The organism is Haemophilus parainfluenzae ATCC 33392 (assembly GCF_031191205.1).
GTDB classification, from domain to species: domain Bacteria; phylum Pseudomonadota; class Gammaproteobacteria; order Enterobacterales; family Pasteurellaceae; genus Haemophilus_D; species Haemophilus_D parainfluenzae.
In genome coordinates this window covers 1,505,717-1,621,059 of the sequence record NZ_CP133470.1, presented here as the reverse complement: position 1 = coordinate 1,621,059, position 115,343 = coordinate 1,505,717, and the positions used below count along the sequence as shown (strand labels likewise).

The 115,343-nt window shown below is 39.2% G+C and carries 102 protein-coding genes, 4 tRNA genes and 1 CRISPR repeat array (2 of these 107 running past the window's edge); of the genes, 30 read left to right on the top strand and 76 right to left on the bottom strand.

The window, feature by feature from the left end:
- Both truA and rplY read right to left on the bottom strand, forming a co-directional pair.
- Positions 1-699 carry the 5' portion of a tRNA pseudouridine(38-40) synthase TruA gene (gene truA / locus RDV53_RS07900; RefSeq protein WP_005695809.1) on the bottom strand. It extends 96 nt beyond the left edge of the window, so 699 of the gene's 795 nt are visible here — the first part of the coding sequence; it begins with the start codon at positions 697-699; the stop codon falls past the left edge of the window.
- 103 nt (positions 700-802) lie between these two features.
- Entirely contained in the window at positions 803-1,090 is a 288-nt protein-coding gene (gene rplY, locus RDV53_RS07895) for a 50S ribosomal protein L25 (RefSeq protein ID WP_005698823.1), read from the bottom strand.
- A 226-nt stretch (positions 1,091-1,316) separates the two neighbouring features.
- Between rplY and RDV53_RS07890 the strand changes: the two genes are divergently transcribed.
- The 4 genes from RDV53_RS07890 to cas2 all read left to right on the top strand — a co-directional run bounded on the left by RDV53_RS07890 (position 1,317) and on the right by cas2 (position 6,707).
- The gene (locus RDV53_RS07890; protein ID WP_005695807.1) at positions 1,317-1,922 is read left to right on the top strand and encodes a DedA family protein; all 606 of its coding nucleotides are present in this window, start codon (positions 1,317-1,319) and stop codon (positions 1,920-1,922) included.
- A 328-nt stretch (positions 1,923-2,250) separates the two neighbouring features.
- Complete coding sequence (gene cas9, locus RDV53_RS07885) at positions 2,251-5,415, top strand: type II CRISPR RNA-guided endonuclease Cas9 (protein WP_005695805.1); 3,165 nt, start codon at positions 2,251-2,253, stop codon at positions 5,413-5,415.
- 55 nt (positions 5,416-5,470) lie between these two features.
- On the top strand, positions 5,471-6,388 hold the full coding sequence (gene cas1 / locus RDV53_RS07880) for a type II CRISPR-associated endonuclease Cas1 (RefSeq protein WP_005695804.1): 918 nt from the start codon (positions 5,471-5,473) through the stop codon (positions 6,386-6,388).
- Entirely contained in the window at positions 6,381-6,707 is a 327-nt protein-coding gene (gene cas2 / locus RDV53_RS07875; protein ID WP_005695803.1) for a CRISPR-associated endonuclease Cas2, read from the top strand. The genes cas1 and cas2 overlap by 8 nt, the downstream gene beginning before the upstream one ends.
- A 62-nt stretch (positions 6,708-6,769) precedes the next feature.
- Positions 6,770-8,788: a CRISPR direct-repeat array (repeat unit 36 nt; unit sequence ATTATAGCACTGCGAAATGAAAAAGGGAGCTACAAC).
- A gap of 17 nt (positions 8,789-8,805) precedes the next feature.
- Here cas2 and RDV53_RS07870 read toward each other — a convergent pair.
- Both RDV53_RS07870 and RDV53_RS07865 read right to left on the bottom strand, forming a co-directional pair.
- Positions 8,806-9,081: a hypothetical protein gene (locus RDV53_RS07870; protein WP_032822575.1), complete on the bottom strand. Its 276-nt coding sequence runs from the start codon at positions 9,079-9,081 to the stop codon at positions 8,806-8,808.
- Positions 9,082-9,109: 28 nt separating this feature from the next.
- Complete coding sequence (locus RDV53_RS07865) at positions 9,110-9,724, bottom strand: riboflavin synthase (RefSeq protein ID WP_032822576.1); 615 nt, start codon at positions 9,722-9,724, stop codon at positions 9,110-9,112.
- Between the two features lie 45 nt (positions 9,725-9,769).
- Here RDV53_RS07865 and RDV53_RS07860 point away from each other — a divergent pair, with 45 nt between their 5' ends.
- Positions 9,770-11,167 (top strand): MATE family efflux transporter, encoded by a 1,398-nt coding sequence (locus tag RDV53_RS07860; RefSeq protein ID WP_005695797.1) that lies wholly within the window; start codon positions 9,770-9,772, stop codon positions 11,165-11,167.
- A 77-nt stretch (positions 11,168-11,244) separates the two neighbouring features.
- On the opposite strand, the gene RDV53_RS07855 is transcribed toward RDV53_RS07860, so the two are convergent.
- The gene (locus tag RDV53_RS07855) at positions 11,245-11,559 is read right to left on the bottom strand and encodes a MafI2 family immunity protein (protein WP_005695796.1); all 315 of its coding nucleotides are present in this window, start codon (positions 11,557-11,559) and stop codon (positions 11,245-11,247) included.
- 104 nt (positions 11,560-11,663) lie between these two features.
- Positions 11,664-13,139 carry a ribonuclease G gene (rng, locus tag RDV53_RS07850; protein WP_005695795.1) on the bottom strand — a complete coding sequence of 492 codons (1,476 nt, stop codon included), beginning with the start codon at positions 13,137-13,139 and terminating at the stop codon, positions 11,664-11,666.
- A 117-nt stretch (positions 13,140-13,256) separates the two neighbouring features.
- Between rng and putP the strand changes: the two genes are divergently transcribed.
- Together putP and cmoB are read left to right on the top strand one after the other, a co-directional pair.
- Positions 13,257-14,771, top strand: a complete 1,515-nt coding sequence (putP, locus tag RDV53_RS07845; protein ID WP_005695794.1) for a sodium/proline symporter PutP — start codon at positions 13,257-13,259, stop codon at positions 14,769-14,771.
- Positions 14,771-15,736 carry a tRNA 5-methoxyuridine(34)/uridine 5-oxyacetic acid(34) synthase CmoB gene (gene cmoB, locus RDV53_RS07840; protein ID WP_005695793.1) on the top strand — a complete coding sequence of 322 codons (966 nt, stop codon included), beginning with the start codon at positions 14,771-14,773 and terminating at the stop codon, positions 15,734-15,736. Before putP ends, cmoB begins: the two co-directional genes overlap by 1 nt.
- 56 nt (positions 15,737-15,792) lie before the next feature.
- Here the strand turns inward: cmoB and rlmM are convergent, their stop codons facing one another.
- Both rlmM and gcvA read right to left on the bottom strand, forming a co-directional pair.
- On the bottom strand, positions 15,793-16,881 hold the full coding sequence (gene rlmM / locus RDV53_RS07835; RefSeq protein WP_005695792.1) for a 23S rRNA (cytidine(2498)-2'-O)-methyltransferase RlmM: 1,089 nt from the start codon (positions 16,879-16,881) through the stop codon (positions 15,793-15,795).
- Positions 16,878-17,768 carry a transcriptional regulator GcvA gene (gene gcvA / locus RDV53_RS07830; RefSeq protein ID WP_005695791.1) on the bottom strand — a complete coding sequence of 297 codons (891 nt, stop codon included), beginning with the start codon at positions 17,766-17,768 and terminating at the stop codon, positions 16,878-16,880. Before gcvA ends, rlmM begins: the two co-directional genes overlap by 4 nt.
- 481 nt (positions 17,769-18,249) lie before the next feature.
- Between gcvA and RDV53_RS07825 the strand changes: the two genes are divergently transcribed.
- Positions 18,250-19,281, top strand: coding sequence for a branched-chain amino acid aminotransferase (locus RDV53_RS07825; RefSeq protein ID WP_005695789.1), 1,032 nt, complete (start codon positions 18,250-18,252; stop codon positions 19,279-19,281).
- Between the two features lie 64 nt (positions 19,282-19,345).
- Here RDV53_RS07825 and RDV53_RS07820 read toward each other — a convergent pair whose 3' ends face one another.
- The 4 genes from RDV53_RS07820 to RDV53_RS07805 all read right to left on the bottom strand — a co-directional run bounded on the left by RDV53_RS07820 (position 19,346) and on the right by RDV53_RS07805 (position 25,496).
- Positions 19,346-22,795: an acyl-[ACP]--phospholipid O-acyltransferase gene (locus RDV53_RS07820; protein WP_005695788.1), complete on the bottom strand. Its 3,450-nt coding sequence runs from the start codon at positions 22,793-22,795 to the stop codon at positions 19,346-19,348.
- Positions 22,792-23,433 (bottom strand): MerR family transcriptional regulator, encoded by a 642-nt coding sequence (locus RDV53_RS07815; RefSeq protein WP_005695787.1) that lies wholly within the window; start codon positions 23,431-23,433, stop codon positions 22,792-22,794. The genes RDV53_RS07820 and RDV53_RS07815 overlap by 4 nt, the downstream gene beginning before the upstream one ends.
- A 136-nt stretch (positions 23,434-23,569) precedes the next feature.
- On the bottom strand, positions 23,570-25,132 hold the full coding sequence (locus RDV53_RS07810; RefSeq protein WP_005695786.1) for a peptide ABC transporter substrate-binding protein: 1,563 nt from the start codon (positions 25,130-25,132) through the stop codon (positions 23,570-23,572).
- Positions 25,125-25,496 carry a YbaN family protein gene (locus RDV53_RS07805; RefSeq protein ID WP_032822584.1) on the bottom strand — a complete coding sequence of 124 codons (372 nt, stop codon included), beginning with the start codon at positions 25,494-25,496 and terminating at the stop codon, positions 25,125-25,127. The genes RDV53_RS07810 and RDV53_RS07805 overlap by 8 nt, the downstream gene beginning before the upstream one ends.
- A 206-nt stretch (positions 25,497-25,702) precedes the next feature.
- On the opposite strand from RDV53_RS07805, the gene prlC reads away from it, so the two are divergent.
- Positions 25,703-27,742, top strand: a complete 2,040-nt coding sequence (gene prlC, locus RDV53_RS07800; RefSeq protein WP_005695784.1) for an oligopeptidase A — start codon at positions 25,703-25,705, stop codon at positions 27,740-27,742.
- 112 nt (positions 27,743-27,854) lie between these two features.
- Here the strand turns inward: prlC and rpsO are convergent, their stop codons facing one another.
- The 12 genes from rpsO to RDV53_RS07740 all read right to left on the bottom strand — a co-directional run bounded on the left by rpsO (position 27,855) and on the right by RDV53_RS07740 (position 37,679).
- Entirely contained in the window at positions 27,855-28,124 is a 270-nt protein-coding gene (rpsO, locus tag RDV53_RS07795) for a 30S ribosomal protein S15 (protein WP_005628925.1), read from the bottom strand.
- 132 nt (positions 28,125-28,256) lie between these two features.
- Entirely contained in the window at positions 28,257-28,973 is a 717-nt protein-coding gene (locus tag RDV53_RS07790; RefSeq protein WP_005695783.1) for a substrate-binding domain-containing protein, read from the bottom strand.
- A complete protein-coding gene (locus RDV53_RS07785) occupies positions 28,966-29,742 on the bottom strand; it encodes an ABC transporter ATP-binding protein (protein WP_005695782.1) in 777 nt (258 codons plus the stop codon). Before RDV53_RS07785 ends, RDV53_RS07790 begins: the two co-directional genes overlap by 8 nt.
- Positions 29,735-30,748 carry a FecCD family ABC transporter permease gene (locus RDV53_RS07780; RefSeq protein ID WP_005695781.1) on the bottom strand — a complete coding sequence of 338 codons (1,014 nt, stop codon included), beginning with the start codon at positions 30,746-30,748 and terminating at the stop codon, positions 29,735-29,737. Before RDV53_RS07780 ends, RDV53_RS07785 begins: the two co-directional genes overlap by 8 nt.
- Positions 30,738-31,778, bottom strand: a complete 1,041-nt coding sequence (locus tag RDV53_RS07775; RefSeq protein WP_005695780.1) for an ABC transporter substrate-binding protein — start codon at positions 31,776-31,778, stop codon at positions 30,738-30,740. The genes RDV53_RS07780 and RDV53_RS07775 overlap by 11 nt, the downstream gene beginning before the upstream one ends.
- A gap of 89 nt (positions 31,779-31,867) precedes the next feature.
- On the bottom strand, positions 31,868-32,713 hold the full coding sequence (modD, locus tag RDV53_RS07770; RefSeq protein WP_005695779.1) for a ModD protein: 846 nt from the start codon (positions 32,711-32,713) through the stop codon (positions 31,868-31,870).
- A gap of 9 nt (positions 32,714-32,722) precedes the next feature.
- Positions 32,723-33,322, bottom strand: a complete 600-nt coding sequence (locus RDV53_RS07765) for an ABC transporter ATP-binding protein (protein ID WP_005695777.1) — start codon at positions 33,320-33,322, stop codon at positions 32,723-32,725.
- Position 33,323: 1 nt separating this feature from the next.
- Positions 33,324-34,121 (bottom strand): ABC transporter permease, encoded by a 798-nt coding sequence (locus RDV53_RS07760; RefSeq protein WP_005695776.1) that lies wholly within the window; start codon positions 34,119-34,121, stop codon positions 33,324-33,326.
- Positions 34,096-34,830: a molybdate ABC transporter substrate-binding protein gene (gene modA, locus RDV53_RS07755; protein ID WP_005695775.1), complete on the bottom strand. Its 735-nt coding sequence runs from the start codon at positions 34,828-34,830 to the stop codon at positions 34,096-34,098. The genes RDV53_RS07760 and modA overlap by 26 nt, the downstream gene beginning before the upstream one ends.
- Before the next feature lie 88 nt (positions 34,831-34,918).
- Complete coding sequence (locus tag RDV53_RS07750; protein WP_005695774.1) at positions 34,919-35,668, bottom strand: ABC transporter ATP-binding protein; 750 nt, start codon at positions 35,666-35,668, stop codon at positions 34,919-34,921.
- Complete coding sequence (locus RDV53_RS07745) at positions 35,665-36,678, bottom strand: FecCD family ABC transporter permease (protein ID WP_005695773.1); 1,014 nt, start codon at positions 36,676-36,678, stop codon at positions 35,665-35,667. The genes RDV53_RS07750 and RDV53_RS07745 overlap by 4 nt, the downstream gene beginning before the upstream one ends.
- A 2-nt stretch (positions 36,679-36,680) precedes the next feature.
- Positions 36,681-37,679 (bottom strand): iron ABC transporter substrate-binding protein, encoded by a 999-nt coding sequence (locus RDV53_RS07740; protein WP_005695772.1) that lies wholly within the window; start codon positions 37,677-37,679, stop codon positions 36,681-36,683.
- A 145-nt stretch (positions 37,680-37,824) separates the two neighbouring features.
- Between RDV53_RS07740 and RDV53_RS07735 the strand changes: the two genes are divergently transcribed.
- Entirely contained in the window at positions 37,825-38,340 is a 516-nt protein-coding gene (locus RDV53_RS07735) for a hypothetical protein (RefSeq protein WP_005695771.1), read from the top strand.
- Positions 38,309-40,297, top strand: a complete 1,989-nt coding sequence (locus RDV53_RS07730; protein ID WP_005695770.1) for a TonB-dependent receptor plug domain-containing protein — start codon at positions 38,309-38,311, stop codon at positions 40,295-40,297. Before RDV53_RS07735 ends, RDV53_RS07730 begins: the two co-directional genes overlap by 32 nt.
- A 53-nt stretch (positions 40,298-40,350) precedes the next feature.
- Here RDV53_RS07730 and hldE read toward each other — a convergent pair whose 3' ends face one another.
- Positions 40,351-41,781 (bottom strand): bifunctional D-glycero-beta-D-manno-heptose-7-phosphate kinase/D-glycero-beta-D-manno-heptose 1-phosphate adenylyltransferase HldE, encoded by a 1,431-nt coding sequence (hldE, locus tag RDV53_RS07725; RefSeq protein WP_005695769.1) that lies wholly within the window; start codon positions 41,779-41,781, stop codon positions 40,351-40,353.
- Positions 41,782-41,878: 97 nt separating this feature from the next.
- On the opposite strand from hldE, the gene RDV53_RS07720 reads away from it, so the two are divergent.
- From RDV53_RS07720 to rnb, 4 genes are all read left to right on the top strand, one after another.
- A complete protein-coding gene (locus tag RDV53_RS07720; protein ID WP_005695768.1) occupies positions 41,879-42,814 on the top strand; it encodes a Kdo(2)-lipid IV(A) acyltransferase in 936 nt (311 codons plus the stop codon).
- A gap of 243 nt (positions 42,815-43,057) precedes the next feature.
- Positions 43,058-43,813: a Nif3-like dinuclear metal center hexameric protein gene (locus RDV53_RS07715; protein ID WP_032822579.1), complete on the top strand. Its 756-nt coding sequence runs from the start codon at positions 43,058-43,060 to the stop codon at positions 43,811-43,813.
- Between the two features lie 85 nt (positions 43,814-43,898).
- Positions 43,899-44,687, top strand: a complete 789-nt coding sequence (locus RDV53_RS07710) for an SDR family oxidoreductase (protein WP_005698769.1) — start codon at positions 43,899-43,901, stop codon at positions 44,685-44,687.
- A gap of 66 nt (positions 44,688-44,753) precedes the next feature.
- Positions 44,754-46,733: an exoribonuclease II gene (rnb, locus tag RDV53_RS07705; RefSeq protein WP_005695765.1), complete on the top strand. Its 1,980-nt coding sequence runs from the start codon at positions 44,754-44,756 to the stop codon at positions 46,731-46,733.
- A gap of 201 nt (positions 46,734-46,934) precedes the next feature.
- Here the strand turns inward: rnb and RDV53_RS07700 are convergent, their stop codons facing one another.
- The 4 genes from RDV53_RS07700 to malQ are packed head-to-tail and all read right to left on the bottom strand — an operon-like array spanning position 46,935 to position 53,185.
- Positions 46,935-48,599 (bottom strand): PTS transporter subunit IIBC, encoded by a 1,665-nt coding sequence (locus tag RDV53_RS07700; protein WP_005695763.1) that lies wholly within the window; start codon positions 48,597-48,599, stop codon positions 46,935-46,937.
- 10 nt (positions 48,600-48,609) lie between these two features.
- Positions 48,610-49,401, bottom strand: a complete 792-nt coding sequence (locus tag RDV53_RS07695; protein ID WP_005695762.1) for an endonuclease/exonuclease/phosphatase family protein — start codon at positions 49,399-49,401, stop codon at positions 48,610-48,612.
- A gap of 11 nt (positions 49,402-49,412) precedes the next feature.
- Positions 49,413-51,680 carry a glycogen/starch/alpha-glucan family phosphorylase gene (glgP, locus tag RDV53_RS07690; protein ID WP_005695761.1) on the bottom strand — a complete coding sequence of 756 codons (2,268 nt, stop codon included), beginning with the start codon at positions 51,678-51,680 and terminating at the stop codon, positions 49,413-49,415.
- Positions 51,680-53,185 (bottom strand): 4-alpha-glucanotransferase, encoded by a 1,506-nt coding sequence (gene malQ / locus RDV53_RS07685; RefSeq protein WP_005695760.1) that lies wholly within the window; start codon positions 53,183-53,185, stop codon positions 51,680-51,682. The genes glgP and malQ overlap by 1 nt, the downstream gene beginning before the upstream one ends.
- A gap of 192 nt (positions 53,186-53,377) precedes the next feature.
- On the opposite strand from malQ, the gene RDV53_RS07680 reads away from it, so the two are divergent.
- Positions 53,378-54,091 carry a GntR family transcriptional regulator gene (locus RDV53_RS07680; RefSeq protein ID WP_005695759.1) on the top strand — a complete coding sequence of 238 codons (714 nt, stop codon included), beginning with the start codon at positions 53,378-53,380 and terminating at the stop codon, positions 54,089-54,091.
- Positions 54,092-54,169: 78 nt separating this feature from the next.
- Here the strand turns inward: RDV53_RS07680 and tehA are convergent, their stop codons facing one another.
- Complete coding sequence (gene tehA / locus RDV53_RS07675; RefSeq protein ID WP_005695758.1) at positions 54,170-55,114, bottom strand: dicarboxylate transporter/tellurite-resistance protein TehA; 945 nt, start codon at positions 55,112-55,114, stop codon at positions 54,170-54,172.
- A gap of 156 nt (positions 55,115-55,270) precedes the next feature.
- The gene (gene serS, locus RDV53_RS07670; protein ID WP_005695757.1) at positions 55,271-56,560 is read right to left on the bottom strand and encodes a serine--tRNA ligase; all 1,290 of its coding nucleotides are present in this window, start codon (positions 56,558-56,560) and stop codon (positions 55,271-55,273) included.
- 238 nt (positions 56,561-56,798) lie between these two features.
- Between serS and RDV53_RS07665 the strand changes: the two genes are divergently transcribed.
- Positions 56,799-57,017 (top strand): HP1242/YdcH family protein, encoded by a 219-nt coding sequence (locus RDV53_RS07665; protein ID WP_005695756.1) that lies wholly within the window; start codon positions 56,799-56,801, stop codon positions 57,015-57,017.
- 52 nt (positions 57,018-57,069) lie between these two features.
- On the opposite strand, the gene RDV53_RS07660 is transcribed toward RDV53_RS07665, so the two are convergent.
- Together RDV53_RS07660 and RDV53_RS07655 are read right to left on the bottom strand one after the other, a co-directional pair.
- Positions 57,070-57,948, bottom strand: coding sequence for a DMT family transporter (locus RDV53_RS07660; protein WP_005695755.1), 879 nt, complete (start codon positions 57,946-57,948; stop codon positions 57,070-57,072).
- Positions 57,948-58,748 carry an HI_1241 family integral membrane domain gene (locus RDV53_RS07655; protein WP_005695753.1) on the bottom strand — a complete coding sequence of 267 codons (801 nt, stop codon included), beginning with the start codon at positions 58,746-58,748 and terminating at the stop codon, positions 57,948-57,950. Before RDV53_RS07655 ends, RDV53_RS07660 begins: the two co-directional genes overlap by 1 nt.
- Positions 58,749-58,881: 133 nt before the next feature.
- On the opposite strand from RDV53_RS07655, the gene RDV53_RS07650 reads away from it, so the two are divergent.
- Positions 58,882-59,544 carry a trimeric intracellular cation channel family protein gene (locus RDV53_RS07650; RefSeq protein ID WP_005695752.1) on the top strand — a complete coding sequence of 221 codons (663 nt, stop codon included), beginning with the start codon at positions 58,882-58,884 and terminating at the stop codon, positions 59,542-59,544.
- 156 nt (positions 59,545-59,700) lie between these two features.
- On the opposite strand, the gene RDV53_RS07645 is transcribed toward RDV53_RS07650, so the two are convergent.
- Positions 59,701-60,081: a CDI toxin immunity protein gene (locus RDV53_RS07645; protein ID WP_005695751.1), complete on the bottom strand. Its 381-nt coding sequence runs from the start codon at positions 60,079-60,081 to the stop codon at positions 59,701-59,703.
- A gap of 207 nt (positions 60,082-60,288) precedes the next feature.
- On the opposite strand from RDV53_RS07645, the gene proA reads away from it, so the two are divergent.
- Entirely contained in the window at positions 60,289-61,542 is a 1,254-nt protein-coding gene (gene proA, locus RDV53_RS07640; RefSeq protein ID WP_005695750.1) for a glutamate-5-semialdehyde dehydrogenase, read from the top strand.
- A 66-nt stretch (positions 61,543-61,608) separates the two neighbouring features.
- On the opposite strand, the gene RDV53_RS07635 is transcribed toward proA, so the two are convergent.
- The 10 genes from RDV53_RS07635 to seqA all read right to left on the bottom strand — a co-directional run bounded on the left by RDV53_RS07635 (position 61,609) and on the right by seqA (position 74,444).
- The gene (locus RDV53_RS07635) at positions 61,609-62,457 is read right to left on the bottom strand and encodes a DUF808 domain-containing protein (RefSeq protein WP_005695749.1); all 849 of its coding nucleotides are present in this window, start codon (positions 62,455-62,457) and stop codon (positions 61,609-61,611) included.
- Between the two features lie 40 nt (positions 62,458-62,497).
- Positions 62,498-64,642, bottom strand: coding sequence for a DNA polymerase III subunit gamma/tau (gene dnaX / locus RDV53_RS07630; protein WP_005695748.1), 2,145 nt, complete (start codon positions 64,640-64,642; stop codon positions 62,498-62,500).
- Between the two features lie 16 nt (positions 64,643-64,658).
- Positions 64,659-65,201, bottom strand: a complete 543-nt coding sequence (gene apt / locus RDV53_RS07625) for an adenine phosphoribosyltransferase (RefSeq protein WP_005695747.1) — start codon at positions 65,199-65,201, stop codon at positions 64,659-64,661.
- A gap of 113 nt (positions 65,202-65,314) precedes the next feature.
- Positions 65,315-66,274: a lauroyl-Kdo(2)-lipid IV(A) myristoyltransferase gene (gene lpxM, locus RDV53_RS07620; protein ID WP_005695744.1), complete on the bottom strand. Its 960-nt coding sequence runs from the start codon at positions 66,272-66,274 to the stop codon at positions 65,315-65,317.
- 9 nt (positions 66,275-66,283) lie between these two features.
- Entirely contained in the window at positions 66,284-67,051 is a 768-nt protein-coding gene (locus tag RDV53_RS07615) for a TSUP family transporter (protein WP_005695742.1), read from the bottom strand.
- 10 nt (positions 67,052-67,061) lie between these two features.
- Complete coding sequence (mepA, locus tag RDV53_RS07610) at positions 67,062-67,934, bottom strand: penicillin-insensitive murein endopeptidase (RefSeq protein ID WP_005695740.1); 873 nt, start codon at positions 67,932-67,934, stop codon at positions 67,062-67,064.
- A 64-nt stretch (positions 67,935-67,998) separates the two neighbouring features.
- On the bottom strand, positions 67,999-69,072 hold the full coding sequence (aroC, locus tag RDV53_RS07605; protein ID WP_005695739.1) for a chorismate synthase: 1,074 nt from the start codon (positions 69,070-69,072) through the stop codon (positions 67,999-68,001).
- Between the two features lie 15 nt (positions 69,073-69,087).
- Positions 69,088-72,432, bottom strand: a complete 3,345-nt coding sequence (gene mscK / locus RDV53_RS07600; RefSeq protein WP_005695738.1) for a mechanosensitive channel MscK — start codon at positions 72,430-72,432, stop codon at positions 69,088-69,090.
- Positions 72,433-72,445: 13 nt separating this feature from the next.
- The gene (menE, locus tag RDV53_RS07595) at positions 72,446-73,798 is read right to left on the bottom strand and encodes an o-succinylbenzoate--CoA ligase (protein WP_005695737.1); all 1,353 of its coding nucleotides are present in this window, start codon (positions 73,796-73,798) and stop codon (positions 72,446-72,448) included.
- 4 nt (positions 73,799-73,802) lie between these two features.
- Complete coding sequence (gene seqA, locus RDV53_RS07590) at positions 73,803-74,444, bottom strand: replication initiation negative regulator SeqA (RefSeq protein ID WP_005695736.1); 642 nt, start codon at positions 74,442-74,444, stop codon at positions 73,803-73,805.
- 70 nt (positions 74,445-74,514) lie between these two features.
- On the opposite strand from seqA, the gene RDV53_RS07585 reads away from it, so the two are divergent.
- The 3 genes from RDV53_RS07585 to fur all read left to right on the top strand — a co-directional run bounded on the left by RDV53_RS07585 (position 74,515) and on the right by fur (position 76,417).
- Entirely contained in the window at positions 74,515-75,300 is a 786-nt protein-coding gene (locus RDV53_RS07585; protein ID WP_005695735.1) for an alpha/beta fold hydrolase, read from the top strand.
- A gap of 124 nt (positions 75,301-75,424) precedes the next feature.
- Complete coding sequence (gene fldA, locus RDV53_RS07580) at positions 75,425-75,949, top strand: flavodoxin FldA (protein ID WP_005695733.1); 525 nt, start codon at positions 75,425-75,427, stop codon at positions 75,947-75,949.
- 33 nt (positions 75,950-75,982) lie between these two features.
- Positions 75,983-76,417, top strand: a complete 435-nt coding sequence (gene fur / locus RDV53_RS07575) for a ferric iron uptake transcriptional regulator (protein ID WP_005695732.1) — start codon at positions 75,983-75,985, stop codon at positions 76,415-76,417.
- Between the two features lie 93 nt (positions 76,418-76,510).
- On the opposite strand, the gene cysI is transcribed toward fur, so the two are convergent.
- From cysI to RDV53_RS07540, 7 genes are all read right to left on the bottom strand, one after another.
- Positions 76,511-78,277: an assimilatory sulfite reductase (NADPH) hemoprotein subunit gene (gene cysI / locus RDV53_RS07570; RefSeq protein ID WP_005695731.1), complete on the bottom strand. Its 1,767-nt coding sequence runs from the start codon at positions 78,275-78,277 to the stop codon at positions 76,511-76,513.
- 17 nt (positions 78,278-78,294) lie between these two features.
- Positions 78,295-80,088, bottom strand: coding sequence for an assimilatory sulfite reductase (NADPH) flavoprotein subunit (locus RDV53_RS07565; protein WP_032822816.1), 1,794 nt, complete (start codon positions 80,086-80,088; stop codon positions 78,295-78,297).
- Positions 80,089-80,148: 60 nt separating this feature from the next.
- A complete protein-coding gene (gene cysN / locus RDV53_RS07560) occupies positions 80,149-81,432 on the bottom strand; it encodes a sulfate adenylyltransferase subunit CysN (protein WP_005695729.1) in 1,284 nt (427 codons plus the stop codon).
- Between the two features lie 226 nt (positions 81,433-81,658).
- On the bottom strand, positions 81,659-82,582 hold the full coding sequence (cysD, locus tag RDV53_RS07555; protein ID WP_005695727.1) for a sulfate adenylyltransferase subunit CysD: 924 nt from the start codon (positions 82,580-82,582) through the stop codon (positions 81,659-81,661).
- A 20-nt stretch (positions 82,583-82,602) separates the two neighbouring features.
- A complete protein-coding gene (locus tag RDV53_RS07550) occupies positions 82,603-83,337 on the bottom strand; it encodes a phosphoadenylyl-sulfate reductase (RefSeq protein ID WP_032822818.1) in 735 nt (244 codons plus the stop codon).
- A 10-nt stretch (positions 83,338-83,347) separates the two neighbouring features.
- Positions 83,348-84,778, bottom strand: a complete 1,431-nt coding sequence (gene cysG, locus RDV53_RS07545) for a siroheme synthase CysG (RefSeq protein WP_005695725.1) — start codon at positions 84,776-84,778, stop codon at positions 83,348-83,350.
- Positions 84,779-84,789: 11 nt separating this feature from the next.
- A complete protein-coding gene (locus RDV53_RS07540; protein WP_005695724.1) occupies positions 84,790-85,797 on the bottom strand; it encodes a sulfate ABC transporter substrate-binding protein in 1,008 nt (335 codons plus the stop codon).
- 257 nt (positions 85,798-86,054) lie between these two features.
- Here RDV53_RS07540 and cysT point away from each other — a divergent pair, with 257 nt between their 5' ends.
- The 3 genes from cysT to RDV53_RS07525 are packed head-to-tail and all read left to right on the top strand — an operon-like array spanning position 86,055 to position 88,795.
- On the top strand, positions 86,055-86,876 hold the full coding sequence (gene cysT, locus RDV53_RS07535) for a sulfate ABC transporter permease subunit CysT (protein WP_005695723.1): 822 nt from the start codon (positions 86,055-86,057) through the stop codon (positions 86,874-86,876).
- A gap of 9 nt (positions 86,877-86,885) precedes the next feature.
- Positions 86,886-87,701: a sulfate ABC transporter permease subunit CysW gene (gene cysW, locus RDV53_RS07530; RefSeq protein WP_005695722.1), complete on the top strand. Its 816-nt coding sequence runs from the start codon at positions 86,886-86,888 to the stop codon at positions 87,699-87,701.
- 17 nt (positions 87,702-87,718) lie between these two features.
- A complete protein-coding gene (locus RDV53_RS07525; RefSeq protein ID WP_005695721.1) occupies positions 87,719-88,795 on the top strand; it encodes a sulfate/molybdate ABC transporter ATP-binding protein in 1,077 nt (358 codons plus the stop codon).
- A 55-nt stretch (positions 88,796-88,850) separates the two neighbouring features.
- Here RDV53_RS07525 and argG read toward each other — a convergent pair whose 3' ends face one another.
- The 9 genes from argG to RDV53_RS07480 form a co-directional block, all read right to left on the bottom strand.
- A complete protein-coding gene (argG, locus tag RDV53_RS07520) occupies positions 88,851-90,185 on the bottom strand; it encodes an argininosuccinate synthase (protein WP_005695720.1) in 1,335 nt (444 codons plus the stop codon).
- Between the two features lie 51 nt (positions 90,186-90,236).
- Positions 90,237-91,067 (bottom strand): Rossmann-fold NAD(P)-binding domain-containing protein, encoded by an 831-nt coding sequence (locus RDV53_RS07515; protein WP_005695719.1) that lies wholly within the window; start codon positions 91,065-91,067, stop codon positions 90,237-90,239.
- Between the two features lie 72 nt (positions 91,068-91,139).
- A complete protein-coding gene (locus RDV53_RS07510) occupies positions 91,140-92,000 on the bottom strand; it encodes a phosphoribosylaminoimidazolesuccinocarboxamide synthase (protein ID WP_032822822.1) in 861 nt (286 codons plus the stop codon).
- Positions 92,001-92,143: 143 nt separating this feature from the next.
- On the bottom strand, positions 92,144-92,677 hold the full coding sequence (locus RDV53_RS07505; RefSeq protein WP_005695717.1) for a pentapeptide repeat-containing protein: 534 nt from the start codon (positions 92,675-92,677) through the stop codon (positions 92,144-92,146).
- Between the two features lie 32 nt (positions 92,678-92,709).
- Entirely contained in the window at positions 92,710-93,750 is a 1,041-nt protein-coding gene (locus RDV53_RS07500; RefSeq protein ID WP_005695716.1) for a tetratricopeptide repeat protein, read from the bottom strand.
- Between the two features lie 22 nt (positions 93,751-93,772).
- Positions 93,773-95,350: a DUF4384 domain-containing protein gene (locus tag RDV53_RS07495; RefSeq protein WP_232620859.1), complete on the bottom strand. Its 1,578-nt coding sequence runs from the start codon at positions 95,348-95,350 to the stop codon at positions 93,773-93,775.
- 23 nt (positions 95,351-95,373) lie between these two features.
- Complete coding sequence (locus tag RDV53_RS07490) at positions 95,374-95,748, bottom strand: hypothetical protein (protein ID WP_005695714.1); 375 nt, start codon at positions 95,746-95,748, stop codon at positions 95,374-95,376.
- Between the two features lie 80 nt (positions 95,749-95,828).
- On the bottom strand, positions 95,829-96,125 hold the full coding sequence (locus tag RDV53_RS07485) for a hypothetical protein (protein WP_005695713.1): 297 nt from the start codon (positions 96,123-96,125) through the stop codon (positions 95,829-95,831).
- A gap of 91 nt (positions 96,126-96,216) precedes the next feature.
- Positions 96,217-96,597, bottom strand: a complete 381-nt coding sequence (locus RDV53_RS07480) for a hypothetical protein (protein WP_005698794.1) — start codon at positions 96,595-96,597, stop codon at positions 96,217-96,219.
- Between the two features lie 486 nt (positions 96,598-97,083).
- Here RDV53_RS07480 and prfC point away from each other — a divergent pair, with 486 nt between their 5' ends.
- Positions 97,084-98,667, top strand: a complete 1,584-nt coding sequence (prfC, locus tag RDV53_RS07475; protein WP_005695711.1) for a peptide chain release factor 3 — start codon at positions 97,084-97,086, stop codon at positions 98,665-98,667.
- 136 nt (positions 98,668-98,803) lie between these two features.
- Here the strand turns inward: prfC and RDV53_RS07470 are convergent.
- The 7 genes from RDV53_RS07470 to gloB form a co-directional block, all read right to left on the bottom strand.
- A tRNA-Gln gene (locus RDV53_RS07470) sits at positions 98,804-98,878 on the bottom strand.
- 47 nt (positions 98,879-98,925) lie between these two features.
- Positions 98,926-99,000 (bottom strand) — tRNA-Gln (locus tag RDV53_RS07465).
- Between the two features lie 27 nt (positions 99,001-99,027).
- A tRNA-Leu gene (locus RDV53_RS07460) sits at positions 99,028-99,112 on the bottom strand.
- A 5-nt stretch (positions 99,113-99,117) separates the two neighbouring features.
- Positions 99,118-99,194, bottom strand: a tRNA-Met gene (locus RDV53_RS07455).
- 123 nt (positions 99,195-99,317) lie between these two features.
- Positions 99,318-100,061 (bottom strand): phosphodiester glycosidase family protein, encoded by a 744-nt coding sequence (locus RDV53_RS07450; RefSeq protein WP_005695710.1) that lies wholly within the window; start codon positions 100,059-100,061, stop codon positions 99,318-99,320.
- A complete protein-coding gene (hemA, locus tag RDV53_RS07445) occupies positions 100,045-101,367 on the bottom strand; it encodes a glutamyl-tRNA reductase (protein ID WP_005695707.1) in 1,323 nt (440 codons plus the stop codon). Before hemA ends, RDV53_RS07450 begins: the two co-directional genes overlap by 17 nt.
- Positions 101,368-101,502: 135 nt before the next feature.
- Positions 101,503-102,204, bottom strand: coding sequence for a hydroxyacylglutathione hydrolase (gene gloB, locus RDV53_RS07440; RefSeq protein ID WP_005695706.1), 702 nt, complete (start codon positions 102,202-102,204; stop codon positions 101,503-101,505).
- A 28-nt stretch (positions 102,205-102,232) separates the two neighbouring features.
- Between gloB and RDV53_RS07435 the strand changes: the two genes are divergently transcribed.
- Positions 102,233-102,931: a class I SAM-dependent methyltransferase gene (locus RDV53_RS07435; protein ID WP_080553590.1), complete on the top strand. Its 699-nt coding sequence runs from the start codon at positions 102,233-102,235 to the stop codon at positions 102,929-102,931.
- On the opposite strand, the gene RDV53_RS07430 is transcribed toward RDV53_RS07435, so the two are convergent.
- Entirely contained in the window at positions 102,932-103,270 is a 339-nt protein-coding gene (locus RDV53_RS07430; protein WP_005695704.1) for a YegP family protein, read from the bottom strand. It abuts the gene before it with no gap.
- Positions 103,271-103,449: 179 nt separating this feature from the next.
- Here RDV53_RS07430 and ycaO point away from each other — a divergent pair, with 179 nt between their 5' ends.
- Both ycaO and gyrA read left to right on the top strand, forming a co-directional pair.
- Entirely contained in the window at positions 103,450-105,213 is a 1,764-nt protein-coding gene (ycaO, locus tag RDV53_RS07425) for a 30S ribosomal protein S12 methylthiotransferase accessory factor YcaO (protein ID WP_032822824.1), read from the top strand.
- Between the two features lie 153 nt (positions 105,214-105,366).
- Positions 105,367-108,012 (top strand): DNA topoisomerase (ATP-hydrolyzing) subunit A, encoded by a 2,646-nt coding sequence (gyrA, locus tag RDV53_RS07420; protein WP_005695699.1) that lies wholly within the window; start codon positions 105,367-105,369, stop codon positions 108,010-108,012.
- Between the two features lie 98 nt (positions 108,013-108,110).
- Here gyrA and RDV53_RS07415 read toward each other — a convergent pair whose 3' ends face one another.
- From RDV53_RS07415 to sstT, 6 genes are read right to left on the bottom strand one after another with little or no spacing between them, the layout of a single operon-like run.
- Positions 108,111-108,668, bottom strand: coding sequence for a TorD/DmsD family molecular chaperone (locus tag RDV53_RS07415; protein ID WP_032822826.1), 558 nt, complete (start codon positions 108,666-108,668; stop codon positions 108,111-108,113).
- 23 nt (positions 108,669-108,691) lie between these two features.
- Positions 108,692-109,297, bottom strand: a complete 606-nt coding sequence (locus RDV53_RS07410; RefSeq protein ID WP_005695697.1) for an NAD(P)H-dependent oxidoreductase — start codon at positions 109,295-109,297, stop codon at positions 108,692-108,694.
- On the bottom strand, positions 109,294-109,749 hold the full coding sequence (locus RDV53_RS07405) for an NfeD family protein (protein WP_005695696.1): 456 nt from the start codon (positions 109,747-109,749) through the stop codon (positions 109,294-109,296). Before RDV53_RS07405 ends, RDV53_RS07410 begins: the two co-directional genes overlap by 4 nt.
- A 52-nt stretch (positions 109,750-109,801) precedes the next feature.
- A complete protein-coding gene (locus RDV53_RS07400; protein ID WP_005695695.1) occupies positions 109,802-110,716 on the bottom strand; it encodes an SPFH domain-containing protein in 915 nt (304 codons plus the stop codon).
- A gap of 44 nt (positions 110,717-110,760) precedes the next feature.
- Entirely contained in the window at positions 110,761-112,209 is a 1,449-nt protein-coding gene (gene modF, locus RDV53_RS07395) for a molybdate ABC transporter ATP-binding protein ModF (RefSeq protein WP_005695694.1), read from the bottom strand.
- A gap of 57 nt (positions 112,210-112,266) precedes the next feature.
- On the bottom strand, positions 112,267-113,508 hold the full coding sequence (gene sstT / locus RDV53_RS07390) for a serine/threonine transporter SstT (protein WP_005695693.1): 1,242 nt from the start codon (positions 113,506-113,508) through the stop codon (positions 112,267-112,269).
- A 273-nt stretch (positions 113,509-113,781) separates the two neighbouring features.
- Between sstT and RDV53_RS07385 the strand changes: the two genes are divergently transcribed.
- Positions 113,782-114,231 (top strand): LexA family protein, encoded by a 450-nt coding sequence (locus tag RDV53_RS07385; protein WP_075875252.1) that lies wholly within the window; start codon positions 113,782-113,784, stop codon positions 114,229-114,231.
- A 77-nt stretch (positions 114,232-114,308) separates the two neighbouring features.
- Here the strand turns inward: RDV53_RS07385 and RDV53_RS07380 are convergent, their stop codons facing one another.
- The gene (locus tag RDV53_RS07380) at positions 114,309-114,860 is read right to left on the bottom strand and encodes an NlpC/P60 family protein (protein WP_005695690.1); all 552 of its coding nucleotides are present in this window, start codon (positions 114,858-114,860) and stop codon (positions 114,309-114,311) included.
- Between the two features lie 162 nt (positions 114,861-115,022).
- Positions 115,023-115,343, bottom strand: the final stretch of a protein-coding gene (gene lpdA / locus RDV53_RS07375; protein ID WP_005695688.1) for a dihydrolipoyl dehydrogenase. The gene runs 1,104 nt beyond the window's last position; only the last 321 of its 1,425 coding nucleotides appear in the window; the start codon falls outside the window, past its right edge — the gene reads right to left on this strand; its stop codon occupies positions 115,023-115,025.

Genomic DNA, 115,343 nt, shown 5'->3' with positions numbered 1-115,343 from the left:
AGGTTTCGCGGTTGGGGCGGCTAATTTACGATCTTTTTGCTCCAACAACCATTTCATCCACTCAACAGGTTGATTGCCTGCACCAACTTCAATCAAGCTTCCAACAATATTTCGCACCATATGATGCACAAAAGCATTAGCTTGAATATCCACAATAACGTACTGTCCTTTTCGCACCACGTTTAAATGATGCACATTTCGCCAAGGGGTATTCGATTGACATTGTGCCGCGCGGAAAGAGGAAAAATCATTTTCCCCCAATAAGAACTGCCCCGCTTGGTGCATTTTCTTTTCGTCTAAATCTAAATGGCAATGGGTAATCCCTTCCGGCAAAATGGCTGAACGCAATTTATTGCAATACAAAATATAGCGATAACGACGCGCTGTTGCCGAAAAACGTGCATGGAATTCATCATCCACCACTTTTGCCCAACTCACCGAAATATCATCAGGCAAATTCGCATTGGTCCCAAATGCCCAAGCTTTTTCAGGACGAACTGCTGTGGTTTCAAAATGCACGACTTGCCCTGTGCCATGCACACCGGAATCTGTTCTTCCCGCACAAAACACTTCAATTTTTTCATTTGCCACGAAAGATAACGCTTTTTCTAATTCTTCTTGTACACTGCGCACTTTCTCTTGTCGCTGCCATCCACAATACTGTTTTCCGTTATATTCAATGCCTAAGGCTATCTTCATTGGAAAATACTCCTAAAACGATTTCAAATTTGACCGCACTTTGCCCGAAAAGAAAAAACACCAATAACTCATCATTATTGGTGTTCTTATCACAAGCTAAAAATTAAGCACGTTTGAAGTCAATGTGAACCAATTTTGGTTTGAATGGGTGACGTTGCATTGCTTGAACTTTCACTGCAACTTCTTTACCTTCAACCACTAAAGTGATTACATCGCTATAGAAAGAATCGTGAGCTTGCGCGTTGTTTAATTCATCGTGATTTAAGATGATTGAAACAGGTGCTTCGCTGCCACCATAAATGATTGCAGGGATTTGACCGTTGTGACGCAGGCGGCGGCTCGCACCCTTACCTTGCGCTTGACGAACTTCAGCGTTAAATTTAAATGCCATTTTCATGTTCTCTTGATTAAAAGTTTAAAATAAAAAATTGCAGGCGACCCAGCAATTTTCCTAAATTTGCTCAAAGACAAACCTTGAGAGCGACGGATTATAAAATATTCAGCCCCACAATGCAAATTTACACAGCAAATTTTTTCTAGGCTTTTCAAGGCAAAGCGATTAAAATAAGCCCCAATTTTTAATTAATTTTAACTAACTGATTGTAAGTGGGTTTCAAATGGAATTTCTTATCAGCTTTTTTACCGATTACGGTTATTGGGCGGTGCTATTTGTTCTGATTATTTGTGGCTTTGGTGTACCCATTCCAGAAGATATCACGCTTGTTTCCGGCGGTGTGATTGCTGGCCTCTATCCTGAAAGTGTCAATTCCCACTTAATGTTAGTCGTGAGTATGATTGGCGTACTTGCCGGTGATTCAACCATGTACTGGCTTGGCCGCATTTACGGCACGCGCATTTTACGTTTCCGACCAATGCGTAAAATCGTCACATTAGAACGCCTCAAAATGGTACGTGAAAAATTTGACCAATACGGCAACCGTGTATTATTTGTTGCTCGTTTCCTTCCAGGATTACGCGCACCAATTTATATGGTTTCTGGCATTACCCGTCGCGTCAGCTACACTCGCTTTGTATTAATTGATTTCTGTGCCGCGATTATTTCTGTGCCAATTTGGGTTTACCTTGGCGAATTTGGTGCGAAAAATTTAGATTGGTTACACGAGCAAATTAAAAAAGGCCAACTCGTGATTTATATCCTAATCGGTATTCTAGCCCTATTCCTATTTTGGAAATGGAAAAAAGCGAAGAAACAAGCTAAATAATTTCCTATAAAGTGCGGTCAAAAATTTATAAATTTTCGTCAATAAAAAAACGCTTAATAATTTTATTAAGCGTTTTTTTATTTTTGTTAACCTGCTCTCACATCTTTATTTTCTAAATAAGCAGAAAAAAGATGTCCCTTGAAACTTACATTTCAAGGGACAGAGCTTTGCGAGAAATCTTTTCTCTTATTGTAACAACGTTTTTCATTTCGCAGTGCCATTACAACGAGGTGAATTCTATCTATTTATTTTTTTATCGTCAATATATTTTTTATGCAAAAATCTGTTAAAATTTAAACAAAAAAACTAATAAAAAGGAACCAACCTTATGGAAAATAAAAACTTAAATTATATCCTTGGTCTCGACCTTGGTATCGCCTCTGTTGGCTGGGCTGTGGTTGAAATTGACGAAAAAGAGAATCCTCTGCGTTTAATTGATGTTGGTGTACGTACTTTCGAACGAGCAGAAGTGCCCAAAACAGGTGAAAGCCTTGCGCTTTCTCGCCGTTTAGCCCGCTCCGCTCGTCGATTAACTCAACGTCGCGTTGCTCGTCTGAAAAAAGCAAAACGACTTCTAAAATCAGAAAATATCCTATTATCCACTGATGAACGTCTTCCTCATCAAGTTTGGCAGCTACGTGTCGAAGGTCTAGATCATAAACTAGAACGCCAAGAATGGGCTGCTGTGTTATTACATTTAATTAAGCACCGTGGTTATTTATCTCAGCGTAAAAATGAAAGTAAAAGCGAAAATAAAGAGCTAGGTGCGTTATTAAGCGGTGTAGACAATAATCATAAATTACTGCAGCAAGCTACATATCGCTCGCCAGCAGAACTTGCCGTAAAAAAATTTGAGGTCGAAGAAGGTCATATCCGTAACCAACAAGGCGCCTATACTCACACGTTTAGCCGACTAGACTTACTCGCCGAAATGGAACTCCTCTTCTCTCGTCAACAACACTTTGGTAATCCATTCGCTTCAGAAAAATTATTAGAAAATTTGACCGCACTTTTAATGTGGCAAAAACCTGCCTTATCTGGTGAAGCTATTTTAAAAATGCTCGGTAAATGTACTTTTGAAGATGAATATAAGGCAGCTAAGAACACTTATTCCGCAGAACGTTTTGTTTGGATAACGAAATTAAATAATTTACGTATTCAAGAAAATGGCTTAGAGCGTGCTTTAAATGATAATGAACGTTTAGCATTAATGGAGCAACCTTATGACAAAAATAGATTATTCTATTCACAAGTACGCTCAATATTAAAATTATCTGATGAGGCAATCTTTAAAGGCCTCCGTTATTCCGGTGAGGATAAAAAGGCCATTGAAACTAAAGCAGTACTGATGGAAATGAAAGCCTATCACCAAATTCGTAAAGTATTGGAAGGTAATAACCTAAAAGCTGAATGGGCAGAATTAAAGGCAAATCCAACATTATTAGATGAAATTGGTACGGCATTTTCATTATATAAAACTGATGAAGATATCAGCGCTTACTTAGCAGGAAAACTCTCTCAGCCTGTATTAAATGCCTTATTGGAAAATCTTAGTTTTGATAAATTTATCCAATTATCCCTTAAAGCTTTATATAAACTTCTACCATTAATGCAACAAGGACTACGCTATGATGAGGCTTGTCGTGAAATTTATGGCGATCATTATGGTAAAAAAACAGAAGAAAACCATCACTTCTTACCACAGATTCCAGCTGATGAAATCCGTAATCCTGTGGTTTTACGAACACTCACGCAAGCTCGTAAAGTGATTAATGGCGTAGTGAGATTATATGGTTCGCCAGCTCGTATTCATATTGAAACGGGACGAGAAGTTGGCAAATCTTACAAAGATCGTCGTGAACTAGAAAAACGTCAGGAAGAAAATCGTAAACAGCGTGAAAACGCAATCAAGGAATTTAAAGAGTACTTCCCTCATTTTGCTGGTGAGCCTAAAGCCAAAGACATTTTAAAAATGCGACTTTATAAACAGCAAAATGCAAAATGTTTATATTCCGGCAAACCTATCGAATTGCACCGTTTATTAGAAAAAGGCTATGTAGAAGTCGATCACGCCTTGCCGTTTTCCCGTACTTGGGATGATAGTTTCAACAATAAAGTACTGGTGCTTGCTAATGAAAATCAAAACAAAGGCAATTTAACCCCTTTTGAATGGCTTGATGGTAAACATAACAGCGAACGCTGGAGAGCGTTCAAAGCATTAGTTGAAACCAGTGCATTCCCTTATGCGAAAAAACAACGCATCCTAAGCCAAAAACTTGATGAAAAGGGCTTTATTGAACGTAATTTAAATGATACGCGCTACGTTGCTCGTTTCTTATGTAATTTTATTGCAGATAATATGCACTTAACAGGTGAAGGAAAACGAAAAGTATTTGCTTCCAACGGGCAAATTACCGCTTTACTTCGTAGCCGTTGGGGATTAGCAAAATCACGGGAAGACAATGACCGCCATCACGCCTTAGATGCCGTTGTGGTTGCTTGCTCAACCGTCGCCATGCAGCAAAAAATCACACGTTTTGTTCGTTTTGAAGCTGGTGATGTATTCACTGGTGAACGAATAGATCGTGAAACAGGTGAAATTATTCCATTACACTTCCCTACTCCATGGCAATTTTTCAAACAAGAAGTTGAAATCCGAATTTTTAGTGATAATCCTAAACTGGAACTAGAAAATAGATTGCCGGATCGTCCACAAGCCAATCATGAATTTGTCCAACCTCTGTTTGTATCTCGAATGCCAACACGCAAAATGACCGGTCAAGGACACATGGAAACCGTGAAATCAGCGAAACGTCTCAATGAAGGGATAAGCGTGATTAAAATGCCACTCACTAAATTAAAATTAAAAGATTTAGAATTGATGGTAAATCGTGAACGTGAAAAAGATCTTTATGATACTTTAAAAGCTCGTCTAGAGGCTTTTAATGATGATCCTGCTAAAGCGTTTGCTGAACCTTTTATAAAAAAAGGTGGGGCTATTGTTAAATCAGTACGAGTAGAACAAATACAAAAATCTGGCGTATTAGTCCGTGAGGGGAATGGTGTCGCGGATAATGCCTCAATGGTGAGAGTGGATGTATTCACTAAAGGTGGAAAATATTTCCTTGTGCCAATTTATACCTGGCAAGTCGCTAAGGGAATTTTACCTAATAAAGCAGCAACACAATATAAAGATGAGGAAGATTGGGAAGTGATGGATAACTCTGCAACTTTCAAATTTTCATTACACCCAAATGACTTAGTAAAATTAGTCACTAAAAAGAAAACCATTTTAGGTTACTTTAATGGACTTAATCGTGCCACAGGTAATATAGATATTAAAGAACATGATTTAGATAAATCAAAAGGGAAACAAGGTATTTTTGAAGGTGTTGGTATTAAATTAGCCCTTTCCTTCGAAAAATATCAAGTCGATGAACTTGGAAAAAATATTCGTTTATGTAAACCAAGTAAACGCCAACCTGTTCGTTAATCTCAATTTAATCCTCATACGCACTATGTATGGGGATTTTTTATAAGGATACATTATGACATGGAGAAGTCTTCTTATTAGTAAAGGGGGAAAACTCTCTTTGCATCAGCAACAAATGCTGATTCAACAAGAAGGGAATGAATTTACTGTCCCTTTAGAAGATATTGCTATTGTTGTTGTGGAAAGCCGAGAAACAGTGATTACCCTTCCATTGCTCTCGGCATTCGGTTTATACGGGATTACTTTATTGAGTTGTGATGAACAATTTTTACCTTGTGGTCAATGGCTCCCTTTTAATCAATATTATCGACAATTAAAAACTCTTAAATTACAACTTGAAACCAGTTTGCCACTAAAAAAACAACTTTGGCAACGTATTGTGCAACAAAAAATTCGTAATCAAGCAAAAGTCTTATCACTCTGTCAGCATCAAGAAAAATCAGAACGGTTACTCCAACTCGCTAATTTAGTGAAATCAGGTGATAAAGATAATCTTGAGGCACAAAGTGCGGTCATTTATTTCTCTGGATTATTCGGTTCTCATTTCAGACGAAAAGAAGAAGACAATGCCATTAATATACATCTGAACTATGCTTATAGCGTTGTTCGTTCAGCAGTGGCTAGAAGCCTTGTGCTTTATGGTTGGCTACCACAATTAGGCTTATTTCATCATAGCGAACTTAATGCCTTTAATTTAGCGGATGATTTTATTGAACCTTTTCGCCCTATTGTTGATTTGCTGGTATGGAACTTGCTCGAAAAAGGATTACTCACCACAAACCTTAGTCCTATATCAAAACAGCAATTAATCAAAATCTTGCATCATCAACTGCGCTTTAACCAGGAAAAAGTGAGTGTTTTGACTGCTATTGATAAAACCATTGCCTCTTTACAAATTGCACTTATTCAAAAAAGTGCAACATTATTGCAGTTACCAGAGATCGATACATTGCAGGAATATCAATATGAGTGAGGAGGTATTTATGCGTATGATCGTTTTATTCGATTTACCGGTTACCACTAAAGCAAAAATGCGGGCTGCAAACCAATTTCGTCAATTTTTACTTAAAGATGGTTATCAAATGTTGCAACTTTCTATTTACACTCGAATTATTAAAGGGCGAGATGCTTTAGAAAAACATCATAAAAGGCTCGTCGCACACTTACCTGAAGAGGGCTCAATTCGATGTTTATCTATTACAGAAAAACAATTTGCGAGCATGGAAATTTTAGTGGGAGAGAAAAAAACGCAAGAAAAAAAGGTCAATTCAAATCAATTACTGCTTTTTTAACCGTTTTTTTAGATAAAACAAAAGCCCCTAAACCTTGCGGTATGGGGCTTTTTGCCGTCCCTATTATAGCACTGCGAAATGAAAAAGGGAGCTACAACGTGGTAGATGAAAATAAGGCTATTCAATCCATTATAGCACTGCGAAATGAAAAAGGGAGCTACAACAAGCGAAGATAAATCAAGAGAGAACGGCCAAATTATAGCACTGCGAAATGAAAAAGGGAGCTACAACATGATTGCACCGGGAGCAATCTCAAAATCTATTATAGCACTGCGAAATGAAAAAGGGAGCTACAACTCAAGCCTTGTTATCTGCTCAATCCAAACAATTATAGCACTGCGAAATGAAAAAGGGAGCTACAACTCAATTTTGGTGGATTCCCGAGCGTTGATAAATTATAGCACTGCGAAATGAAAAAGGGAGCTACAACTAAATACGCATAGCAATTAACGCTAATAAAAATTATAGCACTGCGAAATGAAAAAGGGAGCTACAACTGCTTGCTCTAAAGTATTTAAAGTTAAGATATTATAGCACTGCGAAATGAAAAAGGGAGCTACAACCAGATGTTGTCAGTGTATGACCGAAATAAAATTATAGCACTGCGAAATGAAAAAGGGAGCTACAACAAATTGCTATGTCAAATGTTTTGAACCATGATTATAGCACTGCGAAATGAAAAAGGGAGCTACAACCAGATATGAGTGCGAAACTTATTCCTAATTATTATAGCACTGCGAAATGAAAAAGGGAGCTACAACAATGACGAAAGGCAGAACGCTGAAAAACGGATTATAGCACTGCGAAATGAAAAAGGGAGCTACAACCCCATTAATGTGCACTTCCATTTTCACCTCATTATAGCACTGCGAAATGAAAAAGGGAGCTACAACTCCCAAAGCTCGATCATTGCGTTTTGTTCAATTATAGCACTGCGAAATGAAAAAGGGAGCTACAACCCGGCATAGACATTGTATAACTCAACTTGCATTATAGCACTGCGAAATGAAAAAGGGAGCTACAACAAGATTTGAGTAAGTATCGTTTGCCTCCTGATTATAGCACTGCGAAATGAAAAAGGGAGCTACAACTTTTACTGTTTTGAATGAAGCGTTGAAACAATTATAGCACTGCGAAATGAAAAAGGGAGCTACAACATAAACTCGCCTTGCACTTCAACGGATTGCATTATAGCACTGCGAAATGAAAAAGGGAGCTACAACGAAACTGCACGTTATTCTGTGCCGATGTGGATTATAGCACTGCGAAATGAAAAAGGGAGCTACAACATTTTGTTGCCACAATACGCCAGACATAACATTATAGCACTGCGAAATGAAAAAGGGAGCTACAACAAAGAATTGGAAGATAAAACAAGATTGGCTATTATAGCACTGCGAAATGAAAAAGGGAGCTACAACGAAAAACTCCATTGAGGCCTTTAGCTCTATATTATAGCACTGCGAAATGAAAAAGGGAGCTACAACCCAATTGCGCTCGATGGATATTGTGATTGCATTATAGCACTGCGAAATGAAAAAGGGAGCTACAACTGAAAGGCGATATTAAAAAATTACGTAAGCATTATAGCACTGCGAAATGAAAAAGGGAGCTACAACTCAAGTCGTCCAGACTTGGGAACGCAAAAAATTATAGCACTGCGAAATGAAAAAGGGAGCTACAACCCGCGTGGCTGTCAATTTGCTCGATTAGGCATTATAGCACTGCGAAATGAAAAAGGGAGCTACAACTTCATAATTGCCCATGATAAGTCGCCGTGAATTATAGCACTGCGAAATGAAAAAGGGAGCTACAACAAAGAATTGGAAGATAAAACAAGATTGGCTATTATAGCACTGCGAAATGAAAAAGGGAGCTACAACCGCACTTTGGAAACAGAGTGCGGTTTTTTAATTATAGCACTGCGAAATGAAAAAGGGAGCTACAACCCAATTGCGCTCGATGGATATTGTGATTGCATTATAGCACTGCGAAATGAAAAAGGGAGCTACAACTCTTGTTTGCCTGTTCCGGTAGATAACGCCATTATAGCACTGCGAAATGAAAAAGGGAGTTATTACAATACAGTATAAATTTATTATTTAATAATAATGTATTTAACTTTATTCTCTTCTCGCATCTGTTTCTGATACTCTCTCTCCCATTTTTTATATAAAAAATAGATTAATATCCTAAATAAGACAAGAAATACGAGGTAAGTAAATGCAATACCTAAAAGTACATTCCATATTACACCATTAATAACGCCAATCAGCACTAAAATAATTGAAAGCGGAAATAGAAAAAACACATTAAATATGGCAATAAACTCTCTGCCTAAAAAGCGAATAAGAGCAATTTCATCTTTAAACATATTTCCTCCTTATAGTAATCTTAATTAACTATATCCCTCTTGCTTTTAAATAATTCTCCACTGTATCCACAATCGCTTGCGTTTGCGGATCGATTTCAATATTTACTAAATCGCCAATTTGGCGTTTACCGATCAAGGTTCGGTGTAAAGTTTCAGGGATTAAATTCACGCAGAATTCATCATCTTTTACTTCACCAATAGTAAGACTGATGCCATCAATCGCAATAAATCCTTTTGTTAGGATATATTTCATCACGTCTTTAGTAGGTAATTTAAACCAAACCTGACGATTGTTTTCACTTTCGATAATCTGTGAAACGCTTGCGGTACAATAAACGTGGCCCGATAAAATATGCCCACCAATTTCAGCGCCCATTTGCATTGCGCGTTCGATATTCACAAAATCCCCGGCTTTTAAGCTGCCGAGATTGGTGATACGCAAGGTTTCCTGCATTAAGTCAAAGCTGACAAGATCGTCGTGAATTTCAGTCACTGTTAAGCACACGCCATTATTCGCTACTGATGCACCAATTTCTAAGCCTTTTCGCATTTCAGCTGGTAATTTTACGATCTGTGTTCTAAAATTATCGCTGTCTTTAATTGCATAAATTTGGGCGATGCCCTGTACAATACCTGTAAACATTATTATTCCTTCATTAAAAATTTTTCCAATATTATAGCAAAATTTATGAATTCTCGTCTTTTTTCTCAATACCGTATTGATATTAAAAAACTTATCCGAATTGCGACACCTATCGGGCTTGCCCAGTTAGCTCAAACTGGCATGGGCACCGTAGATGTGATTATGGCGGGGCGTGTGAGCTCGGCTGATGTAGGCGGTGTTGGTATTGGTGCCTCTATTTGGCTACCTTTGGTACTTTTCGGGCAAGGATTATTACTCGCCTTGCCTCCAACAATTTCCTATTTAAATGGTTCAGGGCAGCGCCATCGCATTGCTCACCAAGTGAGACAAGGTCTTTGGATTTCATTTTTAGTGATGATTCCCCTTGCGCTCATCATCTATCATAATGATTTCATATTACAGTTTATGAATATGGATGCCCACATGGCAGATGTGACGATGAATTATTTGCGTGCGATGGTGTGGGGCTTACCTGCCTATTTATTGCTGATTAATTTCCGCTGTTTGAATGATGGCATTGCTAAAACAAAACCCGCCATGGTGATTACCTTCATGGGGTTAATGCTAAACATTCCGCTGAATTATATGTTTATTTACGGCAAATTTGGTGCGCCTGCATTGGGTGGTATTGGTTGTGGTGTGGCAACGGCTATTGTTAACTGGGCGATGGCAATTTTGATGATTACCTATTCGGCCAAAAACTATAACGAATGTAGTTTGAAAGTTTTTGAAAAGATTATTGAAAAGCCAGACATCAAAACACTGAAAAAATTGACCGCACTTGGTTTGCCTATTGCTATTGCACTGTGCAGTGAAGTCTCACTCTTTGCCTTAAGTAGTTTATTACTTTCCCCATTAGGCGCGGATGTGGTCGCCAGCCACCAAATTGCCTTAAACACCAGTGCCGTAGCCTTTATGTTCCCCATGTCTATTGCGATGGCTGCAACCATTTTAGTGGCGCAAGAACTGGGTAATCATGCACCACAAAAAGCCAAAATCATGGCTCACGCCGCTATTATTCTTGGCTTGATTGCGGCAAGTGTATTGGCGTTGGTGATTTGGGTATTTAGTGCAGAGATTGCCGCATTAATTGTAGGCGATAATGCTACGGTTATTGCCCTTTCAGGCAGCTTATTAGCGATGGCAGCGATTTATCAATTTTCAGATTCGGTGCAAGTCGTCGTGAGCGGTATTTTACGTGGCTATAAAGACACTAAAATTATTCTCTACATCACATTACTTGCCTATTGGGGCGTGGGTATTCCAGTTGGTTATGTTCTTTCCCGTACTGATTGGATTGTTCCAAGCATCGGTGCAAAAGGTTTCTGGGTTGCCTTTATCATTGCATTAACCATTGCCGCAGCTTTACTCTTTATGAGGATGCGAAAAATCCAATCACAATCTGATGAAGCCATTATTCAACAGTTGGAAAGATTGAAGTAGTGAAAGTAAAAAGTGCGGTCGAATTTGACCGCACTTTTATTCTTGAATTTAAAGTTAGACGTTTTTTAAACTGCATCCTATGTATATAAGTTACCCTCATCTTCATATCGTTTATATACACACAGATAATCATCAAAAGATAATGATATAGGGTAATCGACTCTTATTAAATTCTCATCAATATTATAATTTTCATTGAAGTTAGAAATAATACTTGTACCAATTTCATATATCTCCTCATTCCAATAATCGGAGATTGGACCGTCAATCACAACACAAATACTGATACAATTTTTATCTATTTTCACATAAACGCCTCGAACTTCTTTTGTTATTTTTCCAAGTAAAGCATTCTGTGTAACAATTCTTAATCTTATAATTTCATTATTCATTGAAACCCTATACCTTTTTATCTCCCTAAAAATTAACGCTCATCAGGAAATTTATGCCATCAAAAGGCAAAAAGTGCGGTCGAATTTAACCGCACTTTTATCTTTTACATCACTACCACATCAAATTGTTCTTGGTTGTAGTACTGCTCTGTTTTAACTTGAACTTGTTTGCTGATGAACATTTCAATCTCTGGCAATAAACCGTGCGATTCTTCTTTGATTAAGTAATCTGCCACGGCTGGAGAGGCATAAACCACAAATTGTTCACTCGAGAATAAGTGGTTGACGCGAATGATCTCACGCATAATTTCATAACATACCGTTTCAACGGTTTTCACGCGTCCACGACCTTGGCAAGTTGGGCATTCATCACACAAAACGTGCTCTAAACTTTCACGTGTGCGTTTACGGGTCATTTCCACTAAACCAAGTTGAGTAAAACCATTCACATTCGTTTTTACGCGATCTTTCGATAGGGCCTCTTCCAAGGATTCAATCACGCGATTGCGATGCTCATCGGTTTGCATATCAATAAAATCAATAATGATAATACCGCCTAAATTACGCAGTTGTAACTGCTGTGCAATGGCTTTAGTAGCTTCAATATTGGTGTTAAAAATTGTTTCATCTAAATTTCGATGTCCGACGAAAGCACCTGTATTAATGTCAATAGTCGTCATGGCTTCGGTTTGCTCAATAATGAGATAGCCGCCCGATTTTAAATTCACACGTTTCTCTAAGGCATTTTGAATACCACGTTCTACACCATAAATATCAAAAATCGGCTGATTGCCCGTATAAAGCATTAATTTTTCACTTAATTCAGGCATGAATTCATCGGTAAATTCTCTAACCTCGTTAAAACAAAGTTTGGAATCGATATGAATTTTCTCTAAATTAGCACCGATAAAATCACGCAAAATACGTTGCGGCAATGCGGGTTCGCCATAAATTTTAGAACGGGTTGGATATTTGCCTTTACGCTCAAGCACTTTACGCCATAAACGTTTTAAAAATTCCGCATCTTGGCGTAACTCTTCTTCCGTTGCGCCTTCGGTAGCTGTACGGACAATAAAGCCACCTAACTCATCACAAAAAGGCTCAACCAGTGCTTTTAATCTTGCGCGCTCTTCTTCGCTTTCAATACGTTGTGACACACCAACATGACTATTTTCCGGCATAAAGACAAGATAGCGAGAAGGTAATGTAATATCCGTGGTTAATCTTGCGCCTTTTGTGCCCAAAGGATCTTTCACCACTTGTACCACGATATCCTGCCCCTCGCGTACGAGTTCAGAAATGCTTTTTGCACGGAATTGTTTTTGTTCGTTTACATCCACACATTCGGTATGTGAAACAATATCGGAAGCATGCAAAAATGCTGCTTTTTCTAAACCGATATCCACAAATGCAGACTGCATCCCTGGTAAAACACGGGTTACTCGCCCTTTATAAATATTCCCCACGATGCCACGTTTGGCTTGACGTTCAATATGAACCTCTTTTAAAACACCCGTTTCCACCAACGCAACGCGGGTTTCATTGGGCGTAACATTCATTAATAATTCAACAGAATCCATTTTTTCGACCTTAGTTTTAATGATATTAGTCTATCGAAAAGGAAAATAGAATAATAGTCCTAAATAAGGTAAAATGTGACCTTTCTCAAATTTTCACGACTTATTTTGGGGTATTTAATGTTTGGTTTAGACCCAACACTTATTACTTTTAGTATTTATATTTTCAGCATGATTTTAATCGGTGTCCTTGCCTATTATTATACAAACAACTTATCCGATTATATTTTAGGCGGACGTAAACTCGGAAGTTTTGTGACTGCCATGTCTGCTGGCGCATCTGATATGTCCGGCTGGTTATTAATGGGCTTGCCGGGTGCAGTGTATGTGTCTGGCCTGGTAGAAGGTTGGATCGCCATTGGTTTAATCCTTGGGGCTTATTTTAACTGGTTGCTTGTAGCTGGTCGTTTACGGATCTATACCGAATTTAACAACAATGCACTCACATTACCGGAATATTTCCACCATCGCTTTGGCACATCACATAATCTCTTAAAAATTGTGTCTGCAACAATCATCCTAGTATTTTTCACCATTTATTGTGGTTCTGGTGTGGTTGCAGGGGCGAAATTATTCCAAAACCTATTCTCAGTCGACTACTCCACAGCTATTTGGTACGGCGCATTAGCGACTATCGTCTATACCTTTATCGGTGGATTTTTAGCCGTAAGCTGGACGGATACCATTCAAGCCACATTGATGATTTTTGCACTAATTTTAACGCCTCTCTTTATCTTTTTAAGTTTGGGTGATGCATCACAATTTACTGGAGTGCTACATCAAGCAGAAATCGCAGCAAATAAAGACTTTACTGATTTATTTAGTTCTACTACACCATTAGGTTTATTAAGTTTAGCGGCCTGGGGCTTAGGTTATTTTGGTCAACCGCATATCCTTGCGCGTTTTATGGCGGCTTACTCGGTGAAATCTCTCATTAAAGCACGCCGCATCAGTATGACATGGATGGTGATTTGCCTCGCCGGTGCGATTAGTATCGGTTTCTTCGGGATTCCTTATTTCTTTGCAAATCCAGGAGTAGCAAGCATGGTAAATAATGAACCAGAACAAGTCTTTATTGAATTGGCTAAATTGCTCTTTAATCCATGGATTGCCGGTATTCTACTCTCTGCAATTTTAGCGGCAGTCATGAGTACACTTTCCGCACAATTATTAATTTCTTCCAGTTCTATTACTGAAGATTTTTATAAAGGGTTTATTCGTCCAAAAGCTTCTGAAAAAGAATTAGTTTGGCTAGGTCGTGCAATGGTTTTAGTTATCGCGGGTATCGCCATTTGGATTGCACAGGATGAAAACAGCAAAGTATTAAAACTCGTTGAATTTGCCTGGGCGGGCTTTGGTTCTGCATTTGGTCCTGTCGTGCTTTTCTCCTTATTCTGGAAACGTATGACTTCATCAGCGGCGATGGCGGGAATGGTTGTCGGTGCAGTGGTTGTCTTTGCTTGGAAATCGGTGATTCCTGAAACCAGTGAATGGTTTAATGTCTATGAAATGATCCCTGGATTCATCCTTGCTAGCCTCGCGATTATTGTGGTTTCTCTCCTTTCCGCAGAACCTGAAAATGAAGTAAAAGAAACCTTTGAAAAAGCAGAAAAAGCCTATAAGGAAGCAAAATAATGATTGATTTTCGTCCTTTTTATCAACAAATTGCCACCACAAATTTATCTGCTTGGCTAGAAACATTGCCTTTGCAGTTAAAAGAATGGGAAAAACAAACCCATGGTGATTATGCAAAATGGTCAAAAATCGTGGACTTTCTCCCTGATTTGCAGGCAGATACTATCGATTTAAAAAATGCCGTGAAATCTGACCGCACTTCCCCACTTTCAGAGGGCGAAAAACAACGCATTATCCATCATTTGAAACAATTGATGCCATGGCGAAAAGGACCTTATCATTTATTTGATATTCACGTGAATTGCGAATGGCGTTCTGATTTCAAATGGGATCGTGTTTTGCCTCATCTTGCACCATTAAAAGATCGTACCATTTTAGATGTGGGCTGCGGTAGTGGCTACCATATGTGGCGAATGGTTGGTGAAGGCGCAAAAATGGTCGTTGGTATTGATCCTACTGAGCTTTTCCTTTGCCAATTTGAAGCGGTTCGAAAATTACTAAATAACGATCGTCGAGCTAACTTAATCCCATTAGGTATTGAAGAAATGCAACCACTTGCGGCATTTGATACGGTATTCTCAATGGGTGTGCTTTATCACCGTAAATCACCACTCGATCATCTCACACAGCTAAAAAACCAATTAGTAAAAGGTGGTGAATTGGTGTTAGAAACCTTAGTGGTTGATGGTGATGCCAATACAGTCTTAGTGCCATCAGATCGCTATGCCAAAATGAAGAATGTGTATTTTATTCCTTCCGTTGCAGCGCTCATCAATTGGTTGGAAAAGGTCGGCTTTACTAATGTGCGTTGTGTGGATGTTGCCACCACGACATTAGAAGAACAGCGTAAAACGGATTGGTTAGAAAATGAAAGTTTGATTGATTTCTTAGATCCAAACGATCACAGTAAAACCATCGAAGGCTATCAAGCCCCTACTCGTGCAGTGATTTTAGCCAATAAATAATGGTTTAAAAAAGTGCGGTCAAAAAACATGAAGTTTTTTGACCGCACTTTGCTTTTTTATTTTAAGGCAATATGTACCGTAATCTCTTCACGATCGTGATACAAATGCTTCGCTTGAATATCAAATTCCAATTCTTTTTCTGCCAACATCACCGCAAGATTTTCTAAGCACAACATCACTTCTTGATAGCGCTTTTTCATTGGTAATTTCAAGTTGAAAATGGTTTCTCGACACCAGCCGTTAATCAACCATTTTCCAATTAAATTCGCAATTCGACTTGGTTGCTCCACCATATCACACACAAGCCAATCAATATGCTTACGTTTTGGTGGTTGGAATTTAAACCCATCTTCCGGACAGTGCTCAATTCTGCCGGTATCATGCAAACTTGCCGCCATTTTGCCATGATCAACCGCATACACAAATAAACCACGTTTCACTAATTGATAGGTCCAGCCGCCAGGGCAAGCACCGAGATCGACGCCAACCATATTTTCATTCAAGCGTTTACTTTCTTCATTTCGAGGAATAAAGGTTAAAATCGCCTCTTCCAATTTTAAAGTTGAACGGCTTGGTGCATCCGCTGGGAATTTTAAACGTGGGATTCCCATAAAGTGGGTGGAGTTATTACCAAGATAGGAATACCCCACATAGCAACAATTCGGTTGCGTGAAAAAACAATGCAAAATCTGACCGCGCTTTGCATTCGTTTTGCCTTGTAACCAGCCTTTCTTTTTCAACGCTTGGCGCAACGGCACGGTAAATTTTCGGCAAAATGTCGAAAGCTCTTTCGCTTCATTCGTATCTGCTGTTTCAACAAATAACTCTACCGCTTGCTTAAGATTAATGTCTTCTGCAATGCGTTCATATTGAGCCAGAATTGGCGAAATACGATCTTGAGGATCCAGATTTTCTAAGAGATCTGATATAACGATCATTTGACGCGCAAAAATCAAACGATTAAAAGGGATTTCTCTCGCTAAACGATCCGCATCACCCGGTTGATAGCATTCAAAAATGACATAGCCACTGTTTTCTACTACGCGAGCAAAACCAAATACGCCACGCTCAGAAGCGCGGTCGGTAATTTCTGCGGCCACTTCTTTTTCAAAGCCAATTCGACAATATAAGGCTAATTTATTCATATTTTCCCTAATTTTATTGAATCTTTAATCCATGTTCTAAAGGCTTGAATCTGTTCATCATCTAAACGATCTAAATGATTGACTACATAGAATGATTTCGGATCCCGTAATTCGGTTGGTAACACAATCTGTAGATAACCATTTTCAATTTCTTGCTGAGCCAAAATACGATTAGCCAGCACGATACCCTGACCATGAACGGCAGCTTGTAATGCCATAAAGGTATGGCTAAATAATGGACCTTGCTGAATATTCAAATCATCTAATTTGAGATAATCTGCCATTGCTTGCCAGTTATCTCGAGTATGTGTGTGAATCAGTGTGTGCTTTTTCAAATCATCTGGACAGCGAACGGGAATTTTCTCAAGCAATGCAGGCGCAGCCAGAATCACAAGGTTTTCTTCACCTAACCGATCGACTTGTAAATTTTCCCAATCACCTTTGCCATAATAAATGGCAATATCAATTTCTTTATTTAATAAACCTTCATCTTGATCAACGCCCTTCAAGCGTACTTCAATTTCAGGGTGTTGCTTATTAAAATCACTCAAATGTGGCACAAGCCATTGAATACCAAAGGTTTGTGGCACACTAATTGCCAAATGTGGCTCTGCTTTAAGTGTTAATAAACGTTCAGTCGCTTCATTTAATTTTCGCAAAACTTTGTTAATATCAACAAAATAGGCTTTCCCAAATTCCGTCAATTCGAGTGAACGATTTTTACGTATAAAAAGCTCGACACCTAAAAAATCTTCTAATAATTTTATTTGATGGCTCACTGCGGCTTGTGTCACAAAAAGTTCATCCGCAGCTTTTGTGAAGCTTAAATGTCGAGCAGCTGATTCGAAAGACTTCAATGAATTCAGGGGAGGCAAACGTTTATACATAATTCTTCCCAATGGCTAAATTTTAGTTTATAATGATTAAGATCTAATTCGGATTAGTTTTTTTTATGTATCAAATAAAAAAACATCATTTGTCCTTCCATCACCTTCTACCTACAATACACACATACTTAATGATTGGTAATTCCTTACAAGTTAATGAGTTTCAGACTTAAGTATGATGTTGTGTTTGCATATAGTTCGGTTCTCCGAACTGGAGTAACAATTAAGTTACTCATTTACTTCCTGTATATATTAAACCATTCTGGTTAAGCGCTGCTCGTTTCGAGCGGCGTTTTTTTATTCCCGCATTCTAACATAAGCAAAATTTTATTTCCTGACCAACTTCACAAATTTAAAAATCCAATAAAAATTTTGAGAAATCACAATATTTTTGTGTTTAAAGGTTTTCATAGTAGCCGTTATGGTGTAGATTAACTGCATTTCCATTCATAAAATTATTTATACAAATTAAGGAAGCAAAATGAAAGACTTAGACTGGAACAATCTTGGATTTAGTTATATCAAAACAGATTATCGTTTCATCGCACATTGGAAAGATGGTAAATGGGATGAAGGGAAACTTACCACTGATAATATGCTACATATCCACGAAGGTTCAACGGCAATTCACTACGGTCAACAATGCTTTGAAGGCTTAAAAGCCTATCGTTGTAAAGATGGTTCAATCAACTTATTCCGTCCTGATCAAAATGCAAAACGTATGCAACATACCGCAGATCGTTTATTGATGCCTCAAGTGCCAACAGAATTATTTATCCGTGCTTGTAAAGAAGTAGTAAAAGCAAACCAAGAATGGTTAGGCCCTTACGGCTCTGGCGCAACATTATATTTACGTCCATTCCTCTTTGGTACGGGGGCTAATATCGGTGTAAAAACTGCACCTGAATTTATTTTCTCTGTATTCTGCTGCCCAGTAGGCGCATATTTCAAAGGTGGTTTAGCACCATCTAACTTCATTACGACTGATTACGACCGTGCTGCACCTATGGGTACAGGTGGTGTAAAAGTGGGTGGTAACTATGCGGCAAGTTTGCTTCCTCATGAACTAGCCGCAGAACAAGGTACACCAGAACGTAAATTTGCAGACGCGATTTACCTTGATCCTAAAACTCACACTAAAATTGAAGAAGTGGGTGCGGCAAACTTCTTTGGTATCACCAAAGATAATAAATTTATCACGCCAGCATCTGAATCCATTTTACCAAGTATCACGAAATACTCATTACTTCACATTGCAAAAGAACGTTTAGGTATGGAAGCCATTGAAGGTGACGTGTATATCGATCAACTTGATCAATTCACCGAAGCGGGGGCTTGTGGTACTGCTGCAGTAATTACACCAGTAGGTGGTATTCAACACAAAGGTAAATTCCACGTGTTCTATTCAGAAACGGAAGTTGGCCCTATTACACGCAAACTTTACAACGAGTTAACCGGTATCCAATTCGGTGATGTTGAAGCCCCTGAAGGCTGGATTGTAAAAGTAGAATAATTTATTTATCTATCAACAAAAAGAGCGGTCAAATTGACCGCTCTTTTATTTATTACGATGTTCTTTACTTAACCAAACTCATCGCCAGATTCTTCGCGCCTTTAAAATCCACTTTACCACTTCCGAGCATTGGAATTTCATCCACTAAGAAGATTTGGCTTGGTAGCATAATTGGTGGAACATTTAATCCTTTAATGCGTTCATTGATTTCATCTAAAGAAAGTGCAGACTTAATTAAAAGCACAATGCTCTCGCCTTTTTTATCATCGCTTACAGCCACCGCAACGAATTGATTTTCTTCATCAAATACTTGTGAAAGTTTCTCTTCCACGCTACCTAGACTGATCATTTCACCGCCGACTTTAGCAAATCGAGAATAACGATCCACAATGGTAATAAAGCCGTTATGATCGATATGGCCTTTATCGCCGGTTTTGTAATAACGCACACCATCAATTTCAACAATCACTTCTGCTGTTTTTTCTGGTGCGTTCAAATAACCTTTCATCACTTGCCCACCACCAATCAAGATCAAGCCGTCTTCGCCGACTGGTAGTTCCTGCAAGCTTTCTAGATCCACAATTTTGATAATGGTGCCCGGTAATGGCATACCTACCGAACCAGCTTGATTGAAGGTAAATTCCTGTAAGGTTTCCGGATCCAGTAAATTAGGCATATTGACACTGGCTACTGGTGCTGTTTCAGTCGCACCATAACCTTCGTAAATTTCCAAGCCAAATTTAAGTTTGAAGGCTTCTTTCACATCTGCTTTCAATTTTTCGGCACCAGCAATAACCATACGCACATTTTGTAGCATTAACGGATGGAATTTCTTATTGCGTACATACAATCTAAAGAAAGTTGAAGTACCAAATAAAATACTCACACGATGTCGAGCACACATTTTTCCGACTGTCGCCCCATCTGTTGGGTCGGCCACACTCACCATTTTAATGCCTTCACACAATGGCAATAAGGTTGTCACGGTTAAGCCAAATGAGTGGAAAATTGGTAAGGAATTCAAAATCACATCATCTTTGTGGAAATTTAATAATTCACCAATCTGTTTAATGTTTGTTAGTAAGTTTTTATGGCTTAATTCAATGCCTTTTGGATCACCTTCACTACCACTACTGAATAAGATGGTTGCATTATCGTCCAAGCTTACGTCTGCAAAGTAACGTAATTTAATCCACCATTGCGGTGCTAAAAACGCCGTTAAAAATGACCGCACTTTATTCGCTTTAGTGATCGATTTCCCTAAATTTTCCATAAAGAGGGCTTTATCAGCCACCACTTGGCTAAAGTCAAAACCTTTTGTGTTCAACTTATCCAAGAATTTTTCAGAGGTAATGACTTGCGAAATGTTGGCTTTTTTCAACGCTTTTTCCATCACTTCAGGGCTTAGCGTGTAGTTTAAATTTACCGGTACTTTGCCCATCACCATTAGGGTCATATTGATAATTGCCCCGATTGATGAACTTGGTAATAACACGCCAACATTTTTTTCATTCCCTAAAGCTGCTTTCAAGGTTTTCACAAACATCAACACGGCAGCAATAAATTTCAGGTTATTCAGTTTAGTGCCTTGCGCATCTACCGCGGCTTCTTTGAATAAATTCGATTTTGCTGAATTCAACCAATGATGCATCAGAGGTTTACGTTTACTCATGACTTTTTCCCATACTGAGAAAGAAAGTTCGAGTACTTTTTGCTTCATGGCTGTCGCATCAATAAAGCCATAAATTGGTTTACCAAATGCTACTAAAATTTCACGTTTACCTTGGCGTTTAGTTAAATTCTTATAGAAAGAATCCGCACGAGAGAAGCTGCTCCCCCATAATCCACGTAAATAGAAAGGAACAGTCGTCACATTCTCTAAATCTTTTAATACGTGCTCAAAGCCTTTTTGAAACTCATTGATTTGACCGTTATAGCTAATATGTCCTTCTGGGAATAACGCCACTACTTCACCACGCGCTAAATATTCACGAATGGTTTCAATAGATTCACGGCTTGCCCCCCCACCAATTGGGATGACTTTGAAAATACGGAAGAACCAAGTGAGATACCATTTGTTGTAAATTGGACGATACATCACAAATTTAATCGCACGCGGGCTAGCCGCTTGTAACACTAACCAGTCAATCCAGCTAATATGGTTACCTAATAACAACACGCCACCACTTTGTGGAAGGTTTTTTAACCCATCCACATGAAAACGGTAATTCGCTTTTAACGCAAAGAGTAGGAATAAACGCGTAAATAAATGGGGTACTTTCGACATGGTATATAGACTCGCAGCAAAACATGCAGCAGAAGTCACTAAGAATAAACCTTGAGTCGAAACATTAAGTTGTACAAAAACAATACTTAATAGCAAAAAGACCACCATGAACACGTTTTGCACAAAATTGTTACCCGCCATGATTTTGCCGCTGATTTTCTCAGGTGCGAAATACTGAATAGTTGCATTCAATGGCACAATCAATAAACCGCCAGAGAAACCAAAGACAAAAGAACAAAGTGCCAATACCACACCACTTTGGGCTAGAGTTAAGAAGAATAACGATGCACAAATACCCAACGCACCAAGCGGCACAATACCTAACTCAATATGCAAACGAGAAGCACGTCCAGCAAGATATGAACCAAGCACTAGTCCTACGCCACTCACCGCTAGAATTGCTTGAATGACAACCGCATTATCTTCATTGAACATTGCTTTATAATGTGCAGGAAATGCCGCCACAATAATTTGTGACACGCCCCAAAACAGGCTTAGTCCAATGACACTCAGCCAAATATTTTGATCAGCTTTTAATGTACGAACATTATCTTTTAAATACCCTAGAGAAAGGTATTTTCTCATATCAAACTGACCTTCTGTATTTTCAGCTTCTTGTTTAAAGAATGGAATTTTAAAAGCAAAATAGGCTTCTAGTGCACTCAATAATACTAATGCTACACCTATCACCCAAACACTTTGTAATACTTCATTCGGATCATCTGATGCCACATAATGCGCTTCAAAGAAGAAAGAAAAGGCAAAAGAACTAAATAGAATGGCCACAATGGTGAGCGCTTGAATCACACCGTTTGCCATACCGATATTTTCGGTGCCCACAATCGATTTAATAATGCTATATTTAGCCGGAGAATAGACCGCACTTTGCGCCGCCAAAATCAATGTCAGTACAAAGGAAAGCGCAAACATACCCGTCATATAACTCAATAAAATCCCAGCGCTAATCGCCACCGCCGCTAAACTGCTGTAACGGATCACATTGGTGCGAGAAAATTTATCGTTGATAAATGCCGAAGGGGAAAACAAGAAAATAAACGGTAATAAAATCATCGCATTAATTAATGCCGTTAAAACCACCAAACTCTCCCCTGAAAAGCTCTTCAGTAATACATTTTGAATGGTAATTTTATGTGCCAAATCTACACTGGCATTAATAAAGGCAATGGCTAAATAAGGCAAAAAGCCAGCATATTTTAAGAGTTTCATTTTGCACTCTCCGCTTGATAAAGATTAAAGGTTTTCATATTCAAGAGATAAGGTTTTAACACCAACAATAAATCAAATAAGTGTTTTAATTTTTCATCTTTTTGTTCGCTATTGGATAATGCCGCTAAAGTCACATTCACCTCTTTTTCCGCTAACATTTTTGCTGCAGCTAAATAAGCTTTCACTACATCCATTTCGGCTGCATCACAACGCGCTAAGATCGCCAAAATATCACGTTCTTTTGCTGTAAAAATGCCTTCACGAGGATTCAATAATCCTTCCGCTACCATCTCTTCGATTTGCTGAGTAGAAAGATGAAATTCTGCAGAGAGTTGCTCCACTGAAAATACTTCATTTTCAGTACCCATGATGATGTCTAATAATCCAATAAGACTTTCATAAGGATTATTCCAATCAAAATGAGGATGTGCAAAAAGTGCTTTAATTTGTGAAATCGTTGCATTGAAATTGCTTTGTAGATATTTAATAAAGCTGAGTAACTTCACACAATGTTCATCATAGAGATGAAAATTCGGTTTATCTTTCACCGGCTCTGGCAACAAACCTTCTTTCACATAGTACAGCACCGTGGATTTTGGTGTCTGACTAAGCTTAACTAAATCATTCATTTTTAACATCAGGATTTCCCTCTAAGTTGATTTGTTGTGTATTGTAGCGGATAAAAACAAAAAGTAAATAGTGTTACTTTACACTTTTAATTAAATTTAATAAAAAAGTTGTTCATAGCATGATAAACAACTTTCTTAATCAGCTTTAGCTTTCCACTTTTCGCCATAGATCTTTGCTATAAATAACCCCTACTGGATTTTTCTTCGCTCCCATAATAGTTGGAGAAATATAAACCGGTGTAGTGTATTGGAAAAGCGGTAACGCAAGGTTTTCCTGTTGGATCTTCTCACTTAATTTTAAGTAAATTTCTGACCGCTCTTTTTCATTTAAGCTTTTCAATGCTTGCTCAAAAAGTTGGTCATATTCCGCATTGGCATAGCCATTTTTATTATCGGGACTTTTAGAATAGAACAAACCCAAGAATGCCATAGGATGATTAAAGTCTGCGCACCAGCCAGAACGAATGACTTGGAAATCCCCTTTTTGGCGCTTAGTCTGTAATGTTTGCCAATTGACTGGTTGAGCATCCACGCGCAACATATCGGACTGCGTCAATTGCCCCACTAAACGTTGCGCAATATTCACATGCAAGGGGGCATCATCATAGAGCACATTTAAATGTAGCGGATGTTTTTCATCAATTTTATTTTGAGCCAATAACTGCTCGGCAACAACAGGCTCCCATCTTGAATCTTGTCCATTTAACATGGCTTTCGGTAAAAAATACGAACTCGGAATTGCCGCTGGAATCTCATTATTCACAATATTCGTAACCGAAACCAACGAAGCAATCGCCTTACGCACATCTGCCTTAGCAACTTTAGGATCTTTCAGATTAAATTCATAAAAATATCCACAAAGCTGCGGAAAATGTTGAAGGTCCGCGTTCACTTCTGGTACATCAACTACCACATCAAAGTCAGATAATTTAGTGGCGATAAAAGGCAAATATTCTACACGCTCAAAAGCCACATTATTTTTCTGCCAATAATAGGGATTTTTAGTTAAGTGTATGCTTTTCACACTTTCACTTTCGATCATATAAGCCCCGTTTGTCACTGGAGAATCAGGATCGCTATATTGTGGCACGAGGCTAATATGCGCCAACATTTCCGGTAAATATGGTGTTGGTTTATCAAGCTCAATACGTAAAGTGCGGTCATTTTCTGCATAAATGCCTAAGCTCTTAAAAGGTTTATTTTTTTCTAAAACGCCTTTCGCATTTTTTAGATTAAGATAAGCCAAATAAGATCTTAATGGACTATTTGATTGAGACAATGCTTGCCAAGAAAGCATGACATCCTGAGCAACTAAAGGATCGCCATTTGACCAACGAAGCCCTTCTCGCAAGGTAAAGATCCAGGTTTTGTTATCTTTCGTTTGCCAACTTTCTGCGATACCCGGCACGATTCGCCCTTCCGAATCATAAGCGGTTAAACCTTCATATAAATCACGCAATAAGTTTTCTTGTTCCGGATAACGCACAAACCAAGGCTCAAAAGAAGGAGTATGAGTAAACGCCCGAGTCAGTAAAGTCCTACTCGGTTTTGATGTATTTTCTTGTTCGATAGACTGACTTTGTGTTGGTTGCTCTTCTGCTGCCGTGTTTGTAGATTTAGGACTGTTTAATTTATCACAACCACTCAATCCAAAAACAATACCGAAAATGACCGCACTTTTAAGCCAAGTAAGGAAAGCATTATCCATTTTCAACGTCTTCTGTTTTAATCCAAAAGAAAAAGAACCAATATTTTACCGCAATTAAAATGGCAATGATCGTTCGCCCCACTACACTTGGGGTAAAGTAAAAGCCAATTAAAAGCATTGTAGTTGAAAAGGTCAGAATAGAAATTTTTGCTTTTTTTGTTAATGCACGACGTTCATTAAAAGACTTCAGATACTTTTGATAAAGCTTTGTCTCTAAAAACCAACGTTCTAAGCGAGATGAACCTTGCGCAAAAGAATAAAGTGTTAGCAACAAAAAAGGTGTTGTCGGCAGAAATGGTAGAAAAACACCAATCACGCCTAAAACCAAAGAAATACAGCCTAGTATAATATAAATGCCTTTAATTAAAGGATTTTTGGGGAAGAATTTAAGTGCAACAAAACCGACTATAACCGAAAACGTGATTAAGCCAGAAAACAATAACGCGTCGTTCATCATCATTCCTAAATAAAAGTGATACGCAATTATTACTGATTTTTTAGATTTTTCAACCTTGATATTATAGAATTTGTCGCAATTTACTAAAGAAACAGTTAGCAAAAGGAATATTTATGTCTAATCCATTACTTCATATTGAAGGCTTACCTCCGTTTTCTCAAATCAAACCAGAACATATTCAACCGGCAATCCAAAAACTCATCGAAGAAAATCGTCAAGCCATTGAACAAGTTTTAAAACAACCGCACTTTACTTGGGAAAACTTTATTGAACCACTTTCTGAAGCAGGAGAACACTTAAGTCGTGCTTGGTCACCGATCTCCCATTTAAATTCAGTTAAAAACAGCCCTGAATTACGTGATGCGTACCAAGCCTGCTTGCCACTACTCTCTGAATACAGCACCTGGGTAGGTCAACACAAAGGCTTATACAACGCTTATTTAGCCTTAAAAAATAGTCCTGAATTTGCCACTTATTCAGTAGCACAAAAGAAAGCCATTGAAAATGCACTGCGTGATTTTGAGCTTTCAGGTATCGGTTTATCCGAAGAAAAACAAAAACGTTATGGTGAGATTGTTGCTCGCTTATCAGAATTAAGCGCACAATTTAGCAATAATGTACTCGATGCCACCATGGGTTGGGAAAAAGTCATTGAAGATGAAAGCCAATTAGCGGGTCTTCCTGAATCTGCATTACTTGCAGCAAAACAATCTGCTGAAAGTAAAGGCTTAAAAGGCTATCGTTTTACGTTAGAAATTCCAAGTTATTTACCTATTATGACCTATTGTGAAAATGCAGCATTACGCGAAGAAATGTATCGTGCTTATGCGACTCGCGCTTCTGATCAAGGTCCGAATGCAGGCAAATGGGATAACACGGCGATCATTGAAGAAATCATGACGTTACGCGTGGAACTAGCGAAATTGCTAGGTTTCAATACCTATACTGAACGCTCACTTGCGACCAAAATGGCAGAAAATCCACAACAAGTGTTAGATTTCTTAAATAACCTTGCAGATCGTTCAAAAGCGCAAGGTGAGAAAGAATTAGCAGAACTTAAAGCTTATTGTGAAAAAGAATTTGGCGTAACGGAACTTGCCCCTTGGGATATCAGTTTCTACTCTGAAAAACAAAAACAACATTTATATGCGATCAATGATGAAGAACTTCGTCCTTATTTCCCTGAAGATCGCGTTATTTCGGGCTTATTTGAATTAATTAAACGTATTTTTAATATTCGTGCAGTTGAACGTTTTGGCGTAGATACTTGGCATAAAGATGTGCGTTTCTTTGATTTAATTGATGAAACCGATGAAGTACGTGGCAGTTTCTATCTCGATCTTTATGCACGTGAAAATAAACGTGGCGGCGCATGGATGGATGATTGTATCGGTAGAAAACGTAATGCTGACGGTTCAATTCAAAAACCAGTTGCTTATTTAACGTGTAACTTCAACGCGCCTATTGGTGATAAACCTGCACTATTCACCCATGATGAAGTTACCACTCTCTTCCATGAGTTTGGTCACGGCATTCACCATATGCTCACCAAAGTTGATGTGCCGGATGTTGCGGGTATCAATGGTGTACCTTGGGATGCAGTAGAACTTCCAAGTCAATTTATGGAAAACTGGTGTTGGGAAAAAGAAGCGCTTGATTTTATTTCTGGTCATTTTGAAACGCACGAACCATTGCCAGAAGAAAAATTAAATCAACTTCTCAAAGCAAAAAACTACCAAGCAGCGATGTTTGTGTTACGCCAGCTTGAATTTGGCTTGTTTGATTTTACCCTTCATCATACTTTTGAAGTGGGTAAAGCTGATCAAGTCCTTGATACCTTAAAAGCGGTGAAAGATAAAGTTGCCGTGATTAAAGGTGTTGAATGGGCAAGAACACCACATAGCTTTAGCCATATCTTTGCAGGCGGTTATGCGGCCGGTTATTACAGCTATTTATGGGCTGAAGTGCTATCTGCAGATGCGTTCTCTCGCTTTGAAGAAGAAGGGATTTTTAATCCAATTACGGGTAAATCTTTCTTGGATGAAATTCTCACTCGTGGTGGCTCTGAAGAACCAATGGTCTTATTCAAACGCTTCCGTGGACGTGAACCTCAATTAGACGCATTGCTTCGTCATAAAGGCATTGCGAACTAATAACTAAAAAAGAGCGGTCAAATTTTTGACCGTTTTTTTATCTTCCAATATGCAGAAAATAAAAAAGCCCTCGGTAATCCGAAGGCTTTTATTTTTACTATCGTAATAAAAATTAGCGACGTAAACCTAAACGAGCGATAGTGCTTTGGTATAAAGCAAGATCAGTACGTTTTAAGTAGTCTAAAAGTTTACGACGACGAGAAACCATACGTAATAAACCACGACGACCATGGTGGTCTTTTTTGTGCTCAGCGAAGTGAGCTTGTAAGTGGTTGATTTGTGCAGTTAATAATGCGATTTGAACTTCAGAAGAACCAGTATCTTTCGCATCGCGACCAAATTCAGCAACGATTGCTGCTTTTTTTTCAGTACTTAGAGACATTTTTTACTCCTAAAAGGTAGTGTTATTAATACATCATTCGCCGATCTCTAACTCAGCGATGACAAGGAGCCTGAATTTTAACGATTGAAGCCAATAAAAGCAAGGAATTATTACGCTGTTCCTCTTAAATGTTTAATCATTTTTAAATCCATTCTTACGAATAATGTCTTGCGCATGCTCGCTCAATAAAAATTGATAAAATCGTTGCGTCAATGCGGCATCATTCAGCATAGCAAGGACATACTCTGCGCAAATATCATATTCAGATGGCAATGCATGACAAAGCATCCCCAAATTTTCTAATCTTGTCTGATAATGCGCATAGCCCAACATCATATCCGCATAATCGTTTTTCAAGAGATAATGTGAAGCCATTTCACCTGGAGGTATGACAACTTGATTTTCTGTTCCTCCGACCAATTTCAATGCCTTCGATTTTAACCTTTTACCTTGTTCAGGATAATCTTTTTCAATAAGGTCAAAAAGCTGCCAAGCATAATCACCGCAAGGATCACAAACTGGCGTTGACGTGGCTAATCGATATTGATCATCAAAAAGTAGCTCAAGGGTATCTCGCTGAAATTCTGGCTTATTCTTTGTTGTCAGCATAAGTTGATTATAAGTTAACACCTGCTGCTGAAAAACTCGACGCCCTAGTGCCGATACATTTTCTGAATTCGCACTAATAAAAAGATCAGCTAACGCTCCTTGTATTATGCGCGTTTTCAACAACCCAGCGGGCCCCAATATGCATTCAATTTCCACTTCATGACATTGCTTAAATGCACGAGTAAGCTCCAATAAGGCATATCGGAAGCTTCCCGCACTATAAATAGTGAGTTTATTCATCTCTCTTTCCTTCTAACAAAACCTCATAAACCGGCACAAAATGGCTAAACGGTTGCTGTTGATATTGCGATTGTTCAACGATCATCGGTAAATGAAAAAGTGCGGTCAGATTTTCAGAAGTTAATATCTCATCCGTTTGTCCAAAGCGAATAAAATTCCGATTGATCAAAAGCGTTTTATTCGCAATCGCTTGTGCATGATTAGGTTGATGCGTGGTGAAAATAATTCCCAGGCCGTGCTTTTTCGCTAATTGTCTTAAAAGTGATAACACCGCATCTTGGTTGGCTAAATCAAGCGCTGAAGTGGGTTCATCCAACAGCATTAAACGGCATTCAGATGCAATGGCACGTGCAATCAAGATCAACTGACGTTGTCCACCTGAAAGTGAAGCAAAATCTTGCTCGGCTAAATGCTGCAACTGTAAATCAGCTAACGCTTGTAACGCCACTTCAATATCTTGTGGTTTAGGCTTACTAAAGGTGGCAATATGGCTTGAACGCCCCATTAGCACAATATCCAATACCGAATAGGCAAAAGGCGCACTAAAAAATTGCGGGACAAAACCTATCGAGTCATTCAGCTGAATATTGCCTTGTAAGGGACGATGAATGCCAAGTAATAGCTCTAACAAGGTACTTTTACCACAACCATTTTGCCCTAAAATGGCGAGAATCTCTCCTGCCTGTAATGCAAAATTGAGATGTTGAAAAAGCATGTTGTTTTTTTCATAGGCAAATGCAAGATCATTTACTTTAATTAAATCAGTCACGCATCGCTCCATTTCGCTTTAAACGATAAACCAGTATGCCAAATAAAGGCGCGCCAATAAGTGCGGTTAAAATACTGATAGGAATTTCATTGTCGGTCAACGCACGAGCAGCATTATCCACCCACAGCATATAAATAGCCCCCACTAGCATCGTACAAGGCAATAAACGTTGGTGATTAGCACCGACCAACATGCGACTAATATGTGGAATGATCAAGCCAACCCAGCCGATACTGCCGCTAATAGCCACCTGGCAAGCGACTAATGTTCCGCTAAGGGCAATCACCAACCAGCGTAATCGCCCAACTTTTAGCCCTAACGCTTTCGCTTCTTTATCCTCTAAAGAAAGCAAATTTAAACGCCAGCTCAGTTTCAGCAACAATGTCGAACAACACACAAAAGGCACGAAGAAAAACAGCCATTTTTCCGTATTAGCCGTGGCGAAGCTGCCCATCAACCAAAACACAATACTTGGTAATTTTTCTTCGGTATCAGAAACGTACTGCAACAGGCTCACTAATGCAGAAAACAGCCCGCTCAAAATCATCCCGATTAAAATCAGCATCAGCAAACTTCTTCGGCCAAACTTTACGCTAAATAAAAAAACGAGCACTAGCGTACTTAAACCGAAAAAAATTGTACTGGCAAATAAGCCATACAGACTCAAACTAAAAAAGATGGCCAGTGTACCACCAAATGCAGAACCAGAGGTCACGCCAATAATATGCGGATCCACCAACGGATTACGGAAAATGCCCTGTAATGCTGCGCCGCTTAAGGCTAATCCAGCCCCCACACAGAGAGCGGATAAAATACGTGGTAAACGAACTTGGAAAATAACCTGCTGATGGATTGGATCAATAGGAAGTGCGGTCAATTTTGCCGTTAAAATTTGCAAAATCTGCTCTAGAGATAAAGCATAACGCCCGATTCCTAAAGAAATCAGGGCGCTCGCGACCAAGACAATGAGCAATAAGCCCATCAATTTGGAATGTTTATTTACCATTGTTATACGGTTGACGATAGAATTTTAAATAGTAGTCGTTCACCATTTTATCTAAATCGATATCTTGGAATTTTTGCGGATATAGCGATTTTGCTAACCACACTTCGCCTAATGCTAAGGCTTCCGGCATCGGATAACCCCAAGCTTTCGCATATTCCGGCATTAAAAACACTTGGTTATTTTTCACTGCATCAATATTAGCCCAAGCCGCATCTTCTTTAATTTGTGATACCACTTTAGGATAACGATCTTGTACCAAAATCACCGCTGGATTCCACTCAAGCACATTTTCCATGGAAACCTGTTTAAAACCTTTCACCGTTGCCGCTGCGACATTATACGCGCCAGCATGTTCCAACATTAAACCAGTATATTTACCTGAACCATAGGTATTTAAATCTGGGTTAGCCATATAGGTGCGCACTCGTTTCTCCGCAGGAATGTTTCCCAAACGTTCCGCCAACATTTTACGATTCGCAAATGCGGCTTTACCTAATTCTTTGCCTTGTTGTTCTTTTTCAAACACTTGAGCAATCAACTCAATACCTTGAGCTAAGCCTTCATTATAGGCTTTATCTTCATCAGCTAAGGTTGGATTAAGTTTATCTTTATCACTGCCAGTTCGTAGCGAAATAGCAATCACTGGAATACCGGTATCCGCAATTTGTTTAATCATTTCCGGTGGTGCATAGTTGGTAACAAATACCACATCCGGTTTTAATTCCAACAAGCTTTCAATATTGACTGAATTTAAATCGCCCGGCATGGCCATTTTTTCTAATTCTGGCGCTAAACGTACATAATTTTGCCCCAGTTGTTTTTTCCAATTTGATAATACCCCAACAATCTGTTTAGTAGCATCTAATTGCACGGCGATATTGAGAGTTTGATGCTGTAATACCACAGCACGCTGAATATGATCGGGAATGGTCACTTGACGATCTAATTGGTCAGTTACAACACGATCAGCCAACGCCGATGTAGAAAAAATGCCGAACAAAGCAGCAACAAACAAGCGGTTAAATTTCATAAGTTATCCTTAAAATGAGAATGGAGTTAAATTATACAATAAAATATACAGCGAGATATACAAAACAATTAATGAGCTAAACAAAACAACTATGCTTTGCTAATCACCACTTTAATATCTTCTGGTGCCGCATAATAAGGTGCAGAGGTAATAAATAAATTAATGCCTAACTTGGCATAATCTGCCACATTATTTTTATTCACCCCACCTGCAACAGAAAGCGTAATATTTCTGCCTTGTGCATTGATGAGATCTAAAGCCGCTTTCACATCTTCAACTGACCATTTATCTAGCTGAATAATATCGGGAGAGGCACTAATCATTTGTTCAAATTGTGCAAAATTGTCTGCTTCAAGGGTAACCTTATTTTCTGGCGCTTCACGCTTCAAGGTTTCCACGATATATGCCCAGTTATTCGGTTCAACCAATAAATTACGATGGTTAGTGAAAACCAGTAAGGTTTCACTCACGCCTTGACGATGAATATGTCCGCCGGCAGCCAGCACTGCATTGGTTGCCAGTTTACGGGTATTTGGAATGCTTTTACGGGTACAAGCCACCGCCGCATGCGGATTAATGGCTTTGGCATTAGCAATCATCTCCGCCGTGTATTGCGCCACGCCACAAGACCATTCCAATACAAGCTGCACCACTTTCCATGCCTGCTGTAATTTATCCGCAGAATCGACCGCACTTAGCAATAAAGCACCGGCTTCAACGGCTTCCCCTTCATTCACATAAACCTGAGGCGTAATGCCTAATTTTTTCAGTAATCGTTCTGCCACTGAAATCCCCGCCACCACGCCGGCATTTTTACGTTTGAATTCAATTTTTGCAGGGACTTTTTCTAGCCCTAATGCGTGCGTGGTTAAGTCGCCGCGATAAATATCTTCCAATAAAAAATCATCGAGTTCTTTGTCTGAGAAATAAATCATAGTTTGTCCTTAAATTAATCGCCCTAAATGTAAATGAATTTGTCTATCCGCTAGAAAATCTGCTTCTTTAGGTTCATGAGTCACTAATAATGTGGTGAGATTGAAGGCTTTAAGTAAACTTTTTACGTTTTGCCAAATCTGCTGACGGGTTTGCCAGTCTAATGATGAAAATGGCTCATCTAATAGCATCACATCCGGTGGATTGATTAGCGCCCGTGCCAATGCTGCGCGCTGTTGCTCGCCGCCCGATAATTGATGTGGATAACGATCGATCAACGCATCAATGTTCAACTGTGCTAATAAATCAAGCTGCTCCTGTCTTGTGCTTTTCGGTTTCGCTAAACTTAAGTTTCCACTTACGGTTTTATGGGGGAAAAGATACAAACGTTGATTTAAATAGCGACAACGTCTTTCCCAAGAGGCAAGGTTATCCCAAGGACATTGGTTAAATGCAATACTCCCCTGATAATCCGAATAACCGGCAATGGCATTGAGAAGCGTGGTTTTTCCGCTTCCCGATTGCCCAACAATCGCCACCGATTCACCATTTGCAACCGTTAGGCTAATATCCTTTAAAATACCAACCTGTAAATGTTGAATTTGTAACATCCTAAAGTTCCCGATTAAGCACGCGTAATAAAAAAAGCAAACAGGCTGAAATCATTAAAAGCCATAAGGCTGCCCCAATCGCAATTTCAAAATCACCGCTGGAAATATTGAGATATACAGCCACCGGCAGGGTTTCTGTTTTAAAACGGGTGGCGCCGGCTAGCATTAAGGTCGCACCAAATTCACCAATGGCGCGCGCCCAAGCCAAAATTGCCCCACACAGCAAAGGTTTCCAACACATAGGTAGCTCAACTTTAAGCAGGCTTTGCCAAGGTGTTAAACCTAGGTTATAGGCGGCAAGTCGATAACCGTCATCAAAATTACTGAAAACGCCACGTGCATTACGCAACATAATTGAGGTGGCAATATAACTTTGTGCCACCACAATACCAATCGGGCTAAAAATCCAACGGCTAATCTCTGGAATCAATGAACTCAGCCAACCTTGTGAACCGAACAATAAAAGCAAACTTAACCCGGTAACTAAGGGCGGTAAAACCATCGGTAAGTCCAACACAGTATCAATTAGCTTTTGTAGAGGTAGGCGAATTTGACTCATCACCCAAGCGGCAGGTAATGCAATTAACAATGCAACAACTAGCGAAAAGAGCGAAGTCCCTAAAGAAAGCATTAAGGCAAAGTGCAGTTCATGATCAAACAACACCTGTTTGAAAAAATGCCAATTTAATTGCCCAACTAAAGCAAGCACCGTTCCCAACACCGTTAAAAATAACAACATTAAGGGGAGCAGTGCTAACTTTAAACCGAGGCTTTTATTTAACCGGTAAGAAGCCTTCATCGGTAAAATATTTCACGCCTTCTGTATGGAAAAAATCAAATAGCTGTTTAGCTTCCGTTGGATGTACCGAAGATGAAAGTAACGCTAAGGTCACTTTTTCTTGCGGTGTGCCTTGTGGGTTTGGCAAGATTTCCACTTTATCGCGCACTTTCCACGCGCCAGAACGTCCGACAACTGCCGCATCCACATCACCATTCAATAGATACATCATCAACTGTTTTACGGTAGCGGCTTTCACAACCACTTTTTCATTCAACGCCTGTTGATAACCCGATAGCTCAAAGATTTTCTCTGCCCCTTTACCTAACGCCATCGCCTTGGCATCACCAATTCCCAAACGTAAGTTACTTTCGGCAAGATCTTTAAAAGAATGAATATTTGCACTTTTATCTTTGCGTACCGCCATTACTGGAATATGTAAAACTAATGGCTCAACAGCTTTAACTTGATTGTCTTGAGCCAATTTCTCGACATAATCTGCCGAACCGGATAAAAATAAGTCACCGGTTTTCACTTGGTTGTAACGTGCCAAAATTTGACCTGAACCACCGTATTCCACGGTAACCTTATTGCCCGTATTTTGCTCAAATTGTTTTACAATTTTCTCTACCGGCTCTTTTAAACCCGCACCAGCATAAAGATAAAGATCCGCAGCTTGGCTGGAGAGTGTGATCGCCATTAAGGCGGCTAAAGTAGCTAATTTTTTCATTTAAACTCCTTATTTAAATTGAATGGAATATAGCATAATCTTTATATAAGTTAAATTATAACGGATTTATGCAAACCAATTTATCTTTTTATAAATTGAGATGTTTTTGCAATTCCTGAACTGAAGTGCGGTAAATTTTGGCAAGGTTTTCAAAGGTCATCAGTTCACTTTTTTCGCCTTGTTGAAAACCAAATTCTTGATCGAGCATTGCAATATTTTCGGCTAAATAGACCGCTTGTTGTGGATTGTGAGTGGTAATTAGTAAGGCAATGTTTTGATGCTGTAATTGCTTAATTTTTTCCAACACCCGAATTTGGTTACCGAAATCAAGACTGGCTGTTGGTTCGTCCATAATCAACAATTTCGCCTGTTGTGCAATGGCTCGGGCGATGAGCACGAGTTGTTTTTCGCCCCCACTGAGTTCATGGTAATAACGTTTAGCAAGGTGGGTTATTTGTAATTCCGCTAAAGCCGCAAGAGCAAGATCTTTATCTTCGGCTTTTGGGGTTTGATACCATTTTAGATATGCAGAACGTCCCATCAACACCATATCTTGCACCAGAAAAGGAAAAAGTTGCGCGTGTGCTTGCGGCACATAAGCAATTTCGCGCGCTAATTCAGCGGCAGAATATGTAGCAAGCGGTCGATTTTGAAAGAGAATTTGCCCATTAAGTGCAGGTTGCAAACCTAGTAAGGTTTTTAAGAAAGTACTTTTCCCCGCCCCATTGGCACCAAGTAAACAGCAAATTTGCTGAGGTTTTAATGCAAAATTGATCCTGTCTAGCAGAGGCTTACTGCCATAGCCAATCGTCAGTTGTTGCGTTTCAATTAAATTCATTTTCGCCCTCTCAACAATAAATAGAGGAAAAATGGGGCACCACAAGCAGAAGTTAAAATCCCGATGGGAAGTTCAATGCTTGCAACCGTGCGGGCGAGTGTGTCGGTGAGAAGTAAAAAACTCGCACCAAGTAACAACGATGTTGGCAGCAATAAAATGAAATTGGCGCCCACTAATAATCGTGCAATATGGGGCACAAGCAAACCGACCCAGCCAATAATCCCCGTAATGGAGACCGCACTTGCTGTGCAAAGTGTGGTAAAAATGATCAAAATATAACGCGTACGTTGGATAGGAATACCGAGGCTTTTAGCCTCATCTTCTTCTAAAGCGAGCAGATTTAAGCGCCAACGCAATAAGAAAAGTGGCAGAATGCCGAGTATTAAAATAGGGGTAAGTTGACTTAATTCTTTCACGCCAACAGCCGTGAAACTACCTAATAACCAAAAGGTAATCGAAGGTAATTGGGTGAAAGGATCAGCTAAAATTTTTAACAGTGAAATGCCTGCGCCAAGTAATGAACCGATAGCAATCCCTGAAAGCACTAAGACCAAAATGGGATCTAGATTACGGCTTCTTGATGCAACCATCGAAACACATAACACCGCCAAGATACCGCCACTAAAGGCAAAAAGCTGCACATAAAACATCGGTAAATTGTAGAAAATCGCCAATGATGCACCAAGTCCCGCACCGCTTGAAACCCCTAAGATATCAGGAGAAACCAACGGATTTTTAAACATCCCTTGATAAGTCGCACCTGCGGCGGCTAATGCGGCACCGACTAAACAGGCGACAAAAATACGCGGGGTACGAATATGCCAAAGTACTGTTTCAACAGAAGAAGGCGTTTGGCATTCCGTTTCAAATACACAGCGAATCGCTTGCCCTAGTTGAAGGGGAGAAATCGGAAATCGCCCCACATTCAACGAAAGCAAAATGGTGCCGACTAATAAAATCACTAACGAAGTGAAAAAGAGTTTGGGATTACGTTGAATAAAATACGGCATAACTATTTCACATCATGTAGCAATTGAGTCGCTTGCTCTGGGGTTAATTCAATCTGATAGAACACGTGATAAAACGTTTGCACTTCTTTTGTAAATTCAGTCATAGGTTTACCGCTAACTAAATGCGAGACCCAACGCACCCCAAGCAAACGGTTCACACTAGGTGGCGAATCTAACCAACCAAATGGATTATTCGGGATTAAAAAAACGTGTCCATTTTTTACCGCACTTAACTGTTGCCATTGCGGATTCTCTTTTAAGGTTTGCAAAAACTCTGGGTATTGGCTAAAAATTACATCAGGATTCCATAATAAAAGCTGCTCCATCGAAACCTGCGTAAGCCCTTTATGATCGCCTTCTACCACATTTTTTAAACCCACGATTTCAATGGCTTCTGTATGAATAGAGCCTTTTTGTCCTGTTTGTAAGCCATCTGCACTACGAGCTAAATAGAAGGTTTTGGTCAATTTAGAGGCATTTTCGACCGCTTGTTTAAGGGTTTCTTCGGCATACTTCGCTTGAGGTTCTGTAAGATTTTCTACGCCTAACACTTTCCCTAAATAACGCAAAGTAGTGGGTGTTTCACTGAGTTTGCCGTCTAGCAGCAAATAAGGTACACCTGTTTGGTCAAAAGTCCGTTTTGCTTGATCGATATAGTTTGGGGTAACATTGCCTTCATCAATAATTAAATTCGGTTGTAATGCCACAATTTTCTCTGGCGAGAGCGTACTGCCTTTTCCGGCAATTTTTCCCAAGGTTGGTAGAGATTGTTGTGCTACAGGAAACAATTTTCCACGTTTTTCCATATTAAATCCCGCCAATCCCAGTAATTTATTGGGCGCACTTGAAAGGAGCAACACATCAGCCGGATTACCTGCACTTAATACTTTTTCAATTTTAGCTGGCGGAGGTAATTCCCCCGCCAAATAAGCGATTTCTTCTGTTGCAAATACGCTGGTTGATACACAAAGCGCAAGTGCAATACCTATCCATTTTTTCATATTCTTCCCTCTTTTAGCGATTTAAAATGAGATGACTTTATTTTAACGCTATATATTTTTTAACATAGTAAATAAATTTTGGTAGAATGTCATCGTTATGTTTTTTATTATATAACATTTATTATTCATAGCTAAAGGTGAAAAAATGAAATGGGATGTGATTTATAAGTTTTGCTTGCTTTCTATGCTCATTGCAGGATTGGTAGGCATCTTGTTCAGCGGCTTAGGGATCTACTTTCAGTGGCCCATTCAAGGCATCTTTCAGTGGCATTTAGGTTCGGCGTTACTGCTTATTTTGGGCGTGGTTTTACACTTCTTTAATCGAAAAAATAAAGCGGTCAAAATTGTGCAACAATTTACCGATTTAGTGACACATAATCGCTATCCCACCTATTGCAATTTAGATCGTTTGATTATGACGTTTGAGCACTTTTCAATTCTGCAAATTGCAGAGCAACTTCAGCTCAACCCTTCGATTTTATTCTCCGAATTAGCTAACGGAAAAATAAACTTCAGCGATGCTAACCGCACTTTGCGAGAAAATTTCCCTCATAATGATGAAAAAATTTTCGCCGCGATCACCATTGCATTGAAGTTACGCTTCAACCCTAACCTAAAAGGATGTTCCAATGGAAAAGAAACTGCTTTGCATCGCCATTAGTTTGGCTTGCTTGCCTGCTTATGCCGAAAATGTATTTACCCTTGGTCAAATTGAAGTCATCGGTGAAAAATCGAGTGATCTCAGCACCGCTCGTATTGACCAGGCTGAATTACAAAAAAATAACCAAGATCGGGTGTCTGATGTAGCAAAAAGCACATCGGGAGTGTTTGTCGAACATGGCGGCGCACGCAACGAATACAATTTATTAGTACGTGGTTTTAATGCTCACCGCGTACCAGTATTTATGGATGGTATTCCGGTTTATGTCCCTTATGATGGCGAAATGGACTTAGGTCGTTTTACCACCTTTGATTTATCTCGTATTGATATTTCTAAAGGCGCAAGCTCTGTGCTTTATGGCGCAAATACGATGGGTGGTGCCGTGAATTTAATTTCTAAAAAACCAACTCAACCTTTCGAAGGTTCTATTGGCTATGGCTTTTCACATGGTAAAAGTGGTGGTACAGCAACCAATAAAACAGATTTTGATTTAGGCACTAAACAAGAACTATTTTATGCGCAAGTAAGTGGTTCTTTTATTGAAAAACAAGGCTTACAACTTTCTCATCATTATCAACAAATCAATCCCAAAGGCGATGATGGTGGTCGAGCAGAAAATTCTAAACAACGTGATAAAAGATTAAGTTTGAAAGTCGCTTATACGCCAAATGAGCATGATGAATACGCACTGGCGTTCTCTACACAAAAAGGCACCAAAGAATCACCATTCTATTCTGGCGCTGATAGTTTTGAACGCTATTGGCGCTGGCCGATGTGGGACAAAGACAGTATCTATTTCCTTTCCCATACTGAATTTGGCGCCCATCATCTCACATTAAACACGAAGGCATTTTATGACACCTTTAAAAATGACCTACGTGCTTTTGATGATGCAACATTCAGCACTCAAAAGAAAAAATCAAGCTTTAATAGCTATTACCGTGATTATTCCTACGGTGCAGGCTTTGATTTAGGTGGCGATTTAACCTCCAAAGACCACTTAAAATTCTCTACCCTCATTAAATATGACGTGCATCGCGAACATAATGATGATGAACCGACCGCAGTAGATAAAGATCGTACCTACAGCTTTGGTTTAGAAAATACTCATCGTTTTAATGAGCAAACCTCTCTGATTACAGGCATCAGCTACGACAAACGTGATTCACACCGTGCAGAGAAATTTGAAAAACAATGTGCATCAACTCACCAAAAAAATGCGATTTGTCCGTTTGATATCGGTAATAAACACGCCTTTAATTATCAAATCAAATTTGCCCATCATTTCTCTGAACATGATGAATTTGCGCTAAGTTTTGCGAAGAAAACACGTTTTGCCACAATGAAAGAACGTTATTCTCGCCGATTTGGTCGTACTGAGCCGAATCCATTCTTAAGCCCAGAAACCGCTTACCATTACGAAGCTAGTTATATGCATACCTTTGGCGATTGGTTAAGAGTGGATAGCGCACTTTTCTATTCTGAAGTAAAAGATGCCATTGAAGAAGTCGCGATTAGCAAAAAACTCAATCAATATCAAAATGTAGGCAAAGAAGCCTTTAAAGGTGCTGAATTAGCCGTGAATCTTTTTGCAACAGATAATTTAACGTTAGGGGCAAACTACACCTATACGCATGCAAAAAATAAAACCCAAGATACCATTGTGAAGAATGTGCCAAAACATAAATTCTTTGCATTTGTTGATTGGAAAATATTACCAAACCTTTCACTTTATGTGAGCCAAGAAGCGGAACATGGCCGTTATTATTTAGATGGCGGTGAAACCGTGAAGCTCTCTGGTTTTGGAAACAGCAATGCGAAATTAATCTATGAACCGGTTTCAGGATTAAGTTTAGAAGCGGGTGTATCGAACCTCTTTGATAAAAACTACTACTATCAAGCAGGTTTCCCAGAAGAAGGACGCGTTTATTTCGGCAATATCCGATATAAATTCTAAAATAAAAAACGGGCAACTTGTGAAACAGGTTGCCCGTTGTTTTTATAAAGTTATTAGTCCTTCAGCGCTTTGATTTTCTCAATCACGTTTGTGGTTGAACAGCCATTTTCGAAATTCAATACACGAACATCACCGCCATTTGCCCACACTTCTTTACTGCCAGCAATCTCTTCAGGTTTATAATCACCGCCTTTCACCAATAAATCCGGTAAAATCTCACCAATTAAACGTTGTGGCGTGTCTTCATCAAAAGAAACGACCCAATCTACTGACGCTAAACCTGCCAATACTGCCATACGTGCATTCAGATTGTTAATTGGACGACTTTCACCTTTTAAGCGTTTAACTGAGCCATCTGTATTCACGGCAACAATTAAACGATCACCAAGTTTACGAGCATTTTCTAAATAAGATACATGACCAGGGTGAAGAATGTCGAAACAACCGTTTGTCATCACGATTTTCTCACCGCGCGCTTTAGCATGATCGACCGCCATTTTTAATTGGCTTTCTGACATAATACCGAAGCCGGTTTCAGAACGACCATGGATCGCATTCTCTAACTCCACAGTAGAAACCGTTGATGTACCCAATTTACCGACCACAATACCTGCCGCCACATTAGCTAAATAGCAAGATTCTTCAAAAGAACGTCCATCTGCAAGTGCGGTTGCTAGAACACTGATTACCGTATCGCCCGCACCTGTTACATCGAATACTTCTTTGGCAACGGTTGGTAAGTGGAATGGCTCTTGATTTGGACGAAGTAGTGTCATGCCTTTTTCAGAACGGGTCACTAAAAGTGCGGTCAATTCAATGTCTGAAATTAATTTTAAACCTTTCTCAATGATTTCTTCTTCAGAATCACACTTACCTACCACCGCTTCAAATTCTGACATATTTGGTGTAAGTAAAGTGGCGCCTCGATAACGCTCAAAATCTGTGCCTTTTGGATCGATCAACACCGGTACATTCGCTTTGCGTGCAATTTGGATCATTTTTTGCACATCTTTTAACGTGCCTTTACCATAATCTGAAAGCACTAACGCACCAAAGTTTTTCACTTCCGCGTCTAATTTCGCAAGCAACTCATGACATTCCACATTTTGGAAATCTTCTTCAAAATCCAAACGAAGTAATTGTTGATGACGAGACAAAATACGTAATTTCGTAATAGTTGGGTGAGTATTCAATGCTACAAAATTACAGTCAATTTTTTGATGTTGTAATAAATTGGTTAAGGCTGTGCCTGTTTCATCTTGACCAATTAAACCTAAAATTTGCACAGGGACATTAAGAGAAGCAATATTCATTGCCACGTTTGCTGCACCACCTGCACGCTCTTCATTATCTTGCACACGAACCACAGGAACCGGTGCTTCCGGTGAAATACGATTAGTTGCACCAAACCAGTAACGGTCAATCATAACATCGCCTAACACTAATACTTTTGCTTGATTAAAATTGGCAGAATATTGAGCCATTTTGAAATCTCTCTGTTGGAATAATAAAAATTTGGCGCAATTTTACCACAACTCAAATTTGCGATAAACTACACGCCGAACTAACCAGAAAAGAATTATGAAAAACGAAAAACTCCCTCAATTTCAACCGCACTTTCTAGCCCCTAAATACTGGGGATTTTGGCTTGGTGTGACGATTTGGCGAAGCCTTTTGTTACTTCCCTATCCAATTCTACGTCATATCGGCAATGGCTTAGGCTGGCTTTTCTCAAAATTAAAAGTGGGAAAACGTCGTGCCGCGATTGCTCGCCGAAACCTTGAACTCTGCTTCCCAGAAATGCCTGAGCAAGAACGTGAAGCCATTTTGCAAGAGAACTTACGTGCTGTTGGAATGGCAATTATTGAAACCGGCATGGCATGGTTTTGGTCTGATGCGCGCATTAAAAAATGGTCAAAAATTGAAGGATTAAATTATTTAAAAGAAAATGCCCAAGACGGCATTATCTTTGTTGGTGTCCATTTTCTTACGCTTGAATTAGGCGCGCGTATTGTGGGATTACATCATCCTGGCGTAGGCGTTTATCGTCCCAATGACAATCCCGTACTGGATTGGTTGCAAATTAAAGGTCGTTTACGTTCAAACAAAGATATGCTGAACCGAAAAGATCTGCGTGGTATGCTCAAAGCCTTACGTAAAGGTGAAACCATTTGGTATGCGCCCGATCACGATTACGGCAGAAAAAATGCGGTATTTGTGCCTTTCTTTGCTGTACAAGAAGCGGCTACCACAACAGGTAGTTATTATCTGCTTAAATCAGCACCAAATTGTAAAGTCGTCCCTTTTGCCCCATTGCGTAACAAAGACGGCTCAGGCTATACAGTCAGTATTTCACCACCCGTGGATTTTTCCGATCTTTCGGATGAAACGGCAATCGCTGCAAGAATGAATAAAGTTGTGGAAAAAGAAATCTTAAAAGGTGTGGAACAATACATGTGGCTACACCGCCGATTTAAAACGCGCCAAACCGAAGATGAGCCAAGTTTGTATTCATAAGTGCGGTTGATTTTTCATCTATTTTCGAACACAAAAACGACATATCGAAAAATAAGGAAAATTTTCCTTATTTTTTTCTTGATCTTTATATAATTAAATATATAATGAATCTCGTTTTAGATAGTAAACTTGTTTTATTACAAACACACTACTGGCTAGTGCATTCCCCCCACTCCTTTTGCACTAGCCATTTTTTTTTAAATCCCTTACCATATCTCACCTTTTTCTTTTCTCTCAAAAATGATGAACAATCTAGAACTTGAACGTTTACTAAACGAAAAACTTAGCACAGACAGAATAAATGATTACGCCCCTAACGGTTTGCAAGTAGAAGGCAAATCAGAGATCAAAAAGATCATCACGGGTGTCACCGCAAGCCAAGCTTTGATTGATTATGCCGTTGCACAACAAGCTGATGCGATTCTTGTCCACCACGGCTATTTTTGGAAAAGTGAAAATCCATGTATTCGTGGTATGAAAGGCAAACGCATCAAAACCTTACTTGTGAATGACATCAATTTATACGGCTACCATTTACCCTTAGATGTTCACCCTGAATTAGGCAACAACGCAAAACTTGCTCAGTTATTAGGGATTAGCGATCTTCAACCTTTAGAAAATAGCGCAACCAGCATTCCTGTTTGGGGAACGTTAAAAGATCCTGTTACCGCTGAAGAATTTGCACAACGTATTGAACAAGTGCTGCATCGTAAACCGTTAATTTGCACGGAAAATGGACCGCACTTAATCCGTAAAGTAAGCATTTGTACCGGTGGCGGACAAGGCTATATTGATTTAGCGGCAGCACAAGGTTGTAATGCCTTTATTACCGGCGAGGTTTCGGAGCAAACAATTCATTCTGCTCGTGAGCAAGGTATTCATTTCTTTGCGGCTGGTCACCATGCAACAGAACGCTACGGCATTAAAGCATTAGGTGAATGGTTAGCAGCTGAATATGGCTTAGATGTAGAATTTAAAGATATTGATAATCCCGCCTAACTGGTACAAAGTGTGATTGATTGCCGAAAGCACACAAAACAAGTATAATCTCGTCGATTTTTTTAACTCAAACATAGGAAAAAATATGGGTTTCTTAACTGGTAAACGTATTTTAGTAACAGGTCTTGCAAGCAACCGTTCTATTGCTTACGGGATTGCAAAAGCAATGAAAGAACAAGGCGCTGAACTTGCTTTCACTTATTTAAACGATAAATTACAACCGCGCGTAGAAGAATTTGCAAAAGAATTTGATTCTGACATCGTCCTTCCTTTAGACGTAGCGACCGATGAAAGCATCCAAAATTGCTTTGCAGAATTAAGCAAACGTTGGGAAAAATTTGATGGTTTCGTACACGCTATTGCATTCGCACCAGGCGATCAATTAGATGGTGACTACGTAAACGCAGCAACTCGTGAAGGCTACCGTATCGCTCACGACATCAGTGCATTCAGCTTCGTTGCTATGGCACAAGCGGCACGTCCTTACTTAAATCCAAATGCAGCATTATTAACCCTTTCTTACTTAGGTGCAGAGCGCGCAATTCCTAACTACAACGTGATGTGTTTAGCGAAAGCATCTCTTGAAGCAGCAACTCGCGTAATGGCAGCTGACTTAGGTAAAGAAGGTATTCGTGTGAATGCAATTTCTGCAGGTCCAATCCGTACTTTAGCGGCATCAGGTATTAAAAACTTCAAGAAAATGCTTGCTACATTCGAGAAAACAGCAGCATTACGCCGCACTGTTACTATCGAAGATGTGGGTAACTCAGCAGCATTCTTATGCTCAGATTTAGCATCTGGTATTACCGGTGAAATCGTTCACGTAGATGCAGGTTTCAGCATCACTGCAATGGGCGAATTAGGCGAAGAATAATTTTTCGTACAATCTATTTTTAGGCAGGCTTTTCAGTCTGCCTTTTCTCTTTTTTTAAATATAACTATGTTCCAAGATAATCCACTACTCGCACAACTTAAGCAACAAATCCACGATAGCAAAGAACACGTTGAAGGCGTGGTAAAAAGTACTGATAAAGCTTATGGTTTTTTAGAGTGCGATAAAAAAAGCTACTTTATTGCCCCTCCTGCAATGAAAAAAGTGATGCATGGTGACAAAATCAAAGCCACCATTGAAAAGCAAGGCGATAAAGAGCAAGCTGAACCTGAAGAATTAATTGAGCCAATGCTCACGCGCTTTATTGCCAAAGTGCGGTTCAATAAAGACAAGAAATTGCAAGTTTTGGTTGATCATCCAAGTATCAACCAACCCATTGGTGCGCAACAAGCTAAATCCGTCAAAGAAGAATTACAAGAAGGCGACTGGGTCGTCGCAAATTTGAAAACGCACCCATTACGTGATGATCGCTTTTTCTATGCTACTATCAATCAATTTATCTGCCGTGCTGACGATGAATTAGCCCCTTGGTGGGTCACGCTGGCACGTCATGAACAATCTCGTCATCCTGTGCAAGGTGCAGAAAGTTATGAGATGTTAGATCAACAAACACGTGAAGATCTGACCGCACTTCATTTTGTCACCATTGACTCTGAAAGCACTCAGGATATGGATGATGCCCTTTATATCGAACCTATCGAGCAAAATGGTACACAAAGCGGCTGGCGATTAGTCGTTGCCATTGCTGATCCAACAGCTTACATTGCATTAGATTCACAAATTGAAAAAGACGCTAAACAGCGTTGTTTCACCAATTATTTGCCTGGCTTCAACATTCCTATGTTGCCTCGTGAATTATCTGATGAATTATGTTCATTAATGGCAAATGAAACTCGTCCTGCATTAGTGTGTTACATTGAAACAGATCTTGCGGGTAATATCACGGCGAAACCACGTTTTGTGTCCGCTTATGTACAATCTAAAGCAAAATTAGCCTATAACAAGATTTCAGATTATTTAGAACAAGTACCGGATGCATGGCAACCGGAAACACCTGAAATTGCCCAGCAAATTGATTGGTTACATCAATTTACTCAAGCACGTATTCAATGGCGTAAAACCCATTCCTTGTTATTTAAAGAGAAACCAGACTACTCTTTTATTCTCGCTGAAAATGGCAAAGTGAAAGAAATTAAAGCGGAATATCGCCGTATTGCAAATCAAATCGTGGAAGAATCCATGATCATTGCCAACATTTGTGCCGCCCAATTCTTAGCGGAGCATGCTAAAACCGGTATTTTCAATACACACACTGGTTTTGATAAAAAATTCTTAGAAAATGCACATAATTTCTTAATGGCAAATTTAGCCAATGAAGAAAATCAAGCTGAACTTGCTGAACGTTATTCGGTAGAAAATTTGGCAACCTTAAAAGGTTATTGCCAAATGCGTCATGATATTGAACCGATTGAAGGTGACTATTTAGAATTCCGTTTACGTCGTTATTTAACCTTTGCGGAATTTAAATCAGAACTTGCTCCACATTTTGGGCTTGGATTAGAAGGTTATGCGACCTGGACATCGCCTATCCGTAAATATTCCGATATGGTGAACCATCGTTTAATTAAAGCCGTGCTCACACAGCAAGCTTGTGAAAAACCACAAGATGAAGTCCTTGCTCGCTTACAAGAAGCCCGTCGTCAAAATCGCTTGGTCGAACGTGATATCGCAGATTGGTTATATTGTCGCTATCTTGCTGACAAAGTCGCTGAAAATGCTGAATTTGATGCAGAGGTACAAGATGTGATGCGTGGTGGTTTACGTGTTCAATTATTAGAAAATGGTGCATCCATGTTCGTACCAGCTTCCACGTTGCATCCAAATAAAGATGAAATGCAAGTGAATGCTGATGAATTAGCGCTGTATATTCAAGGGGAGCGCCGTTACAAAATCGGTGATTTAGTGAAAGTAAAACTCACCGAAGTACGAGAAGAAACTCGCAGTATTGTCGGTCAATTAATCATTTAATAACCACTTCCCTCTATCTAGAAATACCGCTCGTTACACAACAGGCGGTATTTTTTTATAGAACCTAAGTTATAAAAATATTTTGTACGTCTATAGTATTAAATAAAAGGATTATTGGGATATATTGAAGAACATCAAGATGAGATATTGATATGATATCCCCGCCTTGAAGGCGGGGATAAAATAGATATTTAGGTAGAATTACATTTTAGGAATTTCTACGCCAGATGAAAGCACGTCTTGAATATCTGATTTTAAAACATCTGCTTTTGGTCCATAAATCGCTTGGATACCAGAACCTTTCACAATAAAGCCCATTGCGCCTGCTTGTTTCCAGCTTGCTTCATCACCGACTAAATCTGGATTATGTACAGTGATACGTAAACGTGTCATACAAGCATCAACATCTGCAATGTTATTACGTCCACCAAGTAAGTTGATGATTTGAATAACTTGCGTACTAGCATTCGCCACTTTTGGCTCATTGCTAGAAGCTTCATCTGAACCTTTTGCATCATAGTTACCATTACGGCCTGCTGTTGCAAGGTTAAATTTCTTAATCATAAAGTTTGCGATAAAGAACATGGCAACGGCAAACAGGATGGATACCCAAATAAAGTTGATCACATCCATACCAATGCCGGCTTTAATCGCCATTGGTGTACGTGTTAAGAACTCAATGTTACCGAATGAATGCACACGTAAGTCCACAATATCTGCCATGGCGAAAGCACAACCTTGTACTAACGCATAAACAATATAAAGCGGTAAAGCGACAAACATAAACATGTATTCGATTGGTTCAGTCACACCAGTTAAGAACACCGCAAGTGCAGAAGAAAGGAAAATACCTTTATAGAGTTTTTTCTTGTCTTCATCCACATTGATATACATTGCGAGAGTCAAGCCCATTAAGATACCGGTTGAACCAATCATTTGTCCTACTTTAAAGCGAGCAGGTGTCACAGTTGAAAGAAGTTCGTTATATTGCGTTAAATTACCTGCATCTTTAAGGTTGATTAAATCAGTCACCCAGGCAAGCCAAAGTGGATCTTGACCAAATACTTGTTTACCTTGTTGTGCACCGGTTAAGAACTCATAAGTACCGCCTAATGAAGTGTAGTTCATTGGGATGGTCAACATGTGGTGTAAACCAAATGGAAGCAATAGACGCTCTAAGGTACCGTAAATAAATGGTGCTAAAATTGGCGCTGAGTTTTGTGAGTTAGCAATCCATTGACCGAAATGATTAATTCCTGTCTGAACTAAAGGCCAGAATAATGATAGGAAGATCGCCACTAATACGGAACGATAAATGACAACGAAAGGAACAAAACGTTTACCATTAAAGAACGTTAATACTTCAGGTAATTTACGGAAATTGTAGTAACGATTGAAGGTTGTTGCCCCCACAAAACCCGCGATAATACCAACGAACACGCCCATATTTAACGCAGGTTGCCCAAGCACATTCACAAAGTAATTCGCCACAGGAATTTCACCGGCCAATATGGTACTTACGTGAGCATTTGGATCTGCTAGCATTTCAAGCTTCACACCGAAAAAGTTACCGGTAATTAAGTTAATTAAAATGAAAGCAAGGCCAGCTGCAAATGCCCCGCCCGCACGCTCATTTGCCCAGCTACCACCAATCGCTAAAGCAAATAATAGATGGAGGTTACCGATAATCCCCCAACCAATTTGGGCGATAATGTTTCCGACAAGCGCTAGCCATTCCGCATCGCTAATCAAAGGCAGTGAGTTACCAATACTCACCATTAAACCCGCGGCTGGCATCACGGCAATCACAACCATTAGGCACTTACCGAATTTTTGCCAAAATTCAAAACTGAGCATTTTTTTCATATTGATTCTCCTACAAGATGAGAGCTACTTCTACGCCAAAATGGTCGGAAACAATCGGTTTATTTTTGCCATTAAAAATAACCTGACTGGATAAAACCCTTTTTGCTTGGTTTAAAAAAATATAATCTAATCGCTTTTCTTCACTATGGCCTTTCCAACCGTCAATCGCTTTCTCCACAGAGATACCGCTATCCTTCTGCTTTGCCATTTCAAATGTATCGAATAAGCCTAAGGATTTAATCTGATGGTAAGCTTGCTGATCGCTTATTGCATCAGTATTGAAATCACCCATCAGGATTTTAAGATTCGCACTTTGACTTCGCTCTACAATATAACGAACATTATCAAGTTGGTTTTCACCATCACAATTTGGCAAATTGATGTGGCAAGAATAACATTCAATTAACTGGCCTTGATATTCTACCGTCAAGCCAATGATTTTACGCGAGAGAATCGAGTCAAGACGTTGATGTTGGCTACAATAAAACGCATCAACATCATAAACAGGCAAGCGCGTTAAAAACGCAATGCCCTCATCATATTTATCGTAACCAATATGCGAATTACTCCAAAAAAGCGAATATTTCTGTGCAACGCGTTGATTGATTTTATTTAACAGAATGACACCATAGTTATCTTGCTTTAACGTTGGCGAAATAGCAGGAGACGACATCAATTGATTAACCTCTTGTAAGGCAATGATGTCATAACCCTTTTCCACAATAGTCTCAGCAAGAATCTCTATTTTTTCCGCTTGGTTAGCTTCTAACCAAGCGTGTACATTCAGGGTAAGTAGTTTCATTGCTTCCCCCCTTAGCCCTCACAATGCCAAATGTCTGCATTATATTGAGCGATCGTGCGGTCAGATGAGAAGAAGCCCGCTTTTGCGATATTGTGAACGACTTTCTCATTCCAACTATCTTGATCTTCATAATCGGCTAAGATTTGTTCTTTCGCTTCAACATAAGCATTAAAGTCAATTAACGTCATAAACCAGTCTTTATTCAATAATTCGTTATAAAGACGTTCTAAACGTGTTTTATTGCCTAATTTCACCACGGCAGGATTTAGAATAAAATCAACCGCTCTTTTAATCTCTTTGTCGTTTTCATAATACTCTTTTGAAACATAGCCTGCTGTTTCATAAAGTTTAATAATGCTTTCTGAATCTTTACCGAATGTATAGATATTTTTATCACCGGCTAATTCTGCAATTTCAACATTAGCCCCATCCATTGTGCCTAAGGTTAACGCGCCATTAAGCATAAATTTCATATTACCTGTACCAGAAGCTTCTTTAGAGGCAAGCGAAATTTGTTCTGAAATATCGGTTGCTGGAATCAGTTTTTCTGCCACGCTCACATTATAGTTTTCCACCAAATGTACATTTAAATACTTGTTCACTTTAGGATCATTATTGATTAACTCAGATAAACAAAGAATTAAGTGAATAATATCCTGTGCAATAATATAAGCTGGCGCTGCTTTTCCGCCAAAAATCACGGTAATCTTACGTTTTGGTAATTTGCCTGCTTTAATTTCTAAGTATTTATGAATCACATAAAGCGCATTCATTTGTTGGCGTTTATATTCATGGAAACGCTTAATTTGCGTATCAATGATTGAGTTTTCATCTAACTCAATACCTTTATTTTCTTTAAGGTACGCTTTTAGTGCTAATTTGTTTTCAAACTTAATTTTCGCTAATTGTTGATGAACCTTTTTGTCATCTTTAAAGGCTAACAATTTCTCTAATCTCGTTGCATCATGCAAATACTCATCACCAATTAATTCTTTAATGTAAGCCGCTAATGCTTGGTTAGAAAACTCTAACCAACGACGGAAGGTAATGCCGTTTGTCTTATTATTGAATTTTTCAGGATACAACGCATAGAATGCTTTAAGTTCTGAATTTTTCAAAATCTCTGTATGTAATGCCGCCACTCCATTCACAGAATTTGAAAAGTGAATATCCATATGCGCCATATGCACACGTTTTTGTTTATCAATAATTTGTACGGCAGGATCTTTATATTCTGCTCGCACTAATTTATCTAATTTCTTAATGATCACCACTAAATGCGGCACCACTTCATCTAAATAAGCGAGTGGCCATTTTTCTAATGCTTCAGCCAAAATGGTATGGTTGGTATAGCCTACCATATTACGTACAATTTCAACGGCTTCAGCAAACTTAATTTTATGTTTTTCGGTTAATAAGCGAATTAATTCAGGAATCACCATCGAAGGGTGTGTATCGTTGATCTGTACATACGCATAATCCGCTAAATCATGTAAATTACTACCACGTGCAATCGCTTCATCAATTAATAATTGTGCAGCATTTGATACCATGAAGTATTGTTGATAAATACGCAGCAATTCCCCATTTTTATCTGAATCATCAGGGTAAAGGAATAAAGTCAGATTTTCTTCAATCGCAGTTTTATCAAACTCAATACCTTTCTTAATCAGTTTAGGATTCACTGATTTAATATCAAATAAATTGAGATAGTTTTTCGTTTCTTTCTTATAACCTAAAATATCAATGCGATCTAGTTTAGAGGTTAACGTAAATTTCTTAAATGGCACCTCATAGCTAATATCTGTTGGAATTAACCAAGAGTTATCTTCAATCCAATCATTAGGCTCCGCATGTTGTTCATTCTTTTTAAAGACTTGTTTGAACAAACCATAATGATAATTTAAACCTACCCCTTCAGCATTTAAGCCAAGTGTAGACATTGAATCAATAAAACAAGAAGCCAAACGACCTAACCCACCATTTCCTAAAGACGGTTCTGGTTCAATATCTTCAATATGACTTAATGATTTACCCGCACTTTCTAATTCTGTTTTGATGTCTTGATAGACACCAAGGTTAATCAGGTTATTAGAAAGTAATTTACCAATTAAAAACTCAGCTGAGATATAGTAAACCTTACGTTTACCTGTATTTTTAGGTTTATCTGCTGAGAGTGTTTTTACGTAATTTAATAATTGAATATAAGTTTCTTTATCGCTTAATTGTTCAAGCGATTTATTGGTTTCGTTTTTTACAAAGGTACTAAATTTCATCATTATTTTTCCTGATTCGCACGTTGATATAACGTGGTCATCTTTTCTAAAAAGTCTTTTTTATCTTGCGTTAAATCTGATTGCTGCATTCTCCATTGCCAGTTTCCACCAATTGTTGAAGGCACGTTCATTCTTGAACTGGCTGGCAAATCTAAAACATCTTGCATTGTTGCAATCGCGGTATTGCTAACGGTTGCAAAAAGCTGACGAATCATCGCTTGACAAATCGATTCATCCTCATGGCGATGCGTATAATCATTGATATATTGCTGCTGTTGTTCAGTCAGGCTGTTATACCAACCATTGGTCACATCGTTATCATGTGTGCCGGTATAAACAATGGAATGCGGGATGCAATAATGCGGGCTATCTAAGCTTTCTCCGCTAACATCTTCAAAGCCAAATTGCAGAATCTTCATGCCAGGATAGTTACAGTCTGTAAGCAATTTTCTGGCTTTGTCATCAATATTACCTAAATCTTCGGCAATAATCGGTAAATCGCCCAATTGCTCTTTAACGGCTTTAAATAAGTCATAACCTGGGCCTGGCTGCCAGCTACCATCTTTAGCAACCTCTGCTTTTCCGTCTACTTGCCAATAATCAGAGAAACCTTTGAAATGGTCGATACGTAGTACATCATAAATTTTGAAGCTTTCTTCAATGCGGTGAATCCACCAAGCGTAGCCTTGTTTTTTATGTTCTTCCCAAGCGTAAAGCGGGTTGCCCCAAAGTTGTCCTGTTGCACTGAATTGATCGGCTGGGACCCCCGCGACAAAAAGCGGATTACGTTCTTCATCTAATTGGAAGAGTTCTGGTTTTGTCCAAACCTCTACGCTATCTGCAGCCACGTAAATCGGCATATCACCGATGATCTGAATGCCTTTTTGATTTGCGTAATTTTTTAATTCAGTCCATTGTTTGAAGAAGAAATATTGCGTCACTTTAAAGTACTGAATTTGCTCCGCTAACAGGATGCGATATTTTTCCAATGCACTTGGATCTCGAGCCACAGCTTTTTTATCATCCCATTTTTGCAATGCTTGATTGCCAAAATGCTCTTTAATTGCCATAAACTCAGCAAAATCATCCAACCATAAACGATTGCTTTTCTCGAAGTGTTTGAAATCAGCTTGGAATGATTGATTCTCTAAAAAATTTTTCACGGCTATTTCTAAAATCGGACGGCGCGCGTAGAAGATACGTTCATAATCCACGCTAGTTGGATCATCACCAAAATTGACCGAAGCATAATCCGATTCTTTCAACAAGCCCATTTGAGTTAATAAATCAAAATCAATAAGATGAGTATTACCTGCAACCGCAGAGAAAGATTGATAAGGAGAATCACCATAACTGGTGGTAGTGAGTGGAAGAATTTGCCAATAAGTTTGTTTGGTTTCAACTAAAAAATCGACAAAATCATAAGCGGATTGCCCAAAACTACCAATCCCAAATGCATTTGGTAGTGAGGTAATGTGCATAAGAACACCACTTGAACGAGTAAGCATAATATCTCCTTTAGGACGTCATCATTTTTCGCTTATTCTAACCTAAACATATTTTAATGCAACAACATATACGTAAAAGTTTAAAACATTTTCGTAAAAGATTGGTTTTCATTAAAATTTATACGTATAACATTAAGGATTTTATGATATGCTATTAACACATTTATGGAGCGGCTGATAAAAGGATAAGAAATGAGCAAGTACAAGCAGGTCTATAACGAGATAAAAAGCCAAATTAACAATGGTAATTTAGCGCCATTGCAAGAACTCCCGAGTGAAAATGAACTCATGCAAAGCTATGGTTTTTCCAAAGATACTATTCGAAAAGCGCTTTCTTTACTTGAAATCGATGGTTATATTCAAAAGCAACAAGGCAGAAATTCGATTGTTTTAAAACATGATTTATCTAAACCACAAATGCTTTCCGAAATTAAAACCGTCAGCGAATTAAATAGTGCCTCAACACATCAAGTAAAAACCACATTAACCAGCTTGTATATTGTGCAAGGTGAAGAAGAGCTGATGCATATTTTTAATGTCGACGATCAGATCGATTTCTACCGTATTGCTCGCCTCCGTGAAATTGATGGCGAAGCCGTTGAATATGAGGTTTCTTATTTTGATCGCCGCATCGTGCCTTTTATTAGCCGAGAAATCGCTGAGCACTCTATTTATCACTATTTAGAAAACGAATTAAAATTAAAAATTAGTCACTCACAACGAAAAATTGTCTTTCGCTATGCGAATGAAGAAGAAAAAAATGCGATCGATCTTGGTGAGTATGACATGGTTGTGAATGTGACGAGTACCACTTATTTGGCTGATGGTCGACCGTTTCAATATGGGAGTATTAGTTATCGACCAGATAAAATTGCATTTACATCAACAGCAAAACGACATGTCTAATTTTTTGTCAATGATAAGCTGTGATTTAAAAATTCATAAAAAAAGTGCGGTCATTTTTAACCGCACTTTTTGTTTACACTACTTTAACCAAAATTGTCCTTTTAAGAGCTTTACTAGCGTCATCAGTACTAAGCCACTAATCATCAAGTTAGCAAAGATAAACGCACCGTTTGCCAACCCGCTCAGTACGTTATGATGAACAAAAGAAACTGCCCCGTTTGCTAAAGAAGCTAATCCGAATGAAAAAGACCAAAAACCAATATTCAGCCCTTTTTCACTAATCCAAGGGAAAAGGCGAATTAAAAAGAACATTTGTAAAAAGCCGTATCCCCATAAGAGCTTAACGAAAAGATCAATCTCTCCTCCATTAAGCGACAAGTAAGCCGACGAGCCCACAAATGCTGGCGCTAAAATGATCCCCATAGTTGGACGAAATTGAGGTTCAATCTGCAACACACGTAAGCGCTGTAATAATGCCGGTTCATAAATAATCCACGCAATCATCCCAGCCCCTAAAAACAAATAGCCTAAATCTTGATAGCCTAGCAAGCCCAATGAAGCCGCACTGGTAAAGTTAGTGGCTACAGAGGGTAAATAAAATGGTGGTAGTGTCGATTTCTGCTCAAATGTGCCATCTTTCCATAATGCACTAATACGCACAGAAGCAAACAACAATTGCCCAATTGTACCAATCCAAATTAATCCCTCACCAATGAGAGGATACCAACGATATAGAACATCCCCGCTTAACATGGTTGTAATCGGTATTAAGGCGAGAAAAGAAAAACGTATCGGACAACAATATTCATCTCGTACTTCATGAGAGAAATAAATCATTTTATAAATATAGAGCAAGACGAAAAGTGCCCATACTGAAACAGAAATTAATCCAATAATATCACTCACATTTCGAGAAAAAGAGAGCGTATTGCCCATATGCAGCCAGGCTAAAGACAAGGCACCCAAGCCTAATGGGATCGCGAAATACCCAGTTGGCAAAGGAAAAGGTCGTTTATCAGTCATTATTATTCTCCTAAAATTGATACCTTATAAGATTACCTATAAAAGCACGAATATTGATGTGGATTTATCTCAAAGACTAGAATAAAAATCTCATTGCTCTAAATGAAAGAAAGGGCTAATAAAAATTAGCCCTAAATTGAATTAATATATTATTAATTATTTGCAGATCACTTCTAATCCGCCCATGTAAGGACGTAATACTTCTGGCACAGTAATCGAGCCGTCTGCATTTTGATAGTTCTCAAGCACGGCCACTAATGTACGACCTACCGCTAGACCAGAACCGTTTAATGTATGCACTAAGCGAGTTTTCTTATCACCTTTCGCTTTGCAACGTGCTTGCATACGACGCGCTTGGAAATCCCACATGTTTGAACAAGAAGAAATTTCACGGTAAGTATCTTGTGCAGGCACCCACACTTCTAAGTCGTAAGTTTTGCAAGAACCAAAGCCCATATCACCGGTGCAAAGTAAGACTTTACGATATGGTAGATTTAAAAGTTGTAATACTTTTTCTGCATGGCCGGTTAATTCTTCAAGCGCTTCCATAGATTTATCTGGATCGACGATTTGTACCATTTCCACTTTATCGAATTGGTGCATACGAATTAAACCACGGGTATCACGACCATAAGATCCTGCTTCAGAACGGAAACATGGTGTATGTGCAGTCATTTTGATTGGCAAATCTGCTTCATCAACAATCACATCACGTACAAGGTTAGTAACCGGCACTTCCGCTGTTGGAATTAATGCATAAGGTTGTTCGCCTTCTAGCGCTAAAGTATGAAATAAATCTTCACCGAATTTTGGTAATTGACCTGTACCATAAAGGGTCGCATGGTTAACTAAATAAGGTACATAAGTTTCTAAATAACCATGTTGTTCGGTATGAAGATCTAACATAAATTGCGCTAATGCACGGTGCATTTTGGCAATTTGACCTTTCATCACCGCAAAGCGCGCACCTGCTAATTTAGCCCCTGCGGCAAAATCTAAGCCATTGGCATCTTCACCTAATGAGACGTGATCTTTGATCTCAAAATCAAATGTACGTGGTGTACCCCAACGTAAAATTTCTTTATTTTCAGTGTCATCTTTACCTAATGGCACTTCATCCGCGGGGATGTTTGGAATACTTAACGCGATTTGATTGATTTCTGCTAACACGGCATCAAGTTGAGTTTTCGCTTCGTTAAGCTGTTCGCCCATGTTATCTACTTCAGCCAATAATGGTGCAATGTCTTCACCACGTGCTTTTGCTGCACCAATGGCTTTGGAACGCGCGTTACGCTCTGCTTGTAATGTTTCAGTTTTTACTTGTAAATCTTTGCGTTGTTCTTCTAATGCGGTAAGTTTTTCCGTATCAAGAATAAAGTTACGTTTTACTTTTAATTTTTCTGCTACTTCAGTCAGATTATTACGGAGTAAATTTGGATCGATCATTGGAATTCCCTATTTTTCATTATGAAACAGATACCTTTATTCTAGCGTGCTTTGAGCAAATAAACCAGTTAAAACCCTGATTTTTCTTTTATTAACCTCTTCAAAAACATCCAATTTTATGACCGCACTTTGCCATGATTTAATTTTGTGATCTCTGTCAAATTCTGAGAATGAGGCACTAGAAACAGCAAAAAAAAGTTCTATAATGAAAATGAACGTTAACCAAGAGGAGTAACCAATGTTTCCTGAATTTCGCGATTTAATTACTAATCTCAAAAATAAAGATGCTTATTTCGATCGCTTGTTTGAAAAACACAATGTGTTAGACCAAGAGATCAAAAATAAGATTGATAACATAGAACTCGCTACTCATACGGAAATTGAGAACTTGAAAAAAGAAAAATTACGGATTAAAGACGAGCTCTATCAATACTTGAAAAAGAAAGCAGCTGAGTAATTTGGTTTAATGTGAAGACAAAGTGCGGTGAAATTTACCGCACTTTTTTGTTTTAAGTGGTTTTGTTTTTTTGAGAGCCCAGATAAATCGCCACTAATGTCAGCACTGCCCCCGCCCATTGCCAATGATTGATGGGCTTATCTAATCCAAAATAATCAATTACGAGCGCAACCACCGGTTCAGAAAGAAGCAACAAACCGGTTAAACCTAACGATAAATAAGGAATGGTATAAGCAATCATGCCCCAGGCGACACATTGCATCACAGCACCATAAATGAAGACTAATCCCCAATCGGTGAAAGTGGTAGGATAGAGGTTATAGGAATTAAAAATTAGCGAAGGAATAATTAAGACGAAAGCACCACTCAAACTCAAAATAAACATTAACGAAAATAAAGCGGTGGGTTCTTCTTCGTGCACCTTTTTAATCATAACCATTGAGGCTGCAAGCATGCCTGCAGAAATGAGCCCAATGATAATGCCGTACATCCCTTCAAAATTATATTGTAGTTCTTCCCCTGTGATTAAGACAACTCCCACAACCGCTAAAAATAGACTTAACATTTGTAGTTTGCTTTGACATTCGCCAAAGAATAAATACCCAATTGCCGCCAAGAAGAAAATCTGCAAGCTATTCAACAAGGTTGAAATGCCTGGCCCCACCGCATATACACTTTCATGCCAAAAAGATAAATCAAAGGCTAAAAAGATACCGGATAATACGGCATACATGATCGCTTTACGGCTTTTCGGGAAACGCTGTCTTTTTAATTTCATTAAGAACCAGAAAATAAAAGAGGCAAGAAGTAAACGCCAAAATGCAATGGCATAACCACCCACTGGCACAAACTTAACAATCAGGCTTCCTAAACCGAATAGTACGCAGCCCACCACTAACATCGGGGCGGCATAAGATTTTATTTTATCCATTAAATAAACATCGCCCAAACAGCTAAACTCGCCGCCATAAAGAACAAAATGAGTAAGCTGTTATAACTGAGTTTCCATTTATTGACACTGTGTAAAAGCAATACCCCAGCTATTATTAAATGAAGAACAAAATAAATACCGTATGCGAAAACACCATCAAAACTGACCGCACTTACATCTTGATAAATAATAAAGATCAGTACTGCCAAAGCATTTAGCGCAAGCAATAAAATCATCAATAACGGCAGTAATGCAATAAAACCTTGTAAACGATTACGAGAAACAGACAAGCATAAATTCGCCAATAATACCCCCATCACCGCTTGTGACAATGGATTATATTGCACGAAATTTGGTGTTGGATTGCCAAAGAAAATCATCAAATACGCAATCACACCCAATCCACTCACCAACGATGCCATTAAGAGAAAACCACGGCGAGCGACCTCATCCTTAGGTTGTTTCCATACTGCATATACAGCAGATAATCCACATAAACTGACAATATCAGTCATCACGTAATGATGTGGTGAGGCTAAGCTCATTCCAAGCCAAACTAACCAATAAAGTGCAAAACAGACATTTGCTTTGATTAAACGTCCGCGTTGTCCTGGACAAATTTCGCCTTTAATAAAGGCTACCAAACAAAGTAACTGAGCAATCAGCACACCAAAGGCTAAATGAGGAATCAATTTTTCAGCAGATTGCAAAGACTCTGCAAAAAACTCGATCATTAATAGCAACCCAATTGGCAAGAGAGCAAGAAATACGACTAAGGGTTTGGATTGTTCTTCTGACATAAGATTCTCGATTAGAAAAAGAAGGCGTCATTATGCCAAAATTTACAGCTTTTTTTAATGGCTTTCGTGCATTTTGACTCATTCCCTTTTAAAATAAGAAAAATTATAACCGCACTTTAGGAACCACAAAAAAATGCTATTAAGCGTACTTTATATTATTGGAATAACAGCCGAAGGAATTACCGGTGCATTAGCCGCTGGACGAGAAAAAATGGATATTTTCGGGGTAATTATTATTGCCTGTGTGACGGCGATTGGTGGCGGTTCGGTACGCGATGTCTTACTTGGACACTACCCGCTTGGCTGGGTTAAACATCCTGAATATTTCATTATGGTGGCTGGTGCAGCGGTATTAACCGTTTTTATCGCGCCCTTCATCAAACATTTCATGCGCTACTTCCGCACGATTTTCTTGGTATTAGATGCCTTAGGGTTAATCGTATATTCCATTATCGGTGCACAAATTGCCATTGATATGGGCTATGGCTTTACCGTGACATCCATTGCTGCAACGGTGACAGGTGCATTTGGTGGTGTATTACGTGATTTACTTTGTAACCGCATTCCCCTTGTGTTCCAAAAGGAACTTTACGCCAGCGTGTCATTCTTCTCTGGCGCTATGTATATGGCATTACAACACATTCAAGTTGAACACACACTTTCAATTTTACTCACGTTATTCAGTGGTTTTGCATTGCGCTTACTTGCAGTTCGATTTGGTTGGGGATTGCCTGTTTTCGATTTCCAAGAGCAAGAAGAGGAAACTCATGATAAATTACCGAAGAAAACGAAATAGAAATAATGGATAAGATTTAAATTTAGATTTCTCTAATTAAAGAGATAGTATGATGGGTCATAAGATAAAAGCATTTAAAAATTTCTTAAAAACCAAACACATTTTATGTTCTAACACTTTGATTGTACAATGCTAAAATCCCAGACTCACAAACTACTAAGAATTCAAGGCTACAATATCTAATGGAGGTGTTTTGGGCACTATTTGAGCCAAATAACCATCCCCAAGCAAAAACACTTTTGTTGATAATGCAGATATATCATCTATTTTTTCTAAAGCTAAGAATAAATTAGTTTTAAAGATAGGTACTCCATTTATATCGGCTAAAACATAAACTTCTGAAGATTTAACTTTTTCTTCAACCAATTTAATCAATTTATCAAATTTTAAAGTAACAACACCTTCCTTTAATTTATCTATATTTCCATACTCAAATGGATATTTATAAAAAATATTTAGAACCTCTTTCTCATCCTCCTCTGTCAGGAGACTAAAATCGTCTGAAAGAGCTTCTACACACTCTTCAAATAATGTCATACAAACCTTTATTTTATTGTTTAAGAAATATTAAGACTTAAGTAGGATTTATAAATTCTCAAATCGCACCCTATTCACGGGATATAAACTGACTAGATGATAAATCATTACTCATAATTCACAAAATCCTTAATTTTAATCATTTCACCTTGCTCATTTTTACGATAAGCTACACCATATTTTTGTTGAAATAACAAGGGATTCGATATGTTAGAACAAATGGGTAAACAGGCCAAAGATGCAGCCTTTATTTTAGCGCAGTTAAACACCACTGAAAAAAATCATGCGCTCAGTATTATTGCAGATCAATTAGAACAACAAGCGGAGCGTATTCTTGCGGCAAACCAAAAAGATATTGAAATCGCGAAACAAAACGTCTTATCTGAAGCCTTAATTGACCGCCTCTTATTAACCGAAGATCGCCTAAAAGGCATTGCGAATGATGTACGCCATGTGATTTCTCTCGCAGATCCAGTGGGGAAAATCATTGATGGGGGCACCTTAGATAGCGGATTAAAGATCGAACGAGTTCGCACTCCGCTTGGCGTGATTGGTACCATTTACGAAGCGCGTCCCAACGTCACCATTGATGTGGCGAGCCTTTGCTTAAAAACTGGGAATGCCGTGATTTTACGTGGAGGAAAAGAAACACAACATTCCAACCAAATTTTAGTAGAAGTGGTACAAAATGCCCTTGAACAAGCGAGCTTACCACGCTATGCAGTCCAAGCGATTACCGATCCGAATCGTGAACTTGTGATGCAACTGCTTAAATTGGATCGCTACGTGGATATGATTATCCCTCGTGGCGGAGCAGGTTTACATGAGCTTTGTAAACAACACTCTACCATTCCAGTGATTGTCGGTGGTGTGGGTGTTTGCCATCTTTTTGTAGAAGAAAGCGCTGACCAAGAAAAAGCCCTTGCGGTGATTGCGAATGCAAAATGCCAACGTCCAAGCACATGTAATACATTGGAAACACTTTTAGTTCAACGCTCGATTGCAGAAACCTTCCTACCAAAACTCGCGAAATATTTAGCCGAGAAAAAAGTAAAATTCCATGCAAAATCGACCGCACTTTCGATTCTTCAAGCTGCAAATGTCGATGTGCAAGAAGTGACCGAACAAGCGCTACGCCAAGAATGGGGCTCATTAGATCTCAATGTCGTAGTAGTTGAAGACATGGATGAGGCAATTGCTCACATTCGTGAATATGGCACACAACATTCAGAAAGTATCTTGACGGAAAATCAACGACTAGCCACACAATTTATCAATCAAGTGGATGCAGCAGCCGTGTATGTAAATGCAAGTACTCGATTTACCGATGGCGGACAATTTGGTTTAGGTGCAGAAGTGGCGGTAAGTACCCAAAAACTTCATGCTCGTGGCCCTATGGGATTAGAAGCCTTAACCAGTTATAAATGGGTCTGTGTCGGCGATTACACTTCCCGCAAATAATCTGTTCCATCCATAAAAAAACCGCACCTTGAAACAATCAAAGTGCGGTTATTTTTTATCTCGTTTTTAGTGTTTACCGAATAATTTCATCGCGGGTAATACAATCGCACAAGCAATCGCGCCTACGATCACACCCACGACTAACGTCGCTACATTACCTAATAAGCCATCAGCTAATTGATAATCAGCCAGCAAATGATGAATGAAATCCACATTATGTACGAAAATACCACCACCGACTAAGAACATCGCAAGCGTACCGATAAAACTAAGTGAACGCATAAATTTTGGCATAATCACTAAAATTGCATTCCCGATTGACTTCGCCACACCACCTTTTTTGATAAGGTATAAACCGAAATCATCCGCTCTAACAATCAATGCGACCAAGCCATAAACAAAAATAGTAATTCCAATACCCACTATCGAAAGAGAAATGATGCGAGTCAGCAAGCTCGCTTCGGTTAATTCGCCCAATGCAATAATAATAATTTCAGCGGAAAGAATAAAATCAGTACGAATCGCCCCTTTAATTTTAGCGGCTTCATTAAAGGTTGTTTTTTCTTCGTGCTCTTCATGAGCAATAAATTTATGTAGAATTTTCTCAACACCTTCAAAACACAAATATGCCCCACCTATCATCAAAAGTGGCACGATCAACCAAGGTAAAAATGCAGAAAGCAGTAAAGCAATTGGAATTAAAATGACTTTATTGACTAAGGATCCTTTGGTGACAGCCCAAACAATGGGTAATTCACGATCGGAAGATGCCCCTGTTACCTGATTAGCATTTAAGGCTAAGTCATCACCTACTACACCAACGGTTTTCTTGGCTGCTATTTTGGTCATCAAGGCGACATCATCAAGAATCGATGCAATGTCATCAATAAGAGTAAAAAGAGAGCTAAACGCCATATTTTTTCCTTTATAAAGTTAAAATTTAGAGAAATGAGTTTTAGACGGGTCGAATGCTTTCAACATCCAACTTCGCATCAAACTCTTTTTGTAATAAAAGCAGTTTTTTATCTTGCTGTAAATCCGTACGCGCCTGTTCACGTAAGTCTTGATACACTTTTTTGCGGTAATCCATCGGGGTTAAAACATCGGAATCTTCAACAAAAATCGACAATTTGACTGGTTTTTCATATAAACGTTCAAGATGCTCCAGTAAATTTTTAATATTTCGATCTTGTTTTAAATGGGCTTTTTCAGAATGAAGCCCGAGTTGAATTTCATCTTCTGTTTGCGACTTAATAAAGCAATTTAATGCCAACTCTTTTGAAAAGCCAATCACCCCAGAACGTTCGACGATATCCGTCCAAGGATCTTGTTTTTGCGTAATTTGAATAATTTTCTCACGCAATTCTGGTGTCACATCTTTCAACATTGCCTGTTTAATATCAGAAGGACGCACTCCGCTATCTACTTTGGCTAAATCCGGATTGCTCCACTCCCAACGATAGGTTTCCGCATCCAGAATTTCTTGCTCTTCCGCATCCATTTCAGCGTTGTCATCAATGGTATTTTCAACCGTCTCAATACCTTGCTTTAACGCTTCTGCTTGTTGAGTAATTGGATTTATCACCGAGGCTTTCGTTTGCGTAGCTTTCGGTGGTGTCATCTCTCGCACAGGAAGTGCGGTCATTTTTGGTGAATTTTTTTGCTCATCTAACGCTTGGAGATGATGCAAAGTTTCTTCTACGGCGGCTTGCTGTTCATCATGATGATGTTGGCGCTCTGATTGCTCAATTTGTGTTAATTGATTCAATGCCTCTAGCGCAGCAAGGCTAGCTAAATTCAATGAAGATGTGGTTTGCGTGGAAACAGGTTGAGAAGGTGAAGAATGCACAACCGCTGATTGAGCCATCGGCTTTTGCGCTTGTGCAGAATAATTTGCTTTGATGTTTTGCGACAGCACCGGCATATCCACATAACCAGAAACAGGCTGATTTTCAACCCCACTTTTCTGTGTATTTTGTTCAGGGGATAGCCCGCCTTGTTTAGGCGTTTGTGCTGCCGTAAGGAACTTTGGGTGGAATGCCAATGCCCTCAATAATGTCATTTCTGCACCAATTCGACGATTTGGTGCGGAGGCCAAATCTTTTCGACCCGATACAATTACTTGATAGAAGAATTGTACGTCTTCCGGTGAAATATGTTTGGCCAGAAAACCTAAGTGATCGTTTTCATCTGTCACACTTTTAGCGAGCAACTGCATTAATGCAATTTGATGTAATTTCTCAGCTGTTTCTGCCAATAATTCATCCCAATCGCCCGCTTTTTCTGCCACCGTTTGGATGGTTTTCATTAAACTCTCACCGTTACCTTGATGTAAGGCGTAAATGATTTCAATCGGCTGATCTTCATCTAACAGCCCAAGCATGGTATTCACCACATCAGTGGAAACTTTACCATTGCCCATGGCAATCGCTTGATCCGTTAAACTTAAACTGTCACGAATACTACCCTGTGCCGCTTTGGCTAATTTATCTAATGCAGGCGCATCAAAAGGAATATTTTCGGCAGTAAGCACACGATTAAGATGTGCTGAAATTTGCGGTTCATCTAATACTTTAAGATGAAATTGCATACAACGGGATAAAATCGTAATTGGCAATTTTTGTGGATCCGTTGTCGCAAGTAAGAATTTCACATATTCAGGCGGTTCTTCCAAGGTTTTTAACAACGCATTGAAAGAATGGCGGGAAAGCATATGCACTTCATCGATGAGATAGACTTTATAACGCCCTACTACCGGCTTATATTGCACATTGTCTAATAGCTCACGGGTATCTTCTACTTTTGTACGAGAAGCCGCATCGATTTCAATTAAATCAATAAAATTGCCCGCTTCGATCGCTTTGCAGTTTTCACATTCACCGCAAGGATCGGCAGTAATACCATTTACACAGTTCAAACCCTTCGCAAATAAACGAGCGATAGAGGTTTTACCCACGCCACGGGTGCCGGAAAATAAATAAGCATGATGTAAACGGTTTTCTTTTAAACCGTTTTCCAAAGCAGTGAGCACATGGCTTTGCCCCACTACTTCAGAAAAGTTTTTTGGTCGCCATTTTCTGGCTAAAACTTGGTAGCTCATCGCATCCCTTTAAAAATTAATGGCCTTCAAAATTCACTAAGGTGTAGCAATCAATGCCTAAATCACGTAAGCGTTTTTCGCCCCCTAATTCTGGCAAATTAATCACAAAGGCAGCATGTTTCACTTCACCACCTAAACGTTGAACTAATTTCATGGTAGCTTCAACTGTACCACCGGTCGCTAACAAGTCATCAATGATTAACACATTATCACCTTGTGAAATCGCATCCGTATGCAATTCAAGGGTGTCTTGACCGTATTCTAACTGATAAGACTGTGCAATCACTTCACGAGGTAATTTGCCCGGTTTACGAACGGGGATAAATGGCAAGCCTAATGCTAATGCAACTGGCGCACCAAAAATAAATCCACGAGACTCAGTACCAATGACTTTTGTGAGACCTTGATCTTTATACTTTTCAACGATCAAATCGATTGTGGCTTTGAAAGCCGCTGGCACTTCGAGTAAGCTCGTGATATCACGGAAAATAATGCCTTCTTTTGGATGATTTGGGATAGATTTGATAGAAGATTTGATTAATTCAAGTTGTTTGTTCATAAATAATTGCTCAAAAAAGAGTAAGAAAAAATCCTGTTTTTAGGCTCGCATTCTAGCATAGAAAAATAGAAAAGTGCGGTGAATTTTGACCGCACTTTTATAAATAAAATGAATTAATCTGGGTAAATATCTTCCCCGTCTTTTCGGGTACGAAGAAGCTGTAAAATCCAGACATATTGTTCGGGGGTTGGTGTAACAAAATATTCAATTTCCTCGTTCATCGCACGGGCTGATTGCTCAGGATCGTCGCTTAATTGCATCGGTGGGCGAATTTCCATTTCATACTTGCCATTCTTAGCGTTATAGCGTGGGAACATCGGAATAACTACTGCTTTCGCTAATTTTGCCATTTTGTTTAACCCAGAAAGCGTGGCTTTATAAGTGGCAAAGAAATCCACAAAGACACTTTGCTCGGCACCAAAATCTTCATCAGGAAGATAATACCCCATTTGACCTTGTTTGATGTGTGCTAAAAACGGCTTAATACCATTTTGGCGAGCATGCATTTTCCCGCCAAAACGTTGACGCGCTAAAGTCCATAACCAGTCCACCAATGGATTTCGGTGCGGGTTATACATTGACGTCATTGGCATGCCGTGTGTATGCAAAATAATACCTGAGGCATCAATCGCCCAACCATGTGGGACCATCAAAATGATGTTATGCCCTTCTGCTTTGGCTTGCTTGATATGCTCAATGCCAATGAATTCGCTACGTTTTTGTAAATGTTTTTTAGAACGAATGGCAATTTCGCCAATACCAAGCATTACTTGCGCGACGGTGACAAACATCTCTTCAATCACTTTGTTACGTTGCTCATCCGTCCAATCTGGAAAACAGAGTTTCAAATTAATCTCAGCACGAATGCGTGGCTTACCAATTTTTTTCGTCAGTGCACGCGCCAGTTTCTCAGCCATTTTATCTCGTAAACGAAATGGCACAAAAGCGAGTAACAAAAGCACAAAAATACCGAGCCAAATGCCCCAATTTTTCGGATGCAAATATGACCATGAAAAATGTGGTTCATAGCCTGTTCGTGCCGTAATACGTAATTTTTTCTGAGAGTCTGTCATAATCAATCGTTAAAAATGAAACCAACCTTGATCATACGCCATTTTTATCGTCATGATAAATGACATAATCACCACCATCGGTCTGATCAGTTGTTTGCCTTTTGCCATCACCATTTTAGCCCCTAAATTGGCACCTATCAGGCTTCCTGCCATCATGACTAACCCAACGGTCCAAATCACATGACCACCAATAAAGAAGAAAATTAATGAAGCAAAATTAGAGGTTAAATTCATCACTTTGGTATGCGCAGTCGCTTTAGTGAGGTTAAATCCAAGTAACGTCACACAAGCCAGATTCATTAATGAACCCGTCCCTGGTCCGAAAAAGCCGTCATAAAAACCCAGTAATGAACCAAAACATAACGCAAAAACAGCGTAAGAAATTCGTTGTTTACGATCACTTTCACCCAATTTAGGCGTAAATAAAAAGTATAAGCCGATCGCTAAAATGAGAAATGGAAGCCCTTTTTTAATTAATGATGCATCTAAATTTTGTATGAGTAACGTACCAATCACCGAGCCGATAAAAATCACCAGTAAGATGAAAGAAAACTCCGGTAAATTGACCGCTCTTTTACGCAGAAAGTAAATACTTGCCGACAATGCACCGCCGAATGCTTGTAATTTATTCGTGCCTAATGCCATTGCTGGTGGCATACCTGTCATTAATAAGGCAGGGATTGTAATTAAGCCTCCGCCACCCGCTATCGCATCAATAAATGCGGCAATAAAGGCAGCAGCAAAAAGCATGGCTAATATATCAATCCCCAACTCCATGATTTAACTCCTACTCTAACCATTCGCTACTATTTGGCGAACTCAACACTTGTTGGCACAAGAACGGTTCTGGCGGTGTCACTTTTGGTTTAGAAGAGCCTGAACCTGGTTTTGCCGGTTCAAACCAAGAATAAAGCTCATCGCCACATCCATCACCTGCGGGTACCGGTGCTTGATCTTCACAATAAGCGGCATCTTTAGGACAAACGATACGCACGTGGAAATGTGAATCATGTCCAAACCATGGGCGAATTTTATGCAACCAAGCACGATCGTCTCCCGCAGTTTGACAAAGTTTTAATTTAATCGCGGGGTTCACAAAAATACGCGTGACTTTGGGATCTTGCGCTGCCAGTTTAATTAAGGTGGCGTGATTGTTATTCCACACATTTTCATCAACACGTTGTGTTTGACGATTCACCACAAGTAAGCCTTTTCCATCTGAATTTAGTGCTTCACTGTCTGTCATTGTGCCCATACGCAACCAAATATCCGCATCTAACCCCATTTGATGGCTTGCATGCCCCGTTAAAAAGCGCCCACCACCCGGCATGGCAATATCTCCCACTAACATCGTTGGTAAGCCTGCAGACTTCGCTTTTTGCCCAAGACGCTGTAAATAGGCAATCATATCCGGATGACCATAATAGCGATTTTTATTCATACGAATAACTTGATAGCCCTCACCTTTATAAGGCAATGGCTCCGCCCCGATAATACAACCATTCGAATAGCTACCAATTGGATTCGCTTTACCATCTGTTGCTGGAATTGGACGTTTAATACGTTGCCAATCTTGTGGCGAGGCCGTTGTTTGTAGCGAGAAAAAAACACTCCCTAAAACAACCGCACTTGAAAATAATTTTGCTAAAGATTTATTCATAAGATTTCCTAAAACGAATGACCTTATCTTCAATAAAAGAAAAAATAAACTTAATTTAAAAGAGTTATCTGCATTGCGCCTTAAAACGCAACAAATGATCGAGTAACACAATTGCGACCATGGCTTCTGCAATAGGGACTGCTCGGATACCTACACAAGGATCATGACGGCCTTTTGTTACCACTTCAACAGGATCGCCCGCTAAATTAATGGAACGACCTGGAATAGTGATACTAGACGTCGGTTTTAGTGCAATGGTCGCAATAATTAGCTGACCTGAGCTAATGCCCCCTAAAATACCGCCAGCATGGTTGCTTTCAAAACCATTTGGTGTCATTTCATCACGATGTTCACTGCCACGCTGTTCAACTACTGCAAAGCCGTCGCCTATCTCTACACCTTTAACGGCATTAATTCCCATTAACGCATGGGCTAAATCGGCATCAAGTCGATCAAAAACAGGCTCACCTAAACCAACAGGGACATTCTCTGCAATCACGGTTAGTTTTGCCCCAATCGAATCGCCTTCTTTTTTCAATTCACGGATTAATTCATCAAATTTTTCAACCGCACTTTCATCCGGACAGAAAAATGGATTACTATTCACTTTATCCCAATCAATTTTGCCGACAGTTTGTGGCGCAATCTTCACTTCGCCGATTTGGCTTAAAAAACCACGCACTTCAATGCCAAACTGCTCACGTAAATATTTCTTCGCAATCGCACCCGCAGCAACACGCATGGCAGTTTCACGGGCAGAAGAACGTCCACCACCACGATAATCACGGATGCCGTATTTTTGTTGATAGGTAAAATCTGCATGCCCTGGGCGGAAACGATCTTTAATATCACCATAATCTTGTGAACGTTGATCACCATTTTTAATGATCATTCCAATGCTGGTACCCGTTGTTTTACCTTCAAATACCCCAGATAAAATCTGTACTTCATCGTTTTCACGACGCGGTGTGGTATAGCGTGATGTACCGGGTTTACGACGATCTAAATCAGGTTGAATATCGGCTTCCGATAATTCAAGATTCGGTGGCACACCATCAACGATGCAGCCTAATGCAATACCATGTGATTCCCCAAAGGTTGTCACACGAAAAAGTTGTCCGATAGTATTCCCTGCCATATTTTCTCTCTTTAATTAATGATTTTGGGCTAATTTTGCCACATCAATAAATGGAATCTCTTCGCCAGTATCTTTATTTTTAATAAAGATATCTAATTGATTGAATGCAATATCAATATTATTTTCTGCAAATAACTCATTCACACGGCGATTGAGAGCATCAAGTGTATCATTTCTCTCAGATACTTGCCCTACATAAACACGTAATTCGTGATCTAATGTACTTGCCCCAAAGGTCAAGAATAATGCTCTTGGTTCTGGATCTTTTAAGACACTTGGTTGCTCATGCGCGGCTTGCAATAATAAGCGTTTCACTAAGTCTAAATCTGAACCATACGCCACACCAACGGAAACCACTAAACGAGTAACGGTATTAGATAATGCCCAGTTGATCACTTGACCTGTTACAAAAGATTTATTTGGCACAATCACTTCTTTTCGATCAGGATCAATCATAGTAATCGCACGAATGCGGATTTTCGCCACCGTACCTGTCACGCCATTAATTGTTACTGTATCGCCTACACGGATTGGACGTTCAAATAATAAAATGATACCCGAAACAAAGTTTGCAAAAATTTCTTGCATACCAAAACCGAGACCAACGGAAAGGGCTGCAAACAACCATTGTAATTTCGACCAAGACATCCCGAGTGTTGAGAATGCCCATGCTCCACCAACTGCAACAAAGATGTAGGTTAATAAGGTGGTAATGGTATAAGGTGTACCTTGTGAAAGTTTCACTCGAGAGAAGATTAATACTTCTAAAATACCCTGAATGTTACGCACCAAAATATAGGTAATCACGACAATGATTAATGCAACAATCAAGTTAAAGAGTGAAATCGTTTCTGTCACCACGCCCGCTTCAGTTGTTGAAGTTTGTTGCCACAAGGTAATATCACGCAAATAACTTACAACGGTCACTAAATCTGACCATACATAATAGAAGATGGCAAAAAGTGCGGTCCAAATAAAGAGATCGGCAAAGCGTAGTAACTGGCTACGCACTTCATTTAAGGCCAATCCCTCTTCTTGTTCGGTAATTACGACCACATCATCAGATGGTGAGCCATCATTTAAATCTTGTTGTTTTTGCTGGCGTTTCTCTTGTAAACGACGATAAGCTAAACGTCTTGATGCAACGGTGACGCCTCGATAAATTGTATGACGTACCAACGACCACACTACCCACGCAATGTAGGTATTAATAATATGCGTAATTAAATTTAAGGCGGTGTAATAATATCCTAAAGCAATTAGTGCAATTAAAATAACAGGGACCAATTGCAATAAAACGCGCATAATTTTTAAAAGCGTTCTATCACGCTGATCCGTTGCGCTTGAATTCAGCGATTTTTCTGTGCGAACGAAACGTGGCGCAATAATCACAATACAGAAAAGTAAGGCAACAATCGTATTAATTTCGCCGAGAACGTCATTCGCTAATCCGGTATCCATGACATTACTGAAAATCGACGTATTCAGTAATAACACAACGGAAACAATGATACGTTTTGTGACGTCTTGCAGAGCAATCGCACTCTCTTTAGAAAAACCGAAATGGCGCACTAAAATACCATTCGGACGAAGAATAGCTAAAACAAAACTAAAGAACCACCAATAGCCCGCCATACTGAGCGACCATTCCCAAAACTCTTGTGGATTTTTTACAAAGAAAAAGCCTAAAAGTTGGCAAGCTGCTAAAAACCAAAGGGTACCAGATAACGATAAAAGCGCCGTATAAAATAACGCAAGAGGCGTATGCCATTGGCTATCAGAACGAAGCGTATTAATTTCGCCATTAATCACGCTCAAACGTTGTTTAATCGATTCTTTAAATTTGAAAATCAACCCACCAATCACAAACAAAATAAAGACATAAGTGAGTAAATACGGCAAATTATCAAAGTTTGTTGGAAAACCTAATTTTTTACCAATACCATCAAATTGCGCTTTGAGTGACATTGGTAATTTCTTGAACCAATCAAGATTAATTGGATTATTACTTTTTACCCAGAAACTTTGTTGGTCAAGTTTAGACTGAATCTGATCGCTGATTTGAGTAATCTGTTGCTGCGTTAGTTCTAAGGAAATTGCTAAATTTAATTGGTTATTTAACGACTTTATTAAGTCAGATAAAACTTTACGACGTTCAATCAACAAATTAGTTAATTGTGTTTTTTCCGCCGGTGTAAAAGATTTATTTTCATCCTGCTCGACCTTACTGATATAGGCATCAATATCATAAAGCTCATTACGTTTCTGCGTAATATCGAAGATCTGTACACGCAAATCCGCAATTTGTTTTGAAAGGCCTTGAATATTTAAATTTGTCGGTAATTTTTGTTTTTGTTGCTGAATAATACGTGAAAGCACCAACGTACCTTGCAAAGCACTAATTTGCTCATCAATAGTACGCTGTGTCTGTGTTAAGTTATCCAACACATTTCGCATACGCAATTCATCTTGCGTTAAGGTATTTATTTTCTCAGTTTGTTCAAGTAAAGACTGACTAAGATGTGCATTCAAATCCAATTCTTTCTGAATCAAAGGATTTTTATCAATACTTTGGCTTTGTTGTTGTGCTTGCTCAACTTGATTTTGTGTTTTAGCCAAATTTTTCTGATTAATCACTTCTTGAATGGCGGCAATTTGTTTTTGTAGCGCTTGAACACGCGCATTCAATAATTCATATCGACTTTGATAAAGCACTGTCAACTGATCACTATTTTTTAATAGCACTTGATTATAGATATTTTTTAGCTCAATCAGTTGTAATTCAAGCTGAATTTGCTGTTTTAATAGTGAACTTGTCGTTGGATCAGCTAATTTCTGATTCAATTCTTGCGTACGTTTAACATTGTCTGTTAAGGCTGTTTGAGCACGTTCAGATACCGAGCTCTGCCCTACAAGTTGTGTATTCACCGCACTTAAGGCAGATTGGGCATCTTGTTGTTGATTGGTCAGTTTCTCAACCTGAGCCTGTAGATTAGCTAAGCTTTGTGAAGCATAATCGGTGTTACTTGGCGTGTTTAACTGTTTTTTAAGATTTTGAAGATCAGCATTATTCTTCTGAATTTCAGAATCTGCATCAATAAGCGTATCTTGCAAATCGTTATTATTTTTTTGCTGTGTTTGAATTTGTTGCAAGAAATCAAGCGAAGCCTGGATTGTCGCAATATTATTTGTCTTTTCATCACCATCCGGTAATTTTTGTGCATCAGCTAATTCACTTTTTAGTGTTTTTTCTGTCGGCAAATCAGCATTACTATTCTCTGCCCAAACAGGCTGAGAAAGCGACATTGTAAAAACAAATGAAAGACCAAGTGCGGTCAAAACACGAGAGATTTTTTTCATTAAACTAACTTTCCTATTGTTGCGACAGCCAATCGGCCAGTGCTTTGCGAGAAATCTTTATTGCCCCTTGGATTAAATTCGTCGGGAGTTCATAGTAGGCAATGGGTTGCTTAAATCGTTCCAATCGCCCTTGTAAAAAAACGTTGAGAGATTCAACCGCACTTTCATTAAATGAGGTATGAAATTCAACAATCGCGACAGGACGATGGCCAAATTCCTCATCATGTTTAGGTAAAACAAAGACTTGTTTCACCAAATCTGATTGTGCAATCACTTTTTCAATTTCTTCCGGCTGAATATTTTCACCACCGGAAATAAACATATTATCTAATCGGCCTTGAATGACTAATTCGTTATCGAGCCATTGACCTTTATCTTTGCTTTGGAACCAACCTTCAGCATTAGTAAGCGGGTCAACACACCCATCTCGCCAATATCCCATAGCAAGTCCGGCACCTTTTAGCCAAACTTCTTCATTCACTAACTTGAACTCTCGGCCAAGCAAAGGCTGTCCCACACCGATTTTTCCATCCGATTGTTTAGCGAATGCGGTAGAAGCCATTTCGGTCATACCATAACCTGAATAACTGCGAATCCCTAATTCACTTAACGCTTGGGTTAATTTTACGGGGATTTGTGTTCCACCCAATAATACCGCTTTAGTTTGGATAGATTGTGGATGTTCGGCCAAATAATCAAACCAACGCTGCAATTGCGTTGGCACGAGAGAAACATGGGAAACCTCACCAATAGATTGATAAAAATCTTCTTTCGGTAAAACTAAGGTTGCCCCTGCGTAAAGCCACCGCCACACAATGCCTTGTCCGGAAACATGATAAAGCGGCAAAGAAAGTAGCCATGATTGATCTTTGCCAAAATTCATTAAGGCACAAACGCCTTCTGCATTAGCTAAATGAGCAGACACATTATGCACCACCGCTTTAGGCAAACCAGTCGAGCCCGATGTTAATGTCATCGTTGCCGCTTTTGTAAAGTCAGCGTTATGTTCGGGTAATGCTTTAGTAGCTAAATAATGAATATCTTCGGCTTGATAACAAAAATCCACCCCATACACTTGGCACAATTCTTCTCTTTTTTCTTGAGGAAATGCAGGGTTGATACCTAAAATTTTTGCGCCTAGCTGAATAACGGCTAAATAAAGAAATAAGATCTGTTCTGAATTTTTACCACAAAAAGCAACCGCACTTTGCGCTGTCACACCTTGTTGTAAAAGAAAGGCTTCCACCTGATTAATTTTCTCAGCAAGTTCTGCCCAAGTAAAAGAATCGCCCTGCGAATTTCGCAACGCGACCTGATTTGCATACGCTGAATTTTGGGCAAATGCTTGCCAAGGGAATTTTTGCATTGACTTAGTTGCTAACGAAATAAGGGCGAACTTCGTCGATTAAATATTCCGGCAAATGCATAGACTGCATCGCCCCTTCTAACATCAACATTTTACGGCCACTATTGGTATTGGTAATCACCCAATATGGTGTATCTGGAATTTGTTTTGGTTTAGTATGATTACCCGCCACAAGCAACGTTCCTTCATCACGAGCAAAATACACACGAGTACGGCCTTGCAAGCTTTCGGTTGCCTGTGCAAAGCTTTCTGGATTGGTACGATAAAGCGTACGTAATATACTTAAAAAACGCACAACGGCTTTTGGCTCTTCTTTAAATTCAGCAGAATTCAAGAGTGCACGCACTTTATCAACAATGTGATTTATTGCTTCATCCGACTGTTTTTTCACTGCTTTTGGCGGTTCGACCGGTTCAACTTTTGGTTGAGATGCTTCGGTTGTTTTTTCCGCTAAAACAGGCTCAGAATGCACCGCACTTTTTGACGTTTCAGCTGACGCGACTGATTCAAAGGTATCAACCGAGCTTGTTGCGTGAATAGGTAAATTCAACAAACGGCGAAGAATATCAGACGCACTTTCTCCAATAGATTGAGTTTGTGCCGCAATGTATTGATATAATTCTTCATCGACTTCAATTATCTTCATTTTTTTCTCTCCGTTTGCTAAAATTTTCGTCCATTATAACGATTTCTAACCAAATTCTCACGCAAAATATATGTCATCTTCCCAATTATTAAACCATCAATTTCACCAAGCAAAACAATCAATTAATTCACCTACTTTAGTTTTCATTCACGGCTTGTTTGGGGATATGAATAATCTTGGTGTCATCGCGCGTGCATTTAGCGATAACTATAATATTTTGCGCGTAGATTTACGTAATCATGGGCATAGTTTTCATTCAGAAACAATGAATTACGATGTCATGGCTGATGATGTATGGCAACTTATCGATCATCTTCAATTAGATAAAGTGATTTTAATTGGTCATTCAATGGGCGGAAAAACAGCAATGAAAATGACCGCACTTCAACCGCAGCGTGTGGAAAAATTGATTGTTATTGATATTGCTCCAGTGGCTAATAGTAGTGCAGGACACGATGATGTGTTTCGTGGTTTATTTGCCGTTAAAAAAGCGCAGCCACAAACTCGTCAACAAGCTAAGCCTATTTTAGAAACTGAAATTGCCGATCCAAGTGTGGTGCAATTTATGTTGAAATCTTTTGAACCTACTTCAAGTGAATATTTTCGTTTCAATTTGACCGCACTTTTTGAACATTATGCAGAGCTAATGGATTGGCAAGAGATCTTTGCTAATACGCCTACTCTCTTCATCAAAGGCGGGCTTTCATCTTATATTAAACCTGAATATACAGAAACTATTCTTAAACAATTCCCGAATGCGACATCCTTTACCATTAATGGTTGTGGACACTGGGTTCACGCAGAAAAACCTGATTTTGTGATACGTGCGATTGATAGGTTTCTAAATAAGAATTAATCGTTTTAAATGAGAATTATTCTATTCAAATGAGAATTCATTTATGATATAGTTCGCACAAATTGTAGGGTTTTAGTCTCTCATCTTTATTTATTAACTAATTATATTTCAAAAGGAAAGAACGATGGCAGTTGTCGGTTTATTTTATGGTAGTGACACGGGTAATACAGAAAATATTGCAAAAATGATTCAAAAACAATTAGGCAATGAATTAGTTGATATTCGTGACATAGCAAAAAGCACGAAAGAAGATATCGAAGGTTATGATTTTTTACTTTTCGGTATTCCGACTTGGTACTACGGTGAAGCACAAGCAGATTGGGATGATTTCTTCCCAACCCTAGAAGAAATTGATTTTACTGACAAATTAGTGGGTATTTTTGGCTGTGGTGATCAGGAAGACTACGCTGATTATTTCTGCGATGCGATCGGTACAGTTCGTGATATCGTTGAACCACACGGTGCAATTATTGTCGGAAACTGGCCAACAGATGGTTATACCTTTGAATCATCAAAGGCACTATTAGATGATGGAAACTTTATCGGTTTATGTATTGATGAAGATCGTCAACCCGAACTCACTGCAGAACGTGTCGAGAAATGGACAAAACAGATCTATGATGAAATGTGTTTAGCAGAGTTAGCTTAACCATCTCTAATTTAACAAATTTAAGGGAATATTATGTCTGAAGAAAACATCAAATTACTCAAAAAAGCAGGGTTAAAAATTACTGAACCTCGACTCACTATCCTTGCATTGATGCAAGAGCACAAACATGAACATTTCTCAGCTGAAGAAGTGTATAAAATCTTGTTAGAACAAGGCAGTGATATTGGCCTTGCAACCGTATATCGAGTACTTAACCAATTTGATGAAGCGCATATCTTAATTCGTCATAATTTTGAAGGTAACAAGTCTGTTTTTGAACTTGCTCCAACAGAACACCACGATCACATTATCTGTGAAGATTGCGGTAAAGTATTTGAGTTTACTGATAATATTATCGAACAACGTCAAAAAGAAATCAGTGAACAACATGGCATCAAATTAAAAGCACACAGTTTATATCTCTACGGCAAATGTAGCGATATCAGCAAATGTGACGAGAAAAAATAATTCTTACTAAAAAACAAAAACCTTAGGCTAAAACCTAAGGTTTTTTATTCTCTCAACTAAAAGTACGGTCAAAATTAACCGCACTTTTGCGCACTAAGCCGCTGATTTAATAATCACTTTTGAGTCATCCCAGAAATCAACCGGTGCATTTACTACTGGTTTGATAATGCCCGCACGAATGGTAAAATCACCAAAGCCTTCGTTTGCATGACGCTCATTTGCCCAGCGGCCAATCAGAGTATCAAGTTCAGTGATAATTTCCGGAATCGTGATATTTTCTTTATAAAGACGTGGAATACGCACACCTTCACGATCCCCACCAATATGCAGATTGTAACGACCAATTGCTTTGCCCACTAAACCGATTTCCGCCAACATTGCGCGACCACAACCATTTGGACAACCGGTAATTCGCGTAACAATATAATCATCAGCCACATGATATTTCGCCATCACTTTATCCAGTTCATCAATAAAGCTTGGAAGAATTCGCTCTGATTCTGCCATCGCTAATGGACAGGTTGGGAAAGAAACGCAAGACATTGAGTTTTCACGTAATTTACTCACATCATCACGAATTAAACCGTAATCACGCGCAATTTGTTCAATTTGTGCTTTATCCTCTTCCGCTACATTTGCCACGATCAGATTTTGGTTGGCGGTGATACGAAAATCGCCCTTATGAATTTTGGCAATTTCCAATACCCCACTCAGTAATTTTTTCTCATCGTTATCCACCAAGCGGCCGCTTTCGATAAACAGGGTCAAATGCCAGTTGTTATCGATGCCTTTTACCCAACCAATACGATCGCCGCGTTCAGTAAATTTAAACGGATGAATCGGTTCAAATGGAATCCCCATACGACGTTCGACTTCGGCGCGGAAATTATCTAATCCCATGTTTTGAATGGTATAACGACTACGTGCATTTTTACGATCACTACGGTTACCAAAATCCCGTTGGGTTGTCACCACGGCTTCCGCTGCTTTTAAAGTGTATTCCAACGGCACATAACCCAGTTCAAGGGAAATATGCGGATAGGTTTTGGTATTGCCATGTTCAAGGGATAAACCACCGCCCACCAATACATTAAAACCAACCAAATTGCCGTTCTCGTCAGCAATCGCTACAAAATCTAAGTCATTTCCGTAACAATCCACATCATTGAGTGGTGGAATCACCACAGCTGTTTTAAATTTACGTGGCAAATAAGTTTTACCGAGAATCGGTTCTTCCTGTAAAAAATCATCGCTACTTTGGACTTTCTTACCATCAATCCATACATCTAAATATCCTCGTGTACGTGGTAACAGATGTTCTGAAATTTTCTTGGCATATTCATACGCCTGTTGGTGTAATGCCGATTCAATTGGATTGGAAGTACATAACACGTTACGGTTCATATCTGAAGCCGTAGCAATTGAGTCTAATCCCAGACTATGCAATAAACGATGCATGGTTTGTAATTGGCTTTTCGGCACACCGTGATATTGGAAAGTTTGACGATTGGTCAAACGAATCGAACGATAATAACTGTGTTCACGGGCGAATTTATCCAATTCAATCCATTGGAATGGTTTGATGATTCCCCCCGGTAAACGGCAACGTAACAGCATAAATTTCAACGGTTCGAGTTTTTCCTCTGCACGTTCGGCACGAATATCACGATCGTCTTGTTCATACATACCGTGGAAACGGATTAATTGAAAGTTATCCCCACGGAAACCACCGGTTAAGGAATCTTCTAAATCATCTAAAATGGTACCGCGTAAAAAGTTACTGTCGGTTTTTAAGCGTTCATTGTCAGAAAGCGGTTTCTCTTGCCATTCCAAGCCTTTTTGTTTGTTTTGCTCTGTCATTTTTTCACCCCACAAATCTAGTACACATCGCGTTGATAACGTTTTACTTCACGCAGTTCATTTAAATAATCTTCTGCTTCATCCGAACTTAAATTACCTTCTTTAGCAATGACGTCGAGTAATGTTTGTTCCACATCTTTTGCCATTTTTGATGCATCTCCACAGACATAAAAATAAGCGCCCTCTTGTAACCATTGCCAAAGTGCAGTCGAATTTTCACGAATTTTATCTTGCACATAGATTTTCTTCTCTTGATCACGTGACCAAGCAAAATCGTATTTATGCAAGAAGCCTTCTTTGGCAAATTGTTGCCATTCGGTTTGATAAAGGAAATCGCTGGCAAAATGCGGATTACCAAAAATCAGCCAGTTTTTACCACTCGCCTCATCGGCTACGCGTTGCTGCATGAAAGCACGGAATGGTGCTACGCCGGTACTGGAACCCACCATAATAATTGGCTTAGTCGTATCATTTGGCAGACGAAAATTATCGTTATGTTCTACAAATACACGCACAGCACCATCTTCTTCTACGCGATCCGCTAAAAAGCTTGAGGCTGCGCCACTACGTGCTCTACCTTCATATTCAAAACGTACCACGCCAACGGTTAGATGGACTTCTTCCCCAACCTCTGCTGGAGAAGATGAAATGGAATACAAACGAGGCGTTAAAGGACGCAATAATGAAACCAGTTGTTCAGCAGTTAATTTTGCAGGAAATTGATGTAATACATCCACAATCGGTGTACGTTGAACCAATTCTTGCAATGCTTGATTATCCGCAACCAAATCGTTTAACTGTTCGTTATTCGCCAAAGCTGCATAGCCTTTCACAAAAGCTGGCGTGTTTTGAGTCAGCTCTAAATGCGATAAAAGTGCGGTCGAAATAGTTTGCGCTTTTCCCTCAATTGTCACTTCTGTAGTAGGATCAATCTGTGCGAGCGATAAAATTTCATCGACTAACTTAGGATCATTGTCAAACCATACGCCGAGTGCATCCCCCGCTTGGTAATGAAGATCTGAGCCGGCTAAATCAAACTCTAAATGACGAACATCTTTATCAGACTGACGACCAGTAATTTTCTGGTTAGTGATTAACGTTGCAGAAAATGGATTGGCTTTATTGTATTGGCTTTCCTTGGCTACCGGTGCGGTTGTAGCAGTACCAATACTTTGCACAGCCGGTGAAGCCTGCGCAGCCTTTTCTTTTACGATAGCCACAATATCTCTGATCCATTGTTCCGCGGTTGCACTGTAATCTAAATCTGCATCCACTCGCTTAAATAAACGCGTCGCGCCTAATTCGGCAAAACGCTGATCAAAATCCTTGCCTGCTTGGCAGAAATTTGGATAAGAACTATCCCCTAATCCCAACACAGCAAATTGCAATTCGGTGAGTTTTGGTGCTTTTTTACCGTTTAATAACTTATGCAATACCACACCTTCTTCCGGTGGCTCGCCTTCACCTTGCGTAGAAGTCACTAAGAGCAGGTATTTTTCATCAGCAATGGTTTTCGCTTTATAATCTTTTAAAGCGACACGTTTCACGGCAATACCGGCTTCTGTAAGCTCTGCGGCAACTTTATCTGCCACCGATTTAGCATTGCCGGTTTGGGAGCCTGAAAGCACAGTAATTGAAAAAGGTTCTGCCGAAAGTGCGGTCAAATTTGCTGCCAAATGTTGCCCTGCGACCTGTTGTTCTACACCGGAAGCTTGCGACCATGCATAACCGGAAAGCCATGCCAATTGAAGAGGAGTTAGCGTTGGTAAGAGATTCAGTATTTCTGTTGGTAATGGATTGTTGTGTTGCATAAGTTTCCCCACAAAAAAATGAGTAATATCAGTAAATTCACATATTAAAGAAAGCGCGACTTAGAGAATCATACCAGCTGCTACTGTGTTATAAGTTGCTTCATCAACTAAAATAAAAGCGCCACCAGCAATATTTTCTTCGTAAGTTGTGGCAACAATCGGTTTCTGTAAACTTAAACGCACTCTAGCAATATCATTCATCTTTAAGGCTGTAGCACCACTTTCTTGTTCTAGTGTATGAACGTTTAACACACTTTCAATTTCACTGATTTTGGCAAATACGGTTTGCGTACCATGTTTAAGTAAATATTTACGGGCGGTATTTAATGGGCGTTCATCAAACCAACAAATTGTGACTTCAAGTTGTTTTTTTGGTGTAAGTGGTGAACTTTCATCCACAAATAAATCACCACGGGAAATATCAATATCGCGATCTAAACGTAAGGTAATCACTTCCCCGGCCACCGCCTGTGTCACCTCACCTTTTGGCGTAATAATCTCAGTCACTTTAGCGGTTAATCCATTCGGTTCAATTCGAATAGTCTGCCCCTGTTGCACGGAACCGCGCTCAATTCGACCTTGATAACCGCGGAAATCATCAGCTTTATCCGCATCCTGACGTACGACTAATTGCACAGGAAAATAGAAATCAGCATTAGAATGGCTCACTTCATCTACACTTGGTAAATTTTCTAAAATGGTGAGTAAAGGTTCGCCTTGATACCAAGGGGTGCTTTCACTTGCATATACTAGGTTATCGCCAAGCAATGCAGATACCGGCACAAAATGCACATCTTTTAAACCTAGCTGTAGCGCCAATTGACAATACGCCTCCACAATAGCATTGAATTTTTCTTCGCTGTAATCCAATAAATCCATTTTGTTCACCGCCACTAAAATGTGCGGGCAATTTAATTGACGCAAAATCGCTGAATGACGTTTAGTTTGTGGTAAGAGTTGTAACGGTTTTTCATCAAAATTCAGCTGAGAAGCATCAATTAAGACGATTGCAGCAGATGCTGTACTCGCTCCTGTCACCATGTTACGTGTGTATTGCTCATGTCCTGGGGTGTCGGCAATGATGAATTTACGTTTTGCCGTAGAGAAATAGCGATACGCCACATCAATGGTGATGCCCTGTTCACGTTCTGCTTCCAAACCATCTGTCAAAATAGAAAAATCAATGGCTTCTTTATTACCTTTTTCTTTTCCTGCGTTAAGGGTTTTAATTTGGTCGGTTAATAAAGCTTTACTATCGTAAAGTAAGCGGCCGATTAAGGTACTTTTCCCGTCATCTACACTACCGGCAGTAATAAAACGAAGTGGAGTTGAATGTTGTGTCATATTTCTTCCTTATATTCTGTTAATTATTCTTTTGTATTTCATCATCTTTGAATCATGCCCCATATAAATCGCCTGAACGAGTCTCAATTTTTAGAAAAATTTGTACTGTTTGAGCGTAGCGAGTTTATAAATTTTTCGTTAAGAAAATTGAAACAAAGTGAAGAGGAGCGATTTAATTGGGGTGTGTTCTTTGCTACTTTCTTGCACAAGCAAGAAAGTAGAAATACTAAAAATACCCTTCTTTTTTCCGTTTCTCCATGGCGGCTTCGCTGGCTTGGTCGTCTAGACGAGTCGCGCTGCGTTCAGAAATGTCGGCAATAGCGGTTTCTTCAATAATTTCTAATGGTGTTGATGCAGTGCTCGCTACCGGACAGGTACAGCTAATATCACCCACAGTACGGAAACGAACATCTAATACTTCGCTGACTTCATTTGGCAATTTAGGGGTTAATGGTGTCACTGGTACTAACAAACCTTTACGACGTACAACTTCTCGTTTATGGCTGTAATAAATCGGAGGCAATTCCAAATTCTCACGAGCGATATATTGCCAAATGTCTAATTCCGTCCAGTTGGAAATCGGAAACACTCGCATATTTTCACCTTTATGCAATTTAGCATTGTACAGAGACCATAATTCCGGACGTTGTGCCTTAGGATCCCATTGGCCGAACTCATCACGGAACGAGAAAATTCGTTCTTTAGCACGAGCTTTTTCCTCATCACGACGTGCACCGCCCATCAAGGCATCAAATCCATTCTCTGCAATGGTTTCTAATAAAGTGACCGCCTGTGCCGCATTACGCGAATCCGTTTCTTTGCGTAATACCACCGTGCCTTTGGCAATGGAATCTTCCACATGCCCAACGACTAAGCGAGCGTTAAGTTTTGCCATTTGTTCATCTCGAAATTGGATCACTTCTGGATAGTTATGGCCGGTATCAATATGCACCAATGGAAACGGTAAATGTACCGGACGATCACCTAACTGAAATGCTTTACGGGCTAATGCCAGCAATACCACCGAATCCTTCCCACCGGAAAAAAGCAACGCTGGGTTTTCACATTCCGCGACGACTTCACGAATAATATGAATCGACTCCGCCTCGAGCCAGTCTAGATGTTGGTTGTTGAGTTCAGTTTTTGTCATGTTTTGCTTCCTATATTTTTCTACTTATGTAATCCACATTCCTTACTATCTTTACTCTCCCACCACCAGCGGCCGGCGCGAATATCTTCGCCCTGTTTAACTTGGCGGGTACAAGGTTCACAGCCAATGCTTGGGAAACCTTGATGGTAAAGGTCGTTATAAGGTACATTGTTCGCTAAGATATAAGCCCACACATCTTTTTCTGACCAATCAAAAATAGGATTGTATTTATCAATACCACGAGACTGATCTTGCTCAGCAAAAGGGAGCGCAGTACGTGTAGCCGATTGTTCTCGACGCTGTCCGGTAAGCCATGCATCTGCACCTTGAATCGCGCGATTTAAGGGTTCGATTTTACGGATATGGCAACACTCGCGACGTAATTCCACGCTTTCATAAAAAGCAAATTTCCCTTTTTCTTCCTCGTAGCGAGTCACTTCATCAGCAATCGGCTGAAAGCGTTCTATTTGAAGATGTGGATAGACTTTCTCAAGGTTGTCTAATAAATTTAACGTATCTTGATGGAGTAAACCGGTATCTAAAGTAAAAATACCAATATCTAAGTTTTCACGTGCAATGACATCGGTAATAACCATATCTTCTACGGCTAAACTGCTGGCAAAGCGTGTATTGTGATGGCTATCAGCTATTTGATGTAAACGTTGCTTCAATGTGGCTGTTTTTTCTGCCAAACGCTCTTGTACATCAAGGCTAACAAGTGGAATTTGCCAAAAAGTCGGTTTAAATAAACTCATCATCCACTCCTTACGCCACTTGACTGATGGTTAGACTTTCTAAGGTAAAGTGCGGTTGTTTTTGACGTTGTTTCTCTTCGCCAAACCACGCTAATTGTTCGTGTAATGTCACCACTTCTCCCACTACAATTAAGGCTGGAGTCTCTGCTTTTTCAGCTAATTCAGCTAAATTTGCAAGTGTGCCAATCGCTGTTTTTTGAGTAAGTTGAGTACCTTGGCTGATAATCGCAACAGGCGTATTCGCAGCTCGACCATATTGTTGTAAATGTTCAGCAATGACTTGCGCTTTTAACGTCCCCATATAAATGACTAAGGTTTGATGACTTCTTGCTAAGGTTTGCCATTCAATATCAGAGGCATCGGCTTTACGATGACCGGTCACAAAAATGGCGCTTTGTGCATAATCTCGGTGAGTTAATGGGATGCCAGCATAGGCTGTTGCGCCAATACCCGCTGTAATACCGGGTACAACCGAAAATGGAATTTGATGTTGAGCTAATACTTCTAATTCTTCGCCACCGCGTCCAAAAACGAAAGGATCGCCGCCTTTTAAACGCACTACTCGCTTGCCTTGTTGGGCAAGGGTTAATAACAATTGGTTGGTTTCTTCTTGTGCGACAGAACGACCATTGGCACGTTTCCCCACAAAAATACGTTCTGCATCACGACGAATCAAAGAAAGAATCTCACCAGAAACCAATGCATCGTAAAGCACCACATCAGCTTGTTGAATTTCCTGTAAACCGTTAAGAGTTAATAACCCAGCATCGCCAGGACCGGCACCAACTAAAGAGACAAAACCACCTTGATAGTTATTTTCTAGTTGCTCAGCCAATTCCTCTTCAGCTTGTGCCTCTTGTTGATTCTTAACGAGACTTGCAAAACGTCCGCTAAACATTTTTTCCCAAAAACGGCGACGTTCGGTGACCGATGCCAATTTTGCTTTTACTTGATCACGCCACTTACCAGAAATCTCAGCGATTTTGCCTAAATGTTGTGGCAATAATGCTTCCAGTTTCTCACGTAATAAACGGGCTAATACTGGCGCCTTTCCACCACTCGAAATCGCGATTTGGATCGGATTACGATCAATAATAGAAGGGAAGATAAAGCTACAATGAGGTTGATCATCCACCACATTGACTAATTTATGTTGGCTTTCGGCTAAATGGAAAATACGGTGATTTAATACCTCATCATTTGTTGCCGTGATCACTAACATCACCGTTCTCATTTGTTCGGCATTAAATTCTTTCGCAATCCATAGTACTTTATTTTGACGTTCAAGCTCGCTTAACTCTTCATTTAATTGGCGAGCAACAATACGGACTTGAGCATTTGCTTTGAGCAACAACCCAACTTTACGAGCAGCCACTGAACCACCGCCGACAACAAGTACCGGGCGACCAGTTAAATCAGCAAAAAGTGGAAAATAATTCATGGGTATCACTCCTATTTATTCACTTTATCAGCACGTTGTGCACTGACATATAAACGATCAAATAAGCCGTTATCGACAAAATGTTTGGTATTAATCGTATCCCACGAACCCAAACGTTGGTTCACATCAAATTGATTCACTTCGGGAAAAAGTGCGGTCGTTTTAGCAATAATTTTTTTATCTGTCGGGCGGAAATAATTTTGGGCAGCCAGTTCCTGTGCTTGGGGTGACCATAAATAGCTCAAATAATCATGGGAAAGTTGATGCAAACCATCTGCTTGCGTATTTTTATTCACTTCCGCCACATAAATTGGGGTATAGGCCGTTATACTTGGGTACACCACTTCAAAGCTGTTTTCGCCCAGTGTTTTAGCCGCTAACGCTGCTTCATTTTCTGGGGCAATTAAAACATCACCGATATTACGCTGCGTAAAAGAAATACTGGCACTGCGCGCACCCGCCTCTAAAACCGGCACATTTCTTAGTAGGCGTAACATAAAATCTTGTGGTTTATCACTATGCTGTTCGGCATAAGCTAAAGCCGATAAATAAGCAAAGCGCCCGTTCGCAGAGGTTTTAGGATTAGCAAAGACCACTTTGACATCATCACGTACCAAATCAGACCAGTCTTGAATGTGTTTTGGATTTCCTTTTTTCACCAAAAGCACCATCACTGACCCAAAAGGAACTGCACCATTCGGTAATACTTGCTGCCAATCCGCATTCACTAAGCCTTTTTTAACTAAAGCGTCGATATCATTACTTTGTGTCAATGTCACCACATCTGCAGGCAAGCCATTTAACACGCCGAGCACCTGTTTACTGGCGCCACCATGCGATTGTGAAATCATCACATCTGAGGGAAATTCACGTTGAAACGCGATGTTATATTCCTTATAGAAATCACGAATCACGTCATAGGACACATTCAGTAGCACTGTTTTTTGTTCCGTACTGGTATGCCATAAACAGGCTGCCAAGACGAAAGAAAGCACTGAAAATAAAGCAATTTTTTTCATTTTTACTCTCCTCCGTTATTACCCTCAATTTCGTGTGGCTAAATTTATATCGCAAAATGTTAAGTACAAAAAATAACGAAAAAGCATTTTATAGAACAAAATGAAATATAAAACACCAAGCCAAACGATTCCTTATTTCACTTTGGAATATTAAATAAATTTCCGTTCTTTGCCATTATGGAAAAGAGCGGTTATTTTTCTGAACATTTCAAAACGCTTACAAAGCTTAGGTATTTATCTGTTGTGAAGGTGGGATAATGAAAACCGTATTACCAGGATTTAAACGAAGTATATTGATTACATTAGTCTGGCTCGGCTCAATGGTATTATTGCCATTAACATTACTTGTGCTCACTGCCTGGCAATTAAAATGGGCTGATATCGTTCAAATCATCACGAGTGAACGAGTGATCTCATCTTTAACGCTATCCTTTGAAATGGCGGTAATCGCGACGTTAATTAATATCGTTTTTGGCTTTTTATTGGCATGGGTTTTAGTGCGTTATGACTTTCCAGGTAAGAATCTCGTCAACGCGTTAGTGGATTTACCTTTTGCTTTACCCACTGCCGTTGCTGGTATCGCACTTGCCTCGCTTTATGCTCCGACTGGACTGATTGGGCAATGGCTAAGCCATTTAGGGATTCAACTCGCTTATACTCCAAGTGGTATTGCGATTGCGCTGATTTTTGTCAGCTTGCCTTTTACCGTTCGAGCGATTCAACCCGTATTAGCAAATCTCGATCCTAGCTATGAAGAAGCAGCTCAAATTTTAGGTGCATCCAGATTAACGACGTTGCGAAAAGTCATCATCCCGGCGGTATTGCCTGCATTAATAGGTGGCGCAGGTATGGGATTTGCGCGATCGCTTGGTGAATACGGCTCGGTAATTTTTATTGCAGGTAATGTGCCACTTGTATCCGAAATTGCACCATTGATTATTATGTCAAAACTTGATTTATATGACGTGCAAGGTGCATCTGTGGTTGCATTATTAATGCTTGCCATTTCATTTCTGTTGATTTTATTCATTAACTTAGCGCAGTGGTCTGTTGCCAAACGCATTAGTCCAATTCGATAAGAGGTATTTATGAAAACCCAATCATGGCAAAAATGGATCTTAATTCTGACCGCACTCAGTTTTTTTACGATCATATTATTGCTCCCATTATTTACCGTATTCTATTCAGCCCTTGAACAAGGAATTGGTCTATTTTTCGCTGCATTAAAAGAACCAGAAGCCTTAGCAGCTATTTGGCTTACGATTAAAGTCTCTTTAATTGTATTACCTATTAACATTTTTATCGGTGTGGTTATGGCTTGGGCTATTGCTTATTTTGACTTTAAAGGGAAAAGCTTATTAACCGCACTACTCGATCTCCCCTTTTCCATTTCACCAGTGGTGGTAGGATTAATGTTCTTACTGCTGTTTGGGTTAGATGGACTTTGGGGCGCATGGCTTGCTGAACACCATATTCGTTTTATGTTTGCTACGCCAAGCATTGTTATCGTGACTTTATTCGTTACCTTTCCACTTATTGCAAAATCATTAATTCCAACCATGTCAGCACAAGGCACAAGTGAGGAACAAGCTGCGTTAATCTTAGGTGCATCCACTTGGCAACTTTTCTGGCACGTAACGCTACCAAAAATAAAATGGGCATTAATTTATGGTGTGATTTTAAGTAACGCTCGTGCAATGGGTGAATTCGGTGCCGTGAGTGTTGTATCTGGGCATATTCGCGGTTTGACTAATACAATTCCGCTTTATGTAGAAATTAGTTACAACGAATATCAATTTGTTGCCGCATTTGCTTGCGCCAGTTTATTAGCATTAATCGCAGTGGGAACACTGGGATTACAAAATGTAGTGAGATATGTGGAAAAGAAAAAAATCCAAGAATAACAACGGGTACACAATACATGACAATCAAAATCCAGCAACTAAACAAACACTTTGGACAGTTTCATGCGTTGAAAGATATCAATCTCAGCTTTCCGGAAAATCAGCTAACCGCCTTGCTTGGGCCTAGTGGTTGTGGAAAAACAACGCTATTAAGGATCATTGCCGGATTAGAATTTGCTGATAATGGACACATTTGGTTTGGTGAAAAAGAGGTGACTCAACTTTCGGCTGCTGAACGCGGTGTCGGCTTTGTGTTTCAGCATTATGCACTATTTCAAAATATGACCGTCTTTGACAATGTCGCTTTTGGCTTAACGGTGAAACCTCGTAGAGAACGTCCCTCTGCAGGAGAAATTCGCGAAAAAGTCACCGCACTTTTAAAGCTAGTAAAACTTGAATGGCTAGCCGATCGCTACCCTAATCAACTTTCAGGTGGACAAAAACAACGGATAGCCTTAGCTCGGTCCCTTGCTGTTCAACCGAAAGTCTTACTACTTGATGAACCCTTTGGTGCATTGGATGCTCAAGTTCGTAAAGAATTACGTCGTTGGCTACGGGAATTGCAACATGAACTCAATGTGACCAGTATTTTCGTTACCCATGATCAAGATGAAGCATTAGATATGTCTGATCGCATTGTGGTGATGAATAAAGGTCAAGTGGAGCAAATTGATGAGCCTAGCCAAATCTATCATGCACCACAAACCCCTTTCGTCACACAATTTGTGGGAGATGTTAATGTGTTCCACGGACACATTGATCAAGGCAATTTAGTCATTGGTGAATTTGCTCATAATTTACAAACACATAGCAATGCGACTCATGCAGTCAATAACCAATCTGCAACGGCTTATATTCGCCCTTACGAACTGACGCTTTCACGCGAATCTCATAATGCCTTAGCGAGTGGTACGATTCATCATATTAATGCTATTGGTTTTATCGTGAGAATTGAAGTGGAAAGCTCGCAAACAGAACAACCGATTGAGGTGATTCTTACCAAAGAAAACTATCTCAATGCGCAGTATAAAATAGGTGATCATGTTTATCTCGTGCCGGATAAATTAAATCTATTTCAAGAAATGAATATTTAGAAAAGCAAAAGTGCGGTCAAAATCAACCGCACTTTTTTACATTTAAAGGAGAGAATTATTTTTTACCTAATTGTGGTAAAACGGAATCTTTCCCTGTAGTTAAGAGGCCTACTTGAGAATAGATACTTAATTTTCCGCGCGTATCTGCTACGTCTAAATTACGCATAGTTAATTGACCAATACGATCGATTGGATCAAATGGTGCATTTTCCACTTTTTCCATACTTAAACGTTCAGCCGCATAAGTTAAGTTTGGTGATTCAGTATTTAAGATGGAATAGTCATTACCACGACGAAGTTCTAATGTCACTTCACCAGTCACCGCACGAGCGACCCAACGTTGTGCTGTTTCACGTAACATTAACGCTTGTGGATCAAACCAACGACCTTGGTATAACAAACGGCCTAAACGTAAACCGTTGATACGATATTGTTCAATAGTATCTTCATTGTGAATACCAGTTACTAAACGTTCATAAGCGATATAGAATAATGCCATTCCCGGTGCTTCATAAATACCGCGTGATTTGGCTTCGATAATACGGTTTTCAATTTGGTCTGACATGCCTAAACCATGACGACCACCAATGCGATTTGCTTCTAAGAAAAGATCCACCACGTTACCAAATGTTTTACCATTTAATTCAACCGGCACACCTTCTTCAAAGCGAACAGTTACCACTTCTGGTTTCACTTGAATATTTTCATCCCAAAATGCCACGCCCATAATTGGTTTCACAATTTTAATACCAGTGCTTAATTCTTCTAAGTCTTTCGCTTCGTGTGTCGCACCTAACATATTAGAGTCAGTTGAATACGCTTTTTCTACTGACATTTTGTAGTCAAAACCATTTGCGATTAAGAATTGTGACATTTCAAAACGACCGCCCAACTCATCGATGAATTGTTGATCTAGCCATGGTTTGTAAATTTTTAAATTTGGGTTGGTTAATAAGCCATAACGGTAAAAACGCTCAATATCGTTACCTTTGAAAGTTGAACCATCACCCCAGATATTCACATCATCTTCTTTCATTGCTGCAACAAGCATCGTACCGGTTACCGCACGACCAAGTGGTGTAGTGTTGAAATAGGTTGCTCCACCAGTCGAAATATGGAATGCACCACATTGAATAGCCGCAATCCCTTCATGGGCTAACTGCGCACGACAATCCACTAAACGCGCATTTTCCGCACCATATTCCATTGCTTTTTTGGGAATTGCATTGTAATCATCTTCATCTGGTTGACCTAAGTTTGCTGTATAAGCATAAGGTACTGCACCTTTTTGACGCATCCAAAGTAATGCCGCACTGGTATCTAGCCCGCCCGAAAAAGCGATACCAACTTTTTGACCTTTAGGTAAATGTTGCAGAATCGTATTTGACATATTTTATTTCCTTCATTGTGGTTATGGTGAGTGAGTCTTTAAAAAGTGCGGTCAAAAATCACTGCGCTTTTCTAACATATCATCGGGATTTGGATAACGATAAGCGAAGCCTAAATCTCGACAAATTTTATCTGCCATAATGATTCGTTTCGGATCCGAATCACTACATTCAAATTGTGGTATGGGTAAATCATAAAATACTGCTGCTTTTGTGTAATATTCTGCTCTAGTAGGATGAATTGGCGCGCAAAGATGGTAAGTTCGCAATCCATTTGGATTCATGAGTAAGGCAGTAATAGCTTGAATGCAATCCTCTAGATACACCAAATTAACAGGCGAATTGCCCTGTTTTAAATTGTGTTTTCCTGCTAAGAATTTAACCGGATGGCGTTGCTTACCAATTAATCCTCCAAGTCGAAGAATATCGCAATGCGATATTCCTGATTGGAACAAGCACTGTTCTGCTTGTATCAGTGTTTTACCCATTTCTGTTTCAGCTGAACGTTGAGAACCTTCATCAAATTGCCCCGAAATATCAGGAAAAACAGAAGTTGAACTGGTAAAAATCAAATGCTGCACGCCGTGTTTCTTGGCTTGATTAGTTAAAAAAGCAAGATATTCACAATACTGTTGAGAAGAAAAACGGCCAGGTGGTAAGGTGAGAATAAGAGCATCTACATTAAAAAGAGGGCGAATATGGTCTGGTAAACGTTTCATTTCGTCAGAAAGCGAAAAAGGATAAGTTTCAATACCTAGCTGATGCAATTTCTGAGCATCATTAGGGGATTGTTTTGAGCCTTTTACACACCAACCAAGTTCTTTTAAGTGCAGCGCCAGCGGTAAGCCTAACCAACCTAAACCAACTATCACAACAGATTTCATACTCTTTTATTCACAATATTTTATCCATAAAAATCCCTGCTATTCTAAAGCATAGCAGGGAGTTTGTTAATGTTATTTTGTTAATAAATCCAAGGCCTCTTGATATTTAGCCACCGTTTTATCAATCACTTCTTTTGGTACTTTCGGTGCTGGCGGTTGTTTATTCCAACCACTTTGCTCTAACCAATCTCGTACAAACTGCTTATCAAATGATGGAGGATTTGTGCCTTCTTTATAAGTATCAACTGACCAAAAACGGCTAGAATCCGGTGTTAATACCTCATCCATTAAAGTGAGCGTACCATTTTCATCTAAACCAAATTCAAATTTAGTATCACAAATAATAATACCTTTAGTCAGCGCATATTTTGCTGCCTCAGTATAAAGCGCAATTGCTTTTTCTCTCACTTGTGCCGCTAACTCTGCACCAATTGCTTTTTCACATTGTTCATAGCTGATATTGATATCGTGATTACCCACTTCTTCTTTACTTGATGGCGTAAAAATTGGTTCTGGTAATTTACTTGCTTCAACTAATCCTTCCGGTAATTTCAACCCACAGATGGCCCCTGTTTGCTTATAATCTTTTAGTCCACTACCCGTTAAATAACCACGTACGATAGACTCAATTTTAATTGGATTCAAACGTTTGCAAACCACTGCGCGATCTTTTACTAAATCAGCCTCTTCTTTTGGCAACACATCATAAACTGAATCGCCCGTAAAATGATTCGGCATAATATGGGCTAACTTATTGAACCAGAAATTGGAAATTTGAGTCAGGATTTCACCTTTACGTGGGATAGGATCATCTAAAATCACATCAAATGCAGACAAACGGTCACTGGCGACCATTAACATTCGTTTATCATCGATCTCATAAAGATCACGCACTTTTCCCGAATAGATTTTTTTTAGACTAAGTTGTGTCATTGCTTGCACCTTTAATTATAAGAATAAAAAATCGGTGGATATTGTACCGCACTTTTAGCGCAAACGTTTGCTTTTTTTTATAAAAATAAAAGCAAATAAAAAAACAGGCTATAAAGCCTGTTTTTTGTATATCACTTGTCGCCTTATCGCCAAATTGCCCCTTTGGTTTTTGCTCCACGGGTATTGATATTCGTTTTGATTGCACCTTTTAAATTGGCGCCAGTAAGATCTGCACCTGCTAAGTTAGAATTGGTTAAATTAGCGCCTTTTAAGTTAGCTTTATGAAAGTTAGCCCCACTTAAATTTGTATTTGTGAAATCAGCGCCTTGCAAATTCGCATTGCTAAAGTTTGCATTGGCAAGATCTGAATTGGTAAATGACTGTCCTGCCAAATCTTGACCAGAGAAATCTTGTCCACCTAAAGCAGCATTAACTTTATCTGAAGATGAATCACCACTAGGGATATATGTCGTTTCGCCGTTGTGAGTAATAACTGTGCCATTGACAACAGTACTTTTTTTGCCTGAGATAGTTTGTACTGATTCTCCGCCATCCGTTGCGCTATTAATAATTTTACCCTTTACTGTAACTGATTGATGATTATCAGCTTGAGCATAGCTCGATAATGCTACAAAACTAAATAATGTAATAGCTAATTTTGAATAAACGTGCTTCATGTTTACCTTCCTTCATGTTTACTTTAAATAAATTAACGACTTGGTTCCAAAGTTAATAATCCGTCTAATGGATCATCTTCCTGTAATGTTGTTATAGCTTTCGTGGCTTTTTCTGTATCAAACCCCGCAATATTTTTTTCAGTTTTGCCTGTATGCATACGATTAGTATCCTGTTGTACTACAACTGGACTTGGTAACATATTTGACATTCGTTGCATCCACATACTATTAATATTGCCACCCGTTGTTCTTCTTGATAACAAAATCGGCAACACTTTTTGAGCTTCAGCGCTACCTTGTTCTGCAGCTAATTGATATAGACGAATTGCTTCACCAAAATTTACTGCAACACCAACACCTTTATGGAAACGAACCGCTAAATCGTAGCTTGCACTTGAGTCACCCGCTTGAGAACGCTCTCTTAGTTCACCGATCACACCTACATTTGGTGGTGAAGAAACAGTTTTAGGCACCATTTGAACTGCTTGCTCATTTTGGCGATTTAATATAATGCGTTGATTTAGTCTTGCAGCAGGGCTTCCTAAGCTAATCGCTTTTTCATTCCAACGTTGGGCTAATGCATAATTCCCTTTTTGGAAATGGTAGTTAGCTAAAGCATTCGCAGCGACATAATCACCCATAACTGCAGCATCATTAACCAATCTTTCAGACTTTGCATTAAATTGACTTAAGCCTTTTTGGTATTTTTCCAATAGCCCTTGCAAATATATTGCTCGAGCATATTTTAGGGAAGATACTTGCGCTAAATATTTATTAGCTCTAGCAAAATCTCTTGGTAAATTTCCACTAAACAACAAATAGGCATTCGCCATTAACGCTTTTGGATTATTCTGTAAAACAAAATGATCAAATTCATCATAAGCATTTTGATAATCCTTATTACGGTAGCTTTCATAAGCAAATTCCATAGAAAACCCCGTATTTTGCTCTTGCTGAACGGTTGAATTCCTAGGCTCAATCGGCTTATTAATCACGATTTGTGCATAAGAAACCGGAATCCCCGCTAGCAAGGCATAAACAAATAATTTAGATGCTGAATATTTTTTTGACATATCGTCCCCAATGATTATTTGTTTACTTCACTTGATAACTCACTGTTTGGATACCTTTTAAATCATCACCAAAGATTGTTTTTAATTGCTCAGATAACTCATTCATATCCTTCACTTTAAGCGGATTCAAGGCATCCCCAAAGTTGCTCTGAAGCTTATCAGATACACTATAATATGAAGCCATACACATCACACTTTCTTTACCTTTTTCATTTAAACTTAAAGTAAATGCATCAGAGCCTGGAATTTTCAGTGGATTATTTTTAGAGGTTATACCCTCTCCTTGGATAGGATTTGGATAAACCTGAGTAATGCTTTTCGATGCGTCTTGGTAGAAACACGCTAAATAAGTTGAATCTCTATCCACATTAACATCTAACTCTAATGCATCACCTCGACGATAAGATGACTTATTTAAGTTAATGCCTACATTAATTGGTGCATCTTTATCAGAATTTAGTACTGGATACCCTCCTCGAGGTTGATCTTCTTTATCATCTGATGCTTCTACTCCTACTTTCTTAAAGTTACCATTTGCATCTGTTTTTACATAATTTTTCATTAAGCGTTCATAGCTTTCGAAATTAATAAAACCAGAAGGTGTCGCTTTATTATCTTTTTGGAATGCCGATAATGCATCACGGAATTCTTTTGAACTCTTGCCATCTACTTTACCGCTGTAATAACCTAAGTTTTTCAAGCCAGTTTGGAAGAATTTAACTTTGCTACTATCTCCCATTCCACCGTACCAATCTAACAATTCACGTTGGAATTCAGGATGAGCTTGGTCAAGCGATAAACATTGCCAATAAGGCACTTTAGTTAATTTACCCACTAACTCTATCGTACCTAAATCAACTAAGGTTCGCATTGAACCTCCCAGCCCTTGAGAAAGCGCTCGTTCTAAAGAAAACTGAACACCTGTTTTCTTAATTTTTGCACCAGCATCGAGTCCAAAACCCTTACCAGCAGCAACAATTTCATTAGATGAATCAATACCCGGATAAAGCGTACGGGTTAAAAAATCCCCCATATGCAACTCCAACCCCAATGCGGTTGTCATCAAATCACCTGAAATACCAAGCTCACCATCTTCTGCATAAGACAGTCCTAAGCTATTGGACTTACGTAATACATTCTGATCCACATAAGATACTGCCCCTGAAATATAAAGTTGAGGCGCCGGAATTTGCATACTTCCCGTTGGTAATAAAAGATTTGTTAATGTCTGAACGGTATCTTGTTTTAAAGGATCGATTTCAAAATCAGCGACCTTAAAAGCACCACTAATTTTCGACATTTGTGACAACGCAGTCATAATCATTTCGCTTGCAGCTACACCAGCTTTAGTTGATGGATCTTTAATAGTTTTTACTGCAATAACTGTTTCACCAATATTACTTTGACGTAGCAAATCATCCATACAATTTAAACTATCACTGAAACTTGATATCGATCTAACTGGTTCTACTGCAGGGAGGTTATGAGTCGTTGTTGAGCCAATATATGGTCTATCTTCTTTTAGATTTGTAGCAGATAAAGAACACCCAACTAGATTAGAAATCAAAACATAAGAAATAATAGTTCGAGAAAATTTCATAAGATACCTTAAGTTATTATTAATTATTTACAGACATTAATTACATCGCCTTTAACAACGACAACATTATTATTTTTATTTTTAGGACCATATCGACCAGAACTAGCACCTTTTTGAGCGGTAACATTTCCAACATTTGTAGAACAATTTTTAGAACGTCCTCCAAATGAACTGCCACTAGAAGTGTTGTTATACTGAGATACACTATTCTCAGCCTCATCTTCCATCTCTATTCCCATTCCAATTCTTGACCACTTTTGAGCCTGAACTTCATGAACTTTTGCTTTATCCAAAGGCCCTAAACCTTTTCTTGGTACAAGTTCACCATTTCCCGCAAAAGTATTTAGAGATAAAAAACATGAAGCCCCAAATAGTATCAACATGTAAAAAACTTTCATGACTTCGTCTCCAACAGAATCTTAAAACACATAAAAAATTGGTTATTGGATAACCAATAACCAATTAATTTTATTTATGACTATTCGCTGCTATTAGAACTTAAGTTTTGTATAGCCTTACTTCCACCAACTGCAGTATTAGCTACCGCACCTTGAATATTAGTGGTTTGAGTGTTATTACCACCGATAGTTACTTTACCATGGTTAGATGAAATATTTTGAATCGCTTTACTACCGCCCACGGCTGTATTAGCTACTGCACCTTGAATATTGGTAGTTTGAGTGTTGTTACCACCAATTTTAATTGCAGCATTAGTAGATAAAGCTAAACTTGCTGCAAAGATTGCTGCTGCACTAATCTTAACTAGATTTTTCATTGTTTTTCCTCTTTTTTAAAAGAAATTGAGCATTACTATGCTTATTGAAATTAATGATTATTTAATACAATCATTAATTCTGAGCTAAAGATTAATAATCTTTAACAACAGAACCGATATTCACTTCAGATTTACCACCTGAAGAAGAATTGACAATTGAACCAACACTAACTGACTGATTATGGCTTCCACCATCATTTACTGATGATCCAATATTAATGCTGGCTTTACCGCTACCAGATGCTCTATTTACTAAGGAGCCATTCACAACAACATTTTGGGTATTATTGCCAACACTCTTACCTACGGTAGAACCAACATTAATCATTGCTTTACCGCTGCCAGAAGAAGAGTTATTTACAGCTCCACTAACAGTTACATTTTGAGTGCTCCCATAAACAAACGTTGATACAGAGCAAACTCCAAATGCAATAAGCAATAATTGTTTAAAACAAAAAGTTTGTTTTTTCATTTTTACCTCAAGATTCCTCATGAGAAAATATTATTCAATCAAGGATTGAAAACTGAAATCGGTATATTTCAGTCAGGGGTAATCTATCACGGCAAAATAAACCCAGTCATTAGACCAATTATTTTTGAACTATAATAAGCAACATATGTCGACTACTTTTTACTAAAAGTAAACAATGCATTTTTAATACAAATAAAACATTTAGTTAAGTAAAAAAAATTACAAATAACCATCCCTACTATCTGATAATTTTACATAAAAATTAAAAGACTTAACCAATCAATAAAAGAAAAACGATAGAATTAAAAAACAATAATGTTTATAACATAACCAACGCAAACGCTTGCAAAGGTTAAAAAATAAACAACCATCAATATTCTTTGTTAAGCTAATTGAGCATAAAATCAATATTTTCCCAATTTAATTTGAGCTCAATCTGAAAATCAGCGACAATACAGCATTATTTAAAACAGAAGAAACAAGACAATGAGTTATCCATTAGAAGAAGTGAATAAACGTCGCACATTTGCGATTATTTCCCACCCTGACGCTGGTAAAACCACCATCACCGAAAAAGTATTGTTATACGGCAATGCCATTCAAAAAGCAGGCTCAGTAAAAGGTAAAGGCTCTGCACAGCATGCAAAATCTGACTGGATGGAAATGGAAAAACAACGTGGTATTTCCATTACGACTTCCGTCATGCAATTCCCTTACAATGAGTGCTTAGTGAATTTATTGGATACACCGGGGCATGAGGATTTCTCGGAAGATACCTACCGCACTTTGACGGCTGTGGATAGCTGCTTAATGGTTATCGACTCGGCAAAAGGAGTTGAGGAACGTACCATTAAATTAATGGAAGTCACCCGTTTGCGCGATACGCCAATTATCACTTTCATGAATAAACTTGACCGTGATATTCGTGATCCAATGGAATTATTAGATGAAGTGGAAAGCGTATTAAAAATCCATTGTGCGCCAATTACTTGGCCGATTGGTTGCGGTAAATTGTTTAAAGGGGTTTATCATTTATATAAAGATGAAACCTATCTTTACCAAAGTGGGCAAGGCTCTACAATCCAAGAAGTACGCATTGTGAAAGGTCTAAATAGCCCAGAATTAGATGCTGCCGTAGGCGATGACTTAGCCCAACAATTGCGTGATGAATTAGAGCTTGTAAAAGGTGCAAGTAATGAATTTGATTTGGATTTATTCCTAAGTGGTGAATTAACACCTGTCTTTTTCGGTACGGCATTAGGTAACTTCGGTGTCGATCATTTCTTAGATGGTTTAACCGAATGGGCACCTGCACCACAAGCTCGTCAAGCTGACACGCGTAAAGTCTCAGCTGAAGAAGAAAAATTCTCTGGTTTCGTGTTTAAAATCCAAGCCAATATGGATCCAAAACACCGCGACCGTGTGGCTTTCCTACGCGTAGTTTCTGGTAAATACGAAAAAGGGATGAAACTTAAACACGTACGTATTGGTAAAGATGTAGTCATTTCTGACGCTCTCACCTTTATGGCGGGGGACCGTACCCATGCCGATGAAGCCTATGCTGGCGATATTATCGGCTTGCACAATCACGGTACAATTCAGATTGGTGATACCTTCACACAAGGTGAAGATCTGAAATTTACCGGTATTCCAAACTTTGCGCCTGAATTATTCCGTCGCATTCGTTTGAAAGATCCTCTTAAACAAAAACAATTGTTGAAAGGCTTAGTACAACTTTCTGAAGAAGGAGCTGTGCAAGTATTCCGCCCATTAAGTAATAATGATTTAATTGTTGGCGCAGTCGGTGTGTTACAGTTTGATGTGGTCGTTTCTCGTTTGAAATCAGAATATAACGTTGAAGCCATTTACGAAACTGTCAACGTCGCAACAGCTCGTTGGGTGGAATGTGCGGATAACAAAAAATTTGAAGAGTTCAAACGTAAGAATGAGCAAAACCTGGCATTAGATGGCGGTGATAATCTCACTTATATCGCACCGACCATGGTAAACCTAAATCTTGCACAAGAACGTTATCCTGATGTGACCTTCTTTAAAACAAGGGAACATTAATTGTAATACGAAGTGCGGTCAAAATTTATAGTGAATTGGGTACCGCACTTTTTTATAGATAAATAAAAAATTAAATAGCTAAGATGCGGTTAAATTTAATCGCATTTTTTATATAAAAGAAATAGAGAAAATAAGATGGCTGGGGTACTAGGATTCGAACCTAGGGATGCCGAGATCAAAACCCGGTGCCTTACCGCTTGGCGATACCCCAACTGAAATTCTTTGATTGGAAATAAAGAAGATTTTATTTAGATAGTATGGCTGGGGTACTAGGATTCGAACCTAGGGATGCCGAGATCAAAACCCGGTGCCTTACCGCTTGGCGATACCCCAACGACTATTTGACTGCAAGCTGATAAATGGTGCGGGACGAGGGACTTGAACCCACACACCTCTCGGCGCCAGAACCTAAATCTGGTGCGTCTACCAATTTCGCCAGTCCCGCAAATTTGGTGGCTACAGCGAGATTCGAACTTGCGACCCCAACATTATGAGTGTTGTGCTCTAACCAACTGAGCTATGTAGCCATCATTTGCTTTACCTTATCGGCTTTGCGGGGCGTATTATCCTGATTTGACCTATTCTCGTCAATCATTTTTTTGCAAAAAACAGATTTTTTGATTTAGTTGATTATAAATAAAACGCTTTTGCTATTTTTTGTTCACATCAAGAACGGAGATCATTCCAACAAAACGTTTCCAATGCAGGGTGTTAAATTGCCCAGGAATGTACCAATTAGAAATGGTTCCATCAAGATATAAAGCGTCATGACAACCTATTTTCAGCAAACCTTGACTCAATGTATAAAGGTTAGGCTCACCTTTTATCGTCATCAAGAAAAGTAATTCATTTTGCTTCGTCAAACACACTGCATTACGCTTATGATAGCTTTCTAGGCTTGCTCGAAATTGCGGATTCATTTTTCCATGAATAATCAACATCGGGCCTGATTGCAACGCAAAATCAGGTTTGAGTTTGCTTTTTTGATACGCGGCGGTTGTTAAAATGTAGGGTTTATTTCCAGCAATAGCAAATACCCCATTAGGTTGTACATGGAAGTTACCTTTGCCTGATTTTGTATTTAACGCATTGAGTTCTTTTCCTTGCTCAATCCATAACCCCGCAGGCACATTATTCATGCTATAAATGCCCGCATTCATGACCATTTTCACGTTATAGCTATCTTCTAAGGCATTTTTGAGACGCGTTAAACTTTGATAATCTTTACCTTCAGCATCCTTCCAATGTAGCTGTACTTCTTCGGGCTTTGCTTGAAAAATTCCGTAAGTAATATTGCCATCATCAAAGGTTCGGTATTCAGCTAGGGCTGGCACACTCATCAGTAACGATGCGCAACTAAAAAGTGCGGTCAAAAATTTAATCGTTTTTTTCATTTAAAGGATGGGTTAAATGCAACGCATTGGAAAAGGCATGCAACCCTTCTGCATTCCCTGATCGCATCATGGCTTGCATGGTTTGGGTTGGTGCATGAATAAGTTTATTTGTTAATTTATAACTCAATTCTTGCAGAATTTTTTCAGCATTCTCACCCTGTTGAATTTGGTGTAACGCTTTTTCGAGTAATTCTTGGCGAGTATTCTCTGCCTCATCTCGGTAATGACGAATCAAATTGGAGAATTGATGAACCTTCAACCACTCAAAGAAATCCATGCATTCTTGTGTAATGATATCTTGCGCTTGCTCTGATGCTTGCTCACGTTGAGAAAGATTACGCTGGATAATATCTTGCAAATCATCCACAGTGTAATGATACACACTTTCTAATTCCGAGACATTTTCATCAATATCACGAGGCACGGCGATATCAACCATTAAAGTCGGTCTAAATTGGCGTGCTTTCTCCGCAATTTCAGCCATCGCTTTGGTGATTAAAACATTTGGACTGCCTGTTGAGCTGATAACAATATCAGCTTGATTTAGTGGTGTTTGCAATTCATCAAGCAAATACACATCAATCGGTGTATTAGACGCTAAGTTTTCCACCAACTGCTCAGCACGAGATAAAGTGCGGTTAGCAATCATCAATTTTTTTACACCGTGGCGTAATAAATGACGGCTCACCAATTCAATGGTTTCTCCTGCCCCAACAAGTAAAATTTGTAGTTCACGTAAAGATTCAAAAATCTGACGAGCCAAGCTACAAGCCGCATAAGCCACCGATACGGCACTTTCACCAATATTGGTTTCAGTACGCACACGTTTTGCTGTAGCAAAAGTTTTTTGGAACAAGCGAGAAAGCGTGCTCGAAAGTGGAATATTTGCCGCTTGATAATAATCTTCACTGATTTGGAAAGCTTGCTTCACCTGTCCTAAAATTTGCGGCTCCCCCAAAATTAATGAATCCAAACCACAGGCCACTCGCATTAAATGATTTGCAGCTTGTTGATTTTGATGTGTGTAAATACTTTTATTTAATTCATCTACAGAAAGATGATGAATGTTAGCAAACCAATTTATACAGTTCGTTTGCCATTGCTTACACTCTTGAGGTGAAATTTGACGATGGTGAAGATAAATCTCAGTACGGTTACAAGTAGAAAGAATAACCGCACTTTCAGCCAAATCTTGTTGGTAAATTTGTTGTAAGGCAAGCTGCCGCTTTTCTTCAGAAAAAGCGACTTTCTCACGAACAGCGACAGACGCTGTTTTATGATTAATGCCTAGAACAAGAAGGGTCATAAAAATCTAATAAAAATAACCGCACTTTTATGAACAGGCGGCTTAAGTAGAAAGTAAAAGTTTCGCCATTTTAATGAATTGTTGAGAATTGAGCAAATTTCAAGAGAAAAAACTCAAACAAATAACTAAAATGAGTTAAAACTTATCTTTCGCTAAACGCCATTGTGTAAAATCGTCTAAATTTTTTGCTTGTAAAAACGGATTAATTTGTTTCTCTAATCCAATTGTTGTCGGCAAACTCGGCTTGCCCTCTGCTAGATAACGTTCCACTAAAACACGTTGATTTTTGACCGCATTTTTATCCGCCAATACCGTTTCCGCAAAAGCTAAATTACCCAGCGTATATTCATGAGCAGGACAAACCACGGTTTCATTAGGTAATTGATTAAAACGCTGCATAGATTCAAACATTTGAGCAAAATTTCCCGTAAATACACGACCACAGCCTGCAGAAAATAACGCATCGCCGCAAAATAGATGTCCATCCACCAAATAGCTGACATGCCCTGCCGTATGACCACCACTTGGCAAAACTTCAATATGATAATGTGCCGTATTAATCACACCACTATCCACGATATTGGTTGCCCCTTTATTTGCACATTCTGTTGGACCGAAAACTGGCACATTGGGATAATATTGCTTAAACGTCTCGACACCTTGCACATGATCATCGTGATTATGGGTTAATAACACCGCCTCTACGCCTAGCTTATTGAATTCTAAATACGGAATTAAACGCGTTATTTCTGGGATATCGATCACAATTACGGGGAAATTTTCTCGTCTATAAAGCCAAATATAGTTATCATTGAGTGCAGAAATAGGAACTAGCATAAATTACCTTATGAAAATAGGATTAACATTGAATTGGAAAGCCAAATGGCACAAACCTCTTCTTTCACCTGAAAGTTGGCAAGCATTACCACAAGGTGAAGCCTATTGTAACGTATTAACACATTATTTTGCCCAATGGACACCAAAAATTTTAGGCTATCAAATTCTGAAAGTCGGTGCCTTAAGTGGAGAAATCGCCTTTGATTTACCTTTACGTCATCAAATTGTATTAGCTGAAAAAACAGCGTATTTTTCTACCGCACTTTTAAATGAAAGTGACAGTTTGATCCAAGCCTCACCATTAGCCTTGCCTTTTATTGAAAAAGAAATGGATGCTTGTTTGTTGGCAAACACCTTAAACTTTGCGCAAGATCCTCACCAAATATTGCGTGAAGCACATCGCGTTTTAAAGGATGACGGCTGGATTTTCATCACGTTATTTAATCCGATGAGTCCATTACTTTTCAAACCGAAGTTAGGTGACTTCAAATTCCGACAATATGCTACTTGGCGAGTCATTGACTGGTTATCGTTATTAAATTTTGATGTGATTGCAGAAGAAAGACTATCTATAAAACAAGAAAAGACCACGCTCTGCTCTCCGCTCACGGTCATCATTGCTCAAAAACGAACCTATCCATTAACACTGAATCCGGAGAAAGCGCGGTCAAAAATGCCGGCGTTTTTAGAGCCGGCAGGTGCATTTAAAGAAATAAGAACAGAATGATTATTCTGTGACTTCTTTGATTACTGCAGAAGATGCGTTATTGATCACTGACTCAACGCCTTTTTCTGCTGCAGCTTGAGAAGAATAATATTGGCTACGGCCAATTTCTTGGTGGTTAGCTGCTTTTAATACGAAATAAGGTTTATCATTTTTTGCTACGCGATATTCAAAGTTTTTCGCATCCACGCCATTTTTTTGCACTGAAGCAATACCGTTTTCAGCTGATGCTTTAGTTTTATAAAGTTCGCTAGTTAAAATCACTTGTCCGTTTGCTGCTTTTAAGTTGAACATAAATTGTCCGTCTTTAGCCACTTTTAATTCATAAAATCCTTGAGCCATGATATCTCCCAATTGGTTGATTTGTTTATAATTTTACCCACACAGAAAATGCCTTTCCGCACCAAGCTAATTTACCCTTAAAAATCAAGGAAAACAAGAGTTAAAGCGTATAAATTTTATACTTGATTAGCTCACTAAACTCCCCTATGATGCTGGAACCTTTTATAACAGGAACAATTATGACAGAACAAACCTTTATTCCTGGCAAAGATGCCGCACTTGAAGACAGTATTTCAAAATTTCAACAAAAATTGACCGCACTTGGTTTCAATATTGAAGAAGCATCTTGGCTTAATCCTGTGCCAAATGTATGGTCGGTACACATTCGTGATAAAGATTGCCCACAATGTTTTTCTAACGGCAAAGGCGCCAGCAAAAAAGCCGCATTAGCGTCTGCATTAGGTGAATATTTCGAGCGTCTTTCCACCAACTATTTCTTTGCTGATTTCTATTTAGGACAAGAAATTGCTAACGGTGATTTTGTTCATTATCCCACTGAAAAATGGTTTCCTATTGAAGACGATTCCCTTTTACCACAAGGGATTTTAGACGATTATTTATGGGATTATTTCGATCCTAACCAAGAACTAACGCCTGAATTACTCGTGGATCTGCAATCCGGCAATTACGATCGTGGTATCGTCGCCATGCCTTATGTGCGCCAATCCGATCAACAAACCGTCTATATTCCACAAAGTATCATTGCGAATTTGTATGTTTCTAACGGGATGTCCGCTGGTAACACACAAAATGAAGCACGAGTGCAAGGGCTTTCAGAAGTTTTTGAGCGTTATGTAAAAAATCGCATTATTGCAGAAGCAATCAGTCTTCCTGAAATTCCAAAATTCGTCATGGATCGTTACCCATCCATTCAAGCCTCTATTGCCAAATTAGAGGAAAAAGGCTTCCCTATTTATGCCTTTGATGCCTCATTAGGTGGCAAATACCCTGTGATTTGCGTGGTATTGCTCACCCCAAATAACGGCACGTGCTTTGCCTCTTTTGGTGCACATCCGAACTTCCAAGTGGCATTAGAGCGTACCGTAACGGAGCTTTTACAAGGTCGCAGTTTAAAAGATCTCGATGTATTCTCTCCTCCATCATTCAATAATGATGATGTGGCGGAGCACGCCAACCTTGAAACACACTTCATTGATTCTAGCGGTTTAATTTCTTGGGATTTATTCAAAAATACACCAGATTATGAGTTTGTAGATTGGGATTTCTCAGGTTCAACGCAAGAAGAATATGAAAACTTGATGGCAATCTTTAAGGCGGAAGAAAAAGAAGTTTATATTATGGATTACAACCATTTAGACGTTTACGCTTGCCGCATTATCGTACCAGGCATGTCTGATATCTATCCTGCTGATGACCTCATTTATGCCAATAACAATATGGGGATGGACTGGCGCGAGATTTTATTAGATTTGCCACACCATCATCATGATGCTGAAACTTACGAAGAGTTGTTAGCAGAATTAGATGAGCAAGATATTGACGATGCCACACGTGTTCGAGAATTTATCGGTATCGTGGCGCCAAAAGCAAGCGGTTGGACCACATTACGTGTTGGTGAACTTAAATCCATGCTCTACTTAGCATTAGGTGAATTAGAATTAGCCTTAGATTGGGCTAACTGGACGATGAATATGAACAGCTCTGTGTTTACACCAGAGCGTGCAAATTACTATCGTGCTTTAATCAGTATCATTGAATTGCATTTAGACAATACTCGCGATCCACAACAATATCGTACTGTATTTGAAAGAATGTATGGCAAAGAAGCCGTTCAACAAGCTTGGGCTGCAGTGGCAGAAAAAGGTAACCCGTTCTATAACTTGCCAGCCAGCGATGAAACGCTTGAAAACTTCAAAGAACACCAAGCTTTACTTGGTGCTTATGCGAAATTACAAAAAGCCAAACGAGAAAATTGGAAATAGACGATTTTTTCGCAATCATAAGGCGGACTTAATGTCTGCCTTATTCATTTCTGCATTAAAAAACTGCTTTAAAATCAACCGCACTTTTCACACAAAAACGCTTAAATTTATGCTATAATCCGTCACAATTTTTTGATCAAAAAAGGAATAAAAATGACGGATTCAATCCATTCCTCTATTACCCCAGTCAATATCGAAGAAGAACTAAAATCTTCTTACCTTGACTACGCCATGTCGGTGATTGTTGGGCGTGCTTTGCCCGATGTGCGTGACGGTTTAAAACCGGTGCATCGACGTGTGCTTTTCTCCATGGATCAATCTGGCATCACTGCCGGCAAAAAATACGTAAAATCTGCCCGTGTGGTAGGTGATGTAATCGGTAAATATCACCCGCATGGTGATTCTGCGGTGTATGACACCATTGTGCGTATGGCACAGCCGTTCTCATTGCGCTACATGTTGGTAGATGGGCAAGGTAACTTCGGTTCAATCGACGGTGACGCGCCAGCGGCAATGCGTTATACCGAAGTTCGCATGCAAAAAATTACCCAAGCGCTATTAACTGACTTGGATAAAGAAACCGTAAATTTCTCGCCAAACTATGATGGCGAATTAATGATTCCGGATGTATTACCAACTCGTATTCCTGCACTTTTAGCAAACGGTTCTTCCGGTATTGCGGTGGGGATGGCAACCAACATTCCACCACACAACTTAAATGAAGTTTTAGATGGCTGCTTGGCTTATATTGATAACGAAAACATCACCATTGATGAATTAATGCAATATATCCCAGGCCCTGACTTCCCGACAGCGGCATTAATTAATGGCCGTAAAGGGATTGAAGAAGCTTATCGCACTGGTCGCGGCAAAGTGTATGTTCGCGCTCGCGCTAGCGTAGAAACCACAGATAAAGGCAAAGAACAAATCATTGTGACCGAATTGCCTTATCAGGTGAACAAAGCCAAATTAGTGGAAAAAATTGCTGAGCTTATCAAAGATAAAAAAATCGAAGGCATCAGCAATATTATCGACCTTTCGAACAAAGAAGGGATCCGCATTGAAATCGACATCAAACGTGATGCCGTAGGCGAAGTGGTATTAAATCACCTCTATGCGCTTACCCAAATGCAGGTAACCTTCGGAATCAACATGGTGGCCTTAGATCACGGTCAACCACGTTTATTCAACTTAAAACAAATCATTGAAGCCTTTGTGATGCACCGTCGCGAAGTGGTGATTCGCCGTTCTTTATTTGAATTGCGTAAAGCCCGCGAGCGTACGCATATTTTAGAAGGTTTAGCGGTTGCGACATCAAATATCGATGAAGTCATCGATATCATCCGTCAATCGAAAGAGCGTAAAGAAGCGGCAGAAAAATTAATTTCTCGTCCTTGGAAGCTGAATAACGAAATTTTAGGCTTGCTTGATGCAGCGGCTCGTCCAGCTGAATTAGCGGCTGAATTTGGTATTAAAGGTTCTGATTACTATCTTTCTCCAGAACAAGTTGATGCAATCTTAGAACTTCGCTTACATCGCTTAACTGGTCTTGCTACCGAAGAAGTGATCAATGAATACAAAGAGTTATTGGTTAAAATTGCAGAACTTCTCCACATCATTAACAGCCCTGAGCGCTTGATGGAAGTGATTCGTGAAGAGCTTGAACAAGTACGCGCACAATTCGCCGATGAACGTCGTACTGAAATTACTGCGGCTTCTGGTGATATTGATTTAGAAGATTTAATCGCTCAAGAAGATGTAGTAGTGACCCTTTCTCACGAAGGTTATGTGAAATATCAACCGCTTACCGACTACGAAGCTCAACGTCGTGGTGGTAAAGGTAAATCCGCAACGAAGATGAAAGATGAAGACTTCATCGAAAAACTCTTAGTGGCGAATACTCACGATACGATTCTCTGCTTCTCTAGCCGTGGTCGTTTATATTGGTTGAAAGTCTATCAATTACCACAAGCGAGCCGTGGCGCGCGTGGTCGTCCGATTGTGAATATTCTACCGTTACAAGAAAACGAACGTATCACTGCAATCTTGCCAATCTCTGCTTATGAAGAAGATAAATTCGTCATCATGGCAACGGCCGGCGGTATTGTGAAGAAAATTGCACTAACCGAATTCAGCCGTCCACGTTCAAGCGGTATCATCGCCTTGAACTTACGTGATGAAGATGAATTAATCGGTGTGGATATCACTGACGGTTCTAACGAAATCATGTTGTTCTCTTCGCAAGGTCGCGTAGTACGTTTCGCGGAAAGTGCAGTCCGTGCAATGGGGCGTTTAGCAACAGGTGTACGCGGTATTAAACTTGCCCTTACTAATGACATCGCTGACGATGAAAGTGCGGTCGAAATTGAAGAGGTTTCTGACGATAATGCAGAAGAAACCCTCGATCTCAATATCGATAAAGTGGTTTCCTTAGTTGTACCGAAAAATGATGGTGCAATTCTTACCGCAACGCAAAATGGTTACGGTAAACGCACACAATTAAGCGAATACCCAACCAAATCCCGTAATACCAAAGGGGTCATTTCGATTAAAGTGAGCGAACGTAACGGTAAAGTCGTTGCGGCGACACAAGTGGAAGAAACCGACCAAATTATGCTTATTACCGATGCGGGTACCTTAGTGCGCACTCGTGTAAGTGAAGTGAGCATCGTTGGCCGTAACACTCAAGGGGTTCGTTTAATTCGCACCGCAGAAGATGAGCATGTAGTCAGTCTTGAGCGTGTTTGTGATGTGGATGATGAAGACGAAGGCTCTGAAGATGTGACTTCTGAAGAATAATTGGCCTTCCATTAAATAAAAGCCCCGCGTTTTGATTCGCGGGGGCTTTTTTATTGGCATCTAAAATCTCTTTTAGAAATCTATTCTATTGATGAAAACTACTCGCCTTCTTCTAATTCATCAGCCATTGCCGCAAGAATTTCACGGGTTAAATACGCTAATGAACGATATAAAGGAAGTGTGGCATAAGTTTCTACTTGGGTTAAGAATTTCGCTGCACAAGGTAATAAGAAATCACCGAATAAATCTTGTTGAGCGGATAGCGATTCCGTGTTGTCTTCTAACCAAGAAGCCGTAAGCAATAACAAGGCGAAATGATCCACATTCTCTGCCTCTGGCACGTTACGAGCATGACGGAAATCCACAAAACGTTGCACATCCATATCATAACTAGAAATAGCTGTCGGCACATTACCGTTTGGGCCAAACAATTTTTGATATTCTTGATCAAGTAACGTTAAATCAATTTTCATCTGTAAATTATCAATGGCGGCTTCACTTTCTTTATCCGTAGAAAGTGCCCACACTTGACTTAAACCTTGTTGTTGCAGCCAATCAAATACCCCACTTAAAATTGGATCCGTAGGGCTGCGATAAAATAAATTACCGAATAAGCGACTAATTAAAGAGAAATTATTAACTTGAGTTTCTGACATCTGTTGCTTTCCTATAATTGTACTCAAGATTGAGCTAAAAGTGCGGTCAATTTTGCTGCTGTTTTTTCAGCAGCTTCATCAAGCATCGCTTGGCGGGCTACATCATCGATAATGTGAATATCTCCGAACAGCGTGTAATCCACATTTTCAATACCGCAATAATTAAATAAACCATTAACCAAACAATGATTAAGAGATTTATCTACGCCAAATTCTTGATATTGCGCCACGCTGCTACCAATTGTGATAAATTGCTGCATTGCTTTACCATGAATAAGGCCTTTGGACTCACCATTCTCTGTTTTATAGGCAAAACCATGCGTGAGTACGCGGTCTAAATAGCCTTTTAGCATCGCCGGAAAGCCCATCCACCACAACGGATAAACCATCGTAATCAAATCCGCTTGGAGAATAAATTCATGTTCCTGCTGGATTTCTGCTGGGATAATGCCTTTATTGGCCGATTGTAATTCTTCAAAGGAAATAATCGGGTTAAATTCCATCGTGTACAGATCACGCAAATGGGTTTCAACACCAAGTTGTTGGCTTGCTTTTACAATACGCTCTACGATTGCACGACCAAAACTTTTTTGGCTATTGGGATGTGCAAAAATAATTAAATGATTCATTCTGCTACCTTTTTAACTAACAATGTGATGCCATCAACGCGTTCGACCACCACAAGATCATTCACCGTTAAATGCTCGCCTTGAATGCGCCATGTGGTATCGGCAAAAGCACCTCGACCAATCCCGTTAGAACCGATTTCTAATACCGTACCTTTTTTACCTAACAGAGTATGATCTCTTTGATTTAAGGTTGTACGAGATTGATCCTGATTATCTTTGCTATGTTGGTATTTCCACCAAAGCAACGAGAGAATAATCGCTAAAATTGCATAAAAAACGGCTAACGCGGTTAAGGATAAACTCGGCACCAACGCCATTACGCCTGCTGCCACAATCGCAGCCAAGCCCCACCACAATAAAAATACGCCGGGTACAAGGATTTCAGCAATTAACAATACAAAACCTAATACCAACCAATGCCAAACCGACCAAGTTGTTAACCAATCTGCCATATCAACTCCTTGAGAGAAAAAGTGCGGTCATTTTTAACCGCACTTTAAGAAATTACGCTTTTTTGTCGCCTTTTAACAGTTCGGCAATGCCCGCTACCGAGCCGATTAAATTGCCGGCTTCAAGCGGCATCATCACCACTTTGCTGTTCGGTGAACTACCGATTTGTTTTAAGGCTTCCGTGTATTTTTGGGCGATAAAGTAATTGATCGCTTTAGTATCACCGCTAGCTATCGCTTCTGACACCATTTGGGTTGCTTTCGCTTCTGCTTCCGCTGCACGTTCACGCGCTTCTGCTTGTAAGAAGGCTTCTTGACGTTCCCCTTCTGCTTTCAGAATGCGGGCTTGTTTTTCCCCTTCTGCACGTAGAATTTCTGCCTGACGGATCCCTTCCGCTTCCAAGACTTCCGCACGTTTATTACGTTCTGCTTTCATTTGTGCGTTCATTGAATCAATCAATTCACGTGGTGGACGCACATCACGAATTTCAATACGGGTAACTTTAATCCCCCAAGGATTGGTCGCTTCATCCACAATTGCCAGCAAGCGACCGTTAATGGAGTCACGTTGGGAAAGCATTTCATCCAATTCCATCGAGCCTAATACAGTACGAATGTTGGTCATAGTTAAATTGATAATCGCCTGTTCTAAATGGTTCACTTCATAAGCTGCACTACGGGCATCAATCACCTGAACGAAACAGACCGCATCAATAGATACGTTGGCGTTATCCTTAGAAATGACTTCTTGTGATGGAATATCTAATACCTGTTCCATCATATTGATCTTACGGCCAACACGATCCACAAATGGTACGACAAAGTTTAAGCCAGGCATTAAAGTGTGGGTATAACGCCCAAAACGCTCAATCGTCCAGTTATAACCTTGCGGTACAGTTTTGAGTGCTGAAAAAAGTACGACTACAACTAATACAATAAAGACGATTGCGGCAACAGATAAGCCTTCCATAGATTACTCCTTAATGTGAGGAAATATAAGAAAAGTCTAACAAATTAGACCGCACTTTGTATATAAATATATTTATCATTTTCTCTTATAAATTCAAAAAGATGCGTAATGCAATTCGGGGCATCTAAATCTTGATGAGAAACAAATAAAAGTTGGGTTTTACTATTATTAACCAGTTGCTCAATAAAATGTTTCACGAGCTTGCGATTTAATCCATCAAGCCCTTGAAAAGGCTCATCTAAAATCAAAACAGGCGGATATTTCACCATTGCACGTGTAATTAAAAGCAAACGTTGCTGTCCCCAAGAAAGTGAACGGAATGGCTTTTTTGCTAAATGAGTCAGATTTAAACGAGCTAACCATTGCATGGCTTTCAAACGAATTGCCTCTGGCACTTGTTGATAAATCCCAATACTGTCAAAAAAGCCTGAAATGATCACATCTAGCACGGAACAATTCACACGATAATCTAAATGCAGTTGGCTGCTTACGTAACCCATTTTTTGTTTGATATCCCAAATGGTTTCGCCTGAACCACGTTGTTTACCAAAAATCACCACATGATTCGCAAAGGCTTGAGGATGATCACCTGTAATTAACGAAAGTAAGGTTGACTTCCCTGCGCCATTTGGTCCTTTAATCCACCAATTTTGATTTGGCTGAACAACCCAATTTAAATGATCCAAAATCACTTTATCGCCATACTGAACCGTAACATTTTTAAGTTCAAAGTGCGGTTGATTTTCAGGCAATTTTAGTAATGGTGAGACTGGCTCAGGCAACGCTACATCAACAGACTGCTCCGCATACACTAATTGTTGATAAATACTTTGTTGCTCAATAGATTGGCGTTCACCTTCTAATACTAACTCTAAATTTTCCAACATCGCTAAATGAGTCGCTTCAGCAGGAATATCGGCCAGACGATTAACGATTAGAACGATTGCACATTCTTTTTTCAGTTCGTTTAACATCTCCATCCAATCTTGCACAGATTGTTGATCTAGTCCTTCAAAAGGCTCATCTAAAATTAATAGATCGGGCTTTTGCAATAATGTTTGTGCCAATAAGACTTTTCGTGTTTCCCCAGTGGAAAGTTTGATAAAGAAACGATCTAAGAGATAAGTAATCCCTAATTTTTCTGCAATTTGTTCACAAAAAGTGAGTTCCGTGCTGCCATTTAAAATGGTTTCTCTTGCCGTTTGACCAAAGAAATCTGGATCGGTATCATCGTTGTTTAAATTCTTTAATGTGGCTTCAAGAATTTCTCGTTGTTTTTCAAAAGAAAAGGAGTGAACACGTTTGAAGGAATTATGGTACTCCCCTTCCTGTAAAGGTAACTCATTTTGCAAAGCTAAAGCAAACGCCGATTTCCCACTCCCATTACTGCCTACCACAACCCAATATTGTTGTGGCTCAATCGCAAAGTGCGGTAAGTTTAAGGTCTGTTTTTGATAAAGCTTAAATTTTGCTTGCTGAATTAAAAGTGCCATTCTCTTTCCTTTAAAAACAAAAGGCGAGCAATTGCCCGCCTTATTAGATTAATTTAATTAACCGTTTTTACGCTCTTCTTCCATACATACTGCCGCAGTAAATAATACGTCAGTTGAAGAGTTAAGTGCTGTTTCTGTTGAGTCTTGTAAGATACCAATCACGAAACCTACACCAATCATTTGAGCAGCGATGTCATCATTAATACCGAATAAGCTACAAGCTAATGGAATTAACAATAATGAACCACCAGCCACACCAGAAGCACCGCATGCACAAAGTGCCGCAACAATACTTAATAACACCGCACTAACAAAAGAAACTTCAATACCCAATGTATGAACAGCTGCTAACGTTAATACAGTAATAGTAATTGCCGCACCCGCCATATTGATATTTGCACCTAATGGAATTGCTACAGAATAGGTTTCTTCATCAAGATTTAAGCGTTTTGCTAATTCAATGTTTACAGGAATATTTGCTGCAGAGCTACGTGTAAAGAATGCAGTTACACCACTTTCGCGTACACAAGTCCACACTAATGGATATGGATTACGACGAATTTTCCAATAAACGAGAATTGGATTAAGTACAAAGGCAGTAAATAGCATTGTACCGATTAACACGAATAATAAGTGAACATATCCACCTAACGCAGATAAGCCTTTGTCAGATAATGTTTCAGCCACTAAACCGAATACACCGAAAGGTGCAAATGAAATAATCACGTGAACAATTTTAGAAATGCCTTCTGCAAAATCAGCTACAACCTGTTTAGTTGCATCTGATGCATGACGAAGGGCTAAACCTAAACCGATAGACCACGCTAAAACACCGATAAAGTTTGCTTTGAAGATTGCATTTAATGGGTTATCCACCACATTCAATACTAACGTTAACATGACTTGACCAACAGATTGAGGTGCTGAACTCGCATCCTCTTTTACTGCAAGAGCCACATCTGATGGGAATGCCATACTTGCAATTACCGCAGCAACAGCGGCTAAGAAAGTACCTAAAAGATAAAGCATGACAATTTCTTTCATGTTGCTTTTAGAGCCCACTTTCTTATTAGCGAGTGCTGCCATAACAAGGAAGAAAATCAAAATTGGTGCAACAGCACGCAATGCTTTAACAAAGATTTGACCGAGCACTCCAAAGCTAGATGCAAGATCAATACCTGCTGAATTTTTTACACTCTCATTCACCAAGGCAACAAGGATCCCGAGTACCAAACCAACGGCAATTCGTTTTACCAAATTACCTTGGAACAAAAAATGAAATAAACGTGTTGTATTCATAATAGTTTTAAATGAAGATTAAGTTGAACTTCAGATCGTTACGATCCACCGAAACAAGATAAAGATAGCTCAAATTTTATTTAAAAGAAAATTTTTTCTTTATTATTTTGTTAAAAAATTGAACTTTTTCAGTAAGGAATGAATTTTTTCTAAAATTTTCGCCTATAAAAAAATTTTTTCTATGCCCTATTGACATACTGTATCTAATACCAGTATATTACAACTGTATAAACAACCACTGATTAAAAACACACAAACTAAAAGGAACACAAGATGATGAACTACGCAAATACAGTTGCACAAAATGATATGACGTTTTCTTATCATCCTATGCCATTTTTCAATGATGTTGAAAGCAAATCGACATTTAATAAAAAATTAGATCTCAACCTTTATTGCATCAAACGTCCACAACAAACTTGTTTTATTCGTGTTACCAATCCGAATATGCTTGCTTGGGGAATTGAAATGGGCGATATGTTAGTGGTTGAAAAAAATGACAGCCTTTTCATTGGTGATCTTGTCGTATTAGAAAAACAAGACGAATTCCATATTTATGAATTTGCTGGTGTAAGCGGTAATGAATTTGTATTCATGGCATTAGATTCTAAAGTGGAAAATATTAAAACAACACAATGGACAAACCTTCCATTAGTTGGCACGGTGACGAATACTATCCATCAAATGAAACCAAGAAGAGACTTAATGAAATTTGCGGCTTAAGCCAATAATCAGATAATCTAAATAAAGAAAAAGTGCGGTTAAAATTAACCGCACTTCTTGTTGAAATAAAATTGTCATTACATCACACGACGAGATTGTGTATAAGTTCTTGACCAGTAATCTTCATCTAATGAACTAATTGTTACACCTTGGCTTGTACTTGCATGCATAAACTGGTTATTACCAATATAAACGCCAACATGATTGTTGCGACGGAAGAACACCAAATCACCTTTACGTAATTCATGTTTTTGGATTTGGCGACCTAAATAGCGTTGTTCTGAAGTTGAACGTGGAAGCTCCATGCCATAAGCATCAAGAAAAGCAGTTTGCATAAATGCAGAGCAATCAATACCATGTTTTGAAGTACCACCCATTCTGTAACGAGTTCCCACCCATTCGTTATAAACTTGAGCAAGTGCTTTGTCACCAATTAAACCTGATTTAGGACGGTTAGTTCTTAATTTAGGGTAAACGCCCCCTTTTTTCCCATCTAAACCGGCAATCAATCCCGTTAACTCAGCATCATCACTTTCACTAATCATACCGTTTTGTGCCTGCCCCGAATTGTTAGAGCAGGCTGTTGTCAAAACAGCTAAACCTACAATAATCAAAATCTTCTTTAACATAGCTTTTAAATAATAAAAAAATATAAAAACAAAACTGGTCGGATTTTATCAAAAAGTCATTATGCCCGCCAGTCTTTATTGAATTTTTATGCAATTTTGTGAGTGAGATCTCAAAAAAATAAGGGCTACTCAATGAGCAGCCCTTAAAAGGATTAAAATCGATTATTTTTTCTTCGCTTTTGCATTTGGAAGATCGGTAATTGAACCTTCAAATACTTCAGCCGCAAGACCCACAGACTCATGAAGTGTTGGGTGAGCATGAATCGTTAATGCGATATCTTCCGCATCACAACCCATTTCAATCGCAAGACCGATTTCACCTAATAATTCACCACCGTTAGCCCCCACGATAGCCCCACCAAGTATACGGTGAGTATCTTTATCAAAGATTAATTTGGTCATACCTTCTGCACATTCAGATGCAATCGCACGACCAGAAGCTGCCCAAGGGAATTTCGCAACTTCGTAGTTTAAACCTTCTTG

Bases quoted from the DNA above. Each gene is read 5' to 3' on its own strand.
- rplY (WP_005698823.1), bottom strand. From the start codon at position 1,090: ATGGCATTTAAATTTAACGCTGAAGTTCGTCAAGCGCAAGGTAAGGGT.
- RDV53_RS07890 (WP_005695807.1), top strand. From the start codon at position 1,317: ATGGAATTTCTTATCAGCTTTTTTACCGATTACGGTTATTGGGCGGTG.
- cas9 (WP_005695805.1), top strand. From the start codon at position 2,251: ATGGAAAATAAAAACTTAAATTATATCCTTGGTCTCGACCTTGGTATC.
- cas1 (WP_005695804.1), top strand. From the start codon at position 5,471: ATGACATGGAGAAGTCTTCTTATTAGTAAAGGGGGAAAACTCTCTTTG.
- cas2 (WP_005695803.1), top strand. From the start codon at position 6,381: ATGAGTGAGGAGGTATTTATGCGTATGATCGTTTTATTCGATTTACCG.
- RDV53_RS07870 (WP_032822575.1), bottom strand. From the start codon at position 9,081: ATGTTTAAAGATGAAATTGCTCTTATTCGCTTTTTAGGCAGAGAGTTT.
- RDV53_RS07865 (WP_032822576.1), bottom strand. From the start codon at position 9,724: ATGTTTACAGGTATTGTACAGGGCATCGCCCAAATTTATGCAATTAAA.
- RDV53_RS07860 (WP_005695797.1), top strand. From the start codon at position 9,770: ATGAATTCTCGTCTTTTTTCTCAATACCGTATTGATATTAAAAAACTT.
- RDV53_RS07855 (WP_005695796.1), bottom strand. From the start codon at position 11,559: ATGAATAATGAAATTATAAGATTAAGAATTGTTACACAGAATGCTTTA.
- rng (WP_005695795.1), bottom strand. From the start codon at position 13,139: ATGGATTCTGTTGAATTATTAATGAATGTTACGCCCAATGAAACCCGC.
- putP (WP_005695794.1), top strand. From the start codon at position 13,257: ATGTTTGGTTTAGACCCAACACTTATTACTTTTAGTATTTATATTTTC.
- cmoB (WP_005695793.1), top strand. From the start codon at position 14,771: ATGATTGATTTTCGTCCTTTTTATCAACAAATTGCCACCACAAATTTA.
- rlmM (WP_005695792.1), bottom strand. From the start codon at position 16,881: ATGAATAAATTAGCCTTATATTGTCGAATTGGCTTTGAAAAAGAAGTG.
- gcvA (WP_005695791.1), bottom strand. From the start codon at position 17,768: ATGTATAAACGTTTGCCTCCCCTGAATTCATTGAAGTCTTTCGAATCA.
- RDV53_RS07825 (WP_005695789.1), top strand. From the start codon at position 18,250: ATGAAAGACTTAGACTGGAACAATCTTGGATTTAGTTATATCAAAACA.
- RDV53_RS07820 (WP_005695788.1), bottom strand. From the start codon at position 22,795: ATGAAACTCTTAAAATATGCTGGCTTTTTGCCTTATTTAGCCATTGCC.
- RDV53_RS07815 (WP_005695787.1), bottom strand. From the start codon at position 23,433: ATGTTAAAAATGAATGATTTAGTTAAGCTTAGTCAGACACCAAAATCC.
- RDV53_RS07810 (WP_005695786.1), bottom strand. From the start codon at position 25,132: ATGGATAATGCTTTCCTTACTTGGCTTAAAAGTGCGGTCATTTTCGGT.
- prlC (WP_005695784.1), top strand. From the start codon at position 25,703: ATGTCTAATCCATTACTTCATATTGAAGGCTTACCTCCGTTTTCTCAA.
- rpsO (WP_005628925.1), bottom strand. From the start codon at position 28,124: ATGTCTCTAAGTACTGAAAAAAAAGCAGCAATCGTTGCTGAATTTGGT.
- RDV53_RS07790 (WP_005695783.1), bottom strand. From the start codon at position 28,973: ATGAATAAACTCACTATTTATAGTGCGGGAAGCTTCCGATATGCCTTA.
- RDV53_RS07780 (WP_005695781.1), bottom strand. From the start codon at position 30,748: ATGGTAAATAAACATTCCAAATTGATGGGCTTATTGCTCATTGTCTTG.
- RDV53_RS07775 (WP_005695780.1), bottom strand. From the start codon at position 31,778: ATGAAATTTAACCGCTTGTTTGTTGCTGCTTTGTTCGGCATTTTTTCT.
- modD (WP_005695779.1), bottom strand. From the start codon at position 32,713: ATGATTTATTTCTCAGACAAAGAACTCGATGATTTTTTATTGGAAGAT.
- RDV53_RS07765 (WP_005695777.1), bottom strand. From the start codon at position 33,322: ATGTTACAAATTCAACATTTACAGGTTGGTATTTTAAAGGATATTAGC.
- RDV53_RS07760 (WP_005695776.1), bottom strand. From the start codon at position 34,121: ATGAAGGCTTCTTACCGGTTAAATAAAAGCCTCGGTTTAAAGTTAGCA.
- modA (WP_005695775.1), bottom strand. From the start codon at position 34,830: ATGAAAAAATTAGCTACTTTAGCCGCCTTAATGGCGATCACACTCTCC.
- RDV53_RS07750 (WP_005695774.1), bottom strand. From the start codon at position 35,668: ATGAATTTAATTGAAACGCAACAACTGACGATTGGCTATGGCAGTAAG.
- RDV53_RS07745 (WP_005695773.1), bottom strand. From the start codon at position 36,678: ATGCCGTATTTTATTCAACGTAATCCCAAACTCTTTTTCACTTCGTTA.
- RDV53_RS07740 (WP_005695772.1), bottom strand. From the start codon at position 37,679: ATGAAAAAATGGATAGGTATTGCACTTGCGCTTTGTGTATCAACCAGC.
- RDV53_RS07735 (WP_005695771.1), top strand. From the start codon at position 37,825: ATGAAATGGGATGTGATTTATAAGTTTTGCTTGCTTTCTATGCTCATT.
- RDV53_RS07730 (WP_005695770.1), top strand. From the start codon at position 38,309: ATGGAAAAGAAACTGCTTTGCATCGCCATTAGTTTGGCTTGCTTGCCT.
- hldE (WP_005695769.1), bottom strand. From the start codon at position 41,781: ATGGCTCAATATTCTGCCAATTTTAATCAAGCAAAAGTATTAGTGTTA.
- RDV53_RS07720 (WP_005695768.1), top strand. From the start codon at position 41,879: ATGAAAAACGAAAAACTCCCTCAATTTCAACCGCACTTTCTAGCCCCT.
- RDV53_RS07715 (WP_032822579.1), top strand. From the start codon at position 43,058: ATGAACAATCTAGAACTTGAACGTTTACTAAACGAAAAACTTAGCACA.
- RDV53_RS07710 (WP_005698769.1), top strand. From the start codon at position 43,899: ATGGGTTTCTTAACTGGTAAACGTATTTTAGTAACAGGTCTTGCAAGC.
- rnb (WP_005695765.1), top strand. From the start codon at position 44,754: ATGTTCCAAGATAATCCACTACTCGCACAACTTAAGCAACAAATCCAC.
- RDV53_RS07700 (WP_005695763.1), bottom strand. From the start codon at position 48,599: ATGAAAAAAATGCTCAGTTTTGAATTTTGGCAAAAATTCGGTAAGTGC.
- RDV53_RS07695 (WP_005695762.1), bottom strand. From the start codon at position 49,401: ATGAAACTACTTACCCTGAATGTACACGCTTGGTTAGAAGCTAACCAA.
- glgP (WP_005695761.1), bottom strand. From the start codon at position 51,680: ATGATGAAATTTAGTACCTTTGTAAAAAACGAAACCAATAAATCGCTT.
- malQ (WP_005695760.1), bottom strand. From the start codon at position 53,185: ATGCTTACTCGTTCAAGTGGTGTTCTTATGCACATTACCTCACTACCA.
- RDV53_RS07680 (WP_005695759.1), top strand. From the start codon at position 53,378: ATGAGCAAGTACAAGCAGGTCTATAACGAGATAAAAAGCCAAATTAAC.
- tehA (WP_005695758.1), bottom strand. From the start codon at position 55,114: ATGACTGATAAACGACCTTTTCCTTTGCCAACTGGGTATTTCGCGATC.
- serS (WP_005695757.1), bottom strand. From the start codon at position 56,560: ATGATCGATCCAAATTTACTCCGTAATAATCTGACTGAAGTAGCAGAA.
- RDV53_RS07665 (WP_005695756.1), top strand. From the start codon at position 56,799: ATGTTTCCTGAATTTCGCGATTTAATTACTAATCTCAAAAATAAAGAT.
- RDV53_RS07660 (WP_005695755.1), bottom strand. From the start codon at position 57,948: ATGGATAAAATAAAATCTTATGCCGCCCCGATGTTAGTGGTGGGCTGC.
- RDV53_RS07655 (WP_005695753.1), bottom strand. From the start codon at position 58,748: ATGTCAGAAGAACAATCCAAACCCTTAGTCGTATTTCTTGCTCTCTTG.
- RDV53_RS07650 (WP_005695752.1), top strand. From the start codon at position 58,882: ATGCTATTAAGCGTACTTTATATTATTGGAATAACAGCCGAAGGAATT.
- RDV53_RS07645 (WP_005695751.1), bottom strand. From the start codon at position 60,081: ATGACATTATTTGAAGAGTGTGTAGAAGCTCTTTCAGACGATTTTAGT.
- proA (WP_005695750.1), top strand. From the start codon at position 60,289: ATGTTAGAACAAATGGGTAAACAGGCCAAAGATGCAGCCTTTATTTTA.
- RDV53_RS07635 (WP_005695749.1), bottom strand. From the start codon at position 62,457: ATGGCGTTTAGCTCTCTTTTTACTCTTATTGATGACATTGCATCGATT.
- dnaX (WP_005695748.1), bottom strand. From the start codon at position 64,642: ATGAGCTACCAAGTTTTAGCCAGAAAATGGCGACCAAAAAACTTTTCT.
- apt (WP_005695747.1), bottom strand. From the start codon at position 65,201: ATGAACAAACAACTTGAATTAATCAAATCTTCTATCAAATCTATCCCA.
- lpxM (WP_005695744.1), bottom strand. From the start codon at position 66,274: ATGACAGACTCTCAGAAAAAATTACGTATTACGGCACGAACAGGCTAT.
- RDV53_RS07615 (WP_005695742.1), bottom strand. From the start codon at position 67,051: ATGGAGTTGGGGATTGATATATTAGCCATGCTTTTTGCTGCTGCCTTT.
- mepA (WP_005695740.1), bottom strand. From the start codon at position 67,934: ATGAATAAATCTTTAGCAAAATTATTTTCAAGTGCGGTTGTTTTAGGG.
- aroC (WP_005695739.1), bottom strand. From the start codon at position 69,072: ATGGCAGGGAATACTATCGGACAACTTTTTCGTGTGACAACCTTTGGG.
- mscK (WP_005695738.1), bottom strand. From the start codon at position 72,432: ATGAAAAAAATCTCTCGTGTTTTGACCGCACTTGGTCTTTCATTTGTT.
- menE (WP_005695737.1), bottom strand. From the start codon at position 73,798: ATGCAAAAATTCCCTTGGCAAGCATTTGCCCAAAATTCAGCGTATGCA.
- seqA (WP_005695736.1), bottom strand. From the start codon at position 74,444: ATGAAGATAATTGAAGTCGATGAAGAATTATATCAATACATTGCGGCA.
- RDV53_RS07585 (WP_005695735.1), top strand. From the start codon at position 74,515: ATGTCATCTTCCCAATTATTAAACCATCAATTTCACCAAGCAAAACAA.
- fldA (WP_005695733.1), top strand. From the start codon at position 75,425: ATGGCAGTTGTCGGTTTATTTTATGGTAGTGACACGGGTAATACAGAA.
- fur (WP_005695732.1), top strand. From the start codon at position 75,983: ATGTCTGAAGAAAACATCAAATTACTCAAAAAAGCAGGGTTAAAAATT.
- cysI (WP_005695731.1), bottom strand. From the start codon at position 78,277: ATGACAGAGCAAAACAAACAAAAAGGCTTGGAATGGCAAGAGAAACCG.
- RDV53_RS07565 (WP_032822816.1), bottom strand. From the start codon at position 80,088: ATGCAACACAACAATCCATTACCAACAGAAATACTGAATCTCTTACCA.
- cysN (WP_005695729.1), bottom strand. From the start codon at position 81,432: ATGACACAACATTCAACTCCACTTCGTTTTATTACTGCCGGTAGTGTA.
- cysD (WP_005695727.1), bottom strand. From the start codon at position 82,582: ATGACAAAAACTGAACTCAACAACCAACATCTAGACTGGCTCGAGGCG.
- RDV53_RS07550 (WP_032822818.1), bottom strand. From the start codon at position 83,337: ATGAGTTTATTTAAACCGACTTTTTGGCAAATTCCACTTGTTAGCCTT.
- cysG (WP_005695725.1), bottom strand. From the start codon at position 84,778: ATGAATTATTTTCCACTTTTTGCTGATTTAACTGGTCGCCCGGTACTT.
- RDV53_RS07540 (WP_005695724.1), bottom strand. From the start codon at position 85,797: ATGAAAAAAATTGCTTTATTTTCAGTGCTTTCTTTCGTCTTGGCAGCC.
- cysT (WP_005695723.1), top strand. From the start codon at position 86,055: ATGAAAACCGTATTACCAGGATTTAAACGAAGTATATTGATTACATTA.
- cysW (WP_005695722.1), top strand. From the start codon at position 86,886: ATGAAAACCCAATCATGGCAAAAATGGATCTTAATTCTGACCGCACTC.
- RDV53_RS07525 (WP_005695721.1), top strand. From the start codon at position 87,719: ATGACAATCAAAATCCAGCAACTAAACAAACACTTTGGACAGTTTCAT.
- argG (WP_005695720.1), bottom strand. From the start codon at position 90,185: ATGTCAAATACGATTCTGCAACATTTACCTAAAGGTCAAAAAGTTGGT.
- RDV53_RS07515 (WP_005695719.1), bottom strand. From the start codon at position 91,067: ATGAAATCTGTTGTGATAGTTGGTTTAGGTTGGTTAGGCTTACCGCTG.
- RDV53_RS07510 (WP_032822822.1), bottom strand. From the start codon at position 92,000: ATGACACAACTTAGTCTAAAAAAAATCTATTCGGGAAAAGTGCGTGAT.
- RDV53_RS07505 (WP_005695717.1), bottom strand. From the start codon at position 92,677: ATGAAGCACGTTTATTCAAAATTAGCTATTACATTATTTAGTTTTGTA.
- RDV53_RS07500 (WP_005695716.1), bottom strand. From the start codon at position 93,750: ATGTCAAAAAAATATTCAGCATCTAAATTATTTGTTTATGCCTTGCTA.
- RDV53_RS07495 (WP_232620859.1), bottom strand. From the start codon at position 95,350: ATGAAATTTTCTCGAACTATTATTTCTTATGTTTTGATTTCTAATCTA.
- RDV53_RS07490 (WP_005695714.1), bottom strand. From the start codon at position 95,748: ATGAAAGTTTTTTACATGTTGATACTATTTGGGGCTTCATGTTTTTTA.
- RDV53_RS07485 (WP_005695713.1), bottom strand. From the start codon at position 96,125: ATGAAAAATCTAGTTAAGATTAGTGCAGCAGCAATCTTTGCAGCAAGT.
- RDV53_RS07480 (WP_005698794.1), bottom strand. From the start codon at position 96,597: ATGAAAAAACAAACTTTTTGTTTTAAACAATTATTGCTTATTGCATTT.
- prfC (WP_005695711.1), top strand. From the start codon at position 97,084: ATGAGTTATCCATTAGAAGAAGTGAATAAACGTCGCACATTTGCGATT.
- RDV53_RS07450 (WP_005695710.1), bottom strand. From the start codon at position 100,061: ATGAAAAAAACGATTAAATTTTTGACCGCACTTTTTAGTTGCGCATCG.
- hemA (WP_005695707.1), bottom strand. From the start codon at position 101,367: ATGACCCTTCTTGTTCTAGGCATTAATCATAAAACAGCGTCTGTCGCT.
- gloB (WP_005695706.1), bottom strand. From the start codon at position 102,204: ATGCTAGTTCCTATTTCTGCACTCAATGATAACTATATTTGGCTTTAT.
- RDV53_RS07430 (WP_005695704.1), bottom strand. From the start codon at position 103,270: ATGGCTCAAGGATTTTATGAATTAAAAGTGGCTAAAGACGGACAATTT.
- ycaO (WP_032822824.1), top strand. From the start codon at position 103,450: ATGACAGAACAAACCTTTATTCCTGGCAAAGATGCCGCACTTGAAGAC.
- gyrA (WP_005695699.1), top strand. From the start codon at position 105,367: ATGACGGATTCAATCCATTCCTCTATTACCCCAGTCAATATCGAAGAA.
- RDV53_RS07415 (WP_032822826.1), bottom strand. From the start codon at position 108,668: ATGTCAGAAACTCAAGTTAATAATTTCTCTTTAATTAGTCGCTTATTC.
- RDV53_RS07410 (WP_005695697.1), bottom strand. From the start codon at position 109,297: ATGAATCATTTAATTATTTTTGCACATCCCAATAGCCAAAAAAGTTTT.
- RDV53_RS07405 (WP_005695696.1), bottom strand. From the start codon at position 109,749: ATGGCAGATTGGTTAACAACTTGGTCGGTTTGGCATTGGTTGGTATTA.
- RDV53_RS07400 (WP_005695695.1), bottom strand. From the start codon at position 110,716: ATGGAAGGCTTATCTGTTGCCGCAATCGTCTTTATTGTATTAGTTGTA.
- modF (WP_005695694.1), bottom strand. From the start codon at position 112,209: ATGGCACTTTTAATTCAGCAAGCAAAATTTAAGCTTTATCAAAAACAG.
- sstT (WP_005695693.1), bottom strand. From the start codon at position 113,508: ATGAATACAACACGTTTATTTCATTTTTTGTTCCAAGGTAATTTGGTA.
- RDV53_RS07385 (WP_075875252.1), top strand. From the start codon at position 113,782: ATGATGAACTACGCAAATACAGTTGCACAAAATGATATGACGTTTTCT.
- RDV53_RS07380 (WP_005695690.1), bottom strand. From the start codon at position 114,860: ATGTTAAAGAAGATTTTGATTATTGTAGGTTTAGCTGTTTTGACAACA.